The 115343-nt window shown below is 51.9% G+C and carries 87 protein-coding genes, 3 tRNA genes, 4 rRNA genes, 1 other RNA gene and 5 pseudogenes (2 of these 100 only partly in view); 62 read left to right on the plus strand and 38 right to left on the minus strand.

Annotated elements, in window-relative coordinates; genetic code table 11:
- The 8 genes from KNV97_RS20800 to rrf (KNV97_RS20835) form a co-directional block, all read left to right on the plus strand.
- On the plus strand, positions 1–909 hold the 3' portion of the coding sequence (locus KNV97_RS20800; protein ID WP_218562682.1) for an HD-GYP domain-containing protein. 351 nt of this gene lie to the left of the window's left edge; only the last 909 of its 1260 coding nucleotides appear in the window; its start codon lies beyond the left edge, outside the window; the stop codon is at positions 907–909.
- Positions 910–1447: 538 nt separating this feature from the next.
- Positions 1448–3000 (plus strand): 16S ribosomal RNA (locus tag KNV97_RS20805).
- A gap of 66 nt (positions 3001–3066) precedes the next feature.
- Positions 3067–3143 (plus strand) — tRNA-Ile (locus KNV97_RS20810).
- 42 nt (positions 3144–3185) lie between these two features.
- Positions 3186–3261: transfer RNA gene (locus tag KNV97_RS20815), tRNA-Ala, on the plus strand.
- 307 nt (positions 3262–3568) lie between these two features.
- Positions 3569–6460: ribosomal RNA gene (locus tag KNV97_RS20820) — 23S ribosomal RNA — on the plus strand.
- Positions 6461–6611: 151 nt separating this feature from the next.
- Positions 6612–6727 (plus strand): 5S ribosomal RNA (gene rrf, locus KNV97_RS20825).
- Between the two features lie 96 nt (positions 6728–6823).
- Positions 6824–6899: transfer RNA gene (locus KNV97_RS20830), tRNA-Thr, on the plus strand.
- Between the two features lie 34 nt (positions 6900–6933).
- Positions 6934–7049, plus strand: a 5S ribosomal RNA gene (gene rrf, locus KNV97_RS20835).
- The 16S, 23S and 5S rRNA genes sit together here with 3 tRNA genes alongside, the layout of an rRNA operon.
- A 168-nt stretch (positions 7050–7217) precedes the next feature.
- Here the strand turns inward: rrf (KNV97_RS20835) and KNV97_RS20840 are convergent.
- From KNV97_RS20840 to leuA, 5 genes are all read right to left on the minus strand, one after another.
- A complete protein-coding gene (locus KNV97_RS20840) occupies positions 7218–8006 on the minus strand; it encodes a DUF547 domain-containing protein (protein ID WP_218562683.1) in 789 nt (262 codons plus the stop codon).
- A gap of 150 nt (positions 8007–8156) precedes the next feature.
- Complete coding sequence (gene leuD, locus KNV97_RS20845; protein WP_136485969.1) at positions 8157–8759, minus strand: 3-isopropylmalate dehydratase small subunit; 603 nt, start codon at positions 8757–8759, stop codon at positions 8157–8159.
- Between the two features lie 18 nt (positions 8760–8777).
- Positions 8778–10184 (minus strand): 3-isopropylmalate dehydratase large subunit, encoded by a 1407-nt coding sequence (gene leuC / locus KNV97_RS20850; RefSeq protein WP_136485971.1) that lies wholly within the window; start codon positions 10182–10184, stop codon positions 8778–8780.
- Between the two features lie 74 nt (positions 10185–10258).
- Positions 10259–11350 carry a 3-isopropylmalate dehydrogenase gene (gene leuB / locus KNV97_RS20855; protein WP_136485973.1) on the minus strand — a complete coding sequence of 364 codons (1092 nt, stop codon included), beginning with the start codon at positions 11348–11350 and terminating at the stop codon, positions 10259–10261.
- A gap of 60 nt (positions 11351–11410) precedes the next feature.
- On the minus strand, positions 11411–12961 hold the full coding sequence (leuA, locus tag KNV97_RS20860; RefSeq protein ID WP_136485975.1) for a 2-isopropylmalate synthase: 1551 nt from the start codon (positions 12959–12961) through the stop codon (positions 11411–11413).
- A gap of 534 nt (positions 12962–13495) precedes the next feature.
- On the opposite strand from leuA, the gene KNV97_RS20865 reads away from it, so the two are divergent.
- The 6 genes from KNV97_RS20865 (at position 13496) to ilvN (ending at position 21014) form a co-directional block, all read left to right on the plus strand.
- Positions 13496–14029, plus strand: a complete 534-nt coding sequence (locus KNV97_RS20865; protein WP_136485977.1) for a phosphatase PAP2 family protein — start codon at positions 13496–13498, stop codon at positions 14027–14029.
- On the plus strand, positions 14026–15072 hold the full coding sequence (locus KNV97_RS20870) for an MJ1255/VC2487 family glycosyltransferase (RefSeq protein WP_218562684.1): 1047 nt from the start codon (positions 14026–14028) through the stop codon (positions 15070–15072). Before KNV97_RS20865 ends, KNV97_RS20870 begins: the two co-directional genes overlap by 4 nt.
- A gap of 361 nt (positions 15073–15433) precedes the next feature.
- Positions 15434–16390, plus strand: a complete 957-nt coding sequence (gene leuO / locus KNV97_RS20875; protein WP_136485981.1) for a transcriptional regulator LeuO — start codon at positions 15434–15436, stop codon at positions 16388–16390.
- 175 nt (positions 16391–16565) lie between these two features.
- Positions 16566–18374, plus strand: a complete 1809-nt coding sequence (locus KNV97_RS20880; protein ID WP_218562685.1) for an AMP-dependent synthetase/ligase — start codon at positions 16566–16568, stop codon at positions 18372–18374.
- A 422-nt stretch (positions 18375–18796) separates the two neighbouring features.
- The gene (locus KNV97_RS20885) at positions 18797–20518 is read left to right on the plus strand and encodes an acetolactate synthase 3 large subunit (RefSeq protein ID WP_218562686.1); all 1722 of its coding nucleotides are present in this window, start codon (positions 18797–18799) and stop codon (positions 20516–20518) included.
- Between the two features lies 1 nt (position 20519).
- The gene (gene ilvN, locus KNV97_RS20890) at positions 20520–21014 is read left to right on the plus strand and encodes an acetolactate synthase small subunit (RefSeq protein ID WP_136485987.1); all 495 of its coding nucleotides are present in this window, start codon (positions 20520–20522) and stop codon (positions 21012–21014) included.
- A gap of 128 nt (positions 21015–21142) precedes the next feature.
- On the opposite strand, the gene serA is transcribed toward ilvN, so the two are convergent.
- From serA to KNV97_RS20915, 5 genes are all read right to left on the minus strand, one after another.
- Positions 21143–22372: a phosphoglycerate dehydrogenase gene (gene serA, locus KNV97_RS20895; RefSeq protein ID WP_218562687.1), complete on the minus strand. Its 1230-nt coding sequence runs from the start codon at positions 22370–22372 to the stop codon at positions 21143–21145.
- A 376-nt stretch (positions 22373–22748) separates the two neighbouring features.
- A complete protein-coding gene (gene rpiA, locus KNV97_RS20900; RefSeq protein ID WP_218562688.1) occupies positions 22749–23405 on the minus strand; it encodes a ribose-5-phosphate isomerase RpiA in 657 nt (218 codons plus the stop codon).
- A gap of 119 nt (positions 23406–23524) precedes the next feature.
- Positions 23525–24115 (minus strand): 5-formyltetrahydrofolate cyclo-ligase, encoded by a 591-nt coding sequence (locus KNV97_RS20905; protein ID WP_136485993.1) that lies wholly within the window; start codon positions 24113–24115, stop codon positions 23525–23527.
- A gap of 3 nt (positions 24116–24118) precedes the next feature.
- Positions 24119–24302: non-coding RNA, 6S RNA (ssrS, locus tag KNV97_RS20910), on the minus strand.
- 18 nt (positions 24303–24320) lie between these two features.
- The gene (locus KNV97_RS20915; RefSeq protein ID WP_218562689.1) at positions 24321–24629 is read right to left on the minus strand and encodes a cell division protein ZapA; all 309 of its coding nucleotides are present in this window, start codon (positions 24627–24629) and stop codon (positions 24321–24323) included.
- Between the two features lie 240 nt (positions 24630–24869).
- On the opposite strand from KNV97_RS20915, the gene KNV97_RS20920 reads away from it, so the two are divergent.
- Genes KNV97_RS20920 through KNV97_RS20930 form a run of 3 tightly spaced genes read left to right on the plus strand, consistent with a single transcriptional unit; the run spans position 24870 to position 27883 of the window.
- A complete protein-coding gene (locus KNV97_RS20920; RefSeq protein ID WP_136485997.1) occupies positions 24870–25445 on the plus strand; it encodes a YecA/YgfB family protein in 576 nt (191 codons plus the stop codon).
- 56 nt (positions 25446–25501) lie between these two features.
- Positions 25502–26641, plus strand: a complete 1140-nt coding sequence (ubiH, locus tag KNV97_RS20925; protein WP_407701916.1) for a 2-octaprenyl-6-methoxyphenyl hydroxylase — start codon at positions 25502–25504, stop codon at positions 26639–26641.
- A gap of 15 nt (positions 26642–26656) precedes the next feature.
- Positions 26657–27883, plus strand: a complete 1227-nt coding sequence (locus KNV97_RS20930; protein ID WP_136486001.1) for an FAD-dependent 2-octaprenylphenol hydroxylase — start codon at positions 26657–26659, stop codon at positions 27881–27883.
- A 69-nt stretch (positions 27884–27952) separates the two neighbouring features.
- On the opposite strand, the gene KNV97_RS20935 is transcribed toward KNV97_RS20930, so the two are convergent.
- From KNV97_RS20935 to ygfZ, 3 genes are all read right to left on the minus strand, one after another.
- Entirely contained in the window at positions 27953–28159 is a 207-nt protein-coding gene (locus KNV97_RS20935; RefSeq protein WP_218562690.1) for a DUF1107 domain-containing protein, read from the minus strand.
- 563 nt (positions 28160–28722) lie between these two features.
- Entirely contained in the window at positions 28723–29202 is a 480-nt protein-coding gene (locus KNV97_RS20940; RefSeq protein WP_206208412.1) for an aminoacyl-tRNA deacylase, read from the minus strand.
- The gene (gene ygfZ / locus KNV97_RS20945) at positions 29192–30163 is read right to left on the minus strand and encodes a tRNA-modifying protein YgfZ (RefSeq protein ID WP_136486005.1); all 972 of its coding nucleotides are present in this window, start codon (positions 30161–30163) and stop codon (positions 29192–29194) included. The genes KNV97_RS20940 and ygfZ overlap by 11 nt, the downstream gene beginning before the upstream one ends.
- 267 nt (positions 30164–30430) lie before the next feature.
- On the opposite strand from ygfZ, the gene KNV97_RS20950 reads away from it, so the two are divergent.
- Positions 30431–30691 (plus strand): FAD assembly factor SdhE, encoded by a 261-nt coding sequence (locus tag KNV97_RS20950; RefSeq protein ID WP_136486007.1) that lies wholly within the window; start codon positions 30431–30433, stop codon positions 30689–30691.
- Entirely contained in the window at positions 30660–31052 is a 393-nt protein-coding gene (locus KNV97_RS22065) for a hypothetical protein (RefSeq protein ID WP_256612443.1), read from the plus strand. The genes KNV97_RS20950 and KNV97_RS22065 overlap by 32 nt, the downstream gene beginning before the upstream one ends.
- 22 nt (positions 31053–31074) lie before the next feature.
- Here KNV97_RS22065 and nadB read toward each other — a convergent pair whose 3' ends face one another.
- Entirely contained in the window at positions 31075–32688 is a 1614-nt protein-coding gene (nadB, locus tag KNV97_RS20960) for an L-aspartate oxidase (protein WP_136486009.1), read from the minus strand.
- Positions 32689–33131: 443 nt separating this feature from the next.
- Here nadB and rpoE point away from each other — a divergent pair, with 443 nt between their 5' ends.
- The 11 genes from rpoE to acpS all read left to right on the plus strand — a co-directional run bounded on the left by rpoE (position 33132) and on the right by acpS (position 42496).
- Entirely contained in the window at positions 33132–33704 is a 573-nt protein-coding gene (gene rpoE, locus KNV97_RS20965) for an RNA polymerase sigma factor RpoE (protein WP_136486011.1), read from the plus strand.
- Between the two features lie 30 nt (positions 33705–33734).
- A complete protein-coding gene (locus tag KNV97_RS20970; protein ID WP_136486013.1) occupies positions 33735–34364 on the plus strand; it encodes a sigma-E factor negative regulatory protein in 630 nt (209 codons plus the stop codon).
- The gene (rseB, locus tag KNV97_RS20975) at positions 34361–35329 is read left to right on the plus strand and encodes a sigma-E factor regulatory protein RseB (protein WP_136486015.1); all 969 of its coding nucleotides are present in this window, start codon (positions 34361–34363) and stop codon (positions 35327–35329) included. Before KNV97_RS20970 ends, rseB begins: the two co-directional genes overlap by 4 nt.
- Positions 35326–35796 carry a SoxR reducing system RseC family protein gene (locus tag KNV97_RS20980; protein WP_218562691.1) on the plus strand — a complete coding sequence of 157 codons (471 nt, stop codon included), beginning with the start codon at positions 35326–35328 and terminating at the stop codon, positions 35794–35796. The genes rseB and KNV97_RS20980 overlap by 4 nt, the downstream gene beginning before the upstream one ends.
- A 299-nt stretch (positions 35797–36095) precedes the next feature.
- Positions 36096–37889, plus strand: a complete 1794-nt coding sequence (gene lepA / locus KNV97_RS20985; RefSeq protein WP_136486019.1) for a translation elongation factor 4 — start codon at positions 36096–36098, stop codon at positions 37887–37889.
- Between the two features lie 93 nt (positions 37890–37982).
- Positions 37983–38879 carry a signal peptidase I gene (gene lepB / locus KNV97_RS20990; RefSeq protein WP_136486022.1) on the plus strand — a complete coding sequence of 299 codons (897 nt, stop codon included), beginning with the start codon at positions 37983–37985 and terminating at the stop codon, positions 38877–38879.
- A gap of 35 nt (positions 38880–38914) precedes the next feature.
- Positions 38915–39592 (plus strand): ribonuclease III, encoded by a 678-nt coding sequence (rnc, locus tag KNV97_RS20995; protein WP_136486024.1) that lies wholly within the window; start codon positions 38915–38917, stop codon positions 39590–39592.
- Positions 39585–40550, plus strand: coding sequence for a GTPase Era (gene era, locus KNV97_RS21000; protein WP_136486026.1), 966 nt, complete (start codon positions 39585–39587; stop codon positions 40548–40550). The genes rnc and era overlap by 8 nt, the downstream gene beginning before the upstream one ends.
- A 100-nt stretch (positions 40551–40650) precedes the next feature.
- Complete coding sequence (gene recO / locus KNV97_RS21005; RefSeq protein WP_218562692.1) at positions 40651–41376, plus strand: DNA repair protein RecO; 726 nt, start codon at positions 40651–40653, stop codon at positions 41374–41376.
- Complete coding sequence (gene pdxJ / locus KNV97_RS21010) at positions 41373–42104, plus strand: pyridoxine 5'-phosphate synthase (protein ID WP_136486030.1); 732 nt, start codon at positions 41373–41375, stop codon at positions 42102–42104. Before recO ends, pdxJ begins: the two co-directional genes overlap by 4 nt.
- 14 nt (positions 42105–42118) lie before the next feature.
- Positions 42119–42496: a holo-ACP synthase gene (gene acpS, locus KNV97_RS21015; protein ID WP_218562693.1), complete on the plus strand. Its 378-nt coding sequence runs from the start codon at positions 42119–42121 to the stop codon at positions 42494–42496.
- Between the two features lie 60 nt (positions 42497–42556).
- Here the strand turns inward: acpS and barA are convergent, their stop codons facing one another.
- Positions 42557–45355: a two-component sensor histidine kinase BarA gene (gene barA, locus KNV97_RS21020; protein ID WP_168797027.1), complete on the minus strand. Its 2799-nt coding sequence runs from the start codon at positions 45353–45355 to the stop codon at positions 42557–42559.
- A 174-nt stretch (positions 45356–45529) separates the two neighbouring features.
- Here barA and rlmD point away from each other — a divergent pair, with 174 nt between their 5' ends.
- The 5 genes and pseudogenes from rlmD to eno all read left to right on the plus strand — a co-directional run bounded on the left by rlmD (position 45530) and on the right by eno (position 53288).
- Positions 45530–46852 (plus strand): 23S rRNA (uracil(1939)-C(5))-methyltransferase RlmD, encoded by a 1323-nt coding sequence (gene rlmD / locus KNV97_RS21025; protein ID WP_218562694.1) that lies wholly within the window; start codon positions 45530–45532, stop codon positions 46850–46852.
- A 62-nt stretch (positions 46853–46914) separates the two neighbouring features.
- Positions 46915–49141, plus strand: a pseudogene (relA, locus tag KNV97_RS21030) (GTP diphosphokinase).
- Between the two features lie 135 nt (positions 49142–49276).
- Positions 49277–50086: a nucleoside triphosphate pyrophosphohydrolase gene (mazG, locus tag KNV97_RS21035; protein ID WP_218562695.1), complete on the plus strand. Its 810-nt coding sequence runs from the start codon at positions 49277–49279 to the stop codon at positions 50084–50086.
- A 185-nt stretch (positions 50087–50271) separates the two neighbouring features.
- Complete coding sequence (locus KNV97_RS21040; RefSeq protein ID WP_136486042.1) at positions 50272–51909, plus strand: CTP synthase; 1638 nt, start codon at positions 50272–50274, stop codon at positions 51907–51909.
- Positions 51910–51986: 77 nt separating this feature from the next.
- On the plus strand, positions 51987–53288 hold the full coding sequence (gene eno / locus KNV97_RS21045) for a phosphopyruvate hydratase (RefSeq protein ID WP_136486044.1): 1302 nt from the start codon (positions 51987–51989) through the stop codon (positions 53286–53288).
- 244 nt (positions 53289–53532) lie between these two features.
- Here the strand turns inward: eno and KNV97_RS21050 are convergent, their stop codons facing one another.
- Complete coding sequence (locus KNV97_RS21050) at positions 53533–54747, minus strand: multifunctional CCA addition/repair protein (RefSeq protein ID WP_218562696.1); 1215 nt, start codon at positions 54745–54747, stop codon at positions 53533–53535.
- Positions 54748–54836: 89 nt separating this feature from the next.
- Between KNV97_RS21050 and KNV97_RS21055 the strand changes: the two genes are divergently transcribed.
- Complete coding sequence (locus KNV97_RS21055) at positions 54837–56432, plus strand: ExeA family protein (RefSeq protein ID WP_136486048.1); 1596 nt, start codon at positions 54837–54839, stop codon at positions 56430–56432.
- Positions 56432–57283: a general secretion pathway protein GspB gene (locus KNV97_RS21060; protein ID WP_218562697.1), complete on the plus strand. Its 852-nt coding sequence runs from the start codon at positions 56432–56434 to the stop codon at positions 57281–57283. The genes KNV97_RS21055 and KNV97_RS21060 overlap by 1 nt, the downstream gene beginning before the upstream one ends.
- A 93-nt stretch (positions 57284–57376) precedes the next feature.
- Here the strand turns inward: KNV97_RS21060 and KNV97_RS21065 are convergent, their stop codons facing one another.
- The 3 genes from KNV97_RS21065 to KNV97_RS21075 form a co-directional block, all read right to left on the minus strand.
- Positions 57377–57985 carry a TIGR04211 family SH3 domain-containing protein gene (locus KNV97_RS21065; protein WP_136486053.1) on the minus strand — a complete coding sequence of 203 codons (609 nt, stop codon included), beginning with the start codon at positions 57983–57985 and terminating at the stop codon, positions 57377–57379.
- A 164-nt stretch (positions 57986–58149) separates the two neighbouring features.
- Positions 58150–59409, minus strand: coding sequence for an inorganic phosphate transporter (locus KNV97_RS21070; protein WP_136486055.1), 1260 nt, complete (start codon positions 59407–59409; stop codon positions 58150–58152).
- A 143-nt stretch (positions 59410–59552) separates the two neighbouring features.
- Positions 59553–60233 (minus strand): TIGR00153 family protein, encoded by a 681-nt coding sequence (locus tag KNV97_RS21075; protein ID WP_168797028.1) that lies wholly within the window; start codon positions 60231–60233, stop codon positions 59553–59555.
- 205 nt (positions 60234–60438) lie between these two features.
- Here KNV97_RS21075 and KNV97_RS21080 point away from each other — a divergent pair, with 205 nt between their 5' ends.
- The 4 genes and pseudogenes from KNV97_RS21080 (at position 60439) to hldE (ending at position 68132) form a co-directional block, all read left to right on the plus strand.
- Entirely contained in the window at positions 60439–61956 is a 1518-nt protein-coding gene (locus KNV97_RS21080; protein WP_218562698.1) for a CYTH and CHAD domain-containing protein, read from the plus strand.
- Between the two features lie 329 nt (positions 61957–62285).
- Positions 62286–63542 (plus strand): methyl-accepting chemotaxis protein, encoded by a 1257-nt coding sequence (locus KNV97_RS21085; protein WP_136486061.1) that lies wholly within the window; start codon positions 62286–62288, stop codon positions 63540–63542.
- A gap of 264 nt (positions 63543–63806) precedes the next feature.
- Complete coding sequence (gene glnE / locus KNV97_RS21090) at positions 63807–66650, plus strand: bifunctional [glutamate--ammonia ligase]-adenylyl-L-tyrosine phosphorylase/[glutamate--ammonia-ligase] adenylyltransferase (RefSeq protein ID WP_218562699.1); 2844 nt, start codon at positions 63807–63809, stop codon at positions 66648–66650.
- 50 nt (positions 66651–66700) lie between these two features.
- Positions 66701–68132: pseudogene (hldE, locus tag KNV97_RS21095) on the plus strand (bifunctional D-glycero-beta-D-manno-heptose-7-phosphate kinase/D-glycero-beta-D-manno-heptose 1-phosphate adenylyltransferase HldE).
- Between the two features lie 128 nt (positions 68133–68260).
- Here the strand turns inward: hldE and tolC are convergent.
- Positions 68261–69577 (minus strand): outer membrane channel protein TolC, encoded by a 1317-nt coding sequence (tolC, locus tag KNV97_RS21100; protein ID WP_136486067.1) that lies wholly within the window; start codon positions 69575–69577, stop codon positions 68261–68263.
- Positions 69578–69810: 233 nt separating this feature from the next.
- Here tolC and nudF point away from each other — a divergent pair, with 233 nt between their 5' ends.
- The 6 genes from nudF (at position 69811) to parC (ending at position 76680) form a co-directional block, all read left to right on the plus strand.
- Positions 69811–70440, plus strand: coding sequence for an ADP-ribose diphosphatase (gene nudF, locus KNV97_RS21105; RefSeq protein ID WP_218562700.1), 630 nt, complete (start codon positions 69811–69813; stop codon positions 70438–70440).
- A complete protein-coding gene (locus KNV97_RS21110; RefSeq protein ID WP_218562701.1) occupies positions 70428–70877 on the plus strand; it encodes a DUF1249 family protein in 450 nt (149 codons plus the stop codon). The genes nudF and KNV97_RS21110 overlap by 13 nt, the downstream gene beginning before the upstream one ends.
- Before the next feature lie 17 nt (positions 70878–70894).
- Positions 70895–71716 (plus strand): 3',5'-cyclic-AMP phosphodiesterase, encoded by an 822-nt coding sequence (gene cpdA / locus KNV97_RS21115; protein ID WP_136486073.1) that lies wholly within the window; start codon positions 70895–70897, stop codon positions 71714–71716.
- 1 nt (position 71717) lies between these two features.
- Positions 71718–72305, plus strand: coding sequence for an esterase YqiA (gene yqiA / locus KNV97_RS21120; RefSeq protein WP_218562702.1), 588 nt, complete (start codon positions 71718–71720; stop codon positions 72303–72305).
- A gap of 212 nt (positions 72306–72517) precedes the next feature.
- On the plus strand, positions 72518–74404 hold the full coding sequence (parE, locus tag KNV97_RS21125; RefSeq protein ID WP_136486077.1) for a DNA topoisomerase IV subunit B: 1887 nt from the start codon (positions 72518–72520) through the stop codon (positions 74402–74404).
- 2 nt (positions 74405–74406) lie between these two features.
- Positions 74407–76680, plus strand: coding sequence for a DNA topoisomerase IV subunit A (gene parC, locus KNV97_RS21130; RefSeq protein WP_218562703.1), 2274 nt, complete (start codon positions 74407–74409; stop codon positions 76678–76680).
- 127 nt (positions 76681–76807) lie between these two features.
- Here parC and yacG read toward each other — a convergent pair whose 3' ends face one another.
- The 8 genes from yacG to nadC all read right to left on the minus strand — a co-directional run bounded on the left by yacG (position 76808) and on the right by nadC (position 83852).
- On the minus strand, positions 76808–77005 hold the full coding sequence (gene yacG / locus KNV97_RS21135; protein WP_136486081.1) for a DNA gyrase inhibitor YacG: 198 nt from the start codon (positions 77003–77005) through the stop codon (positions 76808–76810).
- 36 nt (positions 77006–77041) lie between these two features.
- Positions 77042–77782 carry a cell division protein ZapD gene (gene zapD, locus KNV97_RS21140; protein ID WP_136486084.1) on the minus strand — a complete coding sequence of 247 codons (741 nt, stop codon included), beginning with the start codon at positions 77780–77782 and terminating at the stop codon, positions 77042–77044.
- Positions 77783–77813: 31 nt separating this feature from the next.
- Entirely contained in the window at positions 77814–78422 is a 609-nt protein-coding gene (gene coaE / locus KNV97_RS21145; RefSeq protein WP_218562704.1) for a dephospho-CoA kinase, read from the minus strand.
- Between the two features lie 2 nt (positions 78423–78424).
- A complete protein-coding gene (locus KNV97_RS21150; protein ID WP_218562705.1) occupies positions 78425–79294 on the minus strand; it encodes a prepilin peptidase in 870 nt (289 codons plus the stop codon).
- A gap of 50 nt (positions 79295–79344) precedes the next feature.
- Positions 79345–80562 carry a type II secretion system F family protein gene (locus tag KNV97_RS21155; protein WP_218562706.1) on the minus strand — a complete coding sequence of 406 codons (1218 nt, stop codon included), beginning with the start codon at positions 80560–80562 and terminating at the stop codon, positions 79345–79347.
- Positions 80563–80572: 10 nt separating this feature from the next.
- Positions 80573–82381, minus strand: coding sequence for an ATPase, T2SS/T4P/T4SS family (locus KNV97_RS21160; RefSeq protein ID WP_136486093.1), 1809 nt, complete (start codon positions 82379–82381; stop codon positions 80573–80575).
- On the minus strand, positions 82381–82791 hold the full coding sequence (locus tag KNV97_RS21165) for a pilin (RefSeq protein WP_218562707.1): 411 nt from the start codon (positions 82789–82791) through the stop codon (positions 82381–82383). The genes KNV97_RS21160 and KNV97_RS21165 overlap by 1 nt, the downstream gene beginning before the upstream one ends.
- A 173-nt stretch (positions 82792–82964) precedes the next feature.
- Positions 82965–83852: a carboxylating nicotinate-nucleotide diphosphorylase gene (nadC, locus tag KNV97_RS21170; protein ID WP_218562708.1), complete on the minus strand. Its 888-nt coding sequence runs from the start codon at positions 83850–83852 to the stop codon at positions 82965–82967.
- Between the two features lie 142 nt (positions 83853–83994).
- Between nadC and ampD the strand changes: the two genes are divergently transcribed.
- Complete coding sequence (gene ampD, locus KNV97_RS21175) at positions 83995–84543, plus strand: 1,6-anhydro-N-acetylmuramyl-L-alanine amidase AmpD (protein WP_218562709.1); 549 nt, start codon at positions 83995–83997, stop codon at positions 84541–84543.
- A gap of 29 nt (positions 84544–84572) precedes the next feature.
- Here the strand turns inward: ampD and fldB are convergent, their stop codons facing one another.
- Positions 84573–85094: a flavodoxin FldB gene (fldB, locus tag KNV97_RS21180; protein ID WP_218562710.1), complete on the minus strand. Its 522-nt coding sequence runs from the start codon at positions 85092–85094 to the stop codon at positions 84573–84575.
- A 137-nt stretch (positions 85095–85231) separates the two neighbouring features.
- Here fldB and xerD point away from each other — a divergent pair, with 137 nt between their 5' ends.
- From xerD to lpdA, 7 genes are all read left to right on the plus strand, one after another.
- A complete protein-coding gene (gene xerD / locus KNV97_RS21185) occupies positions 85232–86140 on the plus strand; it encodes a site-specific tyrosine recombinase XerD (protein ID WP_136486103.1) in 909 nt (302 codons plus the stop codon).
- Between the two features lie 15 nt (positions 86141–86155).
- Positions 86156–86917, plus strand: coding sequence for a bifunctional protein-disulfide isomerase/oxidoreductase DsbC (dsbC, locus tag KNV97_RS21190; protein ID WP_136486105.1), 762 nt, complete (start codon positions 86156–86158; stop codon positions 86915–86917).
- 48 nt (positions 86918–86965) lie between these two features.
- Positions 86966–88705: a single-stranded-DNA-specific exonuclease RecJ gene (recJ, locus tag KNV97_RS21195; RefSeq protein ID WP_218562711.1), complete on the plus strand. Its 1740-nt coding sequence runs from the start codon at positions 86966–86968 to the stop codon at positions 88703–88705.
- A 370-nt stretch (positions 88706–89075) separates the two neighbouring features.
- Positions 89076–89846: a pyruvate dehydrogenase complex transcriptional repressor PdhR gene (pdhR, locus tag KNV97_RS21200; protein ID WP_136486111.1), complete on the plus strand. Its 771-nt coding sequence runs from the start codon at positions 89076–89078 to the stop codon at positions 89844–89846.
- Between the two features lie 56 nt (positions 89847–89902).
- A complete protein-coding gene (aceE, locus tag KNV97_RS21205) occupies positions 89903–92563 on the plus strand; it encodes a pyruvate dehydrogenase (acetyl-transferring), homodimeric type (RefSeq protein WP_136486112.1) in 2661 nt (886 codons plus the stop codon).
- Between the two features lie 17 nt (positions 92564–92580).
- Positions 92581–94473, plus strand: coding sequence for a pyruvate dehydrogenase complex dihydrolipoyllysine-residue acetyltransferase (gene aceF / locus KNV97_RS21210; protein ID WP_218562712.1), 1893 nt, complete (start codon positions 92581–92583; stop codon positions 94471–94473).
- Between the two features lie 257 nt (positions 94474–94730).
- Entirely contained in the window at positions 94731–96158 is a 1428-nt protein-coding gene (lpdA, locus tag KNV97_RS21215) for a dihydrolipoyl dehydrogenase (protein WP_136486114.1), read from the plus strand.
- Positions 96159–96331: 173 nt separating this feature from the next.
- On the opposite strand, the gene KNV97_RS21220 is transcribed toward lpdA, so the two are convergent.
- Positions 96332–96946: a LuxR/HapR/OpaR family quorum-sensing transcriptional regulator gene (locus KNV97_RS21220; protein ID WP_136486116.1), complete on the minus strand. Its 615-nt coding sequence runs from the start codon at positions 96944–96946 to the stop codon at positions 96332–96334.
- A gap of 434 nt (positions 96947–97380) precedes the next feature.
- On the opposite strand from KNV97_RS21220, the gene hpt reads away from it, so the two are divergent.
- On the plus strand, positions 97381–97914 hold the full coding sequence (hpt, locus tag KNV97_RS21225) for a hypoxanthine phosphoribosyltransferase (RefSeq protein ID WP_136486118.1): 534 nt from the start codon (positions 97381–97383) through the stop codon (positions 97912–97914).
- Positions 97915–97975: 61 nt separating this feature from the next.
- Here the strand turns inward: hpt and can are convergent, their stop codons facing one another.
- A complete protein-coding gene (gene can / locus KNV97_RS21230) occupies positions 97976–98644 on the minus strand; it encodes a carbonate dehydratase (protein WP_136486120.1) in 669 nt (222 codons plus the stop codon).
- Positions 98645–98973: 329 nt separating this feature from the next.
- Between can and KNV97_RS21235 the strand changes: the two genes are divergently transcribed.
- Entirely contained in the window at positions 98974–99891 is a 918-nt protein-coding gene (locus KNV97_RS21235; RefSeq protein ID WP_136486122.1) for an ABC transporter ATP-binding protein, read from the plus strand.
- Positions 99892–99898: 7 nt separating this feature from the next.
- A complete protein-coding gene (locus tag KNV97_RS21240) occupies positions 99899–100669 on the plus strand; it encodes an ABC transporter permease (RefSeq protein WP_136486124.1) in 771 nt (256 codons plus the stop codon).
- A gap of 68 nt (positions 100670–100737) precedes the next feature.
- Here the strand turns inward: KNV97_RS21240 and panC are convergent, their stop codons facing one another.
- The 7 genes and pseudogenes from panC to sfsA all read right to left on the minus strand — a co-directional run bounded on the left by panC (position 100738) and on the right by sfsA (position 106732).
- Positions 100738–101616: a pantoate--beta-alanine ligase gene (gene panC, locus KNV97_RS21245; protein WP_136486126.1), complete on the minus strand. Its 879-nt coding sequence runs from the start codon at positions 101614–101616 to the stop codon at positions 100738–100740.
- 11 nt (positions 101617–101627) lie between these two features.
- On the minus strand, positions 101628–102422 hold the full coding sequence (gene panB, locus KNV97_RS21250) for a 3-methyl-2-oxobutanoate hydroxymethyltransferase (RefSeq protein ID WP_136486128.1): 795 nt from the start codon (positions 102420–102422) through the stop codon (positions 101628–101630).
- A complete protein-coding gene (folK, locus tag KNV97_RS21255) occupies positions 102419–102928 on the minus strand; it encodes a 2-amino-4-hydroxy-6-hydroxymethyldihydropteridine diphosphokinase (RefSeq protein WP_136486130.1) in 510 nt (169 codons plus the stop codon). The genes panB and folK overlap by 4 nt, the downstream gene beginning before the upstream one ends.
- Positions 102925–104289: a polynucleotide adenylyltransferase PcnB gene (pcnB, locus tag KNV97_RS21260; RefSeq protein ID WP_136486132.1), complete on the minus strand. Its 1365-nt coding sequence runs from the start codon at positions 104287–104289 to the stop codon at positions 102925–102927. The genes folK and pcnB overlap by 4 nt, the downstream gene beginning before the upstream one ends.
- Positions 104290–104378: 89 nt before the next feature.
- Positions 104379–105270, minus strand: a pseudogene (gene gluQRS / locus KNV97_RS21265) (tRNA glutamyl-Q(34) synthetase GluQRS).
- A 134-nt stretch (positions 105271–105404) separates the two neighbouring features.
- Positions 105405–105851, minus strand: coding sequence for an RNA polymerase-binding protein DksA (gene dksA, locus KNV97_RS21270; protein ID WP_136486136.1), 447 nt, complete (start codon positions 105849–105851; stop codon positions 105405–105407).
- Positions 105852–105976: 125 nt separating this feature from the next.
- Positions 105977–106732 carry a DNA/RNA nuclease SfsA gene (sfsA, locus tag KNV97_RS21275; protein WP_136486138.1) on the minus strand — a complete coding sequence of 252 codons (756 nt, stop codon included), beginning with the start codon at positions 106730–106732 and terminating at the stop codon, positions 105977–105979.
- Between the two features lie 72 nt (positions 106733–106804).
- Here sfsA and hrpB point away from each other — a divergent pair, with 72 nt between their 5' ends.
- From hrpB to acnB, 4 genes and pseudogenes are all read left to right on the plus strand, one after another.
- The gene (gene hrpB / locus KNV97_RS21280) at positions 106805–109267 is read left to right on the plus strand and encodes an ATP-dependent helicase HrpB (RefSeq protein ID WP_218562713.1); all 2463 of its coding nucleotides are present in this window, start codon (positions 106805–106807) and stop codon (positions 109265–109267) included.
- A gap of 49 nt (positions 109268–109316) precedes the next feature.
- Positions 109317–111701, plus strand: a pseudogene (gene mrcB / locus KNV97_RS21285) (penicillin-binding protein 1B); the annotation flags it as partial.
- A gap of 54 nt (positions 111702–111755) precedes the next feature.
- A pseudogene (locus KNV97_RS21290) lies at positions 111756–114060 on the plus strand (patatin-like phospholipase family protein).
- 308 nt (positions 114061–114368) lie between these two features.
- Positions 114369–115343, plus strand: partial view of a bifunctional aconitate hydratase 2/2-methylisocitrate dehydratase gene (acnB, locus tag KNV97_RS21295; RefSeq protein WP_136486146.1) — the 5' portion only. 1623 nt of this gene lie beyond the right edge of the window; 975 of the gene's 2598 nt are visible here — the first part of the coding sequence; its start codon is at positions 114369–114371; the stop codon falls past the right edge of the window.

Genomic DNA, 115343 nt, shown 5'->3' on the forward strand with positions numbered 1-115343 from the left:
CTGGCCCGTATGCGTGCGGTTATGAACAAAATTCGTAATCGTCCGCAGGATGCGGTCGATGAAGCTAAGCAGCTGGTCGACGATGTTGTCGACAAGCTGCTCAGTGAGGACAGCGTCACCCTGCACCTGATGAACAGCAAAAGTGAGTTTGAAGACATCTATTTCCATTCACTTAATGTTTCAGTGATTGCCATGATGATCGGAAAGAACAAAGGATTTCCTGCCGACAAATTAAAAGAGCTCGCCTTCGCCTGTCTGTTTCATGATATTGGTAAAATGCGCGTTCCGAGTGCAATTGTCAGAAAGCCGACTCCGCTTAGCGAACCGGAAAAAAACTACCTTAAACTGCATACCAAGTATGGTCAGGAGTTAGCGGCTAATATAGAGGACTTTCCGGCTAGTGCGATGCGAGTGATAGAGCAACATCATGAATTGAATGATGGCTCTGGCTATCCGCAGGGCTATAAAGAAGAAGAGATTGATGAATTAGCGCAGGTGGTCGCAGTCGCCAATGCGTTTGATAACCTTTGCCACCCCAATGTGGTGGCTGAGCAAAAAATCCCTTATATCGCGTTATCTCACCTTTATAAGAATTGCCGCCATCTGTATAACCATGAAAACCTCAATATCATGGTCAAATTCATGGGGGTGTTTCCGCCCGGAACAGTGGTTCAGCTCTCTAATGATATGGTGGGGCTGGTCATCTCGGTGAATGCTAAGCATCTGCTGTTTCCTAATGTCCTTATCTATGACCCTTCAGTACCACGTACTCAGGCTCCGATTATTGACCTGGCTAGTAAAGACATGAAGATAGTCAGTGCGATATTACCGAATAAGTTACCGGACAAAATTCGTGATTACCTCAATCCTCGTTCACGGATTTCCTATTTTTTTGATAGTGACGATTAGTTATCCACAGTTTTTTGTGAGTAAATTGTGGGTGTGCTGAGAGTAAAGTCTGCATAAAAAGTCGTTCGTTTGTTTAATAACCAAACGAACGTTTTTTTATAAAAAAAGTGATTTTTAGTATTGCCAAGTTGAAGCAACTCTCTATAATGCCGCCTCACTGACACGGCAGACGCCACAAGGCTTCAGCGCTGGTCAGCGAGGTGAAAAGCTTCTGAGAAATAAATTTGAAAAAGTGTTTGACTCTTCAAATTAACTCGCTAGAATGCACCTCCGCTTTGAGAAGAAAGTTTCTAAAAAGCAACGCTCTTTAACAATATAAACCTATCAATCTGTGTGGGCACTCGTTGATGATAATCGAAGATGATTCTAAAGAATCAACTTAGGTATCAATGAACTGAGTGACCAATTTGAATGAGCAATCATTCGAGCACAGTCAATTCATTACCATTCTGTTGGAATGGTAATAGCTTTGAATTACTAAGGTAATTTGAAGTCAGTATTCATTGAGCCTCCCTAATTATTTAGGGAATCAAATCTTAAATTGAAGAGTTTGATCATGGCTCAGATTGAACGCTGGCGGCAGGCCTAACACATGCAAGTCGAGCGGCAGCGACTTAACTGAACCTTCGGGGAACGTTAAGGACGGCGAGCGGCGGACGGGTGAGTAATGCCTGGGAAATTGCCCTGATGTGGGGGATAACCATTGGAAACGATGGCTAATACCGCATAATGCCTTCGGGCCAAAGAGGGGGACCTTCGGGCCTCTCGCGTCAGGATATGCCCAGGTGGGATTAGCTAGTTGGTGAGGTAAGGGCTCACCAAGGCGACGATCCCTAGCTGGTCTGAGAGGATGATCAGCCACACTGGAACTGAGACACGGTCCAGACTCCTACGGGAGGCAGCAGTGGGGAATATTGCACAATGGGCGCAAGCCTGATGCAGCCATGCCGCGTGTATGAAGAAGGCCTTCGGGTTGTAAAGTACTTTCAGCAGTGAGGAAGGCGGGTGTGTTAATAGCGCATTCGTTTGACGTTAGCTGCAGAAGAAGCACCGGCTAACTCCGTGCCAGCAGCCGCGGTAATACGGAGGGTGCGAGCGTTAATCGGAATTACTGGGCGTAAAGCGCATGCAGGTGGTTTGTTAAGTCAGATGTGAAAGCCCGGGGCTCAACCTCGGAATTGCATTTGAAACTGGCAGGCTAGAGTACTGTAGAGGGGGGTAGAATTTCAGGTGTAGCGGTGAAATGCGTAGAGATCTGAAGGAATACCGGTGGCGAAGGCGGCCCCCTGGACAGATACTGACACTCAGATGCGAAAGCGTGGGGAGCAAACAGGATTAGATACCCTGGTAGTCCACGCCGTCAACGATGTCTACTTGGAGGTTGTGGCCTTGAGCCGTGGCTTTCGGAGCTAACGCGTTAAGTAGACCGCCTGGGGAGTACGGTCGCAAGATTAAAACTCAAATGAATTGACGGGGGCCCGCACAAGCGGTGGAGCATGTGGTTTAATTCGATGCAACGCGAAGAACCTTACCTACTCTTGACATCCTCAGAAGAGACTGGAGACAGTCTTGTGCCTTCGGGAACTGAGAGACAGGTGCTGCATGGCTGTCGTCAGCTCGTGTTGTGAAATGTTGGGTTAAGTCCCGCAACGAGCGCAACCCTTATCCTTGTTTGCCAGCGAGTAAAGTCGGGAACTCCAGGGAGACTGCCGGTGATAAACCGGAGGAAGGTGGGGACGACGTCAAGTCATCATGGCCCTTACGAGTAGGGCTACACACGTGCTACAATGGCGCATACAGAGGGCGGCCAACTTGCGAAAGTGAGCGAATCCCAAAAAGTGCGTCGTAGTCCGGATTGGAGTCTGCAACTCGACTCCATGAAGTCGGAATCGCTAGTAATCGTGGATCAGAATGCCACGGTGAATACGTTCCCGGGCCTTGTACACACCGCCCGTCACACCATGGGAGTGGGCTGCAAAAGAAGCAGGTAGTTTAACCTTCGGGAGGACGCTTGCCACTTTGTGGTTCATGACTGGGGTGAAGTCGTAACAAGGTAGCGCTAGGGGAACCTGGCGCTGGATCACCTCCTTATACGAATGATTATTGCGATGAGTGTTCACACAGATTGATGGTTTATTACGTTTAAGAGACGATACTGGGTCTGTAGCTCAGGTGGTTAGAGCGTTCGCCTGATAAGCGAGAGGTCGGTGGTTCGAGTCCACTCAGACCCACCAATCTTCCTCCCAGAAGATTGGCACACAGTATCAACACCTGATGGGGCTATAGCTCAGCTGGGAGAGCGCCTGCCTTGCACGCAGGAGGTCTGCGGTTCGATCCCGCATAGCTCCACCATCTTTAAGTGTTCTTACGAGAATGTTTAGAAATGGTTCTTTGATAGAATCTTGCTCTTTAACAATTTGGAAAGCTGACAAAATAATCTTTTGTTTATTCGTAAACGAAACATTATTTGTAAAGTTCTCAATGTATTCCTTAATGGAATACACCAACAACACATTCAAGTGTGCTTGGTAGAAACTTGTTTAACAAGTTTCAAAATTGAGTCCGGCAAAATCGAAAAGTCTCTCGCTCATTCAAATAATGAGAGACAACGAAACCTTGGTGACTTGGTTCATCAACTCGAAACTCCTTCGGGTTGTATGGTTAAGTGACTAAGCGTACACGGTGGATGCCTTGGCAGTCAGAGGCGATGAAGGACGTACTAACTTGCGATAAGCGTAGATGAGGCAGTAAGAGCCACTTGAGTCTACGATTTCCGAATGGGGAAACCCACCTGCATAAGCAGGTATCATTAACTGAATACATAGGTTAATGAAGCGAACCGGGGGAACTGAAACATCTAAGTACCCCGAGGAAAAGAAATCAATTGAGATTCCGAAAGTAGCGGCGAGCGAAATTGGATTAGCCCTTAAGCTTTATATGCGTCAGGTGAAGGTTCTGGAAAGGACCGCGAAACAGGGTGATAGCCCCGTAGCCGACAGCGTATGTTCAGTGAAATCGAGTAGGGCGGGACACGTGTTATCCTGTCTGAACATGGGGGGGACCATCCTCCAAGGCTAAATACTCCTGACTGACCGATAGTGAACCAGTACCGTGAGGGAAAGGCGAAAAGAACCCCTGTGAGGGGAGTGAAATAGAACCTGAAACCGTGTACGTACAAGCAGTAGGAGCACCTTCGTGGTGTGACTGCGTACCTTTTGTATAATGGGTCAGCGACTTATATTCAGTGGCAAGGTTAACCATTTAGGGGAGCCGTAGGGAAACCGAGTCTTAACTGGGCGCACAGTCTCTGGATATAGACCCGAAACCGAGTGATCTAGCCATGGGCAGGTTGAAGATTGAGTAACATCAATTGGAGGACCGAACCGACTAATGTTGAAAAATTAGCGGATGACTTGTGGCTAGGGGTGAAAGGCCAATCAAACTCGGAGATAGCTGGTTCTCCCCGAAAGCTATTTAGGTAGCGCCTCGGACGAATACTACTGGGGGTAGAGCACTGTTAAGGCTAGGGGGTCATCCCGACTTACCAACCCTTTGCAAACTCCGAATACCAGTAAGTACTATCCGGGAGACACACGGCGGGTGCTAACGTCCGTCGTGGAGAGGGAAACAACCCAGACCGCCAGCTAAGGTCCCAAATTACAGCTAAGTGGGAAACGATGTGGGAAGGCTCAGACAGCTAGGATGTTGGCTTAGAAGCAGCCATCATTTAAAGAAAGCGTAATAGCTCACTAGTCGAGTCGGCCTGCGCGGAAGATGTAACGGGGCTAAGCTGTAAACCGAAGCTGCGGCAATGCGATTTATCGCATTGGGTAGGGGAGCGTTCTGTAAGCCGTTGAAGGTGTGCTGTAAGGCATGCTGGAGGTATCAGAAGTGCGAATGCTGACATGAGTAACGATAAAGGGGGTGAAAAACCTCCTCGCCGGAAGACCAAGGGTTCCTGTCCAACGTTAATCGGGGCAGGGTAAGTCGACCCCTAAGGCGAGGCCGAAAGGCGTAGTCGATGGGAAACGGGTTAATATTCCCGTACTTCTTACAATTGCGATGGGGGGGACGGAGAAGGCTAGGTGGGCCTGGCGACGGTTGTCCAGGTTCAAGTGCGTAGGCTTGAGAGTTAGGTAAATCCGGCTCTCTGTAAGGCTGAGACACGATGTCGAGTCACTACGGTGATGAAGTCATTGATGCCATGCTTCCAGGAAAAGCCTCTAAGCTTCAGATTGTAAGGAATCGTACCCCAAACCGACACAGGTGGTCGGGTAGAGAATACCAAGGCGCTTGAGAGAACTCGGGTGAAGGAACTAGGCAAAATGGTACCGTAACTTCGGGAGAAGGTACGCTTCTGACGGTGAAGTCCCTCGCGGATGGAGCTATTGGAAGTCGCAGATACCAGGTGGCTGCAACTGTTTATTAAAAACACAGCACTGTGCAAAATCGTAAGATGACGTATACGGTGTGACGCCTGCCCGGTGCCGGAAGGTTAATTGATGGGGTTAGACTTCGGTCGACGCTCTTGATCGAAGCCCCGGTAAACGGCGGCCGTAACTATAACGGTCCTAAGGTAGCGAAATTCCTTGTCGGGTAAGTTCCGACCTGCACGAATGGCGTAATGATGGCCACGCTGTCTCCACCCGAGACTCAGTGAAATTGAAATCGCTGTGAAGATGCAGTGTACCCGCGGCTAGACGGAAAGACCCCGTGAACCTTTACTACAGCTTGGCACTGAACATTGAACCTACATGTGTAGGATAGGTGGGAGGCTTTGAAGACGTGACGCCAGTTGCGTTGGAGCCGTCCTTGAAATACCACCCTTGTATGTTTGATGTTCTAACTCTGGACCGTTATCCGGTTCGAGGACAGTGCCTGGTGGGTAGTTTGACTGGGGCGGTCTCCTCCCAAAGAGTAACGGAGGAGCACGAAGGTGGGCTAATCACGGTTGGACATCGTGAGGTTAGTGCAATGGCATAAGCCCGCTTGACTGCGAGAATGACAATTCGAGCAGGTGCGAAAGCAGGTCATAGTGATCCGGTGGTTCTGAATGGAAGGGCCATCGCTCAACGGATAAAAGGTACTCCGGGGATAACAGGCTGATACCGCCCAAGAGTTCATATCGACGGCGGTGTTTGGCACCTCGATGTCGGCTCATCACATCCTGGGGCTGAAGTCGGTCCCAAGGGTATGGCTGTTCGCCATTTAAAGTGGTACGCGAGCTGGGTTTAGAACGTCGTGAGACAGTTCGGTCCCTATCTGCCGTGGGCGTTGGAAGATTGAAGGGGGCTGCTCCTAGTACGAGAGGACCGGAGTGGACGAACCTCTGGTGTTCGGGTTGTGTCGCCAGACGCATTGCCCGGTAGCTAAGTTCGGAATCGATAACCGCTGAAAGCATCTAAGCGGGAAGCGAGCCCTGAGATGAGTCTTCCCTGACACTTTAAGTGTCCTAAAGGGTTGTTCGAGACTAGAACGTTGATAGGCAGGGTGTGTAAGCGTTGTGAGGCGTTGAGCTAACCTGTACTAATTGCCCGTGAGGCTTAACCATACAACACCCAAGGGGTTTTGATGGACTCAATGACCAGTACATTGAATGTGTAATGAGAACGAAAACAGCTTTCCAATCTTTTGTCTTCACTTTTAAAAAAGTGAAAATAAAAGGTAATTATCGCTTACAGCGGTAGTTAAACAGAATTTTGCTTGGCGACCATAGCGTTTTGGACCCACCTGACTCCATTCCGAACTCAGAAGTGAAACGAAACAGCGTCGATGGTAGTGTGGGGCCTCCCCATGTGAGAGTAGAACATCGCCAGGCTTTAATTTCTTGTTTTCAGCTTTTTCAGAAAAGCTGAAAACAAAGCAGAGACTTGTTTTAAACAGGTTTCTCGTCCTCAGTGACAAGATTTAGTGTGCTGATATGGCTCAGTCGGTAGAGCGCATCCTTGGTAAGGATGAGGTCCCCAGTTCGATTCTGGGTATCAGCACCATTTATTCGACACGCGTAAGCGGTCAAAAAATTTGTTTGGCGACCATAGCACTTTGGACCCACCTGATTCCATTCCGAACTCAGAAGTGAAACGAAGTAGCGCCGATGGTAGTGTGGGGTTTCCCCATGTGAGAGTAGGACATCGCCAGGCTTGATTTCAAAACCCTGACCACAAGGTCGGGGTTTTCTCGTTTTAAGCTTCCAGAATCCTAGTTCCTAGAGTGACAACTCGTCCCTTCCTTCTCTCTGTTTTTATCAATAATTGTTCTCACATGGGTGTGGCTTAGTATGCCCCTATGCGACATATTTCCTAGACCCTCTATATTCCCGCTCCCGCCTCATTTAATGCCCAGTTGTACTGATAGCGGATATTGCCCCGAAAACCGGACAGGTCTGCACGATAGGTAGCCAGGTGCTGTATGAGCTGCTGACGGGAGCCAAAATCGACCTGATACCAGTCATAAATACTGGAGAGAACCAGCTTTTCGTCTTGCATGTGCGCGCCTTTTTCACTATTGATAAACTCTTGTGCGGCACTATCGAGCAACTGATCGAGATTATCAGCAGTAAAGGCTTGAGGCTGCAGGTTGGGGCAGCCCAGGCTGGCGCAGTTGAGTGCATAGTGAGTTCTTGGTTCGAGCCAGATCGGGCGCAGTATACGGTGCTCTATGTCATTCAGGGTTAACGTTTGACCGGCAATCGTGAGCACTTTGTCATCCCAGGGCCCAAAGCTGAACAGGCCGCCTAATTGGGTAATGGAGTCGAGTGGATAGTGTTGCAGGATGAGTTGTACCGTTTGTGCATTATAGAGATTTATCCAATAGGCATATTGCTCTGAACGGTTAAGCGTCCTTGGGTCGATAGCCGCCAGAGAAGAAAGGTAACGACTGAGTTTGTGCTGATCTGTCTGGCTGACGGCGGCGTAGTTAAACAAGGTATATTCGCCATTGCGGGAGAGATAGCGATCAAGTAGTTGTTGCCAGGCGTCATGAGCTATTTTTTGCCGGTTTTCTTGGTTACTGGCCGTCCAAAAAAGCCACAAATCAGCTTTTGGTGCAGCGAATACGCTGACAGGCAAGCAGAGTAATAAACTCAGTAGGTATTTCATCGGCGTAACTTTCCTTACTGTTGCTGAGCTGACGTCATTCAGACCGGATAAGGTGACAATTGCTTATAGAATTAATACTAGCCGCTAAAATACGTCAGGTACAAAAAGGGCTGCAGTATGCAGCCCTTGTACAGAATCTCAATCGCGCCGTTATTTCAGAAACGCCGGGATTTTTGCTTCATATTCGGCGATCTTCGCTTCATGCTGAAGCGTCAGGCCGATGTTGTCTAACCCGTTGAGCAGACAGTGACGACGGAACTCATCGATTTCAAATGAGTAGCTTTTGCCATTCGCAGAAACTGTCATGCTTTCCAGATCAACCGTGATGTGTGCACCTTCGTTAGCTTCAACGTAAGTGAACAGTTCATCCACTTCCTGCTCGGTCAGGCGTACCGGAACCATCTGGTTGTTGATTGAGTTACCGTAGAAAATGTCCGCAAAGCTTGGGGCGATCATGACACGGATACCATAATCAGCCAGTGCCCAGGGAGCGTGCTCACGAGATGAACCACAACCGAAGTTCTCGCGCGCCAGCAGAATACTGGCGCCCTGATAACGGGCTTTGTTCATCACAAATTCCGGATTGGCCTGCTGACCGGCATCATCCAGGAAGCGCCAGTCGTGGAACAGGTGCTTACCAAAACCGATGCGGTTTACTTTCTGCAGAAACTGTTTCGGGATGATGGCATCTGTATCGACGTTTGCTGCGTCCAGAGGAACCACTAAGCCTGTATGTTGTTGAAAACCTGCCATTGTTTATGTCCTCTGTCCTTAGTTAATTTCGCGGATATCGACGAAGTGGCCAGCGATCGCGGCGGCTGCTGCCATTGCCGGGCTGACCAGATGGGTACGACCATCACGGCCCTGACGGCCTTCAAAGTTACGGTTGGAGGTCGATGCACAACGCTCCCCAGGACCTAAGCGGTCATTGTTCATCGCCAGACACATTGAGCAACCCGGCAGGCGCCATTCAAAACCGGCTTCGATAAAGATCTTATCCAGACCTTCAGCTTCCGCCTGAGCTTTCACCTGTTCAGAGCCAGGGACGATCAGAGCCTGCACGTGAGAGGCGACTTTCTTGCCTTTGGCAACTGCCGCTGCTGCACGCATATCTTCGATACGTGAGTTAGTACAGGAACCGACGAAGACTTTATCAACCGGGTAGTCAGACAGCATTTTGCCTGCTTCCAGACCCATGTAAGCCAGTGCTTTTTCTGCTGAAGCGCGTTCTACCGGATCGGCAAATGAAGCCGGAGCCGGAATCGGTTGATCAACGGCGATCACCTGGCCCGGGTTGGTTCCCCAGGTAACCTGCGGTTTGATGTCAGCACCGTTCAGAGTTACGACAGCATCGAACTGCGCGTCTTCGTCCGTTTTAAAGGTTTTCCAGTACTCGACGGCCGCATCCCAGTCAGCTCCGCTTGGTGCAAACTTACGACCTTTGATGTAGTTAAATGTGGTCTCATCTGGTGCGATCAAGCCAGCTTTTGCGCCTAACTCAATAGCCATGTTACACACGGTCATACGGCCTTCCATCGATAGATCACGGATAGCTTCGCCGCAGAATTCAACCACATAGCCGGTACCGCCAGCCGCCGTGGTTTCACCAATGATAGCCAGTACGATATCTTTCGCGGTAATGCCCTCGGCAACTTTGCCTTTGACTTCAATTTTCATTGTCTTGGCGCGCGCTTGTTTCAGCGTCTGGGTCGCCAGAACATGTTCAACTTCGGACGTACCGATACCGAATGCCAGTGAACCGAACGCACCGTGAGTCGCAGTATGTGAGTCACCACATACGATCGTCATGCCCGGCAGGGTAATACCCAGCTCAGGTCCCATAACGTGTACTATGCCCTGGTATTTGTGGTTGAGGTCATACAGGGTGACGCCAAACTCTTCACAGTTCTTAGACAGGGTTTCCATCTGAATACGGGCCATTTCGCCGGACGCATTGATGTCTTTGGTGGTGGTCGATACGTTGTGGTCCATGGTCGCGAAGGTCTTACCGACCTGACGCACTTGGCGTCCTTTTTCGCGCAGGCCGTCAAATGCCTGTGGCGAGGTCACTTCGTGGACCAGGTGGCGGTCGATATACAGAATCGGGTTTTCACCCTGCGCCGCAACGACAACGTGCGCATCGTAAACTTTTTCGTATAAGGTTTTTGCTTGGGACATTGCTACTTCCTTGAGCTCAAGAGAGCCAGAGTGGAGCCGGTTTAAACCGGCTCTTTTAGTTATGCTTGAGACGATTATGCGTTCAGAATGTATCCGGCAATCACATCACCCATTTCGCTGGTCGACAGCGCTGGTTTGTCACCAGCCAGATCTCCGGTCAGCTGGCCTGCAGACAGCGCCTTGCTGACGGCTGTCTCGATGTCCTGCGCCGCATTCTCTTCGCCCAGACTGTAACGCAGCATCAGTGCCGCAGACAGGATCTGCGCGACCGGGTTGGCGATGTTCTTACCTGCGATATCCGGCGCACTGCCGCCCGCAGGCTCAAACAGGCCAAACTGGCTCTCGTTCATGCTGGCAGATGGCAGCATCCCCATGGAACCTGTGATCATTGCACATTCGTCAGAGATGATGTCACCGAAGATGTTAGAGCACAGCATGACATCGAACTGAGATGGATCTTTGATCAGCTGCATGGTCGCGTTGTCGATGTACATGTGCGACAGTTCAACGTCCGGGTAATCCTTGGCGATTTCAGTCACCACTTCGCGCCACAAAATGGAACTTTGCAGTACGTTGGCTTTATCGATTGAACAGACTTTCTTACGACGCAGGCGCGCAGACTCAAACGCAATCTTGGCAATACGTTCAATCTCGTAACGGTGGTAGACCTCGGTATCAAACGCTTTTTCATTTGCGCCTTCACCTTCACGGCCTTTTGGCTGACCAAAATAGATACCACCGGTCAGCTCGCGGACCACCACAATATCAAAACCACGCTCAGAAATATCAGCACGTAAAGGAGAAAAGGCTTCCAGACCTTTATGGATCTGCGCAGGACGCAGGTTACAGAACAACTGGAAATGCTTACGCAGTGGCAGCAGGGCGCCACGCTCTGGCTGATCGTTTGGTGGCAGGTGTTCCCACTTAGGGCCACCGACAGAACCGAACAGCACGGCATCAGACTCTTCACAAGCCTGCAGAGTGCTTTCTGGCAGCGGACAACCGTGATTGTCGATGGCGATACCGCCAATGTCATGTTCTTCACGCACGAAAGTTAACTGGTGTTTCTTTTCTACTGCATCCAGCACCTTGTGTGCCTGCTGCATTACTTCTGGGCCGATGCCGTCACCTGGAAGTACGGCAATCTTGTAAGTTTTGTCTGTCATGCGAGTCCTTTACGTATCTGATATTTTTCGTTCAAAGTTGTGTTTGCGATAGTGGCGGTCTTAAACCGTCGCTATTTTCTTTTTCTGTTTAATTTCGGCAATCTGGTCAGCACGATGAATGCTGTTAATCACGTGCAGTAGTGCCTGGCCGGATGCTTCTACGATATCGGTTGAGATGCCGGTACCGTGATATTTACGGCCTTTGTAATTAGCGATGATATCCGCCTGACCTAAGCCGTCTTCACCTTCGCCTTTAGCGGTCAGATCAAACTTGTCCAGTACGATATCGTAACCGGTGATGCGGTAGATACATTGGTACAGCGCATCTACCGGGCCGTTACCGACTGCGGCTTCGCATTTCTCTTCGTCACCGCATTGCAGTTTGATGGATGTTGTCGCCATCACACTACCGGACTGGACACTCAGGTAGTTCAGCTTGTAGAAATCATCTTCTTCGCGCAGATTCGAGAAGTGCATCAGCGCTTCCAGATCGTAGTCAAATACCTGGCCTTTACGGTCAGCCAGTTTCAGGAAGTCGGCGTATAAAGCATCCAGATTGTACTCAGCCTCGTTGTAACCCATGCTATCCATGTGACTCTTGACTGCAGCACGGCCGCTGCGGCTGGTCAGGTTCAGAGCTTGGTTTTTCAGGCCAATCGACTCCGGTGTCATGATTTCGTAGGTATTCTTATTTTTCAGCATACCGTCCTGGTGGATACCGGAAGAGTGACTGAAGGCATTGGCACCGACGATGGCTTTGTTACTTTGAATCGGCATGTTACACAGCTGGCTGACCAGTTTACTGGTACGGCTGATTTCTTCATGCTTGAAGCCGGTTTTTACGCCCATCAGTTCGCCACGCGTTTTGATGATCATAGCCACTTCTTCCAGCGCGGTATTACCGGCGCGTTCACCGATACCGTTGATAGTCCCTTCTACCTGACGTGCACCAGCTTGAACAGCTGCAATTGAGTTGGCAACCGATAAGCCTAAGTCATCGTGACAATGAACGGAGATAACCGCTTTATCGATGTTTGGTACGCGGTTAAACAGCTGCTCAATAATACCACCGAATTCGCTTGGCAGGGTGTAACCCACGGTATCCGGGATGTTAATTGTGGTCGCGCCCGCATTAATCGCCGCTTCCACCATACGGCACAGATTATCGATAGGAGTGCGGCCAGCATCTTCACATGAGAACTCGACATCATCGGTGTAGTTACGCGCATGTTTAACGGCATTTACTGCCATTTCTACCACATCATCGTAAGTGCGGCGTAATTTGTCTTGAACGTGGATGGTGGAAGTCGCCAGGAAGGTGTGGATTCGGAAAGCTTCAGCGACTTTCAGTGCTTCTGCTGCGACATCGATATCTTTTGCAACGGCACGGGAAAGGGCACAAACACGACTGTTTTTGATGTTTTTAGCGATGGTTTGCACCGATTCAAAATCACCAGGTGATGAAACCGGAAAGCCCGCTTCGATCACGTCAACACCCAGGCGTTCCAGTGCGAATGCGATTTGCAGCTTTTCCTTTACAGTTAGGCTGGCAGATAATGCTTGTTCACCATCGCGCAACGTTGTGTCGAATATAATCACCTGATCGTTCATGTTTGCTTCCTCTTTCCGAGAGTTAATCGTTTACTTCCTGAATTTAATTATAAAAAAACCCGCATTGGATGCGGGTTTCTGTAAATCTGTTGTGGTGTTTTTCTGCCACAGACTACCCGCGCGATGGAATCACGATAAGGAGCAGGCTGAGGAGTAGAGAAAAGCGCATTGTCATTACAAGCTGACCACCAAAATTAAGATAACAGATTAGTACCGCACTCACTTGAGCACGTCAACCATAAGTTGATTTTTTATTCGCGGTCTGGAGTTTTAAATTGCAATCGAATCTACAGTCAGCATTATATGCTATTGCTCGTATCGTAATCCCACTCTAAATACAGAGTTGCCGAAGTTTTCTCTTTTTGTCTTTTGTTCTGTTTTATAGCAATAAGGTGCTTATCTGGCGTCAAGCGCGTGCATGAACTTGTGCCTGCTGACTTTGTCATTCATTTACAAACAAAGCATCACCGATTTGTCATCTGCTGCTCTTATCTTTGGCCTAGATAGGGTATCTCAACAGGGAGAAGAGTGCTTATGCGTACCATCGAACCTATCGCTAAGCTTGACTTGGCCTTTTCAATACTGTGTTTACAACACAAATTCAATCATCCGATCGCCCGGGTGAGCAGGGCCGTATCCCATACTGGCGACGGCCACTTGTACGTTTTGTTTGGGGTATTGGCGTGGGCGTTGGATGGGCACAACGGACATCTTTTTTTGTATGCTGGTCTGCTGGCGTTTGCGTTTGAGTTACCGGTGTACTGGGGGTTAAAAAACAGCTTTCAGCGCCGTCGACCGGCAGAATTATCACCTCATCTGACCGCGTTTATTACTCCGTCTGATCGCTACAGCCTGCCATCCGGTCACACCGCAGCAGCGTTTGTAATGGCAACCCTGATTGGCCATTTCTATCCTGAGATTTATGCACTGGCCCTGTTATGGGCGGCATTGATTGGCAGTGCACGTATTTTGCTCGGGGTACATTTTTTAAGTGATGTACTGATTGGTGCCTGTCTGGGCATCGGCAGCGCGACTCTGTCGCTGTTATTGCTGGAGAGCTTCCTGTGAAGATCCTTTACGGTGTGCAAGGCACGGGCAACGGGCATATTACCCGTGCTCGCGCGATGTGTGAGGCATTTGCCCTGCGCGGTGCGCAAATTGACTTTTTGTTTTCCGGCCGGGCACAGAGACAATATTTCTCGATGGAGTGTTTTGGGGATTACCAGACCCGGCGTGGAATGACGTTTGCCACCGATAAGGGGCGGGTGAATTATTGTAAAACCGCACTCAATAACAGTCCGCTGCAACTGCTGCGCGAAATTAAGCAGTTGGATCTCTCTGCTTATGATCTGGTGCTGAACGACTTTGAACCGGTGTCCGCCTGGGCGGCAAAGCAGCAAAAGGTTTCTTGCATCGGCATTAGCCATCAGAACGCTTTTCGTTACTCGGTGCCCCTGAAAGGCGCGAGCTGGTTTGATAAAGTGATCATGCGCCGTTTCGCTCCGGCCGATCACCACCTTGGCCTGCACTGGTATCATTTTGAACAGCCGATTCTGCCGCCTATTGTGCACACTTCACTGCAACCGAGCAGCTGTCAGGATTACATTCTGGTCTATCTGCCGTTTGAAAACGTCGAAGAGGTGTGTGAGCTGCTGTTCCGTTTTGCTAATCACCAGTTTGTGTTTTATCACCCCAATATTGTTGAAGATGAGGTGATCGAGAACGTTGAGTTGCGCTCGCTTTGTCACAGTCGCTTTCAACAACATTTGCATCATTGTGCCGGTGTGATGGCCAATGGTGGTTTCGAGCTTCCGTCAGAGGCGATGTCGCTGGGTAAGAAACTTTTACTCAAGCCGCTGAATGGTCAGTTTGAACAGCAAAGTAATGTCGCGACATTAGATATTCTTGGCTTGGCGTCAGTGATGGATTTTCTCGATCCTTCCGCAGTGAGCCGCTGGCTGGATGAAAAACAGGCAGAGAAAGTGGTGTACCCTAATGTGGCGAATGCGATCGTTGATTGGGTGCTGAAAGGCCACTGGAATGATCACTCTGAGCTATGCAACAGTTTATGGCAGCAGGTCGATTTTCCGAGCTATGTCTCAATAAATTGATTGCTCTCATGATTGGATTTTATGCTTTTATTAACCCGCCAAATGATGGTTAACGATAAAACTTTTATTTATTAATCCAGTCAATGAGTGTGGTTATGTCATTGATGTCGATTTTTACATTTTTTTATAAAAAGCCAATGTATTGAATTGCATTGGCTTTTTTTGTGTTCGGGTAAAAAATACTGACTTTTTATCAATCGTATTGCCAATCGATTAGGGAATGTTGATATTAGATTTCCCGATGGATGTATCCGGTAGATAAATACCACCAATAATGGCTATTCACTTGCCCCTCCGGACATCAATAAGTCGTCGAATGTTTCGCGACTGTGAGCGAGACAACTACGAAGAGGCGTACCAAATGCTAGATAGAAAAGATACGATGAGCGCCATAGCCAGCTATCGAATGGAAAGTACATTACGTGGTGTAGACCTCAATTTGCTGACGGTGTTTGATGCTGTCATGCAAGAGCAGAATATTACCCGAGCCGCACACAACCTGGGCATGTCTCAACCGGCGGTGAGTAACGCCGTTGCCCGTCTGAAAGTGATGTTTAATGATGAGCTGTTTATGCGTCAGGGACGTGGTATCCAGCCAACCCAGCGTGCGCGTCAGTTGTTTGCTCCTATCCGTCAGGCTCTGCAATTAATTCGCAATGAACTGCCAAGTGCGGTGTTTGCCCCTGAATCTTCAACCCGTCTGTTTAAACTGGCGATTTGCAGTCCGTGTGATATTCGTTTCGCACCGCAAATCATGACCGGAATTCACCAGCAGGCTCCGAATGTTCAGCTGCATTTAGATGCGGAATTTGATCGTCAACTGGCTGAGCGTATGCGTTATCAGGAGATCGATTTCGTTATCGATTACGCTCATTTTGATGAGCAGGGCTTCTCCAGTACAGAAATCTTCCAGGATGAGCTGGTGGTCGTCACTTCAAAACACCATCCGCGTATTCAGGGGGCTGTGAGCCGTGAAGAGTTGGCACGCGAGCAGCACGCGAAGCTGTCCAAAGTCCATGGCCAGCGCAGTTTTTCTGAGCAGGCTTATCGTGAGCTCGATTGTCAGCCAAGCTACGAAGGCACCGGTCTGAGCAATGTACTGTATGTGGTTGGCCAGTCTGAGCTGGTGACCATTGCTCCACGCTGGATGGTAGAAAATGCCGCCAACAAGCAAGAGCTGCAAATGCTGGAGTTTCCGTTTGATCACGGCCGTATCAGTGGTTACCTGAGCTGGCATGAATCGAGTGAAAAAGACAAAGGACACATTTGGTTACGAGATCAGTTAATGATGATTTGTGGTAACGTGGTCGCCGGATAACCTGCCACTCAAGCCAGAAATGACCTCAGATTGAAGTGATTCAGTCTGAGGTTTTTTTATCTCTGTAGCACACCACGATTACTGATAACTTTGATATCCATCGTTGTCTTTTACTCCGCGAAAGGTAGACTTGCGCGCGAAATAGCTTACAGGTGTAAGCCAAAGGTAAATAGAGATGACGAAGTTGACTTTTCATATCGTTAAACGCATCCGGGAGCAGGTGGCTACCGGCAATAATCGAATCGCACTGCAACATAAAGTTGGCGGGCAATGGCAAGGTATCAGCTGGACGCAGTTCGGCCGGCAAATGGACGAACTGTCACTGGCACTACTGAGTCTGGGCCTTGATGTGCAGGACAAAATCGGCATCTTTGCCAATAACAGCCCGCGCTGGACGATGGCTGATTTTGCCGCGTTACAGATTCGGGCGGTATCAGTGCCTATCTACCCGACCAATACCCTCGAGCAGGCGGCTTTCATTGTCCAGGATGCGCAGGTAAAAGTTCTGTTTGTCGGTGAGCAGGCACAATATGACGCGGCGCGCCAGTTACTGGCACTGTGTCCGTCTTTGCAGCTTATCGTGGTGATGAGTGATGAGGTTGCAGTCCGCGATGAGCCGCAGGTTATTCACTGGCAGCAGTTTGTTGCTTCAGCTCAGCCCGAACAGCAATCACAGCTATCTGAGCGTCTGCTGCAGGCCAACGACGATGATCTGTTTACCCTGATTTATACCTCCGGCACGACTGGCAGACCGAAAGGGGTGATGCTGGACTATCGTAATGTGGCGGCACAGCTTAGTGGCCATGATCAGCGTCTGACCCTGACAGAGCAAGATGTATCACTCTGTTTCCTGCCTTTATCACATGTGTTTGAACGGGCCTGGACCTGTTTTGTGCTTTATAAGGGAGCGACTAACTGTTATCTGCAGGATGTCGCAGAAGTGCGTGATGCCCTGACCCAGGTGCGGCCGACAGTGATGTGTGCAGTGCCGCGTTTCTACGAGAAAATTTTCTCAGCCATTCACGACAAAGTCGCCAGCGCACCCTGGCATAAAAAGTGGCTGTTTACCTGGGCGGTCAACATGGGCGCCAAAATGGCCCAAAGCCGGGCGAGGCAGGTTAAGCCAGCCTGGCTATTGAGTCAGGCTTATCGGCTGGCCGACCGCCTGGTGCTGACTAAGCTGCGCGAGCTGCTTGGTGGCAGAGTGCGCTTTATGCCGTGCGGTGGGGCCAAACTCGATGCCACCATTGGCCGTTTTTTTCATGCGGTGGGGATCAACATTAAACTGGGCTACGGCATGACAGAAACCACGGCAACGGTCTCGTGCTGGGATGATGATACGTTTCATCCGGACTCGATCGGTACCATGATGCCGGGTGCCGAGGTGAAAATTGGTGCCAATAACGAAATCCTGGTTCGTGGTCCTATGGTGATGCGCGGTTACTACAACATGCCGCAAGAAACAGCGAGTGCCTTTGATGAGCAAGGATTCCTCAAGACCGGTGATGCGGGTTATCTGGATGCAGAAGGTAACCTGTTTATTACCGATCGGATTAAGGAGCTGATGAAAACATCAGGGGGTAAATACATAGCGCCGCAGATGATTGAAGGCACGCTGGGTAAGGATCATTTTATTGAGCAGATCGCGGTGATCGCGGATACGCGTAAATTCGTGTCGGCGCTGATCGTTCCCTGTTTTGATACTTTGGAACTCTATGCCAAACAGCTGAACATTAAGTATCAGGATCGCCTTGATCTCATCAAGCACAGTCAGATCATTGAGATGTTTGAGCAGCGTATCAACGATCTTCAGCATGGGCTGGCAAAATTTGAGCAGGTCAAAAAATTCAAATTGCTTCCCAAAACCTTTTCGATGCATGACGGAGAATTAACCCCGACGCAAAAACTGCGCAGAAAGGTGATTCATGACCGTTATCAGGATGAAATCGAAGAAATGTATCAGGATAAACCTGATCGCCGTTAAGACGATTAGGCTCTGATTTTACCTTCAATCCCCGCTGCCACTGGTGTGCGGGGATTTTGCTATTGGCAGACTGTGCTGGTGGTCTGATAGGTATTTTGTGTGGTTTTAATCCGGCTGCAGCAAAATATTCCACTTTTTTTTATGTGTATGGTTGCGTTACTGGCTGAATATGTAACCTGGGTTAGAATTGAACACTTGAGATTGCACTATTTGCCATATCTTGTCAGAAATGCGTGTTTTGGCCGGTTAGACCTGATGGAAATAAAGCGTTAAAGTTGTTGCGTTACCTTAGTACTTGTTATGACAAGTACGGGACATAGCCGAAAGCGGAAAGTTTTCGAATTAGGCTACGAATAAGCCCTAACTATGTATAACCCATCCCGTTTACTGACCTGGTAACTGGTGTTGGGTAAGGAGAAAATATGGCAATGTTATCCGGCGCAGAGATGGTGGTTCAGTCTCTGATCGAAGAAGGTGTAGAGCAAATCTTTGGCTACCCAGGTGGCTCCGTTCTCGATATCTACGACGCCCTGCACGAAAAAACTGACAGCATCAAACACGTTCTGGTTCGGCATGAACAGGCTGCTACGCATATGGCCGATGGTTATGCGCGTGCAACCGGTAAACCGGGTGTGGTTCTGGTCTGCTCTGGTCCGGGTGCGACCAATACCGTGACCGGTATTGCGACCGCATACATGGACTCTATCCCAATGATCGTTATTTCCGGCAACGTGGCGACCAATCTGATTGGTAATGACGCGTTCCAGGAGTGTGATATTGTCGGCGTCTCCCGTCCGATCGTGAAACACAGCTTCCTGGTGAAAAAAGCCGAAGACATTCCTGAGACGATCAAAAAAGCATTTTACATTGCATCCACCGGACGTCCCGGCCCTGTGGTTATCGACGTGCCAAAAGATGTGATGAATCCGCAGATCAAATTGCCTTATCAGTACCCTGAAAGTGTTAAAATGCGCTCTTACAACCCGACCACTTCCGGGCATAAAGGTCAGATCAAGAAAGCACTCAAAGCGCTGTTAGAAGCGAAAAAGCCGGTGCTGTACATTGGTGGCGGCGCGGTAATTTCCGAAGCGCACGAACAGGTGATCAAACTGGCGGAAGAGCTTAACTTGCCTGTGGTTAGTACCCTGATGGGGCTGGGCGCGTTTCCGGGCACCCACAAGAATTCTCTCGGTATGTTGGGCATGCACGGTGTGTATGAAGCCAACATGGCGATGCACAATGCCGATTTGATTTTCGGGGTCGGCGTGCGTTTTGATGATCGCACCACCAACAATCTGGAAAAATACTGTCCGGATGCCAAGATCATGCACATCGATATCGATCCATCCTCGATCTCGAAAAACGTCAAAGTTGATCTGCCGATTGTCGGCTCGGCTGACCAGGTGCTGGAAACCATGCTTAAGCTGCTGGCCGAGCAGTCAGAGCGTAATGACAGCGAAGCGCTGGCAGCGTGGTGGAGTGAGATCGAAGTCTGGCGTTCACGTCAGTGCCTGGCGTATGAAACCAATCCGGAGCGCATCAAACCACAGCAAGTGATTGAAACGCTGCACAAACTGACCAATGGTGATGCGTATGTAGCATCGGATGTGGGTCAGCACCAGATGTTTGCAGCCTTATACTACCCGTTCAATAAACCACGTCGCTGGATAAACTCCGGTGGTCTCGGTACGATGGGCTTTGGCCTGCCGGCTGGGATTGGGGTCAAGTTCGCCATGCCGGAAGAAGAAGTGGTGGTGGTGACGGGTGACGGCAGTATCCAGATGAATATTCAGGAACTGTCTACTGCGCTGCAGTACGATATTCCGGTCAAAATCATTAACCTTAACAACCGCTTCCTGGGTATGGTCAAGCAGTGGCAGGACATTATCTACCAGGGGCGTCACTCAAACTCATACATGAGTTCTGTGCCGGACTTTGCGGCAATCGCAGAAGCTTACGGCCATGTTGGTATTCGAATCTCCACTCCGGATGAACTGGAGGCGGGGCTGAAGAAAGCGCTGGATATGAAAGATCGTCTGGTGTTTGTCGATATCAACGTGGATGAAACGGAGCACGTCTACCCAATGCAAATCAAAGGCGAGGGGATGGACAAAATGTGGTTAAGCAAAACGGAGCGAACTTAAGATGAGACATATTATTTCACTACTACTAGAAAACCAGCCGGGTGCTTTGTCTCGTGTTGTTGGCTTGTTCTCACAGCGTGGCTATAACATTGAAACCCTCAATGTGTCGCCAACCGATGATGAGACCTTATCGCGTCTTAACATCACCACCACCTCAAACGAGATGCAGCTTGAGCAGATTCAGAAGCAGCTGCACAAGCTGATTGATGTGCTCAAAGTGCAGGAAGTGACGGAGTTTGAGCATATCGAACGTGAACTGATGCTGGTTAAGGTCAAAGCCAGTGGTTTTGCCCGTGCCGAAGTGAAACGTACTGCTGATATTTTCCGTGGTCAGATTGTTGATGTGACCGCCTCACAATACACAGTCCAGTTGGCAGGCAGCAGTGATAAGCTTGATGCTTTCATCGACGCGATTGCGGAAGTGACCGATGTGATCGAAGTGGCGCGTAGTGGTGTGGTGGGCATTGCCCGCGGTGAGCGTGCACTGCGCGGTTAACGAAGCCGTCAAATAAAAAAACCAGCCGCATGGCTGGTTTTTTTATGTTCAAGCAACTTGGATATTCAAACCACTCTTATCTTTAAGCGACCACAGCGGGCGAAGCGCTTTGCTCCGCCCGGTGAGGCTTAGTGCAGGATACGTGCGCGAATCGTGCCTTCGATGTTCTTGAGTTTGTCCAGCGCTTCTTCTGAACGTTCTGCTTCAACGTCAATCACCACGTAGCCGATCTCCGGAGAGGTTTGCAGGTACTGGGCTGCGATGTTGATGCCATCCTGAGCAAAGATGGTGTTGATTTGAGTCAGGATACCCGGACGGTTCTGGTGGATGTGCAGCAGACGAGAGGTGTTACGCTGCTCTGGCAGTGAGACCTCTGGGAAGTTCACGCTCGACAAGGTTGAACCATTGTCTGAATATTTCGCCAGTTTGCCCGCCACTTCAATCCCGATGTTTTCCTGGGCTTCCTGAGTTGAACCACCCACGTGCGGAGTCAGCAGTACGTTGTCGAACTTCATCAGCGGTGATTCGAACGCTTCTTTGTTTGAGCCAGGTTCAGTCGGGAATACGTCGATGGCGGCACCAGACAGGTGGCCTGACTCCATCGCATCACACAGGGCCGGAATATCGACCACAGTACCGCGTGCTGCGTTGATAAAAATCGAGCCCGGTTTCATGCGTGCGAATTCTTCTTTACCCATCATGTCTTTGGTACCTGCTGTTTCAGGCACATGCAGCGAGATCACGTCACACTTGTTCAGCAGCTCACTCATGGTGTGCACCTGAGTGGCGTTACCTAATGACAGTTTGTTCTCGATGTCATAGTAGTAAACATGCATGCCGAGGTTTTCAGCAATAATGCCCAGCTGAGTACCGATATGGCCGTAACCGATGATGCCAAGTTTCTTGCCACGTGCTTCGTAAGAGTTGTCCGCACTCTTTTTCCATACACCGCGGTGTGCCAGGGCGTTTTTCTCAGGAATACCGCGCAGCAGCAACAGAATTTCGCCTAATACCAGTTCTGCCACACTACGTGTGTTCGAGAATGGGGCGTTAAATACCGGAATACCACGTTTGGCAGCCGCGTTCAGATTAACCTGGTTAGTACCGATACAGAAACAACCAATTGCGACCAGCTTCTCTGCTGCGTCGATCACTTTCTCTGTCAGGTTAGTGCGGGAGCGAATACCAATAAAGTGAACGTCTTTGATTGCTTCAAGCAATTCAGATTCGTCCATTGAACCTTTGTGGTATTCGATGTTGGTATAGCCGGAAGCTTGCAGAACTTCAACTGAAGATGGGTGAAGTCCTTCAAGGAGCAGGATTTTAATTTTGTCTTTTTCCAGTGAAACTTTGGCCATTGTTCTCGTCCTTAAATATGGGAAGTGGGCAAAAGAAGCTATCCCTTTTCTCCCTGAAATTGCAGTGGTGTGTGCCGTACAGAACGGCCGGGCCACACAATCAGCTAAGCTCAACGGGCAAGTTTGCCTGCTGACTAACTGCAACTCCAAGTTGTTTTGGGTATATCACCCAACGAAACGCGTCATTATAGAGGCTTTTACAACGAAGCAAACGTTTGCATTGTGTATCTTCTATGCAATAAGTTAACAAAAAATTTTTGCTTTGGGTAAGAAAATTACGGAATAAGGCATAATTTTATTGGAGAAAAGAAATAAAAAACGGCACCCCAGGTGCCGTTTGTAGTCAAATGACTGAAAAAATACGATTGTTTCAATCTTATTCTGCGATTTTCGCGCCTTGCGGGGTACCGGTGATCACCACATCAGCACCACGATGGGCAAACAGGCCATTGGTGACCACACCGGCGATGGCGTTGATGTCGGCTTCCAGTGCTTTCGGGTTGGTGATACGCATGTTGTATACATCCAGAATGATGTTGCCGTTGTCCGTTACCACGCCTTCACGGTACACAGGATCACCACCCAGTTTGACCAGCTGACGTGCCACGTAAGAGCGCGCCATCGGGATCACTTCCACCGGCAGCGGGAATTCGCCCAGCACATCGACGGCTTTGCTGCCATCGACGATACAGACAAATTTATCGGCAATTGCTGCAACGATCTTCTCACGGGTCAGTGCGGCACCACCGCCTTTGATCATCTCGCGTTGCGGGTTGATCTCGTCCGCACCATCGACATAAATATCCAGGCTGATGACGTCGTTGCAGTCAAATACTTCAATGCCTAAGCCTTTGAGCTTTTCGGTTGATGCCACAGAGCTGGAGACGGCACCTTTAATATCATCTTTGATCGAACCCAGAGCATCGATGAAGTGATTGACGGTCGAGCCGGTACCGACACCGACAATGCTGCCTTTTTCTACGTATTTCAGCGCAGCCCAACCGGCGGCTTTTTTCATTTCATCTTGAGTCATGCCCATCTCCTGATTTCGATTGTGTGAGGACGCAGTTTTGCGCGGCGCGATTATACCCGCAAACTAAGGTGATATGTACTCAAACAGAGCGATAATGCGCTTTGTGAAGCGGTTCTGGATCACGCTTTCCATTGCCACAAACGGCTGGGAGTGAGAATTTTGGGCAGAGGAACATCCCACGCTTCGGTCGGCAGTTGTTCGACATGCTGACAGTCATGAGCCAGGCCAATCGGCATCGCTCCCTGACCGGTTTTAAACCAGCTTTCCAGGGTGCGATCATAATAGCCGCCCCCCATACCAAGCCGGTGTCCGTGTGAGTCAAATGCGACCAGCGGAGTACAGATAAGGTCCAGCTCTCGCACTGGCTTCACCAGGGGCTGATTGAGCTTAGGCTCGAGGATACCGTACTTGTTAAAGGTCATTGCCGTATCGGTATCATAACGTAAGAACAGCAGGTTACCGGCGGAGAACGGATGCAGGACAGGCAGATACACCGATTTACCCTGGGACCACAGCCATTCGATCAGTGGCTGGGTATCGAGTTCTCCGTCAGTCGACAGATAGAGGGCGATGTGCTGACAGGTGTGCATTTCAGGCAGTGCGGCGAAACGTCGGATCAGATCCTGACTGGCCTGATAATGAATATCGCTGGTCAGTTCATTACGTCGTTGACGGATGAGCTTACGCAGCTCAGGACGAGAGTATTGCATAAGAGGGACCCCAGGGTGCCGTTGAGGATTGTGGCCCTTGAACCAGCTGGTTCAAGGCGGATCAGCAAGGATAACCGTAGGCTTCTCGATACGAGCCGAGCTTGCTCAATAGCTACCAAATACTAACCCTTTGGTGTTGCTTATCGGCTCAGGGACTTACATCCGCTGACGAACACCCCAGGGAAAATTCGTTGTATGGTAAAGGCTACAGCTCTCCTGGCCTGACTTTACGTAGTGCTTCTTCAAGAGAAGCAGCGAGCTTTTCCATTCGCCCGTTTATTTCCGACTGCTGACCGTCTTTTTCCTGCTGCTTGGTTTGCAGCTCATAACAGATGTTCAGCGCGGCGATGGTCAGTAGCTTAACCTCATTGGTTACCTTAGTACGATCGGCCATCTCTTTCAATCGTCGGTCGAGGTCTTGGGCGGCAGTTAACAATGATGCTTCTTGTCCCGGTGGACAGTTAACCCGAGTTACTTTGCCTAAAATTTCAACGTCAACCGCTTGATTACTCATGATAAATGAACTCTATTCGCGTACTAGGATGATATCGCTTACGTGACCATCGAGGGTCAAACTATAGGTAAAGCGATAGTAAGATTCAAGCTTTTCACACTCGGAATCAAAAATTGTCAGGACAAAAACACAGTTATTGGGCAATTTGCATAAAAGCTGGTCACAATTGATGATGTGAGCGTTTTCGCCGGATCGCTGAAGTGGTACGATGGCAGTTATTTGCCTGAATACGAGCCCATTATGAGCGATAACACCTTCCCTGATTACGCAACTCTAGCTTCTGAACTGCAGTCGGCCGCCGTTGGCGTGACACCGGCAGAACTGCATGGTCTGCTGACCGGCATGCTGTCTGGTGGCCTGAGTCTGCATGATAAAAGCTGGCAAGCGCTGATTTTCGATTACACCAACGACGGAATGGGCTGGCCGGTCCAGGCGCTGACACTGGCTGAGCAAACGCTTAACGCCACCAGTGCGGAACTGACGGCAACGGATCTGGAACTGACCCTGCTGCTGCCGGCAGAGCAGGGTGAACACGCACTGATGCTGTTTGCTGATGCCGTTGCGGAGTGGGTCAATCACTTTATCTCTGGGCTTGGCCTGGTTGGCGCTAAAGTACAGAACGCGTCAGCGGTAGCCAAAGAAGCGTTGGAAGATCTGGAAGAGATCGCCAAGCTGGGGATTGATGAAGAGGATGATCTGGAAGAGCAGGCACAACTGCTGGAGCAGGTGATCGAGCATGTCAAAGCCTGCGTACTGACTCTGCACGCCGAGTTCGGTGTTAAACCGCAAAAAGATTCTCAACCAACCATTCACTAAGTGAGGTGTCAGTGAACGAGGTGCACTGTTTTGATGTGATTATCGCCGGTGGTGCGATGGCGGGCGCAACCCTGGCTCTGGCCCTGGACAAGCTCAGTCATGGCCGCTTATCCGTGGCGGTTGTAGAAGCATATCAGCCGGATCATGACCAGCATCCCGGGTTTGACGCCCGATCGATTGCGCTGTCGCATGGTACGGTGCAGATTTTAACCTCGTTAGGGCTGTGGCAGACCATTGCCCCGGTCGCCTCACCGATTTCACATATTCATGTCTCGGATCGTGGCCATGCCGGTATGACCGATATCAGCAAGGACACACTCGCTATTGATGCCCTGGGGTATGTGGTTGAGCTGGCGGATGTGGGCCGTTTGTATGCCGGGTTAATCGAACAAAGCACTGCGATTCGGTTGTTTTGCCCGTCCAGCGTCACGTCGGTGGTGCGTCAGCACAACCAGGTGGAGGTGACGCTGAACAGCGGTGAACACCTGCAGGCTAAAATGCTGGTGGCGGCTGACGGTGCGGTTTCAACCTGTTGCGAACAGGTCGGCATGGCTCTGGCCGAGCATGATTTCGGTCAGGTGGCCGTGATTGCCAACGTGGTGGCCAGTGAAGCCCATCAGGGACGCGCGTTTGAGCGCTTTACCGAGCACGGCCCGGTGGCTTTACTGCCGATGCGTGATAATCGTCTGTCTCTGGTATGGTGTCTGCCGCCACAACTGGCCGAACAGGTGATGGCGCTGGATGATGCCGCTTTCATGGCGCAATTGCAGCAGGCGTTTGGCTGGCGGCTGGGCGCATTTGTCAAAGCCGGTAAACGCAGCGCTTATCCGCTGCTGCTGCGTCACCGTGAGCAGAATGTCTCACACCGGTTTGCGATTGTCGGTAATGCCGCGCAGACGCTGCATCCCATCGCGGGGCAGGGATTTAATCTTGGTATCCGCGATGTAGCCTCTCTGGCCGAAGAGCTGACCCGAGGTGATGAGCTGGGCTGTTACGCGCAGTTGCACCGTTTTAGTCAGCGCCGCGCTGCGGATCGTCAGCACACCATTACGCTGACCTCGGCTCTGGTGCACCTGTTCTCCAATGATTTACTGGCACTGCGTATCGGCCGTAATCTTGGCCTGGCAGCGATGGATAACCTGCCGCTTCTGAAATCTCCTTTACTGCGCCGCACTCTGGGCGTAGTGAATCGATAAAGGGTATAAAAAATTATGATGCAAAGCGTGGATATTGCGATTGTTGGCGGCGGTATGGTCGGACTGGCTCTGGCTGCGGCATTTAAAGAGACTGATCTGCGAATCGCGGTAATTGAAGGCAAGATTCCCCACGAAGGGTTGAATGAACTGCCGGATGTACGCGTCTCTGCGCTCAGTCGCTCCAGTGAGATCATCCTCAGTAATCTAGGGGCCTGGCGTGGCATCATGAGTCGCCGTGCGGCGCCTTATCATGCGATGGAAGTGTGGGAACAGGACAGTTTTGCGCGGATTGAATTCAGTGCTAACCATCTCACTCAGCCAAATCTGGGCCATATTGTCGAAAACCGTGTGATTCAACTGGCGCTGCTCGACCAGGTCAAACAGCAATCCAATGTCTCGCTGTTTATGCCGGCTACCTGTCAGAACCTGGCGGTTGGCGAAAGCGAAGCGTGGCTGACTCTAAGTAATGGTCAGGCTCTGACGGCCAAGCTGGTGGTTGGTGCTGATGGCGCGAACTCCTGGGTGCGCAAACAGCTCGATATCCCGCTCACTCACTGGGACTACGGCCACAGCGCGGTCGTGGCGAATGTGCGCACTGCAGAGCCGCATCAGTCGGTGGCGCGGCAGATTTTTACGCCGCAGGGCCCGCTGGCCTTTTTGCCGATGGGGCATCCGCTGATGAGTTCCATCGTCTGGTCGACCGAAACCTCGCGCGCAGAGCGCCTGGTCGCGATGGATGATGCTTCATTCAACAAGGCGCTGACAACGGAATTTGATGTCAAACTCGGTTTGTGTGAAGTGGTTGGGGAACGCTATGCCTTCCCGCTTAAAATGCGTTACGCGCGCGATTTTGCCGTTGAGCGGGTGGCTCTGGTCGGGGATGCTGCGCATACTATTCATCCGCTGGCCGGGCAGGGGGTGAACCTCGGATTGCTGGATGCTGCCAGTCTGGCTCAGGAAGTGATGACACTGTGGGAGCAGGGACAGGATATCGGCACCAAGCGTAACTTACGCGGCTATGAACGCTGGCGCAAAGCCGAGGCCGCTAAAATGATTGCCGCCATGCAGGGTTTTAAAGATCTGTTTGCCGGTGATAATCCGGCCAAGAAACTGATTCGTGGCATTGGCATGCGCCTGGCGGGGCAGTTGCCTGGGGCGAAAGATGAAATTATGAAACATGCGCTGGGACTGAAAGGCGATCTGCCGCAGTTGGCCAAAGTCGCGCCTAAAAGCATGGTTTAGTCTGGATAAGACGGAAAGTTAAAAGGGTTGGCGTAAAAGCCAACCCTTTTTTGTTTGCGGGAACTCAGGTTATGCATAGGCGCAGCGCAAGCGCATAATTTCCTGGTTGACCTCTTTGACGGTCTGGTAATGGCGTGATTCAGCACGCTCCGGCAAGATCAGCTTGCCGTTATCAAATTCAAACTTACCGACACCGTAGATATAGATTCGACCTTTAAAAAGACGACTAACATGTTTAGCTATCATACCAGGTGTATAGCGCTTAAACAGTCTCATTTCTCGATCCTTTCTTTGTTGCTGCGCTGCATAGTATACGAATAAACCCGCTTCAAGAGTGTGATGGCCCGGGGATACCTGCAGCGAATATCAAATTACATGGATATTTGTGCTGCTACGTGCAAATTTGCCGATGAGTATCCATTTTTATGTGACTTTAACCCAGCAAAACAGCAGTTAATTTGGTTTCTTCAGTCAGAGCGCCGCTATTTAGCCAAAGTAATGTGACACTGTTAAGAATAGTTGTCCTGAATTAAAAGGTGTAAGAAACATGTCATTATTTGCATAAAAAAAAGCCCGCAGTCAGATGCGGGCCAAATAGTCACAGATGCATTACACAAAAAGTGGATGTCCTGAAACAATCAGTGGATTCACTTTTTTGTTGGAGAAGGATATCAACCGAGTCGTACCTCTGATTGAACTTTACCAACGTCGAGAGAGTAAACGAAAATCTGGCGTGTGACTATTTATGTTTTAACATTGGATAAAAATTCACGATCCAATGATGCTAAATTGGAGGTGGATCACGATCACATGTAATGGATTACACGGATTTGCATCACTTAATCACGTTGAATATGTGCAAACTGTGGCTGACAAAGTTGAATCAGATCGTTTGGCGCCAGGCCGATCCCGGCCATTAACGATCCGCTGCTGATCGTAACCATGCGGTGCGCACAGATGGCATGATCAAAAATGACCGGCATCGGTGTACGCAGCAAGAGCGGGGTCACGGTTCCTATCCGGTAACCGGTGATCGCTTCCACCTGGCTGAGATCAACACAGGTCATACGGCGCCAGTTGAGCAGGGCTCGAACCTTTTTCGGATCCACGCTGCGATCGCCGGGCGTACAGGCCAGGGCAAATCGATCACTCATATCGCGCAGCAGGATGCATTTCACCATTTGGGCAGGGTTGATACCACGCTGATGTGCGGCATCTTCTATTGTCTGAGCTGCGCTGTGGTGAGGCAGCAGGTGATAGGCCACCTGCTGCTGGTCGAGATACTCAGTGAGCGGGGTGCGCAGTGAGTTATTCATCATCTAAAGAATAAGGCAGGGCTTCAATCACCCAGCGCGTATTCGGTTGAGCGGTCAGACGTAACTCAGTACCGGCCTCAAGATTATTGGGCAGGACAATCAGGCCGATGGCGCTGTTATCAGAGAAGGTGTAATGTGCCATCAGATGGCCGGCACTGCGCCAGTTGTCACCAACCGAGCGTTCCATCTGCTGCGCTTCATCAGTAGACAGCGGCTCATTCACATCACCGCGCACTATGTACATCGCACGTTTGTTGATACCGCGATATTTTGCCCGGGCAACGGTTTCCTGACCGGTATAGCAGCCTTTACTGAAACTGATACCGCCCAATGCCTGCACATTGACCGCCTGCGGAATATGTTCGCTTTGCTCAGAGCGTTCAATCACCGGAATCGCTTCTTCGATATCAAAACGGGTCCACAGGGTCGCATCCGCTTTGACCGCTTCACTTTGGCTGACCAGTTGTGCAGCGTGATCTTCATTCAGCAGCAGTAACCAGCGCTGGGCGCTGATCCGCACCGCCGTACCACCTTCGATGGCACGGACGTCACCTTCGCTGTTACTCAAGCTATTAATGTAGGCGTCAGCGCCGTTGCCCATGACGCCCAGTGCCACATCCTGGCTGTGCGTCAGTTCGATCTTAGAGAAAATCGCGTATTTTTTCAGTTCGCGCAGTTCCGCTTCAATTGCCGATACAGGTTGGAACATCGCGTAACCATCATGGTGATGGAACAGACGAAATACCGACCATACCTTGCCTTTGGCGTCGCAATGCGCGCCGAAGGTGGATTGTTGGCTTTGCAGCGATACCACATCGCAGGTCACCTGACCTTGCAGGTAGCTTTTTTTATCCGCACCAACGGCAGTAATCGCACCCCAGTTATCCAGATGGGTCAGCATCAGGTCTGGCAGGGCATCAGTTGGTTTGACGCGCAGCGGAGCAAATGTGTTTTTCCAGTTCATATCCTTCACCTGGGTGAAATCTCGTTTCACTTCATACTTCTGTCGGTTATTGCAGCGCGTTGAAAGCCACGACCTGATGTTAGGGCAGGTTGGCGGATGGAATCCCGGCTGCAACGATGTTGGTTTTAACAATCATGTTGTTTTAACAATATGGTAATCTGGTTCAAGTTTTTTGTCAGCATCAACAGGGACTGTGACTGAGTTACTAGTTGAGCGCCTTGTCTGTTGATAGACTTGGCGCAAATAATCATAAGGTGAGGATAACCGATGTACACCCCGGAAGAAAAAGCGCGAATCAAATGGGCATGCCGCCGCGGAATGCTGGAGCTTGACGTAGTCATCATGCCATTCTTCGAAGAGTGTTTTGACTCTCTGACTGAATCAGAACAACAAGACTTTGTTTCCCTGCTGGAGTGTGATGATCCGGACTTGTTTACCTGGGTCATGGGGCATGGACGCTCTGAAAATCTCGGCCATGCGTCGATGGTGGACAAGATTGTCGCTCATAACCTCGGCAAAGTCCGTTAAGCTCTACCTATTTCCCTCCTTCTACGCCCACATCGTTGCGCTGTTACAATTTAACATGCTGATATGGGCGTTGCTTATCTCCGCCATCCCTGTTGTTGTTAGTTTGGTTATTATTGCGATATGGCTGCGTGTGGCGCTGTGTGGCTGGCTGACGCCGACCCTGAGCGGAGCCGTGGACATCGATTTTTCCGGCCGGTTGCGGACGCAGGATAACGATGAACCTATTCGCTCGGTTGGCTTTAAGTTTGCGTTTGCTTTTGTGGTTATCGTCACGCCGCAACGGCGTTGGCTGTTGTGGCGTGATAGCTGTCGCGACGGCGATTATCGTCAGCTACTGGTGAGACTAAAACGGGAGCTGTGACGTTCCCGTTGCTATGATGAGGTTATTGCTGGTCCGGTGTCAGTATGGTCGGACCGCTGTCAGGCTGCAGTTGCGGATAGTCCAGAGTGTAATGCAGGCCGCGGCTCTCTTTACGTTGCATTGCGCAGCGTACCATCAGCTCCGCGACCTGGAGCAGGTTACGCAGTTCGAGCAGGTTATTGGATACCCGGAAGTTACTGTAATACTCATGGGTTTCCTGTTGCAGCAGTTGAATGCGGCGCAGGGCTCGTTCGAGGCGTTTGTCGGTGCGAACGATACCCATGTAGTCCCACATAAACAGACGCAGCTCGTGCCAGTTATGCTGGATGACCACTTCCTCGTCGGAACAGGTAACCTGGCTTTCATCCCAGCTTGGTACTTCCGGCGCTAAAGTCGCTTCTTTAACTTTACTGAGGATATCTTTCGCGGCTGACCAGGCGTAGACCACACATTCAAGCAGAGAGTTTGAGGCCATACGATTGGCACCATGCAGGCCGGTATAGCTTACTTCACCAATCGCATACAGCTGCCGGAGGTCGGTCTGGCCCTGCTGATTGACCATCACCCCGCCACAGGTGTAGTGCGCCGCCGGTACAATCGGAATCGGCTCTTTGGTCATATCGATGCCGAGATCCATCAGACGGCTGTAAATCATCGGGAAATGTTTCTCGATAAAATCGGCCGGTTTATGGCTGATGTCGAGATACATGCAGTCGGCGCCGAGACGTTTCATCTCGTAGTCGATGGCCCTGGCGACTACATCACGCGGTGCCAGTTCGCCACGCTCATCAAAGTCCGGCATAAAGCGTGAGCCGTCAGGACGGCGCAGGTAAGCGCCTTCGCCGCGCAGGGCTTCGGTGAGCAGGAAGTTGCGAGCATCCGGATGATAAAGGCAGGTCGGATGGAATTGGTTGAATTCCAGGTTCGCCACCCGACAGCCGGCGCGCCAGGCGATCGCAATGCCGTCACCGGAAGAGACATCCGGGTTGGACGTGTACTGATACACTTTAGATGCGCCGCCGGTGGCCAGGACAACAAACTTAGAGCGAATCACTTCAACGTGTTCGTCATTCCGGTTCCAGACATAAGCGCCAATCACTTTTTTCTCGTCACCACCGACTTTGTCTTCGGTGATCAAATCCAGAGCGTTGTAGCGTTCGAACAGAGTAATGTTAGGGTGATTATGAACGTTATCCTGCAAGGATGTCTGCACCGCCATGCCTGTAGCATCAGCAGCATGCAGAATGCGGCGATGGCTGTGGCCACCTTCGCGGGTCAGGTGATAACGGGGTTCTTCATCATCGCTGCTGTCTTCTTCTTTATCGAACGGGACACCACCGTCAATCAGCCATTGCACGCACTCTTTGGCATGTTCAGCGATAAAACGCACTGTGTCTGGTTCACAAAGACCGGCACCGGCGATCAAAGTGTCCTCGACATGTGAGTCGATACTGTCCGATTCGTCAAAAACCGCGGCAATACCGCCCTGAGCATAATACGTTGACCCTTCACTGCGCGGGCCTTTACTCAAAACGATGACTTTACAGTGTTTGGCGACACGCAGCGCTAACGACAAACCTGCTGCTCCGCTGCCCACAACTAATACATCACACTGATGTTCTCGGTTGGCGTTCATAAAATGTTTATATTCCCGAACTAGAGTAGAGCTGTCCTGCTCTGCTGCAAAATTAATTATGTCTGTCCTTTCATGCTTAGTCAGGTGCATGTGCCGCATCTGACAAAGCATGGAGAAGCGCTGCGCGCACAAAATAATGTGCGCTGACCCGAACATACCCGTATGGACTATGAGGGTATCATCATCGCGCCAAAAGCAATACTTTATAAATACTATTGTCTTTTGTGATTGCTGTCCCCAATATCAGGGGAGAATCCCAACAATTTAGATTACATCACATTGCACCGGGAAAAAGGTAAAATTTTTCACCGGGTGTTGAACTTTCCCTGCGCGATTGAGTCACAATAGTGCTCATGTAAGCAGTGGTGTCAAGACAGCATTCTGCATAATTAGTGCCCATATCTGAGAAGGTAGGGGAGATAACAATAGGAGTAACCGCTCGAATGAACGAGCAGCTGACCGATCAAGTGTTGATTGAGCGAGTTCAGAATGGCGATAAGCAGGCATTTAATCTTCTGGTGCTGAGATATCAGAACAAAGTATGCAATCTTATCTCCAGGTATGTGAGCAATTCAGGTGATGTAGCCGACGTAGCGCAGGAAGCGTTTATTAAAGCGTATCGGGCGATCCCCACATTTCGTGGCGAGAGTGCCTTCTATACCTGGCTGTACCGTATTGCTGTCAATACCGCGAAAAATCACATCGTGGCGCAAAACCGCCGCCCGCCGGCAAGCGATGTTGATGCTGAAGAAGCTGAATTTTACGAAAGCGGTAACGCGCTTAAAGAAATATCGAACCCAGAAAACATTACGCTGTCCAAAGAGTTAAAGCAGGCGGTGTTTCATGCGATAGAAGCGTTACCTGAAGATTTAAAAACCGCGATGACGTTACGCGAGCTTGATGGCTTGAGTTACGAAGATATCGCAGAAGTCATGGATTGCCCCGTAGGTACGGTGCGTTCTCGTATCTTCCGTGCTCGTGAAGCGGTAGAAAAGAGAATCCGTTCTCTTTTATAGCGCAAACCAGCAAATTTAATGGTGAAAAGAATGGCTGACAAAGAAAAACTTTCAGCGCTCATGGATGGAGAGCTGGTCGATAAGCTGCTAATTCAGGAATTAGCCAGCGACAAGGACAGTCTCGATACGTGGAAGAATTACCACCTGATTGGTGATGTAATGCGTGGCGAGGCACCTGAACGGCCAGAGTGGAATATCGCTGAAAGGGTTGCCTTGGCGTTGGAAAACGAACCTGCGCACACCCTGCATCACGCTGCTCATGCCAATGTTACCCAGCTTGACCAAGTCCGGATCGAAGAACAGCCGCAGCCGAAACAGGCGCGTCGTCAGCTTCCGGGCTGGTTGTCCCAGTTTGGTCAGGTCGCAGTGGCGGCTTGTGTCTCTTTAGCGGTAATCATTGGTGTACAGCAATATGGCGGCAGCGACAGCGCAGGCGCGCAGGATCAGCAGTTGCCTGTCCTGCAGACCATCCCGTTTTCCGGCAGTGCTGAGCCAGTAAGTCTGACCCGTGACTCAATGGAAAGACACAGTTCGGAAGCGAACGTGCAGGAACAGCGCCGTCGTGTGAATGCGTTGCTGCAAGACTATGAACTTCAATTAAGATTGAATAGTGAGAGCCTGAGCGCTCAACCAGATTCAGTTGAACCGGTAGTTGAATGAAAAAACTTCTGATCAGTGCTCTGGCGCTGTTCAGCTTGAGTGCATCGCCAGTCTTTGCTGAGGATTCCTCAGCAAAGACTTTGTTGCATCAGATGAACGAAGCCAGTCAGCACCTCAATTACGAGCTGTCCTATATCCTGATTAAGAAAAACAGCATTGAACCTTTGCTGTATCGCCATGCGCGGGAAAAAGACAATCAGCAACTGGCCCATTTGGTTTACCTCAGCGGGCCGGTGCGTGAAGTGATCCGGCGTGGTAATGAGGTCAGTTATGTCGAGCCGGGCGTAGAACCCTTTACCATTGAATCTGGTAACATGGTCGCGCCGACCATTCCGATGCTCAACAGTGATGTGGCTGAGATCAGCCAGTATTACGACTTTGTCAAAGTCGGCCGCGCACGTGAAGCCGGTACGGCATGTCAGGTACTGCGCGTAGTGCCGAAAGATGGGCTGCGTTACTCGTACGTGTTATGGGTCGATGAAAATAGTCACCTGCCGCTGCGCGCCGATTTGGTCGATCGTGACGGAGAAGTACTGGAACAGTACCGCACGATTTCTTATTCTATCAGCGACCAGTTGGTGGAGATGATGTCCGGCCTGAATAAGGTGCAGTTACCTGAAGTGCTGTCGCTGCCGAAAGGTAACATTGAGGATACTTTCTGGTCTGTTGGCTGGACACCGGAAGGGTTTAAACCTCTCGAGCTTAACCGCTACCGCATGGCCATTACCGAGCGGGTCGTGGAAAGCCAGATGTTCTCAGATGGTCTGTTCAGCTTCTCGGTGTACGTCTCGGACAGTGACAACTTCTCCCTCAAGGGACAATTGGTTCGTCAGGGCCGGCGCACACTGCACAGTTTTGTGAAAGGTAACAACGAAATTTCGGTTGTGGGTGATATCCCGCCGGATACTGCCAAGCGTATTGCGCAGTCTGTGACCTTTAAGGCCCATGAGGAAGCCAAACCATGATGACCGCACTTGCTACCGTGACCGATGTGCACAGCCAGCGAAATGGCTACCACATTGCGCTCAGTTGTGAACAAAAAACCAGTTGCAGCAGCTGCGCGTCAGCCAAAAGCTGCGGCACGGGAATTGTGTCCAAAGCGGTTGGCAAAAAGTCGCTGTTGTGGCAGCTCGATACCGAGCAAAAAGTCACACCGGGTCAGGTGGTGGAAATCGGTTTTCCGGAAAAAAGTCTGCTTCAGTCGGCGGCACTGGTTTATCTGCTGCCTCTGGTCATGATGATCCTGGGTGCCTGGCTTGGTGATGCCTGGCTGGCGCCTGCGCTCGGTGCGGGAGAAGGCGTGACGATTGCCTGCTCGGCACTGTTTATCGGTGTTGGGATTGCTCTTGCCAAGCGCTGGTCGGTGAATCTGGAACGGCGCAGTGCGCAGGAAGTGATCTTGGTCCGGATTCTGGGCGAGCCGATTGCTTAGTCGGTTAGCAATTTTGGGTCGGTTAGCAATTTGGGGTCGGTTAGCTGCTTTTGGCCGGCCAGCGACCTTGGTCCGTAAACAACCTTGGTCTGTTCACAACCTTGCCTCAGCGGGGATCACTTTGCTTGGCTGGCTTGCGACTATACCTGACTTAGCCTGCCGGGCTCGCGTTCATCTCATCCCAATTTATGATGCGAACCCCAACGAAATTGGGTAGAATCGGCCAACTTGAATGAAATGCCGCCAGCTGCGGTATTTCTTATGTCCTAATTTGCAAAGAGTTTAGTCATCCCAAACCTATGAAGCACATTCGTAACTTTTCGATTATCGCCCACATTGACCATGGCAAATCGACCCTGTCTGACCGTTTGATCCAAGTGTGTGGTGGATTAACCGACCGTGAAATGGCCGAGCAAGTTCTGGATTCCATGGACCTTGAACGTGAGCGTGGCATCACCATCAAAGCGCAGAGTGTGACTCTCGACTACAAAGCAAAAGATGGCGAAACCTATCAACTGAACTTTATCGACACTCCGGGGCACGTTGACTTCTCGTATGAAGTCTCGCGTTCACTGGCCGCCTGTGAAGGTGCGCTGCTGGTGGTCGATGCCGGTCAGGGTGTCGAAGCCCAGACTCTGGCTAACTGTTACACCGCGATTGAGATGGATCTGGAAGTTGTCCCCATCCTGAACAAAATCGACCTGCCGGCGGCAGAGCCTGAGCGTGTAGCCGAAGAGATTGAAGACATCGTCGGTATCGATGCTATCGATGCGGTGCGCTGTTCGGCCAAAACCGGCCTCGGCGTTGACGATGTGCTGGAAAAAATCGTCTCTGATATTCCGGCGCCAGTCGGCGACCCGGATGCACCACTGCAAGCTTTGATCATTGACTCCTGGTTCGATAACTACCTGGGCGTGGTTTCTCTGGTCCGGATTAAAAACGGCAAGCTGAAGAAAAACGACAAGATCAAAGTGATGAGTACCGGCCAGGTATGGGGCGTTGACCGTCTCGGGATCTTTACTCCCAAACAAGTCGACGGCACTGAACTGGAAACCGGTGAAGTGGGCTGGGTGGTGTGCGGTATTAAAGACATCCTCGGCGCGCCAGTCGGTGATACGCTGACGCTGGCCAAAAACGGCTGTGAAAAAGCCCTGCCAGGCTTTAAGAAAGTCAAACCTCAGGTTTACGCGGGTCTGTTCCCGGTATCTTCTGATGATTATGAAGCATTTCGTGATGCGCTGGGCAAACTGAGCCTGAATGACGCGTCACTGTTCTACGAGCCAGAAACGTCTGCGGCACTGGGCTTTGGTTTCCGTTGTGGCTTCCTTGGTATGCTGCACATGGAGATCATCCAGGAGCGTCTTGAGCGCGAGTACGATCTGGATCTGATCACCACCGCACCGACGGTAGTGTATGAAGTACTGAAAACCGACAACGAGATCATGTACGTTGACAGCCCGGCGAAACTGCCTGCTATCAATGATATCGAAGAAATTCGTGAGCCGATTGCCCGTTGTAACATCCTGGTACCGACAGAATACCTGGGTAACGTGATTACCCTGTGTGTGGAAAAACGCGGTACACAGGTCGACATGGTGTATCACGGTAATCAGGTCGCCCTGACTTACGATGTCCCTATGGCTGAAGTGGTCCTGGACTTCTTCGATCGTCTGAAATCGACTTCGCGCGGTTATGCGTCTCTGGATTACGGCTTCCAGCGCTTTGAAGCGTCAAGCATGGTTCGGGTTGACGTGTTGCTCAACGGCGACAAAGTAGACGCGCTGGCGATCATCACTCACAAAGATCAGTCCCAGACCCGTGGTCGTCTGCTGGTTGAGAAGATGAAAGAGTTCATTCCGCGCCAGATGTTTGATATCGCGATTCAGGCAGCGATCGGTAACCACATCATCGCCCGTTCAACCGTGAAACAGCTACGTAAGAACGTACTGGCGAAGTGTTACGGTGGTGACGTGAGTCGTAAGAAGAAGCTGTTGAAGAAACAGAAAGAAGGTAAGAAACGCATGAAGCAAATCGGTAACGTTGAGCTGCCGCAAGAAGCGTTCCTGGCCATTCTGCACGTTGGCAAAGACTAAACCTCGTCAGGGGATGTCTGGTAGATTGCATTAACTCTCAAGTGAAAGGGTCCCGGCTCTTTCACTTTCGTATTTTTTAGATAAGGGAAGTCAATGGCGAATACATTTTCACTCATTCTGGTCATCGTCACGCTTGTGACCGGTGTCATCTGGGCACTGGAGAAGTGGCTATGGGCGAAGAAACGGCACGCGAAAGTGGCGCAGCTGCAAAGTGAAACCAATGGTATTGATGCCAGTCTGACTGCCAAAATCCATCCGCAGCCATGGTGGGTAGAGAACTCGGTTTCTATCTTCCCGGTTATCGCTTTTGTCTTGGTGTTGCGCTCATTTATTTTTGAACCGTTTCAGATCCCGTCCGGTTCTATGATGCCAACCCTGCTGGTCGGCGATTTTATCCTGGTTGAGAAGTATGCCTACGGCCTGAAAGATCCGGTCTGGCGTACTCAGCTGCTGGAAACCGGCAAACCAGAGCGTGGCGATGTGGTGGTATTTAAATATCCGAAAAATCCGAGCATTGATTACATCAAGCGTGTGGTTGGTATGCCGGGCGATACGGTACGTTACAGCAGCACCAAAGAGGTGTGTATCCAGCCGCAGGGTCAGTCGCAATGTAAGCCGGTCAAGTTGTCGAACGTGGTGGAAAGTGAATTTATTCAGAATAATGTACCGCTGATCAAGCTCGACGAGCAGTTGGGTGACGTACAGCACAACATTCTGATTAACCCGCTGCGCATTGATAACGTCAACGAATATGAACCGCGTCACGGCGTGAATGAGTGGGTGGTTCCGCAGGGGCACTATTTTGTTATGGGTGATAACCGTGACAACAGTGCTGACAGCCGTTACTGGGGCTTTGTGCCAGAGCAGAACTTAGTCGGTAAAGCGGTGGCAATCTGGATCAGTTTTGAGTTCGAACGCTCAGCTGACAGTGTATTACCAGCGTGGATCCCAACCGGTGTGCGTTTTAATCGCATCGGAGCTATTAACTAGGTCGGCGCGCGCCGGCCACAACACATCGAGAGAGCATGAATTCTCCAATTAGTAGATTAGAAACTAAGCTCGGGTATCAGTTTAATGATCCCGAGTTTATCGCCCTGGCGCTGACTCACCGCAGCGCCAACGGTAAACACAATGAACGTCTTGAGTTTCTGGGCGATTCAATTTTAAGTTTTGTCATTGCTGACGATCTTTACCATCGTTTCCCGAAAGTAAACGAAGGCGACATGAGCCGTATGCGTGCCACTCTGGTGCGTGGTAATACGCTGGCAGAACTGGGTCGTGAATTCGACTTAGGAGATTACTTAAAATTAGGTCCAGGCGAGTTGAAGAGTGGCGGTTTCCGTCGTGATTCAATTCTGGCCGATGCCGTAGAAGCCATCATAGGCGCGATTTACCTCGATAGTGATATCGAAGTTGTGCGCGGTATTGTGCTGAGCTGGTATCAGTCGCGCCTGGACGCCATCAAACCGGGGGTTTCACAGAAAGACCCGAAAACGCGTCTGCAAGAGTTCCTGCAGGGCAGAAGAAAACCGCTGCCTGTCTACACAGTGACTAATATTAAAGGTGAAGCACACAACCAGGAGTTTACTGTGGCGTGTGACGTAGCAGGCATCGGACAGCCTGTGATCGGTAAAGGAACCAGCCGCCGCAAGGCAGAACAAGCGGCTGCGGAAACGGCACTAGAGCAATTAAGCAATGGCTGAGCAAGAATTTGATATTGATGCGTTCTTCGCATCCAGTGGTGAGCCAACCAGTTCACCAGACAACCAACACTGTGGCTTTATCGCCATCGTTGGCCGCCCGAACGTGGGCAAATCGACCCTGCTGAATAACCTGCTGGGCCAGAAGATTTCTATCACGTCGCGTAAGCCGCAGACGACGCGTCACCGTATCATGGGTGTTGAGACGGAAGGTGACTACCAGGCGATTTTCGTTGACACGCCGGGGCTGCACATCGAAGAGAAACGCGCCATCAACCGCCTGATGAACCGTGCTGCCAGCAGCTCACTGAGTGACGTGAACCTGGTGCTGTTTGTGGTGGAAGGGACGCACTGGACTGACGATGACGAAATGGTACTGACCAAGCTGAGAAATGCTAATTTCCCAGTGGTGCTGTGTGTCAATAAAGTCGATAACGTCAAAGACCGTAATGAAGTGATGCTGCACATGCAGGAGCTGTCTAAGCTGATGGATTTTGTTGATGTGGTGCCGATTTCGGCTAAGCACAGTAAAAACATTGATGTGCTGCGCAAACATGTGCGCGCGCACCTGCCAAAAGCGGTGCACCACTTCCCGGAAGAGTATGTGACCGACCGTTCACAGCGTTTCATGGCATCAGAGATCATTCGTGAGAAACTGATGCGCTTTACCGGTGACGAACTGCCGTATTCGGTCACGGTGGAAATCGAACGTTTCGATTACAACCCGGACAACGACGGTTTCCATATCAACGCCCTGATCCTGGTCGAACGTATCGGTCAGAAGAAAATGGTGATTGGTAACAAGGGTGAAAAGATCAAAACCATCGGCCGTGAAGCCCGCCTCGATATGGAAGAGCTGTTCGGACGTAAGGTGTATCTGGAAACCTGGGTGAAAGTCAAATCCGGCTGGGCCGACGATGAACGTGCGCTGCGTTCACTCGGTTACATCGACGACCTGTAATCGTTTCTGCACTGGCTCCTTTGGGAGCCAGTGTGCTCTTATCCCGTCTTATTCATAAGCTCCCGCGCATCTGTTCGCGCTTTCAGAGGGTTGACCACCAATGTCAGAGGGTTTACAACGCTGTTTTGTCCTTCATCGACGTCCTTACAGTGAGTCGAGCCTGATTCTGGATGTGTTCAGCGAAGAATATGGTCGCCTGACCCTGATCGCCAAAGGCGCGCGCAGCAAACGTTCCAATCTAAAAGGTGCGCTGCAGCCGTTTACTCCCTTACTGCTCAAATGGTCCGGCAACAGCTCGATGAAAACCCTGCGCCAGGCCGAAGCCATCAGTCTTGGCCTGCCGCTGCATGGTATCCATCTCTATTCAGCCATGTATGTTAACGAGCTGATCGGGCGAGTATTGGCGCCGGAAGTGCCGTTTCCCGGCCTGTTTCATGACTATCTACTGGTCCTGACTGAGCTGGCACAGAGTGACAATCCCGAGCCGGCGCTGCGCCGCTTTGAACTCGCCTTGTTGTCCAATATGGGCTACGGCGTCGATTTCCTGCATTGCGCCGGTAGCGGTGAGCCGGTCGACCCAGATATGACTTATCGTTATCGTGAGCAAAAAGGCTTTATTGCTTCGGTGCGGCGCGATAATCTGACTTTTGCCGGTAATGAGCTGATTGCCATCAGTGAACGGCGCTTTACCACCAAAGAGCAGCTGCAGGCGGCAAAACGCTTTACACGCATTGCCTTAAAGCCGTATCTTGGCGGCAAACCTTTAAAAAGCCGGGAGTTGTTTCGGCAAGTCCTTCAACCCAGAGCACGGAGTATAGGAAAATGAGCTCAATTCTTTTAGGTGTGAATATCGACCACGTGGCCACTTTGCGTAACGCGCGCGGCACCAAGTATCCGGATCCTGTCCATGCCGCCGAGATCGCAGAGCGCGCTGGCGCTGATGGCATCACCATTCACCTGCGAGAAGATCGTCGCCATATCCTTGACCGTGATGTACGCATTCTGCGTGAAACGATTCAGACCCGTATGAACCTGGAGATGGCCGTCACAGATGAAATGGTTGAAATTGCGTTGCAAACCCAGCCGGAGTTTGTCTGTCTGGTGCCGGAGAAGCGGGAAGAACTGACCACAGAAGGTGGCCTGAACGTTGTGGGTCAGCTGGAAAAAGTTAAAGCCGCGACTCACAAGTTGAGCCAGGCAGGAATTAAAGTGTCGCTGTTTATCGATGCTGATCGCGAACAGATTGATGCCGCAAAAGCCTGTGGCGCGCCGTTTATCGAGCTGCACACCGGCCATTATGCCGATGCTGAAAACGAAGCTGAGCAGCAGAGTGAACTGAAGAAAATCGCAGCAGCAGCGAGCTATGCTGCCGATCAGGGCATCACGGTGAATGCCGGTCACGGTCTGACTTACCACAACGTAGCCGCGATCGCTGCGATCCCGGAAATTTATGAACTCAACATCGGTCACTCGATCATCGGGCGTGCGGTGTTTGATGGCCTGGCAAAAGCTGTCGCGGATATGAAAGCCGTGATGGAAGCGGCACGCCGTTAATTCCGGTATTTAGCATGATTGTTGGTTTAGGGACGGATATTGCGGAAATCGCGCGCATCGAGCAGGTGTTGGCCCGCAGCGGGACGGCATTTGCGGCGCGCATTCTGACGCCGCAGGAGCTGGCGTTGTTCGCGGCGCGCAAACAGCAGAGCCGTTTTCTCGCTAAGCGTTTTGCCGCCAAAGAAGCCGCATCAAAAGCGCTCGGTACCGGGATTGCTGGCGGGGTCAGTTTTCAGGATTTCATCATCAGTAATGATGAGCTGGGTAAACCTGTGCTGAGCCTGCAGGGTAAAGCCGCCGAGCTGGCTGCAGGCGCAGGTGTCACCGCGCTGCATCTGTCGATTTCTGATGAACGTCATTACGCGGTGGCGACCGTTATTCTTGAATCCTGAGCTGAACGCGGCTGAGCGGTGAATAAAAAGAGGTGCCTTTGTGGCACCTCTTTTTATTTGTTAGCCCTGCTGCAGATACGGCTGGGCAGTGACAATCACTTTTTCCATCTCGTCCTGCAACTCGAACAGCTCGGGTTCGACGTCACTGATGCTGGCACCGGAGCGCAGAGTCTGTTCCAGCGTCGCACATACTTTCTTGAGGCGTGGCACGCCGCTGTAGGAGCAACTGCCGTGCAGTTTGTGCACGTGATGCAACAGGTCGGCAATCGGGTACTCGTCATCCTGCAACGCCATATCGATCACCTGGTTGATTTCCGGAATCGAGTCAACCAGCATGCCTAACATCTCACGCGCCAGATCTTCTTTGTTGGCGGCTTGTTTGAGCGCGGCCTGCCAGTCGACAATGATGTTATTGTGCTGCGGTTCGCCTGTGGCAGGCTGAGTCACCTGTTCAAACGCCGTCGGATCCGGCAGATCGAGCTTATGTACGTTTTGCAGCAGTGAATCCGGGCTCCAGTGCACCAGCACCTGCTGCAGGATATGTTCCTCAATTGGTTTGGTCAGGTAGTCGTCCATGCCCGCTTTGAGCAGGCGATCACGCTCACCAGGCATGGCATGCGCTGTGACTGCGATGACAGGTGTGGTCTGGTTGAGCTCAATTTTTTTGATCTCTTTACACGCGGTGACCCCGTCCATGTGCGGCATCTGAATGTCCATCAGGATAATATCGAAATGACGCTGGCGCGCCTGGTCAATGGCACTCTGGCCATTATCACAGGCGACCACACTGTCGACCCGCTCCTGCAGCAGGGCGGTGATCAGTTTCAGGTTGGCCGGGTTATCATCGACCGCCATCACGGTCAGCGGCAGCTTGTCTTCATGCACTACCGGCAATGGCAGCGGTGCTTCAATGACGGCAGGCTGATGGGCAATCAGGGTCTGCAGCAGTTTCTTACGCGACAGCGGCTTGGTAATACATTGCACCGGATACTGCTTCATCAGTTGATCGGCCAGCGCCAGCTCGGTACTCGGTGTCCCTATGATCACGTGGGACGTCATCGCCGTGGCACGTTGTACCCACTGATGAACCAGTTCCAGATTGGTCTCTGTGCTTGGTGACAGGTTGAGCAGGACATAATCGAAATGATCCGACTCTTCCGGCATGGCTGAGCGGTAGGTCACCGCAACCCCGGCCTGAACCAGTTGTTGCTGCACAATCGAGGCGGCCTGCATGTTCGGCTCGACCAGCAGCAGCTGTTTGGTGCTCAGCACTTGCGGATCCAGCCAGTCGCTCATCGGCATATCCGTGATGTGCAGGCGCAGGGTGAACCAGAAGGTGGACCCCTGGTGCAGACGACTGGTGAGACTGATCTCGCCGCCCATCTGGCTGACCAGCTTCTGGGTGATGACCAGCCCCAGGCCGGTACCGCCATAACGACGTGAAATGCTGGCGTCAGCCTGACTGAACGCCTGGAACAGCTGGGCCTGCTGGCGCTCGGAAATACCGATACCGGTATCGCGCACCATAAACTGCAGCTCGACCAGATCGTCACGCTGAGAGCGCATCTCGACGCTGATATCGATATTGCCGCGCTCGGTAAATTTGATGGAGTTACCGACCAGGTTGGTCAGGACCTGCTGGATCCGCAGCGGGTCACCGACCAGACCGGCCGGGATCTTAGGATCTACTTTGAGGGTGATTTCCAGCCCTTTTTCATGGGCGCTGGTGGCCTGCAGGTTGACCACTTCTTCCAGAGTTTCCTGGAACTCGAACGGAATGTTCTCCAGGGCCAGTTTACCGGCTTCCAGTTTGGAGAAGTCGAGAATGTCGTTGATGATTTTCAGCAGGTTGTTGGCCGATTTCTCAATCGTTTGCAAGTAGTCAGCCTGGCTGTTGGTGAGCTGGGTTTTCAGCATCTGACGGGTAAAGCCGATCACGCCGTTGAGCGGGGTACGCAGTTCATGGGACATATTGGCCAGGAACTCAGACTTGACCCGCGCCGCTTCCTGGGCGCGTTTTTTGGCGATATCCAGTTCGACGTTCTGGATTTCGAGCTGCTCCAGGGTTTCGCGCAGGTCCGACGTTGCCTGGTCGATACTGTGCTGCATCTCGACATGGTATTCCGACAGCGACACGGCCATCGCGTTGATGCCTTTTTTCAGCGAATCGAGTTCGCCGTGCATGGTGCCTTCAATCCGCACATCGAGGTGACCGCGGCGGATACGGTCGACCATGTTTTTCATATGCGTGATTGGCCGGGTGACGTCATGCATCAGGCGGAATGCGAATACTCCGGACAGGATCAGGCCCATGATCAGCACCAGACAGGCCGAAAAAATTTCCTGATACTGCTGCAGTCGCAATGAGGAGAGATCGAGCTCAATCGCGATATAGCCAAGCACTGGTGTGGACTGGGCGTTGAGCGAATCTTCCACCAGGCGGCTTTCGGCCAGAATCGGCGTTCGCAGGATCAGGGTGTTGTCGTCCAGTTCCGCACTGCTCAGCACCGGGATCGGTTCATTTTTCGGATACATCAGTGCTTCGAAATTGGGATGAAAGTTGGAGGTGACAAACAGTTCATGCCGGGCATCAAACACGGCAATACTGCGCACAAACTTAGAGTTTTTGCGATGGGCATAGCTGATGATGCGGCGCACCGATTCGCGGCTCTGGTTTTTCAGCGCCTCTTCACTGGCGATCGCCAGCGGTTCGATGATGCTGGCACCGGCATTTTGTACCTGGGTCTCCAAATCGTGATAACGGTTAAAGGAGAATAATGCGCTGAGCAGCAGCCCGATTATCAGCGTCGGGGCTAAAGTAAGAGTAATTACGCGCGCACGTAAGCCATATCTGGTCATTATTGTCTAAACATCGTGGTGTGGATATGGGAAAATACCCGGCAAACATGATTGGCGGATTTTTCAGAATAGCGGTTAGCTTAATTCAAGTACGGCAGCTTCGACAATCTTCCCCGGGCAGAATAGTGATTCCGGGGTAAAAACCTTCTTATAAATCACACTTGGGCACAGAGCATGGCACGTTTTTTCCAACCGAAGAAAAAGACCACACTTAATCAGAAACATCAGGCGGTCAGTGTGACTAAGCTGGATCACCAGGGCGCAGGGATCGCTTTTCAGGATAACAAGCCGGTGTTTATCGACGGGGCTTTGCCGGGGGAAGAGGTGCTGATGCAGCTCACGGAGAGCAAAAGTAAATTTGCCCGGGCCAAGCTGATTAAAGTGCTTAAACCGAGTGGTGAGCGGGTGGAGCCTTTCTGCCCGCACTATGGCGAATGCGGCGGCTGCGATTTGCAGCATCTGGCGCACAGCGCGCAAATTGAACATAAACAGCAAGCGCTGAGTCAACTGATGGCAAAGTTTGCCGGTCAGACCCTTGCACTCTCCGCGCCGGTTTGTTGTGATGATCAGGGCTACCGCCGCCGTGCGCGCCTCAGCCTGCTGTGGGATAAAAAGTCCTCCCAGCTGCAGTTTGGTTTCCGCCGCAAACAGAGCAAAAATATTGTCACTGTCACTGACTGTGCAGTGCTTGAGCCGAGCCTGAATGCTCTGCTGCCTGAACTGAAAACCCTGTTGAGTGATTTTGCCCGCCCGGATCAGCTCGGTCACGTTGAACTGGTGAAAGGTGACAACACCCGCGTGCTGGTGCTGCGTCATCTTGCGCCACTGGCGAAGGCCGATATGGCTGCGTTGAGCGGCTTTGCCGAGCAGCACGCTCTGACCCTGTATCTGATGCCGGCCAGTGATGAGCTGAAATTGATCTGCGGCCCTGAGGCTGAATATCTCGAAGCCGGGGTGACGATTCCGTTCTTACCGAGTCATTTTATTCAGGTCAACCAGCAGGTTAACCAGGCGATGGTCAAGCAGGCGCTGAGCTGGCTGGATGTGCAGCCGCAAGACCGGGTGCTGGATCTGTTCTGTGGTCTGGGCAACTTCAGCCTGCCGCTGGCCAAGCTTGCCAAAGAAGTGGTCGGGGTTGAAGGTGTGGATGATATGGTGCGTCATGCGCAGAGTAATGCCGCACGCAACCAGATTAGTAATACTGACTTTTATCAGGCTAATTTGGAACAAGATATGACGAATGAGGCGTGGGCAGGGGAAAAATTTGCTAAAGTACTGCTCGACCCGGCACGAGCGGGGGCTGCCGGCATTGTCGAACAGTTGGCCCGACTTGGCGCCCAGCGTGTGGTTTACGTCTCGTGTAATCCTGCTACGCTTGCTCGTGACAGTCAAAGCTTGCTGAGTCAGGGATACCAGTTGGTTAAACTGGGCATGCTGGATATGTTTCCGCATACCAGTCACCTCGAATCCATGGCTTTGTTTGTAAAAAATCGGTAAGTGGTGTTCTTGCAATAGCGTCAGAACACCCGACCACAAAATATAACTATTAGGATAATCTCATGGTTGCGGTACGTAGCGCACACTTAAACCCAGACGAACAGTTTGAGCTAGAAAAATGGATTTCTAGTTTACAACAAGAGCCCAAAACAGCGGCCAGACTGACCGAAGTGTATCGCCAGTGCGAACACCTGCTGGTGGGTAATCCGCGCGGGCATCTGCTGTTGTGGCGTGGTCGCGAAATGATCGAAATACTGAGCACGCTGTCGATGGACCGACCGACGCTGATAGCGGCTCTGTTATTCCCTATCGCGACCAGCGGCTTACTGGATCGCGAAGAGCTGGAAGAGCATGCCGGTAAAGAGATCGTCAAGCTGATTCACGGTGTGGAAGAGATGGCGGCGATTGGCCAGCTCAATATCACCATGCAAGGCAGTGAGGCTTCGGCCCAGGTCGATAACGTGCGGCGCATGTTGCTGGCTATGGTGGATGACTTCCGCTGCGTGGTCATCAAGCTGGCTGAACGTATCTGCAACCTGCGGGAAGTGAAAGATCAGCCGGACGAGGTGCGCCGCACCGCCGCAAAAAGAGTGTGCCAATATCTACGCACCGCTGGCCAACCGGTTGGGTATCGGTCAGCTGAAGTGGGAAATTGAAGACTACGCTTTCCGCTACCAGCAACCGGATACCTATAAGCAGATTGCGAAACAGCTTTCTGAGCGCCGCATCGTGCGTGAGCAGTATATCCGTGATTTCGTTGATGACCTGCGTCAGGAGATGAAAGCGTCCAGCATCAACGCCGAAGTGAGCGGTCGTCCTAAACATATCTACAGCATCTGGCGCAAGATGCAGAAGAAAAACCTGGCGTTTGATGAACTGTTTGATGTACGCGCGGTGCGCATCATCGCCGACAAACTGCAGGACTGCTACGCCGCACTGGGCGTGGTGCACACTAAATACAAACACCTGCCGAGCGAGTTTGATGACTATGTCGCCAACCCGAAACCGAATGGCTACCAGTCGATCCACACGGTGATTCTGGGCCCGGAAGGCAAAACCATCGAAATCCAGATCCGTACCAAGCAGATGCACGAAGAGTCAGAGCTTGGCGTGGCGGCACACTGGAAATACAAAGAAGGCAGCGGCGGTGGTCGCAGCGGCTACGATGAGAAAATCACCTGGCTGCGTAAGCTGCTTGACTGGCAGGAAGAGATGTCCGATTCCGGTGAAATGCTGGATGAACTGCGCAGTCAGGTGTTTGATGATCGCGTGTACGCCTTTACTCCGCGTGGTGATGTGGTCGATCTGCCGATGGGAGCCACTCCGCTCGATTTTGCTTACCACATTCACTCGGAAGTGGGCCATCGCTGCATCGGTGCCAAAGTGGCCGGTCGTATTGTGCCGTTTACCCATAAACTGCACATGGGCGATCAGGTGGAAATCATCACGGCCAAAGAGCCGAACCCGTCCCGTGACTGGCTGAACCCGTCACTGGGCTTTGTCCACTCCGGCCGAGCGCGGGCGAAGATCAACGCCTGGTTCCGTAAGCAGAGCCGCGAGAAGAACCTCGAAGCCGGGCGCGAGATCCTCGAGACCGAACTGGCCAAGATCGGTGCGACCTTAAAAGATGCTGAAGCCTATGCGCTGAAACGTTTTAACGTCAACACGGCGGATGAGCTGTACGTCGGGGTTGGCAGCGGTGACCTGCGGATTAACCAGATTGTTAACCACATTAATGCGCTGGTAAACAAACCGACCGCGGAAGAAGAAGACAAGCTGGCGCTGGAAAAACTGCAGGTTGGGGAAAGCAAAGTCGCTCACGCTCACCATCGCCCGCATAAAGATGCCGTCGTGGTGGAAGGGGTCGATAACCTGATGACCCATCTGGCGCGGTGCTGTCAGCCGATCCCGGGCGATGTCATCAAGGGATATATCACCCAGGGGCGCGGTATTTCCGTGCACCGCAGTGATTGTGAGCAGCTCGAAGAGCTCAGCCATCACGCCCCGGAGCGCATCATAGATACGGTATGGGGGCGCGGCTTTGTCGGCACTTATTACCTAACTCTGCGCGTCGAAGCGATGGAGCGCAGCGGTCTTTTGAAAGACATCACGACCTTGCTGACCAACGAGAAAGTGAAAGTGACCACCATGAAAAGCCGCAGCGATTACAAGCGTCAGATGGTGGTGATGGACTTTGAGCTCGAACTGAACAGTGTTGAAGTGCTGGATCGGGTCTCGAAGCGGATTGAACAGATCAAAGATGTGATGCTGGTGAAACGCCTCGGCTAACAGGCTGATGAGATAAATCAGTTTCAGACATTGAAGGCGAGTGGTGATGCTGCTCGCCTTTATTATTTGGTCAGGGAAATAGTTGGTCAAGGAAATCGTTGATCAGGAAAATATTTTATCAAGGAAATGCCTCATATGAGCCATCCAATCGAACAGCTTGAACGTATCATGGCCAGCCTGCGCGACCCGCACAGTGGCTGCCCGTGGGATAAGGAACAGACTTTTGACAGTGTTGTGCCGCACACCATTGAAGAGACTTTTGAAGTGGTGGATGCGATTCACCAGCAGGACTGGCCCAACCTCAAAGAAGAGCTAGGCGATCTGCTGTTTCAGGTGATTTTTTACAGCCAGCTCGCCAAAGAGCAGGGCTTGTTTGAGTTTCATGACGTGGTGGACGGTGTGAACGAAAAGCTGACCCGCCGCCATCCGCATGTGTTCGGCGATGCCCGCTTCACGACAGAACAAGAGCTGAATGCCAACTGGGACGCGCAGAAAGCGCAGGAAAAAGCCCGGGCGGGCAAAAGTGAGCAAAGTATTCTAGACTCAATACCACAATCGCTGCCGGCCCTGTCTCAGGCCAATAAAATTCAGAAAAAATGCGCCAAATATGGCTTTGACTGGCCGACGCTCGGTCCGGTGGTGGCCAAGGTGCATGAAGAGATTGATGAAGTGATGGCGGAAGCGCTGCATGTCGATATTGATGAGCAGAAAGTGGAAGAAGAGCTGGGCGATCTGCTGTTTGCTACCGTCAATCTGGTGCGCCATTTGGGTAAGGATCCGGAAGTGGCTCTGCGCAAAGCCAACCATAAGTTTGTGCGCCGTTTTAAGGGCGTAGAAGCTCAGGTGGCCGGGCAGGGGAAACAGCTGCAACAGTGTTCACTGCAAGAGCTGGACGCGATGTGGGATGAAGTAAAAAAGCAGGAAAAAACGACTGACGGGCGATGATTCAGTCAATTTACAGCGAGGAAATTGCCACGAAACGAAATCCTGTTCAGTCAGTTTGATTTGAAGCAAAAAATAAAAAACTGAGTGTGATAGATTTCACGTTGTGGCGATAAATGGGTTCTGGTATAGTTTCGTCCCGTCCAGAAGAAATCCATTTCCCTCATTCAACCAATTTCAGGTTAAACATGACGACAAATTATATTTTTGTTACTGGCGGGGTTGTATCCTCTCTAGGTAAAGGTATTGCGGCAGCATCCCTTGCGGCGATTTTAGAAGCTCGTGGTCTTAAAGTGACCATGATGAAGCTTGACCCTTACATCAACGTTGACCCAGGCACAATGAGCCCAACTCAACACGGTGAAGTGTTCGTCACGGAAGATGGCGCAGAAACTGACCTAGACCTTGGTCACTACGAACGTTTTATTCGTACCAAAATGACCAAGCGCAATAACTTCACCGCAGGTCGTGTTTACGCCGACGTTCTTCGTAAAGAACGCCGTGGCGACTACCTGGGTGCAACCATTCAGGTTATCCCTCATATTACTAACGCGATTAAAGATCGTGTGATTGCCGGCTCTGAAGGCCACGATGTTGCGATCGTCGAGGTAGGCGGTACCGTTGGTGATATCGAATCGCTGCCATTCATGGAAGCGATCCGTCAGCTGGCGATCGAAGTGGGTCGTGAACACGCGATGTTCATGCACCTGACTCTGGTTCCTTACCTGGCAGCGGCTGGCGAAGTGAAAACCAAGCCGACCCAACACTCTGTGAAAGAACTTCTGTCGATTGGTATCCAGCCAGACATTCTGGTGTGCCGCAGCGATCGCATGATCCCGGCCAACGAGCGTAAGAAGATTGCTCTGTTCTGTAACGTATCAGAAAAAGCCGTTATCTCAATGAAGGACGTAGATTCGATCTACAAGATCCCTCAGCTGATCCGTGCTCAGGGGCTGGATGATCTGGTTTGTAACCGTTTCGGTATCAATGCGCCGGAAGCTGACCTGTCTGAATGGGAACAGGTGATTTACGAAGAAGCAAATCCGACTGACGAAGTCACCATCGGTATGGTAGGTAAATACACTGAGCTGCCAGATGCGTACAAGTCTGTTAACGAAGCGCTTAAGCATGCCGGCCTGAAGAACCGTCTGAGCGTCAGCATCAAATACGTTGATTCACAAGACATCGAAACCAAAGGTGTTGAGATCCTAGAAGGCCTTGACGCTATCCTGGTACCAGGTGGTTTCGGTGACCGTGGTATTGAAGGCAAGATCCGTGCGGCGCAGTACGCACGTGAAAACGAAATTCCGTACCTGGGCATCTGTCTGGGTATGCAGGTTGCACTGATCGAATACGCGCGTAACGTTGCGGGTATGGAAGGTGCACACTCGACCGAATTTAACCAAGACACCAAATACCCAGTGGTTGGCCTGATCACTGAATGGGTAGACAGCGAAGGTAACGTCGAAGAGCGTACTGAAGCGTCAGATTTGGGTGGTACGATGCGTCTGGGTTCACAACTGTGTCACCTGGCGGAAGGTTCTAAAGCGTACGAGATGTACGGTAGCGCGACGATTCACGAACGTCACCGTCACCGTTACGAAGTGAACAACAACCTTCGTCCACAAATTGAAAAAGCAGGTCTGAAAGTGTCTGGCTTGTCTGCGGACAAGAAACTGGTAGAAGTAATTGAGAACCCGGCGCACCCATGGTTCGTAGCGGCTCAGTTCCACCCAGAATTCACCTCAACGCCTCGCGATGGTCACCCATTGTTTGAAGGCTTTGTAAAAGCTGCAGGTCAGTTCCAGCGCGGTGAATTGAAGTAAAAGGATACGGGTAGCGGCGTAAGTTGTGCGGCTACCCTTTTAGTTTTGACATTTAAATTCAATGAGAGGAAACATTAATGTCTAAGATCGTTAAAGTTCTAGGTCGTGAAATCATCGACTCACGTGGTAACCCAACTGTTGAAGCTGAAGTACACCTGGAAGGCGGTTTCGTAGGTATGGCAGCTGCTCCATCTGGTGCATCTACTGGTTCTCGTGAAGCTCTTGAGCTACGTGATGGCGACAAATCTCGTTTCCTGGGTAAAGGCGTTCTTAAAGCAGTTGGCGCAGTAAACGGCGCAATCGCTGACGCACTAGTTGGTAAAGATGCTAAAGATCAAGCAGCTATCGACCAAGTGATGATCGACCTGGACGGCACTGAAAACAAATCTAACTTCGGTGCGAACGCTATCCTGGCTGTTTCTCTGGCGAACGCGAAAGCAGCTGCTGCAGCGAAAGGCATGCCTCTGTACGAGCACATCGCTGAACTGAACGGCACTCCTGGTCAATTCTCTATGCCTCTGCCTATGATGAACATCATCAACGGTGGTGAGCACGCAGACAACAACGTTGATATCCAAGAATTCATGATTCAACCAGTTGGCGCGAAAACTCTGAAAGAAGCACTGCGTATCGGTGCTGAAGTGTTCCACAACCTGGCTAAAGTACTGAAAGCTAAAGGTCTGAACACTGCAGTTGGTGATGAAGGCGGTTTCGCTCCTAACCTGGAGTCTAACGCAGCAGCACTAGCAGCAATCAAAGAAGCGGTTGAGCAAGCGGGCTACGTTCTGGGTAAAGACGTGACTCTGGCTATGGACTGTGCAGCTTCTGAGTTCTACAACAAAGAACAAGGTATCTACGACCTGAAAGGCGAAGGTAAAACCTTCACTTCAGAAGAGTTCTCTAAGTACCTGGAAAGCCTGGTTGCAGAATACCCAATCGTTTCTATCGAAGACGGTCTGGACGAGTCTGACTGGGACGGCTTCAAGTTCCAAACTGAACTGCTGGGCGGCAAAATCCAGCTGGTTGGTGACGATCTGTTCGTAACTAACACTAAGATCCTAAAAGAAGGTATCGAGAAAGGCGTAGCGAACTCTATCCTGATCAAGTTCAACCAGATCGGTTCTCTGACTGAAACTCTGGCTGCTATCAAGATGGCTAAAGATGCAGGCTACACTGCCGTTATCTCTCACCGCAGCGGTGAAACTGAAGATGCCACTATCGCTGACCTGGCGGTAGGTACTGCAGCAGGCCAAATCAAAACTGGTTCTATGAGCCGTTCTGACCGCGTTGCTAAGTACAACCAACTGATCCGTATCGAAGAAGCGCTGGGTGAACGTGCTCCTTTCAACGGTCTGAAAGAAGTGAAAGGCCAAGCTTAATCTTAAGCTGAGCTCAAACGCTTAATAAAGCCCCGCAGTGCGGGGCTTTTTGCGTTGTATGGGGTGGTTATTCTTGGTTGAGAGCAAGACAAGAGAGCGATTGTGCGGAATAAGAACGCTATTCGGCAGAATAACAAAACAGTTCGTCGGTAGAATAACAAACCAATTCGTCGGTAGGATAAGCAAGTAAGCCGGCAGCTCGTTCTAACCAACCGCTCGACACCAGAGCTGACCTTAACGCTGGTTAGCCGGCATTCTGAATTGCAATCACCCGCCGTTTATCCAGTTCGTCACGAATTGCTGGCCCTTTATGGCCATCCCGAATCACCTGCTGCACATCCACCGCTTTGGCGGCCACATAGGCGCGCAGTAAAATATCGCGCTGCGGATACGGTTTGTCTTCCAGTCCGAGACGGCCGCGATGATCCGCTTCACAGCACAGCAACACCTCATCCAGGCGATCCGGTTTACGCCAGACATCGAGACGATTGAAAATTTTCAGTTTAGTCGCGGCTTTGAGCTCGGCGGCACGATGGACATTGGAGTGCTGGGCACATACCGCCAGCGCCAGATCGCGGTAGTCGTTCGGCACCCTTACCCGGGCACATAACTGCTCGATCAGTTTCAGGCCGGTGTGACAATGCAGCTTATGGCTCGGCCACTCTTTTTGTGGTGTCACCCCTTTACCCAAATCATGCACCTGGGCGGCAAAGCGCACCGGCAACGCTTCTGACAGACGTGCTGCCTGCTCGGCGACCATCAGGGTATGAACACCGGTATCAATTTCCGGATGCCATTTTTCCGGTTGCGGCACGCCAAACAGGGCATCGAGTTCCGGCAGTACCACAGCCAGAGCTCCGCAGTCACGCAGTACCTGAAGAAAGACCTGCGGGCTTTGGGTCGACAGGGATTTATGCCACTCCTGCCACACCCGCTCCGGAGTCAGGTGAGTGAGCTCACCGCTGGCGCTGATGGTCTGCATCAAAGCCAGTGTCTCGGGCGCCACCTGAAAACCAAGGTGAGCCAGTTTGGCCGCAAAGCGAGCCACGCGCAACACGCGCAGCGGATCCTCGACAAACGCCGCTGAGACATGCCGCAGCAGGCGCTGCTCAATATCGCGCTGGCCGCCATAGGGATCAATGATGGTGCCGTCTGTATCCTGAGCCATGGCATTGATGGTCAGATCGCGGCGCTGCAGATCCTCTTCCAGCGTCACATCCGGCGCATAGTGGCAGGCAAAACCGGTATAGCCGCGGCCGGTTTTACGTTCGGTACGCGCCAGCGCATGTTCTTGTTTGGTCCGCGGATGCAGAAAGACCGGGAAGTCTTTGCCGACCGCCTGAAACCCGGCTTGTTGCATTTGTTGCGGGCTGCTGCCCACCACCACCCAGTCTTTGTCATATACTGGAAGCTGAAGCAGCTGATCGCGGACAGCGCCGCCAACGAGATAAATTTGCACCACCAGACCTCAATATTTACGTTTATTGCGTTGGATAATCATAGTCATAATGATACTTTGCGCCTAACCACATTCAAAGAGACGACATCATGTATCCAGAATTTTTTGGCCTGATCGAACATCCTTTTTCCATCGTGCCTAATTCTCGGTATCTGTACCTCAGCCAGCGCCATAAAGAGGCCATGGCTCATCTGCAGTCAGGGCTGGGGGATGGCGGTGGTTTTGCCATGCTGACCGGTGAAGTGGGGACGGGTAAAACCACAGTCGCGAAGGCGATTCTGGCCGGCTTACCCGCCCATACCCGGGCCGGATTTATTCTCAACCCGACCTTCTCAGAGCGTGAACTGCTGGAAGCCATTTGTGATGAATTTGCTATTCAGTATCCGGCTCAGGCGACGCTGAAACAGCTCAGCCAGGTGTTGTATCAGTTTCTGCTCAATGAATATGCCAACGGCATTCAGGTTCTGCTGGTGATTGATGAGGCGCAGCACCTGGCACCGGATGTGCTGGAGCAGTTGCGCCTGCTCACTAACCTGGAGACCGAGAGCCGTAAGCTGCTTAAAGTACTGCTGATTGGCCAGCCAGAGCTGCAGTTTAAATTGCAACTGCCGCAGTTGCGCCAGCTCGCGCAGCGTATCACCGGGCGCTATCATCTGCTGCCACTCGATGAGAGTGAAACGGCGCACTACATTCGTTTTCGCCTCCAGCAGGCCGGAGGGGACGGTAATCTGTTTTCTGCGCGCGGGGCGAAATGGATAGCCCAGCAAACCCATGGTATTCCGCGTCTGATTAACCTCGCCTGCGATGCGGCATTAAAGAATGCCTACCAGGCTGGCGAGCGCAATATCAATCTGGAGCGGGTCAAACAGGCCTGTACCCAGGTGATGAGTTTCCAGTCGACCGTTTACCAGCCGCAGAGTGCACCTCAGGCGCGCCGTTTCCCTCTCGCTGGTGTGATGTCAGCTCTGGTCGGTATCGGGGCCGCGGCCGCGATTGCTTACTGGCTGCCGCCACTGATTAGCCAGCAGATAGAGCAGCAGTGGCCGTTACCGGCACCTGCTGAGGCCGCTCAGCAGGCCGTTTTTCCACAGACAGTTGAAGATGCGTTACGCCAGTCCACAGACCGTGAGCAGGCGGTGAGAGCGTTATACGCAGTGTGGGGTTATGAAGCATCGGTGATCGAAAGTTTCTGTCAACGCTCGGCGTCTTCACTACTGGAATGTGAGCAGAATATGGGCGACTGGAGCACTCTGGAGCAGCTCGATTTGCCGGTGGTGCTGACCTTAAGTCTGCGCGGTTTGCGCACTTATGCCGTGCTGTATCATCTGCAGGGCCAGCAGGTTGATCTGCTTATCAATCAGCAGCGCGTGCGCCTGGATCGCAAATGGATTGAGCCGCTGTGGCAGGGCGAATATCGGGTGGTGTGGCAGCCGTCTTTCTATCAGACGCTGCGCAGCGGGATGCGCGGCGATGATATCACCTTACTGGACCAGAAGTTATCTCGCCTGCTCGGCGAGCCGCAGCGCCGCAATGTGGTACTGTTTGATAAAGAGGTAAAACGCAAAGTGGAAGTATTTCAGCGCTGGCAAAATATGCAGGTGGACGGGATTGCCGGACGACAGACTCTGCGTCAGCTTGATTTGATGACGCAGCAGGACGGGCCGCGGCTGATGGAGGCGCAGTAATGTCACAAGTGATGAAAGCGCTACAGCGCTCAGAGGCCAGCCATCAGCAATACAGCGCCCAGGCCGCGCAGATGATGTTGCCGGATACCGCCCATCGGCAGCGTGGTTTTCGCTGGTATCATGCTTTGTGGCTGCTGGTACCGGGCATTGTCACTGCTGTGGTGGTCGCGGTGCAGAGTTATCAGCATCAGCAGGCGCGAATCGCGGCGCTTGGGGATGTCGGCCCAAGTGTGGTCCAGGTGCCAGCCAGTGTCGAACAGCTTGATTATCCGGATTTCGGTCCGCTGGCACGCAGCGAAGTTGAAGTGCCCGAGTTTGACCAATCAGCCGCTGACGAACTGATGGCAAGTGAGTCCGTAGGAGCCAATCAGCCGGCAGAGGCTGTGCCGGTTGCCTTAGCGTCTGCTGCTAATCAGGTTCCGCTTGCCAGCAATAGTCGTCGTCTGACTGCGGCGCAAAGTGAGGCTGAGATGGACCGTCAGAACCAGCAGGCGCTGCGTTCACTCGACCTCAGTCAGTTATCGCCGCAGATGGCAGCACGGGTTGAATCGGTTCTGCAGCAGGACGACACAGCCGCAGCGCAGCAAAACGAGCATCATGACGAAGATGCGATTGCCCTGGTTCAGCACAGCAATGAGTTCAGTGGTTATCTGCCGGCGATGAACTTCCAGACTCATGTTTATGCCAGTAACGCGGTTAAACGCTGGATTAAAGTTAACGGGGTGGAATATCAGGAAGGGGATAAGATTTTCGATAATGTGCAGCTGGTGGCGATTAAGCCGCAAAGCACGATTATCCTGTTTGGCCAGCAACCCATAGAGATCCCGGCACTGTACGACTGGCGCGGTTGATGGCGCGCCTATACCAACAGTATAAAAATACACGGTCAAGATAAAAAAACGGTCACTGCAGAGTGACCGTTTTTTATCTCATGATGTTGGCACTTAAGCCCAGCCAGCCGGGTTGCGTTTACGGCGCGGAATAATGTGTGGCAGGATAAGACCCAGCAGCAGGCCGATACCAGCGACACCACCACCGTACATAAAGTACTTCAGCAGCAGGTCTTCTTTCTGGGTATCCAGTTTGGCGCGCAGTTCACGGACTTCGCTCTGCGAGGTGGTCAGCTGTTTGCTGATGTCGCTGTAGTTCTTTTCCAGCTCCGCAATTTGTTTATTGCGAATTTCCAGTGAATCGACCAGGCCGGCTTTTTCACTGTCGGCGGTCTGACGTGCGTTAGCCAGCTTGCTTTTCACTTCAGTCAGCTCTTTTTCCAGCTGAGGCAGGCGAACCGCCATACTGACATCACGAGTAATAAAGCGGCTTTCTACCCAGCCGGTACGTCCACGCTCGTCGACGATTTGGCTGAACTCAGTCTCTTTATTCTGGCTAACTAATTTCACTTTCTCACCGGCATCGACACTACCGATAATTCGATACTGGTTACTAGGACCTGAATGCATGTAGGTAAATAGTTTGTCCGCGATATAGCGGTCTTGTGCAAACGTTGGTGCGGCCAACATGGAAAATAGCACCATGCAGATCAGTTTTTTCACGGTAAATCCCTTGTTATGACGAGTTTGGCGTGGGTAGCCATTGTGTTTAACTGTCGATAGTAAGAATTTTCATTAAGCGGTGCAACAAAGAAGGGAGGCAAAGCCTCCCTTTCTGTGCGTTTGAGTCAATAATGACAAAGCGCTTACAAACGTCTGACTGGCGTTTAGCCGAACACGCCCTGAATCGCGTAGAAGAAGACGACTGCCAGCAGGGCGCCTGCCGGTAGCGTTACGATCCAAGATGCTACAATGTTGCGAACCACACCCAGGTTCAGAGCAGCGATACCACGGGCAAAACCGACCCCGAGAACTGCACCCACCAGAGTCTGAGTGGTTGAGATGGGTAAGCCGGTACCTGAAGCCAGAACCACAGTCGAAGCGGTTGCCAGCTGTGCGGCAAAGCCGCGGCTAGGAGTCAGTTCTGTGATGCCTGTTCCCACAGTTGCCATCACTTTATGGCCCAGAGTTGCCAGACCCACCACGATACCAAAACCACCCAGCGGTAGAATCCACCATGCAATCGTGCTTTTCGCCCCCACTTCACCCAGGCTGGTGACGGTGGTGACTACCGCAGATAGCGGACCAATCGCGTTGGCGACATCGTTAGAGCCGTGCGCGAATGCCATCGCACAGGCAGTGATAACCATCAGAACGCTGAAGATACTCTCTACGCCGGCAAAACTATGGTCGTCATCACGGTTGGCAAAGCGTTTCTTGATGTAAAAATAGCCGCCGACCATGACGATAGCCGAAACCGCCGCCGCAGATAACCAGGCTTCAGTGCCGGTCAGGTGCAGGCCAACGTGTTTGAGGCCCTTTTTGATGGTCACCAGTGCAATCACCATAGTAGTGATAAACATGTATACCGGCACAAAACGTTTCGCATTAATCAGCGGATCTTCGGTATCGAAAATCAGGCGTTGGGCGCTGACAAAAATAATATAAGCAAACACCCCGGCGATAATCGGTGTAATGATCCAGCTACCGACAATGCCTTGCACTGAGTGCCAGTCAACCGCTTCTGTACCCACAGACACACAGGCAAAACCAATGATGGCACCGATAATTGAGTGGGTGGTGGATACTGGCCAGCCCATGTACGAGGCAAGCAGCAGCCAGGTACCGGCGGCCAGCAGTGCTGACATCATGCCGTAGACCAGAACTTCTGGCTGACTGGCAAACAGAGAAGTTTCGATAACGCCCTTACGGATCGTTTCGGTCACTTCACCACCCGCCAGGTACGCACCGGCGAATTCAAAGATCATCGCGATAATGATGGCTTGTTTTACCGTTAGCGCTTTGGAGCCAACGGAGGTGCCCATTGCATTCGCAACGTCATTTGCACCAATACCTATCGCCATTAAAAAACCGAAGATCGCCGCAACAATAATCAGGATAGTGCCGTAGTTCGCAAGGATATCCATCGTAATACCTAGTTGTTTATAACAAGCGGAGCGGATTCGAATCGCGCTTTTCAGGCACGAGTTGACCCCTTCAGCGAGGAAATACTCTACGCCTAATCCATGGTGTTCGAATACTGCTCTTAGTTATGTGTTTACTTTATGATTTAAGAACGAGATAGCATCAGTTCCAGACGAGCGCCTACACGCTGAGCCTGGTCGGCGATGCCGCCTACCCATTCAAAGATTTTGTACAAGAACATGACATCGATAGGGTTCATACCAGATTCGAGCGCGAGCAGTTGCTGACGCAGACGGATCTGCATGGCATCGGTATCATCTTCAATCACATCCAGTTGGTGGATCATTTCAGCCACTAGCGTGACTTCACGACCTTTAAAGCCGGTTTCCAACAACTCATCGAGCTCATTGATGACCTTTTGTGCCTGGTTTGCAGCATCAAGACAGCGGCGCACGTAAGCAATAAAGTTTTCTTGAAGAGGCTCTGGAATTTGGAGTTGACGACCGTAGACACGGCCTGCGATGTCCTTCGCAAGGTTGGCCAGTTTGTCTTGTTGAGTCAAAAGCTCCAGCATGTCGGTACGATCGACAGGCAAAAACAAACCGCGAGGAAGTTTAAGGCGAATTTCGCGTTTTAACACATCAGCTTCTTTCTCAAGATGAGAAATCTGTGCACGGATTTCACCGGCTTTCTCCCAGTCACCTTTCGCACAAACTTCGAAGAAGTTGACCAGATGAGAGCAGCATTCATTCACACACACGACGTGGCGTTGCAAAGGCTTAATAGGGGACTTTGCAAATAACCCCATGATTGTATTTAGTGGCATGGTCATTCAACCTAATAGCTATAACCTATAAAGAACATACACCATTGTATGGCGAAATGTTGAACGTTGGCTATAAAGGCGCGCATGGTAACCCATTAAGTTATGCATTTAAACTGTTTTAGATCATGTGATGGCGGATATTTGTCACTTGCTCAGTCGCCGATTAGGCAATATCCTGTCGCTATCTGCTGCGAAAGGTATAACTATGGAAACCGAGATAGAACTGAAGTTTTTTGTTTCTCCAGAATTTTCAGAGGTTTTACTAGAAAAAATTTCTGAAACCAAAGTACTTCAGCATCGTTGTCGTGAGTTAGGAAACACCTATTTTGACTCGCCTGACAACTGGTTGCGTCAACACGATATTGGACTTCGTATCCGCCGTTTTGATGATGTGTATGTGCAAACGGTAAAAACCGCCGGGCGTGTGGTGGCCGGTTTGCACCAGCGTCCAGAATACAACGCTGAACATAACAGCAATGACCCCGATTTATCCCTTCACCCTGCTGATATCTGGCCAGAGAATCGTGATATTGCGACGTTGCAGTCGCAACTGGTGGCTCTGTTCTCCACTAATTTTAACCGCGAACAATGGTTGATCGGCATGCCGGATGGCAGCCAGATTGAAGTGGCGTTTGACCAGGGGCTGGTAATTGCCGGTGACAGTGAAGACCCGATTTGTGAGGTGGAACTGGAGCTGAAATCCGGTCAGACCGATGCGCTGTTTACTCTGGCCCGTCAGCTGTGTGACCAGGGCGGTATGCGCCTTGGCAACCTGAGTAAAGCGGCGCGTGGTTACCGTCTGGCCGCGGGCTACCAGGGCGATGAAGTTAAACCGCTCAGCCTGGTCAACACTCAGGCACAAGACACGGTTGAGACCTGCTTTATCCAGTCCCTCGAGCATGCGTTATCGCACTGGCATTACCATGAACAGATCTACACTGAACGGGACTCGGTCGAGGCGCTGCATGAAATCAGCCACGCGATCAGCTTTATTCGCCAGGTGCTGGCAGTGTTCGGCGGGATTGTGCCGCGCCGTGCCAGTGCTATCCTGCGCCAGGAATTAAAATGGCTGGAAGGTGAGCTGAGCTGGCTCAAACAATACGACTACCTCGAGGAGCTGCTGGAAGATAAAGGTTATGCTTTGCGTAAGCTTGATGCACGCAAGTTCCTGATAAGCGAACTCAAACAGTTGCAGCAGGCTCTGCCGCAACGGGACGAGATCCTTAAGCTGCTCAATTCTGCCCGTTACACCGGTGTATTACTCGACTTAAGCCGCTGGATTCTGACCCGAGGCTGGCAGCCATTCCTGGACGAAAAAGCGCGCGACAAAATGGCGCTCAATGTCCATCACTTCTCAGTCAAGCAACTGGAACGTACCTGGGTCGAGCTGCTGGAAGCGTTTCCGCCTGAGCGTCAGCTGTCGAGCCAGGAATATATCGATCAGCAATATCGTCTGATGCGCAGTCTGTATACCGGCATCAGTTTTGCCGCACTGTTCGATGAAGAAGAGCGTCAGGCATTTCGGATGCCATGGGCTGACTTGCTGCATGGTATTGATGACCTGCTGACCCTCAAGCCGCTTGAGGGATTGGTTGAAAAACTGGCCCAGGAAGAGCGTGAGCAATTGCAGCGCTGGCTGATCCGGCAGGAAAACTCGATTCTGCACGCCATGGAACAGACCCGGATTATCGGGGTTGAAACGCCACCATACTGGCGTGATTAAGCGGATGTGAACCTCATCAGCAAAAACAAGAAGGGATGCCTATGGCATCCCTTCTTGTTTTGTGTATCTGAGCAGAGTTTTACGCGTCTGAGCCGGTTATTGTTACTACAGTTGGTCTGTTGTCAGCCGATAGAGTGTTCAGGGCGGGATAAAATCGTGTGCGATCACAATACACAGATAAAAGCGTGAATACGCGACTGTAAGCACATGCGAAGTGTATCATTTTTGATACTATCCCATTCATACGAAGCACGAAATAAATCAATTGGCGGTGTTTTTGCATCGCCGGCTTGTTGAGAACGATGATAACACCGAGTGGAGAACTGAGAATGGCGAAAATGGCTTTTAAGCCTTGGGAGCGTTTGATCACCGATGTCCGTCTGGTCCCCAAGATGGTGATGCTGATGGTCTTCAGTACGATTTTGATTATTGCCAAGCAGTTGTGGGATGCCAGTACGTTTTATAATGCCCTGTTGGCGGCAACCCAGAACGTTGATGTGGCCCAGCGCCACTATGATGATTATCTGGTGCAGGTTGCCTGGCAGACCGGCCTGATGATCATGGTCTTTGTGGTCTTACTGCTGTTTGCTGCGCGCACTATGCTGCGCCAGACCCTGTATCTGAGTGAGTCAATTAAACAGATGGCGAGCCGCGATCTGTCTGAGCCGATCGAGATGAACTGTAAAGATGAATATGGCGATGTGGCGCGTGAACTGGAGAAAACCCGGCGTCAGTTGCAGGAACTGATTAAAACTCAGGTCAGTGCCTCACAGGAACTGACCTCTCTGACCGAAATCATGACGCTGAGTATGGCGGAGACCAAGGAATCGGCCGAAGAAGAGTTTAATGAAATCGATCAACTGGCTACCGCGATGAGTGAAATGTCCTCGACGGTTCAGACCGTCGCTGAACACGCGCAGAGTGCCTCGTCACTGACCGAGAATGCGTCGCACCAGGCGGGATCCGGCCAGCAATATGTTACCGAGACAATCGGTAAAATGCGGGCCCTGTCGCAAGACATCGCGGCGTCAGCCGATGCGGTTAATCAGGTCGAAGAGCGTGTGGTGTCGATTGGCAGTGTGGTTGGCACGATTCAGGGCATCTCGGAACAGACTAACCTGCTGGCGCTCAATGCGGCGATTGAAGCTGCTCGTGCCGGAGAAGCGGGACGGGGTTTTGCTGTGGTGGCCGATGAAGTGCGCAATCTGGCGCAGCGCACCCAGACCGCGACTGTTGAAATTCAGGAGATGATTTCCCAGTTGCAGAACAGCGCGAACTCGGCGGTGAATCTGATGGAAAAAAGCGTGGTTGAAGCGGCGGAAGGGGTCGAGCTGATTACCAACGCTGGTGGTGAGCTGGACGGTATCGTGCTGCAGGTGCAGCAGATCAACGACATGAATTTCCAGATTGCGACGGCTGCCGGGCAGCAGAGCAGCGTGGCTGAAGAGATGAATCAGAATCTGACCAATGTCCGTGAGCTGGTGGAAGCCTCGGTGACTGTGGTCAGTGAGCTGCTGGAAACCTCGGAGCTGATGCAAAATAATGCCGAGGCACTGGATCGCAAAATCACGGTGTTTAAAGTGTAAACCGCTACCTTGCCGGAGTATGAAAGAGCGCTCACTATTGATTAGTGGGCGTTTTTTATTGGCCTAACTCTGTTATAACTAGTCGCATCGATTCAAACGAATCACATAGATCACGACGAATCACATCGTTGATAATCGTTCACACAGGTTTCAGGTCAACCAGCGCCGCTTCTTGCCCGCCCAGACATGCGTTATCGGACCTGCATCATCGCCGCCGACTGCGTTCGGCCTGTGTTTGACCATCAGATATCACAAGGATGAATCATGCAATTGCCGCCCAAACTTGAGGCTCATGCCGAGCACCAGTATCAACAGCTGCTTCAGCAAACGCCGGAAGTGTCCGAGTGGAGCCCTGAGTTGACTCAACAGCTTAAAGCCGTGCTCGGCTTCAGCCAGTTTGTGGCTGATACCCTGCTGCGTGATAGTGCGTTATGCCTGCAACTGCCCACGCTGCTCAGTGAAGCGCAGCGGGCTGAGCATTACCGGCCCCGTTTGCAGGCGCTGCTCAGTGAGTGCCATGATGAGACCGGCGGCCAGCGCGTACTGCGTCAGTTTCGTAACCGGGAAATGGTGGTGATTGCCTGGCGCGATTTTCTCAGCCAATGGAGCCTGGATCAGAGTCTGGCGCATCTGTCGCAGTTAGCTGAAGCGCTGATTTTTGAAACTTATCAGTGGCAGTACGCTATTTGTTGTCGCGAGTGGGGCACTCCGTGTAATGCCGCCGGTGAAGCGCAGCCGATGCTGATTATCGGCATGGGTAAACTGGGCGGCAAAGAGCTCAACTTCTCTTCTGATATCGACTTGATCTTTACTTATCCGGAAAACGGTGAGACCCAGGGCACGCGTCGTTCGATTGCTAATGCCCAGTTTTTCACCCGCCTTGGCCAGCGTATTATCAAGATGCTTGATCAGCAGACTTTTGACGGTTTCTGTTACCGGGTCGACATGCGTTTACGTCCGTTTGGCGAAAGTGGCCCGCTGGTGATGAGCTACGCTGCTCTGGAAGACTACTATCAGGAGCAGGGACGTGACTGGGAACGCTATGCCATGGTCAAAGCCCGGGTGATGGGGTGTGAAATGTATTCCCAGTACCAGGAACTGCGCCAGATGCTGCGTCCGTTTGTGTTTCGTCGTTACATCGACTTCAGTGCGATTCAGTCATTGCGCCGTATGAAGTCGATGATCAAAAGCGAGGTGCGCCGTCGCGGACTGAGTAACAACATCAAGCTGGGTGCTGGTGGTATCCGCGAAGTGGAGTTTATTGCTCAGGTCTTTCAGCTTATCCGTGGCGGCCGTGAGCCGGCGCTGCGTCATCGTGGTTTGTTGGACACACTGCAGGCCATTGGTGAATTGCAGCTGCTCGGTGAACCGGAAGTACAGCAGCTGACCGAAGCCTACCGTTTTCTGCGTCGGCTGGAGAACCTGCTCCAGGCCCTGGCGGATAAACAGACTCAGACGCTGCCGGATAAGGCCGATGATCAGCTGCGCCTCGCTGTAGCCATGGGCTTTGCCTCCTGGCAACTGCTGCTGGATGAAGTGCAGCTGCAGATGAGCCGTGTCCATGCGGTGTTCAGCGACTTGATCGGTGAAGAAGAGGACGAAGAGGATAACTTAGCCGCTCATTTCCATGAATTGTGGGATATGGCCAATCATCCGGACATGATCACGCTGATTGTCGAGCAGGAGCTCGCTCAGGCCGATCCAGCTGGTGTCGCTGCTACACTGATGCAGTTTAAACAGGACCTGGATAAGCGCACCCTGGGACCACGTGGCCGTGAAGTGCTCAACCGGCTGATGCCGAAAGTTTACCAGGCAATATTTGTGCACCCGGATGCGGAATTCGGCCTGGCGCGGGTGCTGACTCTGCTGCGCAGTATTGCGACCCGTACCACTTATCTGGAACTGCTCGATGAGCATCCGGCAGCACTGACCCAACTGGTGCGGCTGTGTACCGCCAGTCCGATGATTTCCGAGCAACTGGCGCGATATCCGATTCTGCTTGATGAGCTGATTGACCCGCAGCATCTGTATAACCCGATTGCACTCGATGCCTATAAAACAGAGCTGCGTGATTTCCTCGCCCGGATTCCGGAAGACGATATGGAACAGCAGATGGAAGCGCTGCGCCAGTTCAAGCAGATTTGTATTCTGAAAATTGCCGCGGCTGATATTGCCGATGTGCTGCCGGTGATGAAAGTGAGTGATCACTTAACCTATCTGGCCGAAGCGATTGTTGAGGCGGTGATTCATCAGGCCTGGCTTCAGGTCAGCGCGAAGTATGGCGAACCGACTCATCTTAGTGAGCGTGACGGTAAAGGATTTGCTGTGGTCGGTTACGGTAAGGTCGGTGGCTGGGAGCTGGGCTACAACTCAGATCTCGATATTGTGTTTTTGCATGACTGTCCGGTTGATGTTTACACCGACGGGGTCAAAGAGATCGACGGTCGTCAGTTCTACCTGCGCCTCGCGCAGCGCGTCATTCATATTTTTTCCACCCGCACTGCGTCCGGCATTCTGTATGAAGTCGATACCCGTTTACGTCCTTCCGGTGCTTCCGGCCTGTTGGTCAGCCCGGTCGATGCGTTTGAAGAGTACCAGCGTCAGGATGCCTGGACCTGGGAGCATCAGGCTTTGGTCAGAGCGCGGATGATTTACGGCGACACACCGTTGCAGCAGGCGTTCGCGGCGACACGGCATGCGATATTGTCGCTGCCGCGTGATGAAGCGACCCTGAAGCAGCAGGTGGTGGAGATGCGCCAGAAAATGCGCGATCACCTCGGGGGGAAGAAGCCGGGCCGTTTTATGCTCAAACAGGATAGCGGCGGCATCACTGACATTGAGTTCCTGGCCCAGTATTTGGTGCTGCGTTACAGCCATGATAAGCCTAAGCTGACCCGTTGGTCGGACAATGTGCGTATTTTTGAATCTCTGCTCAATGAAGGTGTGCTGGATGAAAGTCAGGCTCAGGCGCTGACTCAGGCTTATACCAGCATGCGCGATCAGATCCATCATCGTAACCTGCTCAATCAGGATGCGGATGTCAGTGAAAGTAAATTTGTGGCAGAGCGCGATTGGGTAACACGGGTTTGGGCGCAGTGGCTTCTTTAGTTGGCACAGTGTGATAAACTTCGCCCAGTGATAAATATTGGAGATCCATAATGAAACCAATCCTACCTGACTACAGTGATGCTGGGGTATTAATCATTGGTGATGTGATGCTGGACCGCTATTGGCATGGTCCGGCTGGTCGCATCTCACCAGAGGCGCCAGTGCCGGTAGTAAAAGTAGAACATAACGAAGAGCGTCCGGGTGGGGCAGCAAACGTGGCGATGAATATCGCATCACTCGGCGGTCAGGCGCATATTATTGGTTTAACAGGCATGGATGAACCGGCTCAGGTGCTGGCAGATAAACTGACCGCCCTGAAAGTGAACTGTGATTTTGTTGCATTGCCGGACTATCCGACCATCACCAAGCTGCGTGTTCTGAGTCGTGGTCAGCAGCTGATTCGTCTCGACTTTGAAGACAAATTTGAAAATACCGATGCGGATCTGATCCTGTCGCGTATGGATAAAACGTTGGCCAGCGTCAATGCCGTGATCTTATCCGATTACGCCAAAGGTGCTCTTGAGCATGTGCAACTGTTTATCCAGCGCGCCCGTGCTGCTGGTGTGCCGGTGTTTATCGATCCGAAGGGCGCCGATTTTGAGCGTTACCGCGGTGCGACTCTTTTGACCCCTAACATGGCCGAATTCGAGCAGGTGGTGGGTAAAGTCAAATCGAATGAAGATCTGGTGCAAAAAGGCTTAGGTCTGATCGAACAGTTTGATCTCGATGCATTGCTGGTCACGCGCAGTGAACATGGCATGACACTGCTGCGTCGCGGCATGGCGCCGTTCCATCTGCCGACTCAGGCCAAAGAAGTGTATGACGTGACGGGTGCCGGTGATACGGTCATCTCCGTTCTGGCCGCATCAGTGGCCGCCGGTAAGGCGCTGGATGAAGCGTGTGCTCTGGCCAACGCGGCAGCCGGTGTGGTGGTCGGTAAACTGGGTACTTCCACCGTTTCTACCATTGAACTGGCCGAAGCCGTGCATGGCAGCAAAGATACTGACTACGGCGTCATTGAAGAAAACGCGCTGATCGCGGCAGTGAAAAAAAGCCCAGGCGCGCGGTGAAAAAGTGGTGATGACCAATGGCTGCTTTGACATTCTGCATGCAGGTCATGTCTCTTATCTTAACCATGCTGCTGAACTTGGCGATCGCCTGATTGTGGCCGTCAACACCGATGAATCGGTCAAACGTCTCAAAGGCCCGGCTCGTCCGGTCAACCCGACTGAACGTCGTATGGCGGTACTGGCTGGTTTAGGTGCGGTCGACTGGGTGGTGCCGTTTAGCGAAGATACTCCGCAGCGTCTGATTTCTCAGGTATTGCCGGATCTGCTGGTTAAAGGCGGGGATTACCAGCCGGAAGAGATTGCCGGTGGTAAAGAAGTGATCGCGGCGGGCGGTGAAGTGAAAGTGCTCAACTTTGAAGATGGCTGTTCCACTTCCGAAATCATCGCAGCGATCAAAGGCGGACGCGGCTAACGGCCGAATTTGCCATATTGGTATTGATCGCTGTAAGGTTGGCCCGGCATGCCGGGCCAAAATAAAAAGGGCTCTGATGAGCCCTTTTTGATCGTCTGGATACCGGCTCAGTGGGCCGGTAAGCCTGCTTATTTGATGGCTTTCAGACCAGCGTTGATGTCAATCACGTCTTGCTCGCTCAGTACACCGACAGCCTGGCGCAGTTGCAGTACGCTCAGGATGTAGTTGTAACGCGCATCTGACAGGTTACGTTTCACGTTGTACAGAGTACGGGTCGCATCTAGCACGTCCACAATAGTACGGGTACCGACATCAAAACCGGCTTCGGTCGCATCCAGAGCAGACTGAGCCGAAATCACTGACTGCTCATACGCGCGAATCGATCCAATCGCCGCGTTGATGTTGTTGTTTGATGCACGTACATCGGTCACAACACCACGGTAAGTGGCTTCCAGATCCTGACTGGCTGAGACGTACTGGTATTCGGCCTGTTTAGTCAGTGAGGTGGTGTTACCACCGGTGTACAGCGGTACGTTGAGGTTAACGCCGATATTGAAATCGTTGTTCTCGTGGTACATATCGTAGCTGCTGGCATTATCGTTGTATTCGCGGCCATAGTTATAACCACCGTCCAGAGTCAGCGTCGGCAGATGGCCGGCGCTGGCAAGGTCGATGTTATCTTTCGCCACGTCCTGAGCAATACGCGCTGACAGCAGTGACAGGTTTTTCTCCTGCGCCTGCTCAAGCAGAGTATTCATTGATTCTGCCGTACGGCTGGTTGAGAAACGCGCAGTGTCCAGGATGCTCAGGTTGGTGTGCTCCTGACCGGTGATTTCACGCAGTGCTTCGTAGCTGTTGATCAGGTCATTGTTTGCCAGCACTTCATCGGCCAGCACGGTGTCATATTGTGCCTGAGCGTCATGGACGTCGGTAATTGCCGACAAGCCCACTTCAAAACGTTGTTTGGTTTGTTCGAGCTGACGACCAACCGCGGCTTTCTCGGCGCGTACAAACTCCAGGGTATCCTGAGCGCTGAGAACGGCGAAGTAAGCTTGTGCCACCCGCAGAATCAGGCTTTGCTGTGCGTCTGCATACTGAGCGTCGGCCTGACGGGCTTGCTTCTCAGTCGTGTCCAGAGAAATCCAGCTGGAACGGTTGTACAGTTGTTGTGAAAAACCGACGCCAGCGGTCAGGCTGTCGCTGTCACGTGCATCAACATCGCTGCGGTTCAGGTTGTAACCCGCGGTCAGATTAATCTGAGGTAGCAGTGAGCTACGACTGGAGTTAATCGCTTCAAAGGCTGAATCACGTTGTGCCGCTGCACTCAGCAGTTGAGGATCGTTCTGTTTTGCTTGGTCGTAAATTTGCGCAAGGTCGTCAGCGAGTACTGAGGTACTCAGGCTGCCTAAAGTTGCACTAATCAAAAAAGGAAGCAGTTTTTTCATTGGTCCTATTCCTGCCTGAATATGAAAGGAGTTACGCTCACGAGAGTGTAACCCAAATTGCTGGTATTTCACTCGAAACTTTGCACTTTTTACACTTAGCTGTCCAATTGTGCAATAAAAATCGCTTATCGACTTAACTATGAGTACAATTTTTGTATAAAAAGTTGAGCAATGTCCTTGGAAGTAAGAAAAATTCATGAGTAAACTATAAGATTGCTTAAGAGAGGTTACTAATGCAACAGTCTGACCAGCCACAGGGAGCATTTTCGCCCGATGACGTTGACGTTGTCTCACGTGAGACACTGTTCCAAGGATTTTTCCGAATGGTGAAGTATCGGTTCAAGCATCGGTTATTTCAAGGCGGATGGAGTCCGGTCATTGAAAGGGAAATGTTTGAGCGTGGCCATGCGGCTGCTATGTTACCGTATGATCCGGTGCGCGACCAGGTGGTCATTATTGAGCAGATCCGGGTTGGCGCATTAGAACATTCCCAGCCATGGCAACTGGAAATCGTCGCCGGCATCATTGATCGCGACGAGAGCGCCGAACAGGTCGTGCGGCGCGAAGCAGAGGAAGAAGCTGGGATCTTGGTCAAAAGAATGGAAACTATTACGTCGTACTATCCGTCAGCCGGGGGATGTTCTGAGAAACTGGATGTCTACGTAGGTGAGGTCGACGCTTCACTGGCCGGTGGCGTACATGGGTTAGACTATGAAGGTGAAGACATCAAAGTGCATGTGATGAGCCGCACACAGGCGTACCAGCTGGTACGTGAGGGCCGGATTGAAAACGGCGCCTCGATCATCGCACTGCAATGGCTGGAGTTAAACTACGAGCAGTTACAAACGAAATGGCACAATTGACAGCATTAAAGAAGACGTATCATGTTGATTTACCGGAACTGATGCGGACTTATGAAACGAACTACGCCAAGTTGAACGCTTTGCTGCCCGCGCAGCCGGGCGTCGGTGACGTGCGCTGCTACCAGGCCGCACACCAGGCTTACCAGTTGCAAGTGCTGGAAGTCACAAAGTACACAACTTTGGTGGAGATCTGTCAAAGTGATGATATCTCAATATTTCCATTGCCAACCATGTCTGTCAGGCTGTACCACGATGCTCGCGTCGCAGAAGTGCTGACCACAGATAAACTTGTCCGGGTTCAGGCCAAATATGACTACCCGAACGAGCAAATGTTGCAAAAAGATGAGAAAGCACAAATTAACCGTTTTCTGGGCGATTGGCTGACCTTTTGTCTCAAGCGAGGTATCAGCCGTGCTCCCATCAACATTAATCAATAGCATTAGGTTTATAGACTTTGAACGTGTCGCCCAGTTTAGATAATTCCGACAGCATAAAGCTGGTTCAGATTACAGATACGCACCTTTTTGCGCCCGATGATGGCAGCCTGTTGAGTGTTAATACCGCCGACAGCTTTCGTGCTGTGGTGGCGGAAATCATGGCACAAAAGGTCGAGTTTGATGCCATTCTGGCAACCGGGGATATTTCCCAGGATCACAGCACCGAATCCTACCTGCGTTTTACTCAGGGCGTCGCGCCACTGGGTAAAACCTGTTTCTGGCTGCCGGGTAATCATGATTACAAACCGAACATGAATACGGTTCCACCTATATCACAGGTGCATGCAGTAGAACATGTGTTGCTGGGGCATCACTGGCAGATGATTTTGCTGGATTCACAGGTGGTGGGTGTGCCGCATGGCCGTCTCAGCGATCAGCAGCTGGCGTTGCTGGACAGTAAACTGAGCGCTCATCCGGATCGTTTTACTCTGGTTTTACTTCATCATCATCCGTTACTGGTTGGTAGTGCCTGGCTGGATCAACATACCCTGAAAGACAGCCACCTGTTCTGGCAGGTGGTTGAGCGCCACCGCAATGTGAAAGCGGTGTTGTGCGGACATGTCCATCAGGATATGGATCGCCAGCATCTGGGCGTGCGGGTGATGGCGACACCGTCTACTTGTGTGCAGTTCAAACCGAACTCGGATGATTTTGCCGTTGATCAGCGCCCGCCGGGCTGGCGTGAGCTGGAGCTGCATGGTAACGGTGAAGTGACGACTCAGGTGAAACGACTGGCGCAGGGCGTATTTTTGCCGGACTTCACTTCAGGTGGTTACTGATATGAGCCAACGTCCATCATTGCTGATGTACATCCACGGTTTTAACAGCTCACCGCTGTCGCATAAAGCGCAGGTAATGGTACAGTATTGTGCGACGCAGCGGCCTGACATCAAAGTAGTGGTGCCTGAGCTGCCATGCTTTCCGCATCAGGCGGCGCAGCATCTGCTGCAAGTGGTGGAGCAGTATCGTCACGACTATCAGATTGGCCTGGTCGGCAGCTCTCTGGGCGGCTATTTTTCTACCTGGCTCAATCAGCAGTTCGGGTTTCGTGCCGTGCTGGTTAATCCGGCGGTACGGCCGTATGAGCTGCTGGTGGATTTTCTTGGTGAGCAGGAGAATATGTACACCAAGCAGCGCTACGTGCTGACCGAAGCCCACATTGATGAACTGAAAGCTCTGGACGTAGCGACACTGGGTCAGCCGCAGGATTTCTGGCTGCTGCAGCAAACCGAAGATGAAGTGCTGGATTATCGCCAGGCCGTGGAAAAATTCCAGGCCGCCAAACAGACCGTGGAGCCGGGCGGCAACCATAGTTTTGTTGATTTTGAGCGTTATCCGGCGCAAATCCTCCAATTCTTAAATCTCTGATCTTTTCATTGAGGGAAGAGTCATAATTTTACTTGATACTTACTGATGTCGCTTGACATCAGTGAGCCTCTTCCAGACTATGTTTCCTTTGGACTTTTCTTATTTATAACGCTGGAAAATGCGGCAAATAGCCGGTCATTTCATCAAAAATCCAGCGTTCACAAATGAGTTGTAAAGTTACGAATCATTTATCGATAAAAGCATTCCGTATTATGACTGAACAATATAATGCTGGAGCCATTGAGGTTCTTAATGGCTTAGAACCAGTACGTCGCAGACCTGGGATGTATACGGAGACCACGCGCCCGAACCACCTTGGGCAGGAAGTCATTGACAACAGTGTTGATGAAGCGTTGGCCGGATATGCCTCTAAGGTACAAGTGATCCTGCATGCCGATCAATCGCTGGAAGTGATTGATGACGGTCGTGGTATGCCGGTGGATATTCACCCGGAAGAGAAAGTGTCCGGGGTTGAGCTCATCATGAGCAAACTTCACGCCGGTGGTAAGTTTTCCAACAAAAGCTATCAGTTCTCCGGTGGTCTACACGGGGTGGGGATCTCGGTCGTAAACGCCCTGTCCAAACGGGTGGAAGTCACCGTGCGCCGTGACGGCCAGGTGTATGAAATTGCCTTTGAACATGGTGATAAAGTCTCTGATCTGACGGTCACCGGCACCTGTGGCCGCCGCAACCGTGGTACCAGTGTCCACTTCTGGCCGGATGCCAAGTATTTTGACTCGGCCAATTTTTCCGTCACCCGCCTGATTAATAATTTGCGCGCTAAAGCGGTACTGTGTCCCGGGCTGGAGATTACCTTCAGCGATAAGGTTAACAACAATGAACACCGCTGGTTTTATGAAGATGGCCTGAAGGATTATCTGGCGGATGCGGTGAAAGGTTATCCGCTGATGCCGGAGCAGCCGTTTACCGGCGAATTCAAAGCGGAAACCGAAGCGGCGACCTGGGCGGTGATCTGGCTGCCGGAAGGTGGCGAACTGACCACGGAAAGTTACGTTAACCTGATCCCGACCGCACAGGGTGGTACGCATGTGAACGGCCTGCGTCAGGGCCTGCTGGATGCGATGCGCGAATTCTGTGAATTCCGCAATCTGCTGCCGCGCGGCGTTAAGCTGACTGGTGAGGATGTGTTTGATCGCTGTGCTTATGTATTGTCGATCAAAATGCAGGATCCGCAGTTTGCCGGCCAGACCAAAGAGCGTCTTTCATCGCGCCAAAGTGCTTCGTTTGTCTCCGGGGTCGTGAAAGATGCGTTCAGCTTGTGGCTGAACGAGAAGCCGCAACTGGCAGAGCAGTTGGCGGAAGTGTGTATTGCTAATGCTCACCGCCGCATGCGTGCCAGTAAGAAAGTGGTGCGTAAGAAAGTCGCCTCAGGCCCGGCCTTGCCAGGTAAACTGACCGACTGCTCACAGCAGGATCTCAGCCGTACCGAACTGTTCCTGGTGGAAGGTGACTCGGCAGGCGGCAGTGCCAAACAGGCACGTGACCGTGAGTTCCAGGCCATCATGCCATTGCGCGGTAAGATCCTTAATACTTGGGAAGTGTCTGCCGATCAGGTGCTGGCCTCGCAGGAAGTACACGATATTTCAGTGGCGCTGGGGATTGATCCGGACAACGACAATCTGGAAGCGCTGCGTTACGGTAAAGTGTGTATCCTGGCCGATGCGGACTCGGACGGTCTGCATATCGCGACCCTGCTGTGCGCGCTGTTTACCCGTCATTTCCCTGCGCTGGTGCGTGCCGGCCATGTCTATGTGGCGATGCCGCCGCTGTACCGGATTGACTGTGGTAAAGAGGTGTTTTACGCCCTGGATGATGATGAGAAAAACGCCATTCTCGAGCGGCTTAAAAACAAAAAAGCCAAGATCAACGTGCAGCGCTTTAAAGGTCTGGGTGAGATGAACCCGCTGCAGCTGCGTGAAACCACCATGGATCCGAACACACGCCGTCTGGTGCAACTGACCATAGACGATGACAAAGCGACAGAAGAGATGATGGACATGTTACTGGGCAAGAAGCGCGCGGATGACCGCCGTAACTGGCTGCAGAACTATGGCGATCAGGCTGAGGTCGAGGTTTAACCATGTCGAACGAAATTACTTACGATGGCGTTGAGCAGCTGCCGCTGCGCAAATTTACTGAAGACGCATATCTGAACTACTCCATGTATGTAATCATGGACCGGGCGTTGCCGTACATCGGTGACGGCCTCAAGCCGGTGCAGCGCCGTATTATTTATGCGATGTCTGAGCTAGGCTTATCCGCTGCGGCGAAATACAAGAAATCGGCGCGTACCGTCGGTGACGTGCTGGGTAAATATCACCCGCACGGTGACTCAGCCTGTTATGAAGCCATGGTACTGATGGCGCAGCCGTTCTCTTACCGTTACCCGCTGGTTGACGGTCAGGGCAACTGGGGTGCGCCGGATGATCCCAAGTCGTTCGCGGCGATGCGTTATACCGAAGCGAAGTTATCAAAGTTTGCCGAAGTTCTGCTCAGTGAACTGGGGCAGGGCACGGTCGAGTGGCAGCCGAACTTTGACGGCACCATGAAAGAACCGAAAATGCTGCCGGCGCGCCTGCCGCATATTCTGCTCAATGGCGTGACTGGTATCGCGGTCGGTATGGCAACCGATATCCCGCCGCACAACGTACGTGAGGTGGCGGATGCCACCATTCATCTGATTGATAATCCGAAAGCCTCGCTGCCGGATCTGATGCAGTATGTCAAAGGGCCGGATTATCCGACCGAAGCGGAGATCATCTCGCCGCTGGCGGATCTGGAAAAAGTGTACCGCACTGGTCGTGGCAGTATCAAAATGCGTGCGGTGTGGCACAAAGAGAGCTCGGATATTGTGATTACCGCGCTGCCGCACCAGGTTTCCGGCGCTAAGCTGCTTGAGCAGATTGCCAACCAGATGCGCGCTAAGAAACTGCCGATGGTGGAAGATCTGCGTGACGAGTCGGATCATGAAAACCCGACCCGGATCGTGATCGTGCCGCGCTCTAACCGGGTCGACTGCGATACGCTGATGAACCACCTGTTTGCGTCGACCGATCTGGAAAGAAGCTACCGGGTTAACCTGAACATGATTGGCCTCGACAGCCGTCCACAGGTCAAGGGGCTGGTGACGATTCTGAATGAATGGATTCAGTTTCGTCGCGAAACGGTGCGTGCCCGTCTGCAACACCGTCTTGATAAAGTACTGGCCCGTCTGCACATCCTGGAAGGTTTGCTGGTGGCTTACCTCAATCTGGATGAAGTGATTGAAATCATTCGCAATGAGGATGATCCGAAAGCCGTGCTAATGGCGCGTTTTGGCATTACCGAGATTCAGGCTGATGCGATTCTTGATACCAAACTGCGTCATCTGGCCAAGCTGGAAGAGATGAAAATCCGCGGCGAACAGGATGAGCTGGAAAAAGAGCGTAACAAGCTCGAAGAGCTGCTCGGTTCCGAGCGTCGTCTCAACACTTTGCTCAAGAAAGAACTCAAAGCCGATGCGGAGAAATACGGTGATGACCGTCGCTCGCCGCTGGTGGAACGTGAAGAAGCCAAAGCGCTGACTGAACGTGACCTGATGCCAAGTGAAGCCATCACGGTCATCTTGTCAGAAAAAGGCTGGATTCGCCACGCCAAAGGGCATGATGTTGCTGGCGAAAGCCTCAACTATAAAGCGGGCGACAACTACCTGGCGCAAGCCAGTGGTAAGAGTAACCAGCCGGCGGTCTTCCTTGGCAGTGACGGGCGCAGCTATTCGCTTGAGTCGCATACCTTGCCATCAGCACGCGGCCAGGGCGAACCGATCACCGGCCGCCTGAATGTGGCACCGGGCACCACGATCCGACAGGTGATCATGAGTGAAGAAGATCAGCTGTGGCTGGTCGGTTCCGATGCCGGTTACGGTTTCGTGTGTAAAGGGACCGATCTGTTGTCAAAGAACCGCAGTGGTAAAGCACTGGTTAATCTGCCGGAGAACTCGGAGATCATGGCACCGCAGGTGGTCAACGATCTCGATAATGATGAGATCCTAGCGATCACCAATCAGGGCCGGATGTTGCTGTTCCCGATTAGAGATCTGCCGCAACTGAGCAAAGGTAAGGGCAACAAGATCATCAATATTCCGGCCGCGAAAGCTAAGGCTCGGGAAGAGGTGGTCTCACATCTGATGGCCTTGCCGAAAGATGTCACTATTACCCTGTATGCCGGTAAGCGTAAGCTGGGACTCAAGCCTGCTGATCTGGAAAATTACCGCGGTGAACGTGGTCGTCGTGGTGGTCTGTTGCCACGCGGTTTGCAGCGCGTGACCCGGATCGACCTGGACTCCGGCACGGCAGACAGCTCGGAAGAAGAGTAATCTTAACCCGGCCGTTCGTTCAGCCCTTGTGGCTGAAGGCCGGGTGAGTTTGACAAAGAGTTGCTGATAAAAAACAAGCCCCGCATCGCGGGGCTTGTTTTTATACTGTATTAACCATGGCTCTGGTTTAGTACTGGTCTTCGGACCAGCCGTCACTGTCGGACATGTCCGGTGCGCCGGGAATGGATTTTTCCTCATCTGCCCATTCACCAAAATCAATCATCTGGCATTTCTTGCTGCAGAACGGACGGTGCGGGCTTTGCTCTCCCCACTCAACACTTTCGCCACATTGCGGGCACTTTACCACGGTGGGTTTCTTTGACATCTTGTATCCTGTTTACTGCTTGGGTCGCAGGGCAGATTAACTGCACACCGCGAGATCAAATTCGATATTCTGGGTACTGGCCTGTCCGGAGCTGAATTCAATAAACTTGATCGCAAAGCGATTTTTATGTCCCGAAATCATCGGGTACACGCCGTATTCAAGCGGAATAGACAGACGCAGAATATTGGCTTCTTCCGCATCACTTTGGTAGAAACCGGCTTTGGCTTCACGATTGCGGAAGCTACCGGTTTCGCGGGTCAGTTTTAACCACAGTTTCAGCGCATCGGCCAGGGGTTGTAACGGTTTGATCCATTGTCTGGCATCCTGGATTTTCTGCTCGAGTGGCAGATGCAGCCAATAATGCAGCGCCGGAAGATCAAAACAGCATGAGCCGCCAGGCAGGTTAAAACGCTGACGAATCGCACTCAGGAAGCGGTCTTCCTTAAGTGACTGGCCGAAACGTTCTGCGCCCATCAGGCTGCGATGCGCATGGTCGACTTCACTGAGCAGACTCTGCAGCATCTCCTGATCGACCCCTTCGACATTAAGCCAGTTGCGGTAGACCTGACGCTGTTTTTCAACGTCTTTGGCCAGTTCACTTTTGAGCTGAATCTGCTCAAAAATTTCCAGCAGATCAAACAAAGAGCGGAAGAATAGCTGATGTTGAATATCGTCACCGAATTGCGACGCCTGCTCCATCTGACTCAGCAGGGCCTCGACACGCAGATAAATGCGCGTTTTTTCGTTGAGTGGATGTTCAAACTTATGTGTGGTCATCAAACTAGCCTTGGATTATTTGGACTTATTCTCACAGATTTGTACGGCTTATGGCTAGATACTTTTGGTGCAATTCTGTGATTTGAGGCAAAAGTTTCTGGTTTTTTGCGTCATTTTTAATCACATCATCGGCGCAGGCTAAACGTTGTTCACGGCTGGCCTGTGACGCCAGGATAGCGCGCACCTGCTGCTCGGAAACCTCGTCGCGTGCCATGGTGCGCTGGATTTGTGTCGCTTGGTCGACATCCACCACCAATATTCGGTCTGCCATAGACTGTAGCTGGTTTTCCACTAACAGTGGAACCACAAGTAAGGCATAAGGAGAGTGCACTTGTCGTAAATCCTGTGTCATTTTTTCACGGATCAGCGGGTGGAGCAGGTTATTTAGCCACATCTTCTCATTTTCGTTACTGAAAATGCGCTCGCGCAGGGCGGCACGGTTGAGGGTTGCGTCCGGATTTAGCACTGCCGCGCCGAAATGATCGCGAATCGCAGCCAGGCCGGGGGTGCCTTTTTCCACCACCTGACGCGCCACGATATCGGCATCAACGATATCAATACCAAACTGCTCGGCAAACAGATTGGCAACGGTGCTTTTTCCACTGGCGATACCACCAGTTAAACCGATGACTAACGGCATAGTTACCATCCTAATACTGAGTGTAAATACCAAGCGATAATCGACTGACCATAGATCATGCATAACCAGCCGGAGAGGGCCAGATAAGGGCCAAACGGAAATGCCTTATCGATACCGCGTTTTTGCAGGCGCAGTTGAATCAGGCCAAAAATCAGGCCGATGACGGATGAGAGCAGAATGATGACCGGCAGCTGTTGCCAGCCGAGCCAGGCACCGAGCGCCGCCAGCAGCTTAAAATCGCCGTAGCCCATGCCTTCTTTACCGGTCAATAGTTTAAACAGCCAGTACACCGACCACAGACACAGATAGCCGGCGATGGCGCCGATTACCGCACTTTGCAAGCTGACAGGGCTAACGCCAAACAGCGCCAGGCTAATCCCGGCCCACATCAGTGGCAGGGTCAGCTGATCCGGCAGCAGCATGGTATCGGAATCGATAAAGGTGGCAGCAATCAGGACGTAGGTAAAGCCAAGCAGAGCTATGCTATAGACGCTGAAACCAAGCTGCAGGGCTATAAAGCCACTGCTCAGGGCGGTGAGCAGCTCAATCAGCGGATAACGGGCACTGATCGACTGGCGACAGTGAGCACATTTGCCGCGCAGCAACAGCCAGCTCAGCAGCGGGACATTATCACGGATCCGAATCGGGGTCTGGCAATGCGGGCAGGTCGAGCGCGGAGTACTGAGCGTCAGGGTTCCCTGTGGGGGATCAATCCCATATTCCGGAAAAGACTCTGCGCACTCCTGGCGCCATTCACGTTCCATGATTTGCGGCAGTCGATAGATCACGACATTGAGAAAGCTGCCGATGATCAGCCCCAACAGTGTGGCCAGGGCCGGAAACAGCCAGGGGTAATAGTTAAAAATATCCATTGGGGATGCGGTAAGCCTTTGTGACGGTGAGTCAATAATGTAGAACCATACTACCCTAATACACTCATCAAGTTAAAGATTGGCAGATACATTGCGACCACCAGGCTGCCAATCACCCCACCGAGCAGTAAAATAAGCAGCGGTTCGAGGATTTTCCCCAGATTATCAACGCTGTTGTCGACCTCATTTTCATAACTCAATGCAATTCTGGCCAGCATCTCATCCAGAGTGCCGGACTCTTCACCTATCATCACCAGTTGTAGCATCAGCGCAGGAAAAATGCGGCAGTGACGCATCGCCAGATGCAAGGCCATCCCCGAGGCCGTATCACGTGCGATCTGGTCAAGAGCATGGGACAGGTGGGCATTCCCACAGGTTTTAGCTGCAGAGTGCAGGCTGGTCAGTAGCGGTAGCCCCGAACTGAGGCTGGTCGACAGAGTACGGCTGAAACGGGCCAGAGCGGCTTTATACAGCAGTGGCCCGAGCACCGGCAGACGAGTACTATGGCGGCTGAGCCAGAGCCGCAGCCCGGGGTAAGCCTGGCGCGCTTTACAGACGCCGGCAGCGCCCAGTGCCGCGGCGGTGACCATCCAGGGCCCCAATGTCTGCAGTGAGTGAGAGGCCGCGACGACCTGGCGGGTAAACCAGGGCAACTCGCTGCCCAAATTGGCGAACAGGCGTTCAAACTCCGGAATCACTAAGGTCAGCATCAGATAAGTGACCGCGAAGGCGACGTTGATCACTATGGTTGGGTAGAGCAGCGCCTTGATAACCTTGGCGCGCAGTTGTTCGCTGGTTTCACGATATTGCGCCAGGCGTTCCAGAATTTGTGCCAGGTTTCCGGATAATTCGCCGCTGCGCAGCAGATCGATATACAGGCGATCAAAGTTGTGACCGCTGGCCTGCATCGCAGCTGAGAGCGGCATGCCGCTCTCCAGACTGCGTAGCATAGAGCGCAGCAAGGCTGATACCGCTGCTTTGTTATGGTTGGTCGCAATCAGCTGCAGCGCCGGTAAGAGCGCCACGCCACTGGCGAGCATAGTGGCCAACTGGCGGGTTAATAACGTGATATCACGTGAGTTCAGACGTTGGCGATAGCGGCTGAGCAGTGAAACGGGACGCGGGGTAATCGAGCGAATTCGGATCGACTGACGTTGCAAGCTGTCACGGACTTCGTGTTCGCTTAGAGCCAGCATGCTGCCGCGCCGTATCCGGCCCTGATTGTCTCTGCCGTGCCAACGATAGTGTTGTAATCTGCTGTTCGACATCGGCTGCCGCTCACCAGGTCGCCAGACCCAGTACCCGCTGCAGCTCCGCCAGGCTGGTCTGCCCAGCGAGCAGTTTTTCACAGCCGGCTTGCTGCAAAGTCTGCATGCCCTGCTGACAAGCCAGCGACTCCAGCTGCTTCACAGGTGCGCGCTGTAGCAGTGCATCGGCAATGACAGGTTCAACATTCAGCATTTCATAGATACCGGTGCGTCCGGCGTAGCCACGATTACAGTGGGGACAGCCGTCCGGGTTGGCGGCAAAGATCACCGTGTCTGTTACCGACTTGCGCTGCTCAGTTGTCTGTTGCTGCTGCTCTTGTGCTGAATGAGCCGGCGCGCTTGCGGCAGGAGAGTGGGTTAGAGGACGGCTTTCTATATGAAGGCTTTCTATATGAAGTAAGTCGGCCTGCGCCCGGGTCAGTTGGGTGGCGATTTTACACTGCGGGCATAAGCGGCGTACCAGACGCTGAGCCACGATAAGATTCAGCGACGATGCCAGATTAAAAGGTTCAATGCCCATATTCAGTAAACGAATCAAAGTCTCTGCGGCTGAATTGGTATGCAGAGTGGATAGGACCAGATGCCCGGTCTGAGCGGCTTTGAGTGCAACGTCTGCGGTCTCGCGATCGCGGATCTCACCCACCATGAGTACATCCGGATCCTGACGCAGAAATGTACGCAGGGCCTGGGCAAAGCCAAATCCGATCGCCGGCTGGACTTGGACCTGGTTAATCCCGTTGAGGTTGATCTCGACCGGATCTTCTGCGGTAGCAATATTGAGGTGTTCACGATTGAGCTGCTGCAGCCCGCAGTATAACGAAATGGTCTTACCGCTGCCGGTTGGTCCGGTGATCAGGATCATGCCCTGTGGTTTGTGTAGAGCCTGCAGGTAGCACTGTTTTTGCTGCTTGCTGTAACCAAGCTGGTCCAGTTCAAGCGGCAGAGCCTGATTATCGAGCAGGCGCAGGACGATCTTTTCGCCCCATAAGGTCGGCAGAGTGGATACACGCAGGTCAATGGCGCTGTCATTATTGAGGCGCAGTTTGATCCGACCATCTTGCGGCAGACGGCGCTGGGCGATATCCAGCCGGGCAAGAATTTTCAGACGCGCTGCCAGGCGGCGACTGAGGTGCGGAGCCGGTTGCTGGGTCTGAATCAAGATGCCGTCACAGCGAATGCGGATGCGATAACTCGACTCGTAAGGTTCAAAATGGATATCCGAGGCCCGTTTGCGTACCGCATCGAGTAACACCTGATGAATGAATCGGCTGACCGGTGCTTCGTCCTGGCTGACATCCAACTGATAATTGGCTTCATCTTCGGCAACCTGTACCGCATCGGCGAGCTGTTCCTGGCTGATCTCTTCGCGGCGCTCGGCATGATAGCTGGGGAGTGTCTCGCCATACAGACGTCGTATCGCTGCTTGCAGGCTGGGCTGATCAGTCAGCACCGGTTTAACCATCAGACCGGTGGCAAAACAGAACTCTTCTTCCGCTTGGGGCCAGCCGGGATCCGATACGGCCAGGGTTAACTCCCGACTGTCACGCTGCAGGGGCAGCGCCTGATAACGAATGATCAGCTCGCTCAGGCCCAGTTGCTGACACAAAGCCGGGTAGTCAAAGTCGTCGAGTTCAATCAGCGGCAGGCTGAACAGACGACTCAGTTGCTGGCTGAGCTCGGCCGGGGTCAGCACGCCTTGTTCAAGGATCGCTTGTGGCGCACTGATATGGCGGCTCAGCGTCTGGCGCTGCAGCGCTGTCTCCTGCTCGCCATCAAGGACGCCGGCCTGACGCAACTGGCGGAGTAATTGGGTGCTCATTATTGGTTGTCCGCACAGCTTTGCGGAGTCTCAAAATTCAGGTCTGAGGCCAGGTTGACGGTGCATCGCCAGCCACTATCCTGGCGGGTATACAAGATAGAAGAGCCGTTGAGTGAACCTTGCTCAAAGGTAAACTGCAGGGTATTGGTTTGTGGTGCAGTCACTTTTCCGAGCGGGGAGTTGTCCTGGTATTGAGTGAAGTCGGCCAGCGAGCCATTTTCCTGCCAGTAAAGCTCGGCCGGAGTGAGCAGAGATTTAAGGGTCGCCAGACCGGTGGCCAGTTCACTTTTGGCGACATAATTCTGATAGGCCGGAACACCGATGGCAGAAAGGACGCCGATAATAGCCACCACGATCATCAGTTCGATCAGGGTAAAGCCGGAAGGTTTAACGCTCAATTTACGCTGCATAACACTCTCTGGGTATGAATGGATGAGCGCTGAGTGTAGATGGGGCGAAGTGGCTAGCCGAGCAGGATAGAGACAGGTTACGAGCCGGACGGCAAAGGGACATACCCGCTCAACAAACGGTGTGCATCCGGTTTGCGAGCGGGGTTAAGTTTTACAACCTGGATTCTTGATGTCTAGTTAAAACGCATTGAAAGATCCATCGCGCGCACATGCTTGGTCAGGGCGCCGACCGAAATGTAATCCACACCAGTTTCGGCGTATTCGCGCAGGGTTTGCATGGTCACATTGCCTGAGTTTTCCAGCGCCGCACGGCCTGCATTAATCGCCACAGCTTCACGCATCATTGGCACGGTGAAGTTGTCGAGCATGATGATGTCAGCACCGGCCTCAATGGCCAGGCGCAGTTCATCGAGGTTTTCTGTTTCCACTTCGACCGGTTTGCCCGGGTTAAGCTGCTTGGCGGTGGTGATGGCCTGAGTGATACCGCCACAGGCGATAATGTGGTTCTCTTTAATCAGGTAAGCGTCAAACACGCCGATACGATGGTTGAAACCACCGCCGCAGGCGACGGCATATTTCAGTGCGCTGCGCAGACCCGGTACCGTTTTACGGGTGTCGAGCAGACGGCAGTCGGTACCCTGCAGAGCCTTAACATACTCGGCAGTAATGGTGGCACAACCGGACAAGGTTTGGATAAAGTTCATCGCACTGCGCTCACCGGTCAGCAGAATGCGCGCCGGGCCGCTCAGTGAGCAGAGTTTCTGGTTCGGTTCAACTTTATCACCATCCTGGACGTGCCAGTCGATCTTGACCTCACCACCAAGCTGGCGAAAGACTTCATCAGCCCAGGCCTGGCCACAAAAGACACCATGCTCGCGGGTAATAATGGTGGCGCTGCCCTGAGCGTCGGCCGGAATCAGGCTGGCAGTAATGTCGGCATTCGGATCCAGTGTGCCACCCAGATCTTCTTTCAGGGTATCGCTAACCGAACGGGTAATTTCCAGTGGCAGGTGCTGTTTGAGGTAATCAAGGCGTTGTTGGCTGTTATGAGTATCTTTCATCGCAAATCATTCGGGTGAGTTGAACCGGGATGGGGATGATACGATGTGTGCGGCTGAAATTCAGCCCTTAATCTCGCATTTTGTCGTGACAGGGTTAAGATAGATGGCAGCAACCCGGCTTTTTCAGACAAAAGGTAGAATCATGATTGATGACCAGGGCTGGTACGCCGATGCGCGTCATGTCCCGTCGCCGTTTTTTGATCAGCGTAGTGATGCGCAGGATATTTCGCTGCTGGTGGTGCATAACATCAGTTTGCCGCCCGGCCAGTTTGGCGGACCTTATATTGAGCAGTTTTTTACCGGCTGCCTCGATCCGCAGGCGCATCCGTTCTTTGCCGTGATCCATAACATGGGGGTGTCCGCACACTGCCTTATCCGACGTGACGGTGAAGTGGTGCAGTTTGTGCCATTCAGCGCGCGTGCTTGGCATGCCGGGCAATCGAGCTTTGCCGGACGGACGCGTTGCAATGATTATTCGATCGGGATTGAACTGGAAGGGTGCGACTATGTGGCATACAGTGAGGCGCAGTATCAGGCACTGACCCGCTTAACTCAGGTGCTGATGCAGACTTATCCGGCCATCACGCTGCCACGCATTACCGGCCATCAGTATATTGCCCCGGCACGCAAAACCGATCCGGGGCTGGTGTTTGACTGGCAAAAGTTTCGCCGTCTGCTGAACGGCCAATAACCGACGTTAAAGCGGCAGGTGCCCAGTGATTACAGTGCCTGCTGATACTCAACCAGGATTTGCTCGATCCAGGTTGCGATGCGTTCGTCACTCAGTTCATATTGTGAATCTTCGTCCAGCGCCAGGCCGACAAACTGACTGCCGTCTGCCGTGAGTGCTTTTGAGGCGTCAAACTGATAGCTGTCATCATTCGGCCAGTAGCCGATCAGGTTCGCCCCGGTCTTCTTGATCTCGTCGTGCAGCATGCCCATCGCATCGAGATACCATTCGCCATAGCCTTCTTGATCGCCTAAGCCGAACAAGGCGACGTACTTGCCGGTTAGCGAAACGCCAGCGATGTGATCCCATATTTCACTCCAGTCTTCCTGGATTTCGCCGAAATCCCATGTGGAGATGCCCAGTATTAACAAATCATAGTCGCTCATGAAGCTGAGCGGGGTCTCTTTCACATTGTGAATGTCGAGCAGATCTTCACCCAAAATAGCGCGCATTTTTTCCGCCGCCATTTCGGTGTAACAGGTGGTGGAGCCGTAGAACAGACCGATCTTCATAATTACACGTTCATTTTTACTCTGGAATGGGGAATTCTAACCATAAAATAACCAAGAGTGCAGCGAATATCCTGCTATCGCCGGACATTTATGGTATTAAGCTTAGGTTTAGACAAAGAAAAAAGATGAGAAGGACAATGTCAGAGCCTTTTTCTCCCGATCAGGGGCTGGTGGAACAATTCCTTGATGCAATGTGGATGGAGCGCGGTTTATCTGAGAATACTCTCGCCTCATACCGCAATGATTTAACCAAACTGCTGCAGTGGATGGAAGCGCACAATTATCGCCTCGATTTCATCAGTATATCCGGGCTGCAGGAGTATCAGGGCTGGCTGGCGGATAAAGATTATAAACAGACCTCGCGCGCGCGCATGCTGTCGGCGATCCGGCGCCTGTTCCAGTATCTGCATCGTGAAAAAATCCGCAGCGATGATCCCAGCGCTTTGCTGGTCAGTCCTAAGTTGCCCAAACGGCTGCCCAAAGATCTGAGCGAAGAGCAGGTGGAGGCGCTGCTCAGTGCGCCTAATCCGGAGGATCCGATTGAGCTGCGTGACAAAGCAATGCTCGAGCTGCTGTATGCCACCGGGCTGCGTGTGACTGAACTGGTGTCGCTGACGATGGAAAACATCAGCTTACGTCAGGGCGTCGTGCGGGTTATTGGTAAAGGCGGCAAAGAGCGTCTGGTGCCGATGGGTGAGAATGCCATTGAGTGGATCGAAACTTTTATCTCACAGGGGCGGTCTTATCTGTTGGGCGAGCAGACTTCAGATGTGGTGTTTCCCAGTAAGCGTGCGCAGCAGATGACGCGGCAGACGTTCTGGCACCGGATTAAACATTACGCCATCATTGCCGGTATCGACGTAGAACTGTTATCTCCGCACGTATTGCGTCACGCTTTTGCGACCCATTTGCTCAACTACGGTGCCGACTTGCGTGTGGTACAGATGTTACTCGGTCATAGTGACTTATCGACCACGCAAATTTATACTCATGTGGCGACCGAACGATTGAAACAACTACATAGCGAGCACCACCCAAGGGCTTGATAGAAAGGATTTTTTATGAATTTACTACACCGGTTTTCACTGCTGCTGATGTCCCTGCTGGCAGTGTTTAGTCTGACAGGTCAGGCGTTGGCGGCGGACAGCCAGAGCTCAATTGATAAAAGCTTGTTTGAACAGCGTTTTGCTAAGCTGGGGCTGCAAGTGATGGACGTAGTGCCGTCCGATGTCGCTGGTCTGGTTGAAGTGCAGACCGGCAACGGTGTGCTGTTTGCCTCGCCGGATGCGAAACATTTTATTGCCGGCACCTTATATGCGCTGGATGATAACGGCGGTTACCGCGATGTACTGGCCGAGCGTCAGGCGCCAATCAATGCCAAGAAGATCGCCCGGTTTGAAGACAGCATGATTGAGTTTAAGGCTGATAATGAAAAGTATGTGGTGACCGTATTTACCGACATCACCTGTGGCTACTGTGTGCGTCTGCACAGCCAGTTGAAAGAGTATAATGATGCTGGAATTACCATTCGTTATCTGGCGTTTCCGCGTCAGGGGGCTGATGGTCAGGTGGCTGAGCAGATGGCCGCGATCTGGTGCAGCGACGATCCGAAACAGGCGATCCACAACGCGAAACTCAAACGTGAAATGCTGGATGTGTCCGGCAAGGATCTCGCTCAGTGTAAGCAGACCATCAAGCAACATTACAATCTGGGACGCGAGCTCGGTATCAGCGGGACACCGGCTATTTTCCTGCCGAACGGTGAAATGGTGGGTGGCTATCTGCCGGCTGACCAGCTGCTGCAACGTCTGCAACAAATCTAATCAAGAACAACCAAGGATACAGGCCTGATTTATCAGGCCTGACTGCATATGATCGAAATTCAACCAAGACCAGAACCGGACCTGTCGCTGCTGCCTGACACGATTCCGGCACTGCTGCGCCGTATCTATCTTAACCGCGGCATCAGCGATGTCGCTCAGCTGGAAAAAGCGGCAAAGGCGTTGCACTCTTATCAGCACTTGCACGGAATTGATAAAGCCGTTGAGCTGCTGTTTAACGCCATCCGTCAGCAGAAGCGTATCATTATCGTCGGTGATTTCGATGCCGATGGCGCAACCAGCTCGGCACTATCTGTGCTGGCACTGCGTATGCTGGGCAGCCACAATGTCGATTATCTGGTGCCGAACCGGTTTGAGGATGGGTACGGACTCAGCCCGGAAGTGGTCGAGCAGGCGCTGGCCATGAACGCCGAAATGATCATGACGGTGGATAATGGTGTCTCCTCGATTGAAGGGGTGCGTTTTGCCAAGCAGCATGGCCTGCAGGTGTTGGTAACGGATCACCATTTACCGGGCCAGACCTTGCCAGAGGCCGATGCCATGGTGAACCCGAACCTGCAAAGCTGCGCCTTTCCGTCCAAGGCATTAGCCGGGGTGGGCGTGGCGTTTTATCTGATGATGGCGCTGTGTGTGCAGATGCGTAAAAGCGGCTGGTTTGCCCAGCAGGGGATGGCAGAGCCTAAACTGATGGAGCTGATTGACCTGGTGGCACTTGGCACTGTGGCTGACGTGGTGCCGCTTGATGACAATAACCGCATTCTGGTCCATCAGGGACTGCAGCGCATCCGTGCCGGAAAAGCCCGGCCCGGTATTCAGGCTCTGATTGAAGTCGCCAAGCGCGATGCCCGTAAACTGGTTGCTGCAGACTTCGGCTTTGCCCTTGGGCCGCGCATAAACGCCGCCGGTCGTCTGGATGATATGTCGTTCGGGGTTGAACTGCTGCTGAGTAACAACATTCATGCCGCGCGCCGCATGGCGAGTGAGCTGGACGGGCTCAATCAGACCCGTAAAGAGATCGAAGAGGGCATGAAGCAGGAGGCGATGGCGTTCTGTGAGCGGCTCCAGTTCAGTAAAGACAGTGAACTGCCGCATGGTCTGGTCATGTTTCAGCGTGACTGGCACCAGGGCGTGATAGGCATTCTGGCATCGCGGATTAAAGAGCAGTTCCATCGTCCGGTGATCGCGTTTGCCGATGGCGGCGATGGGTTGATCAAAGGTTCGTGTCGTTCGATTCCCGGCCTGCATATGCGCGACGCGCTGGATAAAATTGATACCCAGAATCCGGGCGTCATTCTTAAATTTGGTGGCCATGCGATGGCGGCGGGCCTGACCATTGAAGAGAAGAATTTTGAGCGTTTCAGTCGCCTGTTTGACCAGGTCGTGCGTCAGGATCTCGATGAAGCATTGCTGAAAGGGGTGATCCTGACTGACGGCGAACTGACGCCGGAAGAGTTCTCGATGCACACGGCTGAGATGTTGCGAGCTGGCGGGCCATGGGGTCAGGCATTTCCGGAGCCGGTATTTGAAGGTGAGTTTAAAGTCCTGCACCAGAAACTGGTGGGTGACAAGCACCTTAAGCTGATGCTAGAGCCGCTCTATAAAGGCCATCCGACCAACATCATGATCGATGGTATTGCGTTTAACGTCGATCTGCGCCGCTGGCCGGATGCCTCAGTCAAGACAGTACGCCTGGCCTACAAGCTGGATATCAATGAATTTCGCGGTAACCAGTCGTTACAACTGATGGTGGACCACCTCGAAGCCAGATAGAGCGAAAAGGGTGATTTACCGGGTAATAACTGGTTAAGAAATAAACAAAAGAGCGGCCAAATTGTGTGTCGCTCTTTTTTTATCCATTTTTTGTGAACTAAACCGGATTTTTGCTGAAAATATCGACTTTGTGAATGGTTGTAACTTACGGTTAATTTCTGCGCTGTATGTTTTTTGTAATTGGTATGACCAATGTTATTGCGGTTATAGCGCGCCCTTGTTAGCAAAGTGTTGGCGGGCGATGGCTTCTATGACTTAGGTCAATTTTTGACTGGACAGTCACGTTTTAATTATGTTAATTTCTGCCCCAACTTGAAATTGGTATTACCAATTGCCAGCAAGAATATAAAGAGTAGAAGAACAATAAATTATGGCTTATCAAAGGATTCGTCAGCCGAAGCTATCTGATGTGATAGAGCAAGAGTTAGAACGGCTGATCGTGGAAGGAACATTGGCCCCCGGGCAACAACTGCCTCCGGAGCGTGAACTGGCTAAACAGTTTGATGTTTCCCGCCCCTCAGTCAGAGAAGCCATTCAGCGCCTGGAAGCAAAACGTCTGCTTACCCGTCGTCAGGGTGGCGGCACTTTTGTCAGCGAAAACATCTGGAAGAGCTTTTCTGATCCTCTGCTAAATTTATTGTCTGTCCATTCGGAAACCCAACTGGACCTGCTGGAAGCGCGTCACGCGCTGGAAGGCATTTCTGCCTATTTTGCGGCATTGCGTGGTACGGAAGAAGATTTTGCCCGGATTCAGGCCTGTGTGGCACGAATCGGTGAACTTCAGGATGCCAAGGACGTTGAACAGGAATCGGCCACGGTGATGGAGTTTCTGATAGCAATTACAGAAGCTGCCCATAACGTGGTGTTGCTCCATATCGTTCGCAGCCTGGCTCCCCTGCTCGAGCAAAATATTCTGCAGAATTTTAAATTATTACGCCGCCGCCCCGAGGCGGTGGAAAAAGTAAGTAAACACCGAGCTAATATCGTGGATGCGATCGTGTGCGGTCAGCCGGAAAAGGCGCGTGAAATGTCTCATTCCCATTTAGCTTATATTGAAGAAACATTGTTGGATCTGACCCGGGAAGAGTCTCGTCGTGAGCGTTCCCTGCGCCGTATCCAGCAGGGTAATGATTCGCAGTAAAGCTGCGGTTCATTGCGATTCAAAATAAAATCCAACCAACAGAAGGATAGATCGCCATGTCTGACATGAAGCATGACGTAGATGCACTGGAAACTCAGGAGTGGTTAGCCGCGCTTGAGTCAGTTGTACGTGAAGAAGGCGTAGAACGTGCCCAGTTCCTACTTGAAGAAGTTCTGGAAAAAGCACGTTTAGATGGCGTTGATATGCCAACTGGTATCACTACCAACTACATCAACACCATCCCTGCAGCACAAGAGCCTGCTTACCCGGGTGACACAACACTGGAGCGTCGTATCCGCTCTATCATCCGCTGGAACGCGATCATGATCGTGCTTCGTGCATCGAAGAAAGACCTTGAACTGGGTGGCCACATGGCATCATTCCAGTCATCAGCTGCTTTCTACGAAACATGTTTTAACCACTTCTTCCGCGCGCCGAACGAAACTGACGGTGGCGACCTGGTTTACTACCAAGGTCACATCTCACCGGGTATCTATGCACGTGCATTCGTTGAAGGTCGTCTGACTGCAGAACAGCTGGACAACTTCCGTCAGGAAGTGGATGGCAAAGGTATTCCTTCATACCCACACCCTAAACTCATGCCTGAATTCTGGCAGTTCCCGACCGTATCTATGGGTCTGGGTCCAATCGCTTCTATCTACCAAGCTCGCTTCCTGAAATACCTGGAAGGCCGTGGCATGAAAGATACTTCAGCTCAGCGCGTGTACGCATTCCTGGGCGACGGTGAGATGGATGAGCCGGAATCACGTGGTGCAATTTCTTTCGCTGCGCGTGAGAAACTGGACAACCTGTGCTTCCTGATCAACTGTAACCTGCAGCGTCTGGACGGCCCGGTAATGGGTAACGGCAAGATCATCCAGGAACTGGAAGGTCTGTTCAAAGGTGCTGGCTGGAACGTAGTTAAAGTTATCTGGGGCAACAACTGGGATTCACTGCTGGCGAAAGATACCACAGGTAAACTGCTGCAGCTGATGAACGAAACCATCGATGGCGACTACCAGACATTCAAGTCTAAAGACGGCGCTTACGTACGTGAGCACTTCTTCGGTAAATACCCAGAAACAGCCGCTCTGGTTGCAGACATGACTGACGACGAGATCTTCGCGCTGAAACGCGGTGGTCACGAGTCTTCTAAACTGTACGCAGCGTTCAAGAACGCGCAAGACACCAAAGGCAAACCAACCGTAATCCTGGCTAAGACTGTTAAAGGTTACGGCATGGGTGATGCGGCGGAAGGTAAGAACATTGCGCACCAGGTTAAGAAGATGGATATGACGCACGTTGTTGCGATGCGTAACCGTCTGGGTCTGCAGGATCTGATTTCTGATGAAGAAGTGAACAACCTGCCTTACCTGCAACTGGAAGAAGGTTCGAAAGAATTCGAATACCTGCACGCTCGTCGTAAAGCGCTGCACGGTTACACACCTCAGCGTCTGCCTAACTTCACTCAAGAGTTCATCGCTCCTGAGCTGGAAGAGTTCAAACCACTGCTGGAAGAGCAGAAGCGTGAAATCTCTTCAACTATGGCTTACGTTCGTGCACTGAACATCCTGCTGAAGAACAAGAACATTGGTAAGAACATCGTTCCTATCATTGCTGACGAAGCGCGTACTTTCGGTATGGAAGGTCTGTTCCGTCAAATCGGTATCTACAACCCACACGGTCAGACTTACACCCCTGAAGACCGTGGCGTTGTGTCTTACTACAAAGAAGACACTGCGGGTCAGGTACTGCAGGAAGGTATCAACGAACTGGGTGCAATGTCATCTTGGGTTGCGGCTGCGACGTCTTACAGCACCAACAACCTGCCAATGATCCCGTTCTACATCTACTACTCTATGTTCGGTTTCCAACGTGTTGGCGACATGGCGTGGATGGCGGGCGACCAACAAGCACGTGGTTTCCTGCTGGGTGCAACGGCAGGTCGTACAACTCTGAACGGTGAAGGTCTGCAGCACGAAGATGGCCACTCACACATTCAGGCTAACACGATTCCAAACTGTATCTCTTACGACCCGACTTTCGCATACGAAGTTGCGGTAATCATGCAAGACGGTATCCGTCGCATGTACGGTGAACAGCAGAACGTGTTCTACTACCTGACTCTGATGAACGAAAACTACGCGCATCCGGCAATGCCTGAAGGCGCGGAAGAAGGTATCCGTAAGGGTATCTACAAGCTGGAAACTCTGGCTGGTTCGAAAGGTAAAGTTCAGTTGCTAAGCTCTGGTACTATCATGAACGAAGTACGTAAAGCGGCAGTCATCCTGAGCGAAGAGTACGGCATCGCTTCTGATGTTTACTCGGTCACCTCTTTCAACGAACTGACTCGTGATGGTCAGGACGCAGAGCGTTACAACATGCTGCACCCTGAAGCAGAAGCGAAAGTACCATACATTGCAAGCGTAATGGGTACTGAGCCTGCTATCGCAGCTACAGACTACATGAAGAACTACGCAGATCAGGTTCGTGCCTTCGTACCTGCTGAATCTTACAAAGTTCTGGGTACTGACGGCTTTGGCCGTTCAGACAGCCGCGAAAACCTACGTCGTCACTTCGAAGTGAACGCAGGTTACGTAGTTGTTGCAGCGCTGAGCGAACTGGCTAAACGTGGCGATGTTGAGAAATCTGTCGTAGCGGAAGCTATCAAGAAGTTCGACATCGACACTGAAAAAACAAACCCACTATACGCTTAATTAAGGTAGGAAAAGCAATGGCAATCGAAATTAATGTACCAGACATCGGTGCGGATGAGGTTGAAGTTACCGAGATTCTGGTAAGCGTTGGTGACAAGGTAGAAGAAGAACAGTCTTTGATCACGGTAGAAGGCGATAAGGCTTCTATGGAAGTACCTGCGTCTCAAGCGGGTATCGTAAAAGAGATCAAAGTAGTGGCTGGCGACAAAGTTTCTACTGGCTCTCTAATCATGCTTTTCGAAGCAGAAGGTGCAGCAGCAGCTGCTCCTGCGGCAGTTGCACCTGCAGCAGCGGCCCCTTCTGCTGCAAGTGAGTTGAAAGAAGTTCACGTACCTGATATCGGTGGTGATGAAGTTGAAGTCACTGAAATCATGGTTGCAGTTGGCGACAGCATCACTGAAGAACAGTCTCTGATCACTGTTGAAGGCGACAAAGCTTCAATGGAAGTACCAGCACCATTTGCCGGTACTCTGAAAGAGCTGAAAGTGGCTGCTGGCGATAAAGTATCGACTGGCTCACTGATCATGGTATTCGAAGTCGCGGGTTCTGGCGCTCCGGCAGCGGCTCCGGCTGCAGCGGCGGCACCAGTTGCAGCAGCACCAGCCGCTTCAGCAGCAAAAGAAGTGAATGTTCCGGATATCGGCGGTGACGAAGTTGAAGTGACCGAAATCATGGTTGCAGTTGGCGACACAGTGACAGAAGAGCAATCTCTGATCACCGTAGAAGGCGACAAAGCTTCAATGGAAGTACCAGCACCATTCGCAGGTACCGTTAAAGAAATCAAGATCGCAGCGGGTGACAAAGTGTCAACCGGCTCACTGATCATGGTGTTTGAAGTGGCCGGCACTCCGGTGGCAGGTGCAGCTCCGGCGGCAGCGCCAGCACAGGCCGCGGCTCCGGCAGCAGCGGCACCAAAAGCTGAAGCGCCAAAAGCAGCAGCTCCGGCAGCAACTGGCGATTTCCAGGAAAACAACGAGTACTCACACGCGTCTCCTGTTGTGCGTCGCCTGGCTCGTGAGTTCGGCGTTAACCTGGCGAAGGTTAAAGGTACTGGTCGTAAGAGCCGTATCCTGAAAGAAGACGTACAGAACTACGTGAAAGAAGCGCTGAAACGTCTGGAATCTGGCGCAGGTGCAGCAGCATCTGGCAAAGGTGACGGTGCAGCTCTTGGCCTGCTTCCTTGGCCAAAAGTGGACTTCAGCAAGTTCGGCGAAACAGAACTGCAACCACTGTCTCGTATTAAGAAGATTTCTGGTGCTAACCTACACCGTAACTGGGTAATGATCCCGCACGTTACTCAGTGGGATAACGCAGATATCACTGAACTGGAAGCTTTCCGTAAAGAGCAGAACGCAATCGAAGCGAAGAAAGACACTGGCATGAAGATCACGCCACTGGTGTTCATCATGAAAGCGGCTGCTAAAGCACTGGAAGCGTTCCCGGCGTTCAACTCTTCTCTGTCTGAAGACGGTGAGAGCCTGATCCTGAAGAAATACGTGAACATCGGTATCGCGGTAGATACACCAAACGGTCTGGTTGTTCCTGTATTCAAAGACGTGAACAAGAAAGGCATCTACGAGCTGTCTGAAGAGCTGGCTCAAGTGTCTAAGAAAGCACGTTCAGGTAAACTGACTGCGGCAGATATGCAAGGCGGCTGTTTCACCATCTCAAGTCTGGGTGGTATCGGCGGTACTGCGTTTACGCCAATCGTAAACGCGCCAGAAGTGGGTATTCTGGGTGTGTCTAAGTCAGAAATGAAGCCAGTATGGAACGGCAAAGAGTTCGCGCCACGTCTGCAACTGCCACTGTCTCTGTCTTACGATCACCGCGTGATCGATGGTGCAGAAGGTGCACGCTTCATCACTTACTTGAACGGTTGCCTGAGCGACATTCGTCGTCTGGTTCTGTAATCGCGTTCAAATAAAATAAGGCGGCTGTTATAGCCGCCTTGGTTTAAGCATTGTCTTGCAATTTAATGATGGAAAAATTTTTTCCCGTTGAATTGTCGTCTAGCTCACAGGCTACATGGATTTACTTTTCACACCTTTAACATCTCTGTAAACTGTTGCGGTCTGAAAAATAGTCGTTTAAGTCATTCGTTTAACAAACAAAACAAATAGATAAAACACCCATAGCCTGTTAGGGATATTGACTACAAGAGGTCGAAATGAGCAAAGAAATTAAAGCCCAGGTTGTAGTGCTAGGTGCCGGTCCTGCTGGTTACTCCGCTGCATTCCGTTGTGCAGACTTAGGTCTGGATACTGTACTTATCGAACGTTACAACACTCTGGGTGGTGTCTGTCTAAACGTGGGTTGTATCCCGTCGAAAGCGTTGCTGCACGTAGCGAAAGTTATCGAAGAAGCGAAAGCGCTGGCTGAGCACGGTATCGTGTTTGGCGAACCACAAACGGACATCGACAAGATCCGTCTGTGGAAAGAAAAAGTAATCAACCAGCTGACTGGCGGTCTTGGCGGTATGGCTAAGATGCGTAAAGTTAACGTAGTGAACGGCCTGGGTAAATTTACTGGTCCTAACTCTATCGAAGTGACCGGCGAAGACGGTACTACCGTTGTTAACTTCGACAACGCTATCGTAGCTGCAGGTTCTCGTCCTATCGAACTGCCTTTCATTCCACATGAAGACCCACGTATCTGGGACTCAACTGACGCACTGGAACTGAAAGAAGTACCACAAAAACTGCTGATCATGGGTGGCGGTATCATCGGCCTGGAAATGGGTACGGTTTACCACGCACTGGGTTCTCAAATCGACGTGGTTGAAATGTTCGACCAGGTTATCCCGGCGGCAGATAAAGACATCGTTAAAGTCTTCACTAAGCGTATCGCGAAGAAATTTAACCTGATGCTGGAAACTAAAGTTACTGCAGTTGAAGCGAAAGAAGACGGTATCTACGTTTCAATGGAAGGCAAGAAAGCGCCGGCTGAAGCTGAGCGTTACGACGCAGTACTTGTGGCAATCGGTCGTGTGCCAAACGGCAAACTACTGGAAGCTGAGAAAGCAGGTCTGGAAGTGGATGAGCGTGGTTTCATCAACGTTGATAAGCAAATGCGCACCAACGTACCACACATCTTCGCTATCGGTGATATCGTAGGTCAGCCAATGCTGGCGCACAAAGGTGTGCACGAAGGTCACGTAGCAGCAGAAGTGATTGCTGGTAAGAAACACTACTTCGATCCTAAAGTTATTCCTTCAATTGCTTACACTGAGCCAGAAGTGGCTTGGGTTGGTAAGACTGAGAAAGAAGCGAAAGCAGAAGGTCTGAACTACGAAGTAGCGACTTTCCCATGGGCTGCATCTGGCCGTGCTATCGCATCTGACTGCTCAGACGGTATGACCAAACTGATCTTCGATAAAGAGACTCACCGCGTTATCGGTGGTGCTATCGTAGGTACTAACGGTGGTGAACTGCTGGGTGAAATCGGTCTGGCGATCGAGATGGGTTGTGATGCTGAAGACATCGCTCTGACTATCCACGCTCACCCGACTCTGCATGAGTCTGTGGGTCTGGCATCAGAAGTGTTTGAAGGTACCATCACTGACCTGCCAAACGCAAAAGCGAAAAAGAAAAAGTAATTCTTTTGGCTTCGGCTGACGATATCTCGTCACGCAGATAGACAAAGCCGCTGATTCTGTCAGCGGCTTTTTTGTGTCTGTCGCGCTGCCTGGAGGGGAGCGGGTCAGCCGGAAAAACAGACAAAAAAATAGCGCCTGCAGGCGCTATTTTTTATCCGCTTATCGGCACAAGGTTACTGCTCTTTGTAGATACACAGCATGTCGAGATAGCTTTGCACCAGCTTAAGCACCTGACCTTCATCACGCACACGATTTGCCTGTACGAACAGTGAGTAGCAAACACCATGAAACAGGGTGGCCAGATCTTCAGAGTCATGCTGGTCACACACTTCACCACGCTCAATCGCCTTGGCAAACATGTTTTTCAGCAGCAGCTGGTTGGTGCGGTTGCTGGAGACAAACAGCGGCCACACTTCATCACGGGTCGAAGCACTCCACTCAAACCACACTTTCAGCCAGTGGCAATCATCGATTGCCAGTTTGACCATCTGCTCGGTGATGTTGCCAAGATTTTCTTTAGCGTGAGCATCGAGATCGATGTTGTCAGTGAGGAAGTTGGAAAACTGGCGTACTACATAAGTGAGCACGTCATCGACCAAATCTTCGCGAGTCGGGAAGTAGTTAAACACAGTAGCGACAGAAACCTGAGCGATTTCTGCGATATCGGCGTGACCGCCTCGACCAATCCCACGATTAGCAAAAACCTCCAGTGCAATTTCCATTAATTGCAGTTTACGTTTTTGCGGGGAAAGCCTGGTTCTGGGGCGTTTCTCGATAGATGCGTCCATAATTTTATTTCCTTGCCAATGGTTGTTAGCTGCGTTTTTTAGTAAACGCTAATGATTATATTGTTAATTGCTTGGTTAGCCCTATGAGTGTAATGGTGCATATGATTTAGGTCAACGTTTTGTGACTAAAAAATGTTCAAATCTATTAAATCTTTTTAAATTCAAGACGTTTAAATGGATTAAATTCTCACTAAAATGCAACTAATTGTATATTTGTGAGTCAGGTTGTGCGCTTTATGCACGCTAAGTGAGCGGGTTGTGAGTGGCTACGACCACGAACGGCTATCGCGCATAGGGTGGGGAAGTCGATACGGGTTGGCGCTGAGCAGAGGTTAACACCCACTGTCTGCGGTGTTACTATACGCAGCGAATGATTCAGCGACGCGGCAAATTGCCTTTCCAGATTGGGGTCGCATCAACAAAACGAGATTGGTATGAAACACACAGTTGAAGTAATGATTTCTGAACAAGAAGTTCAGGAACGTGTTCGCACGCTTGGTCAGCAGATCACTGAGCACTATCAGGGCAGCGAAGACCTGGTTCTGGTCGGCCTGCTACGTGGTTCTTTCGTATTTATGGCGGATCTGGCCCGTGCGATCAACTTGACCCATCAGGTCGACTTTATGACAGCGTCGAGCTATGGCAATACCATGGAAAGTTCACGCGATGTGCGTATCCTGAAAGATCTGGATGACGACATCAAAGGCAAGGATGTCCTGCTGGTCGAAGACATTATCGACACCGGTAATACGTTAAATAAAGTGAAAGAGATTTTGTCACTGCGCGCGCCGAAATCAATTCAGATCTGTACGCTGCTCGATAAGCCGTCACGCCGTGAAGTGAATGTTGATGTGAAGTGGATTGGTTTTGAGATCCCGGACGAGTTCGTGGTTGGTGTTGGTATCGACTACGCGCAGAAATATCGTCATCTGCCATTTATTGGCAAGGTCATTCCGCAGGAAGGCTGAATAAAGCGAACAATGCCCACTTTCAGTGGGCATTGTTGTCTCTGTGGTAGAAAGAACCCGTTCAGCGACACAGCAGCTTGTGCTGCGGATTCAAAATTTTCGCCATCGACTGATTGTAGCTGTCATCAATGCCTTCGCGACTGTGACAGCGCACGCCTAAGTATTCCAGCCGGCCATCGCCGATCCCGTATACCACGCCGTGCAGCTCGACATCCTGGCCACGTTGCCAGGCATTCTGTAAGATGGTCGAGTTACCCAGGTTATACACCTGTTCCGCGACGTTAATTTCAGCCAGTTTGTCTGAACGGTCTTCGGCAGGCATCTGGTCGAGGTAAGTGCGGTGCTTGAAATACAGATCGCGAATATGCAGTAGCCAGTTGTTGATAAGCCCCAGTTGCGGGTTGTCAATCGAAGCCGTTACGCCACCACAGCCGTAATGGCCACAGATGATGATGTGTTTGACTTTAAGTACGTCAACCGCATACTGAACCACTGACAGGCAGTTGAGGTCGGTATGAATGACCTGGTTGGCCACATTGCGGTGGACAAACAGTTCGCCGGAATACAGGCCGGTGAGTCGTTCAGCAGGGACGCGGCTGTCAGAGCAACCAATCCATAGAAAGTCGGGGTTTTGTCCTTCGGCTAACTGTCTGAAGTATTCAGGTCTTTCGGCTTTGATCGACTCTGACCACTTAGAGTTGTTGTCGAATAGTTGTTTAATCTCTGGCATTTTACTTCCCTTTATGAATTGCCCTGTTATCTCAGCACACCTGTTTTATTATAGGCACAACAACGCGTTCTGATATCAGATTGCAGGCTGGCCAACTATACACAAAGTCGCACAGGCAAGCTCTGACAAATTTCCCTCCAGAGTACTCATCTGAGCAGTGAAAGGAAGCGCAAATTTTGCAACGAATGATTGGTAAAACAGAAGATTACGTGGGATGTACTGCCAGTTTGCAGTGTAATGCCCGTAATCTATTTCCCGGGCAGGGTTGAAAATCATCCTGCTCAACAGCACATCTAGGATGTTCGAACACAAAGAGTTTTTAGTCTGCTATGTACGCATTAGAGATAGAAGAGCTGCGCAAAACCTATGCCGGTGGTTTTGAAGCACTCAAGGGCGTCAGTCTGAAAGTCAGTAAAGGTGACTTTTACGCCCTGCTCGGCCCAAACGGGGCGGGTAAATCGACCACTATCGGTATCATTTCCTCTCTGGTTAACAAGACCTCCGGTGGTGTGAAGGTGTTTGGTCACAATATTGATACCCATCTGGAGCAGGCCAAGCAGCATCTTGGTCTGGTACCGCAAGAATTTAACTTTAATCCGTTTGAAACGGTGGAGCAGATCGTGATGCAACAAGCCGGTTATTACGGCGTGTCACGCACTCTGGCCAAAGAGCGGGCGGAAAAGTACCTGACTCAGCTCGACCTGTGGGAAAAACGTAAAGAGCGGGCGCGTAATCTGTCGGGCGGGATGAAACGCCGTCTGATGATTGCCCGTGCGCTGATGCATGAGCCGCAACTGCTGATCCTTGATGAACCGACTGCCGGGGTGGATATTGAACTGCGCCGCTCAATGTGGGAGTTTCTCAAGAAAATCAACCAGCAGGGCATTACCATTATTCTGACCACTCACTACCTCGAAGAAGCGGAAATGCTGTGTCGCCACATCGGTATCATTAACCGCGGTGAACTGATTGAAAATACCACTATGAAAGCGTTACTGGGTAAGTTACAGGTTGAAACCTTCATTCTTGATATCGACGATGAAAGCAAACTGCAAACTCTGCAGGATGTGGTGTCGCAGCGTGTGGTTGAAGGTTCACTGGAGATTGAGTTGGCGAAAACCCAGGGCATGAATCACGTGTTTGCCCAGTTGTCGCAGATGGGCATCAATGTGATGTCGATGCGTAACAAGGCCAACCGTCTTGAAGAGCTGTTTGTCAGCATCGTACGCCAGCAGAGTGAGGGGTAATCATAGTATGTATCAGATTTACTGGACGGCGTTTCGCAGCCTGCTGCGCAAAGAGATCAAGCGTTTTACCCGTATCTGGGTGCAGACCCTGGTACCGCCGGCGATTACCATGAGCCTGTATTTCATCATTTTTGGCAATCTGATCGGCTCACGTATCGGTGAGATGAACGGCTTCACTTACATGGAATACATCGTGCCCGGTCTGATTATGATGTCGGTGATCACCAACTCGTATTCCAATGTTGCCTCGTCGTTTTTCAGCGCTAAGTTCCAGAAGAACATTGAAGAGTTGCTGGTTGCGCCGGTGCCTAACTACGTCATCATTGGTGGCTATGTGATGGGTGGAGTGGCGCGTGGCCTGCTGGTCGGTGCTATGGTGACCTTTGTATCGCTGTTTTTCGTTGATCTTAGTGTCGATCACTGGGGCATCATCACAGCGACCGTGTTCCTGACCTCTGTGGTGTTTGCTTTGGGCGGTCTGATCAATGCTGTGTTTGCCCGCTCGTTTGATGATATCTCCATCATTCCGACCTTTGTACTGACACCGCTGACCTATCTCGGTGGGGTGTTTTACTCCATCAGTCTGTTGCCTGATGTGTGGCAGGTGGTGTCGAAGATCAACCCGATTGTCTATATGGTCAACGCGTTCCGTTACGGCTTTTTGGGCGTCTCCGATGTGGATATTACCACCTCGTTCAGCGTGTTGGGCGTGTTTGTGGTACTGCTGTATGCGGTGGCTCATTACCTGGTCAGCAAAGGGCGCGGGTTACGCAGTTAAAGCGCACGTGTTTTGAGCAATAAAAAAGGTCAACCTCGGTTGACCTTTTTTGTATCCGGCGCAGCGTGTTACTCTTCTTCAGAGGAGGCTTTGGCTTCACTGAGATCCACCATCTGATTATCGATCAGACGTACTTTACCGAGGAAAGCCGACATCAGGATCACCGCCTGTTTGCTGTCGGCTGAGATTGGCAGCAGGGTACGGGCGTCGCGGATGAAAATTTCATCCGGCTCCAGATCCGCTGCGCGCAGCTGATCGATCGCATCTTCCACAATCGAGCTGTAATCAACCCGGCCGCCGCGAATCGCGCTGCTGATCCAGCGCATGGTGCGCGCCAGAACCGGTGCGCGCTGGCGCTCATCCAGAGTCAGCAGGTTATTGCGCGAACTCATTGCCAGGCCATCCATCTCACGTACGGTGGGTACACCAACGATCTCGAGATTGAGGCACAGATCGTCCACCATCTGGCGAATCACCGCCAACTGCTGATAATCTTTTTCGCCGAAGCAGGCCACATTCGGCTGCACGATGTTGAACAGCTTAGTGACGATCGTCGCCACGCCACGGAAGTGACCCGGACGCGAAGCGCCTTCCAGCATGTGCGATAAACCAGGTACTTCAACAAACGTCTGTTTATCCAGGCCGTACGGATACATGATGTCCGGCGTCGGGGTAAACACCAGATCGACTCCGGCAGCATTGAGTTTGCTCAGGTCGTCGTCCAGGGTACGAGGATAGTTGTTGAGATCATCGGCCCGTTCAAACTGCATCGGGTTGACAAAAATACTCACCACAACCACATCGGCCAGTTCACGTGCTTTGCGCACCAGCGTCAGGTGGCCTTCGTGCAAATTGCCCATCGTCGGAACAAATGCGATCCGGCGATCATCACGCTTATACTGTTTGATCTGCTCGCGCAGAGCGGAAATGTCAGCAAAAGTCTGCATGATTAACTCCTTTAGGCGATAGTATGTGCATCGTCAGGGAAAGCACCGCGCGTCACATCATCCATGTATTTCGCTACAGCCTTTCGCATATCCCCTGTTTCTGCGAGAAAGTTTTTCGAGAATTTCGGCATGTAGTTAGCCGAGATACCAAACATATCGTGCATGACCAGAATCTGGCCATCGGTAACATTACCTGCACCAATACCGATCACCGGCACATCAAGTAACTGGGTAATGCGTTGTGCCAGCGACGCCGGAACACATTCCAGCAGAATGATCTGGGCACCGGCTTCTTGCAGCGCCAGCGCATCTTTGACCATGCGATCGGCTTTATCCTGTTCACGGCCCTGAACCTTGTAGCCGCCAAAAATGTTCACCGATTGCGGAGTCAGGCCCAGATGGGCACAGACTGGAATCGCGCGCTCGGTCAACATTTTCACCGTGTCGACCAGCCAGTCACCACCTTCAATCTTCACCATGTTGGCCCCGGCACGAACGATTTTCGCCGCGTTTTCACACGCCTGCTCCGGCGTGGCGTAGCTCATAAAGGGCATGTCGGCCATCAGCAGGCAGTTCGGGCTGCCGGCTCGCACACAGCGGGTGTGATACACGATATCTTCTACTGTGACCGGCAAGGTGTCGCTTTGGCCTTGTAACACCATACCCAGAGAGTCACCGACCAACAGAACCGGCATCTCCTGGCTTTCAAACAGCTGGGCGAAACTGGCGTCGTAAGCGGTCGAGGTCGGGAATTTACGCCCTTCCTGTTTCCATTGCATCAGGTCATTAATGGTAATTTTTTTCATTTGTTGTCCTTACCAGGAGTTGGCGCATGCCAAATACTGAGCCCGTTACGCGGCACTGTGATTAACAGTTCGCTCAGCCCAGTCCCATCAGGGAGTTGTAAATTGGGTGCGATTTCTGCGAGCGGGTAAAGTACAAATTCACGCACTTTCATACCGTAATGAGGCACGATAAGTCGCTCGGACTCAATCACCTCATTGCCGTACAGCACGATATCCAGGTCGAGGGTACGTGGCCCCCAACGTTCGGCTTTACGAACTCGCCCGTGTTCCTGTTCGATTGCCTGGGTGCAATCTAACAGCTCCAGCGGGGTTAAGTCGGTTTCGATGGCGACGACCGCATTAATGTAATCCGGTTGGTCCTGTGGCCCCATCGGGGTGCTGCTATACAGCGACGAAGTCGCGATAAAACGCGACTTCGGGACAGATTTCAGTGCTTCAATGGCTTGTTTGGCCTGGGCCACCGGGTCACTTAGGTTACTGCCTACGGCGATATACGCTGTGATCATGACGAGGTTTTACTCTTTTTCTTACGTGGAGAGCGACGACGACGCGAACTCGGTTTGCCTGTGGCTGTTGTGCCATCGAGATCCGTCACCATCGCCTGGCGCATATTGCGCCCTGCTGTCTGGAAGGTTTCCCACCAGTCAGCCAGTTGTTTGGTTTCACCGCCTTCCACTTCGCCGCGCATCTCAAGAAAATCGAAGCCGGCGCGGAATTTATTCAGCTCCATCAGACGGAACGCGCGCTTACCGGTGCGGCGTGGCAGACGCAGTTGCAATTGCCAGATTTCACGGATTGTTGCCGTGTGGCGACGCGGAATCGCGATGCGTTTTACCACTTCATCTAGGATGCGGTTGCTGGCTTCCATCACCGCATCGTAATCGTTGAAGTTGTGGCTGTGCATCAGCTCTTTGGCCTGCTCCATCATCGGATACCACAGCATGGCGGCAAACATGAAGGCCGGATTGATCCGTTTGCCTTCTTCAATGCGCTGATCAGTGGAATCCAGCGCCAGATCCAGCATCAGCTCGGTCTGGGAGTCGTACTCTTCGCTAAAATACTGCGCTATGGTCGGAAACAGCTGCTGGAACAGGTCATATTCACGCATCAGGTGATACGTTTCCAGGCCGTATCCGGATTGCAGCATTTTCAGCGACTCTTCATACAGACGCGCAGCCGGAATATCGCGCAGCAGCGGAGCCAGATGTTCAATTGGCGCCGCGGTCTCTTCTTCGATGTCGAAATCGAGTTTGACGGCAAAGCGGATGGCACGCAGCATCCGCACCGGATCCTCGCGATAGCGGGTCTCCGGATCGCCAATCAGGCGCACCAGCTTGTCTTCCATGTCTTCCCGGCCACCCGCATAATCGTGAATGCTGTAATCGGCGATGTTGTAGTACATGGCATTGATGGTGAAATCTCGGCGCTCGGCATCTTCATCGATGGTGCCGTAGACGTTGTCACGCAGCAACATGCCGGCTTCAGACTGCGAAGCGAGCTGCTTGTTGTTTTCCTGGTGATGGCCACGGAAGGTCGCCACTTCAATGATGTCACGCCCGAACATAATGTGGGCGAGACGGAAGCGACGGCCAATCAGCCGGCAGTTGCGAAACAGCTGACGAATTTGCTCCGGCGTCGCATTGGTGGCGACATCGAAATCTTTGGGCTTACCGCCCAGCAGTAAGTCACGCACGCCGCCACCGACCAGATACGCCTCAAAGCCTGCACCATGAAGACGGTACAACACTTTTAGCGCATTCTCGCTGATCTGCTCACGCGAGACATTGTGATCCTGGCGCGTAATAATATTCAGAGCGAGCTCTGGGTATACGCGTTGTTTGCTTGGTTCTAAATCGTTGTTATTCATGTGCATCTGACATTGATTGGTGTTGCCTATTCAAGCGTTTTCTGCACCTGCGCTGGCTTAAACGGGCCGAATTTGCGGCTAATAATAGCTTACACAGCGCCATTTGAGAATCGCGCTGTGATCTGGGTCGCTGTGGGCAGTTGTGCAACCTGCCAGTGCTGACATCCCCAAAGGATGATCGCCTCGACACTGCTATCCATGAAATCTTCTGGAATATCAAAGCCTAAAAAACGCATTGCCGCCAAAAGTGCCGGTTTGGGTGCGGCCGGATCTATGGCGGGTGCGTGATTCTGCTTGGAGAGTTTATTCCCGTTGTCATCGAGTGCCAAAGGCAAATGTAAGTAACTGACCGGGTTTTGTTTTAAAGTGTGATACAAGCTGATTTGCCGTCCGGTCGGTTCAATCAGATCGGCACCGCGTACCACTTCGGTCACGCCTTGATCGATATCATCCAGTACCACGGCCAGATTGTAGGCGAACAGGCCGTCACGACGTTTGATGATGAAATCTTCCTGCGCCAATTCGGCTTGAATCGCAATCTCGCCGTGTTTGATATCATGAAATGCGAACACTGGACTATCCATACGTAGCCGGATGGCACACTCCGCGTTGATTGACAACGCTTTGTTACGACAGGTCCCGGGATAAAAACCGCCCGCCGCTTTGATTTGCTTACGGGTACACTGACAGGCATAGGCCTGGCCGCTAGTCAGCCAAGCGTCGATTTGCGCCTGATATAAGTCATGGCGCTGGCTTTGATAGACCACTTCGCCGTCCCAGTGCAGACCGTAGGCATCAAGTGCGTGCAGGATCCAGTCAGCGGCTCCCGGCATCTCACGTGGCGGGTCCAAATCCTCTATCCGTACCAGCCACTGTCCGTTGCGGGATTTGGCCTGGAAATAGCTCCCCAGCGCGGCAATCAGTGAGCCGAAGTGCAGGGGGGCCAGAGGGGGAAGGGGCAAAGCGACCGATATAACTCATAGTGTTGAATATCTTGGTAATAAAACCGGGGTAGTGTAACCCAAAGTGCAAGCGTAGCACCATTATGCGCACCGGGTGGGGGGCGTACAAATAAAAAGGGAGCAATCTGCTCCCTTTTTATCATTCGATGGGGATTAACCCAGCATCTGCTTTTCTTTGATTTCTGCAAGTGTCTTACAGTCAATACACAGGTCAGCGGTCGGGCGAGCTTCCAGGCGACGTACGCCGATTTCTACCCCACAAGATTCACAAAAGCCAAAATCTTCTTCTTTGATCTTGTCTAAGGTCTTCTCGATTTTCTTAATCAAACGACGCTCACGGTCACGGTTGCGCAGTTCAAGGCTGAATTCTTCTTCCTGAGAAGCGCGGTCAACCGGATCCGGGAAGTTGGCTGCTTCATCCTGCATATGGTGTACAGTACGATCAACTTCTGCCCGCAGCTGGTTACGCCAGGCTTCTAAAATTTTTGTAAAATGAGCGATCTGCTCAGGTGACATGTACTCTTCACCTGGTTTTTCCTGATACGGCTCAACACCTGCAATGGCTAGGATGCCTAGCGTTTTCTTTTTGGACTCTTGCATACAGCATCTCCTACTAACACCTAGTCAACTGCGAGAGCAGTCAATTTAAGGCGGGTATCTATAGCAAAAAGAAGTGAGCGAGGCAAACACTCAATTATAAACTTATCTTCAATATCTAGCCCGCATCAATATTTTGTTGAATCCTGGGCAAAATCTATCGAAGAAACCAGTTGAATGTGGTGCTGGCAAAGTTCCGCTTTGTAGCACAGTACTTCGACACCCGCTTCTTGCGCCATTTGTAACAATCGTGAATAGTTCGCGTCTATATGGTGAGCGGGAGCGACTTTTTCAATACCTGAATGTAAAACAGTGAACAAAAGTACCGCTCTGCTCCCATTTCTGGCCATTTCTGTTAGCTCTCGCAGATGTTTCTGGCCTCGTGTGGTAACAGCATCCGGGAAGTAGCCCTGACCCGCGACAGGGGACTCTCCGTCCGGGTTTAAGTCGCCTTGCTGCAGCAGCGTGACACTTTTCACCTCTATATAACAGTGTGGACCGGATTCTGAGTTGAGCAAGATATCGATGCGGCTATTTTCATTGCCATATTTGACTTCGGTGCGTAACTGATCATAACCCTGCAGCTCTTTGATCGTACCATTTTGAATGGCTTCCACGGCCAGTTGGTTGGCGCGTGCGGTGTTGACGCAGATGCGATGTCCGGCTGGCGTGTCGACCAGCTCCCAGCTGTGCGGATATTTGCGTTTCGGATTATCCGATGTCGAATACCATACCGTACTGCCGGGAATGGCGCAGCCGGTCATGGCACCAGTATTGGCGCAATGTATGGTCATGGTGTGATCATCGCCGGTGGTGACATCGGCCAGAAATCGTTTATAGCGCTGGATCAAAGTCGCAGGCTGAAGAGGCGGGGAAAACTGCATAACTGACTCGTTTCGCTTCCATTACTGTTTTTATGTACAATATCGGCGCCATTAAAACACAAGGATATCCTCTTGTCACAATTGCCCATCGAAGCTGTGATTCCCGAATTACTCGCCGGAGTTCAGCGCTCACCGCAGGTGATCCTCAAAGCGGCCCCCGGAGCCGGTAAGTCGACCCATTTCCCGCTCGCACTGCTTAAAGCAGGCATAGTGGCCGGCAAGATAGTCATGCTGGAGCCACGCCGTCTGGCGGCGCGTAATATTGCCCGCTATCTGGCGCAGCAACTGGGTGAAAATGTCGGAGAGACCGTGGGTTACCGGGTACGCGGTGACAGCAAAGTTGGACGTTATACCCGGCTGGAAATTGTCACTGAAGGCATTATGACCCGGATGATTCAACATGATCCCGAACTCGATGGTATCGATGCGCTGATTTTTGACGAGTTTCATGAGCGCAGTCTGCATGCCGATACTGCGCTGGCATTCAGCCTGGAAGTGCAGGCGGCGCTGCGTGACGATCTGAAAATCATCGTCATGTCGGCCACGCTGGATCAGCACGCATTGCAAAATCTGTTGCCGCAAGCCAGTTATGTGGAATCGCAAGGGCGCAGTTATCCGGTGCAGATACGTTATCAGCCGGGCACAGTTAATCAACCCTTAGTGGCGGCAATGGAGAAGCAGATCCGCACGTTAATGGCACAGGAAACGGGCTCACTGCTGGCGTTCTTGCCGGGCGCGGGCGCGATTGTACAACTGGCAAATAACCTGCGCGATCTGGCCGCTGATATTGATGTCTGTCCGCTGTATGGTCAGCTCAATTTTAGTGAGCAGCAGCAGGCAATAGCACCGGCAGTTGCCGGACGACGTAAAGTCGTGCTGGCCACCAATATTGCCGAAACCTCGCTCACCATCGAAGGCATTCGTCTGGTGCTCGACAGTGGCCTGGAGCGGCGCGCGCGTTTTGATCTCAAAACCGGTATTACCCGTCTGGAGCAGATGCGTATCGCCCAGTCTTCAGCCGAGCAGCGCGCTGGTCGTGCCGGTCGTCTCGAAGAGGGGATCTGCGTGCGCCTCTACAGTGAAGCGCAACTGAAGCAACAGCCGCAGGTACCGGTTGCGGAAATTATGCAAAGCGATCTGGCCCCTTTGGCGCTGGAGCTGGCTCAGTGGGGCGCGCAGGATGTCAGCGAATTGCAGTGGCTGGATGTTCCGCCCGCCGTGGCGCTGAGCCAGGCACGCAGCCTGCTGGCGGCACTCGATCTGATGGACAGCCGCCAGCAACTGACCGCATCGGGGAAAGAGGCGCATGCCTTGGGTGTGGAGCCTCGAATCGCGGCCATGTTGCTGGCTGCCCGCCAGCATGGTGAAGCCTGTCTGTACAGCGCATTAGCACTGGCGGCGCTGCTCGAAGAACCTGAACGTCAGGTGTTCGATGTCAGTCACAGTCTGCAGCGCTGGCAGCAGGGGCGCCATCCGCACAGCAAAGTGCTGCATCAGCGCGCGACAGCCCTGGCGTACAAACTCGATAGCGGCTTTGCACTGCGTGCGGTTAAGCCGTCTCAGCTGGCGCAAGTGGCGTGCCTGGCGTTTCCGGATCGAATCGCCCAGCAACGTGGTCAGCACGGTCAGTTCCTGCTCGCCAACGGCCACGGTGCGGTAATTGCAGACGATCAGCCTCTGGCGGGCAGTGACTATGTCATCGCTCTGGATGTGATGCGCAGCCAGCAGCAGTCAAGCCAGGTTTTCAGTGCCCTGGAGCTCGATATGACTGCGCTGCAGCAAACATTCGGCCTGCTGTTCAGCACTCAGGAGCGGGTCGACTGGGATGACAAAGCCGGACGTCTGGTGGCAGAGAAACAGCTCCGCATCGGGCAACTGGTGATTGAACGCGAGGCTTTGCCTGCCCCGGCACCGGAAAAAATGACACAAGCTTTGCTTAATTATGTCGAACGTAAAGGGCTGGCAGTATTACAGTGGGGCGAAACGACGACCGAATGGCTGACCCGGGTTCGTTGTGGCTGTGAATGGTTACCGGAAGAGGCGTGGCCGGATATGAGTGAGCAGGCGTTACTGCGTGACCTTAATCAGTGGTTAGAGCCTTATCTGAGCGGGATTCGCTCGGTTAAAGAGCTAAATAAAGTGCCAGTGCTGGACGCCTTAAAAGCTCGTTTAGGCTGGCCCTTGCACCAGCAGCTGGATGAATGGCTGCCGGTCGAGCACCGCTTGCCCACCGGTTCGAGCAAAAAGATCCGCTATCAGGTCGGGATGGACCCGGTCTTGTCGGTGCGCATGCAGGAAGTGTTTGGCGAGCAGAGTACGCCACTGGTCGCCAAAGGCCGCAAGGCCATCGTGATGGAACTGCTGTCTCCGGCTCAGCGCCCGCTGCAGGTCACCCGTGATTTGGCAGGCTTCTGGCGTGGGGCATATAAAGAAGTGCAGAAAGAGATGAAAGGGCGTTATCCCAAACATGTGTGGCCTGATGACCCGGCTAACCACACCGCGACGACCAAAACCAAGCGACAACTGAATTCATGAGTAGAAAAAGCGATACCTCAAAGGCGAAAGCCGCACAAATCAGGCGGCGAAAAGTGATGCTTCTAAAAGCAATGCTTCTAAAAGCAATGCATCTAAAAGTCGTGCGCCGAAAAAGCGTGCGGCGCGTAAACCCAGCGCAGGCAAAGCGTCTAATGGTGGCAAAAAACCGGGCAAGCCTTCGTGGAAGCGGCGTTTGTGGAGTCTGAGCTGGAAAGCGGGACTGGCTCTGGCCGCCGTTTTGCTGTTCACCGGGATCTATCTCGACAGCATGATCAAACAGCGTTTTGAAGGCCAGTTGTTCGAACTGCCGACCGTGGTGTACGCGCGCATTCTGACCCTGGAGCCGGGCAGTGAAATCAGCATTGCCGAAATGCGCAATGAACTGGACGTGCTGAATTATCGCAAAGTGAGTCAGCCGCGTTATCCGGGCGAGTATTCTGCGTCATCGACCCGGATCGAAATGATCCGCCGTCCGTTTGAATTTGCTGACGGTCCTGAGCCGGACCGGCATGTAATGCTGTTTTTTGACGGTAACCAACTGACCCGGATTCAGTCGCTGGAGAAAAGAGGCGATCTGGGTTACCTGCGGATTGAACCGAAAATGCTCGGCATGCTGGAAAAGAACACCGCAGAGCAGCGCTTGTTCCTGCGTCGCGAGCAGTTTCCTGAGGTAATGATTGATGCTCTGCTGACCACAGAAGATCGCAACTTTTATCAGCATGATGGGGTGTCGCCGATGGCGATTGCCCGCGCTATGCTGGCTAACCTTAAAGCTGGCCGCACTGTCCAGGGCGGCAGTACCCTGACTCAGCAGCTGGCCAAAAACATCTTCCTGTCGAGCGATCGTACGCTGTGGCGCAAGCTGCGCGAAGCCTATATGGCGCTGATCATTGATTATCGTTACAGCAAAGACCGAATCCTCGAAGCTTACCTCAATGAAGTGTATCTCGGCCAGAACGGCAACGAAGCGGTGCATGGTTTTGGTCTGGCATCGCGCCTGTACTTTGGTCAGCCGCTGCAAGAGCTGCGGCTTGACCAACTGGCGCTGCTGGTGGGCATGGTGAAAGGCCCGTCGTACTACAATCCGATGCGTTACCCTGAGCGGGCCAAAGAGCGCCGCGATCTGGTGCTTAAGCTCTTAATGGATCAGGACTTGCTCAACGCCAAGCAGTACGAGCAGGCAGTGAGTCGGCCGCTGGATGTGCAAAAGCATGCCCGTATTGCCAGCCGTCAGCCGGCTTATTTCCAACAGTTGTCGATTGAGCTGAAAGACAAGCTGGGTGATGTGTTTAAGTCGGATACCGGTTTACGGGTATTTACCTCACTGGATCCTGTGTCGCAGGATAAGCTCGAAGCGGCGGTGGAAAATCAGGTGCCGATTCTCGCCAAGCGCGCAGGGAAAGAGCTGGAAGCCGCCGCAATTGCTGTGGATCGTCACAGTGGTGAAATTCGTGCCATGGTTGGCGGAAGACGCACCGGTTATGACGGTTTTAATCGCGCGCTGAACGCCAGCCGCCCGATTGGTTCGCTGGTTAAGCCGGCGGTGTACATGACGGCCCTCGAACAACCGGAAAAATATTCTCTTGCGACCACTTTGCTCGATAAACCGATTACTTTGCAGGGCAGTGAAGGTACCACCTGGTCGCCGCGCAATTTTGATCGTCAGTATCGCGGTGAAGTGCCGCTCTATCTGGCGCTGGCCAAGTCACTCAATGTGCCGACAGTCAGGCTGGGTATGCAACTGGGTATCGACAACGTGTCGCAGACCCTGACCAAGCTGGGCGTGAACCGCGATGAAATTCGTCCGGTGCCATCGATGTTGCTCGGATCATTTTCCCTGACACCGTTCCAGGTCGCGCAGATGTACCAGACCGTGACCAACTCAGGTAAAAAAGCCAGGCTGTCGGCACTGCGTTCCGTGCTCGATCTACAGGGTAATGTGCTGTACCAGTCGATTCCGTCGGTGTCACAAGCGGTGGATCAGCAGGCGGCGTGGCTGACAACTTATGCGATGAAGCGCGGTGTGCTGGAAGGGACCGGACGTTATCTCAACAGCCAGTTTGGCTGGGCGGCACTGGCCGGTAAAACTGGCACCAGCAGTGACAGCCGCGATAGCTGGTTTGTCGGCGTAGACGGGCGTGAAGTGACCACTATCTGGCTGGGACGTGATGACAACAAACCAACCCAGCTGACCGGCGCGAGCGGGGCGCTGCGGGTGTATGCCGATTACCTGCGTTACCGTATTCCGCAGCAGTTGATACTGCCTTGGCCACAACAGATTGCGACCGTTGGTTTTGCCGCCAACGGTGACGGCGGTTTGCAGCTTGATTGTGATAACGACAATAAGCTGCCGGTTTGGGATGTGGCAGGGGAGTGGAAGAAGCAGTGTGAAAACCGCCCGGCCCAATGGCTGAAAAAACTCTTTCAGTGGTGATGCCACGCCGCTATAGTGTTTCGATTATCGGCACTTAGGACTTAAGGACACTGTGTGATTCGTTGCCTGCTCAGTATTGTTATTATTCATCTGCTCTGGCCCGGCACGAGTTTGGCACAAGCGCAAGACTCAAAAGCCATCGTTGAGCTGGGACATCCCCGGCCCAAGGTCGCTCTGGTGCTGGCCGGAGGCGGTGCCAAAGGTGCTGCTCATATGGGGGGTGCTGAAAGCGCTGGAAGAGCTGAAGGTTCCGGTAGATATCGTGCTTGGCACCAGCATGGGGGCTTATGTCGCTGGCCTTTATTCGACCGGTATGAGTGCCGATGAAGTCGAAAGTGTGATTTACAATGTCGACTGGAGCCAGGGCTACCGTGATCGGGTTAGCCGTAGTCAGCGCCGGGTGCGTGATAAAGAGTATGAAGACCGTTATCAGTTGACCACAGATCTCGGGGTCGGCGCCGATGGGGTGCGAGCGCCGCGTGGCGTGGTGCAGGGCCAGAATATGCTGCGCATTCTACGTGAAACTTCAGGTAACCTGCCGCCGTTTGACTCATTTGACGATCTGCCGGTACCGTTTCGGGCTGTCGCCACCGATATCATTAAACTGGATCAGGTAGTGCTGGATAAAGGTTATCTGGTCGATGCCATGATGGCCAGTATGTCGGTACCGGGCGCATTGCCGCCATACCAGATTGACGGCCGTCTGCTGGTCGATGGTGGCGTGACCAACAATATGCCGGTCGATGTGGCGCGTGCCATGGGGGCGGATGTGGTGATCGCGGTCGATATCAGCACCGATTACAAAAATGAAGAAGCTTTTACTACTTTCCTGACTGTGGCCGATCAGCTGTCTAACTATCTGGTCCGCCGCAGTACCGAACTTCAGGCGGAGACGCTCAGTGGTGACGATGTGCTGCTGCGCCCCCAGGTTGGTCTGATGGAAACGACCGACTTTGATAAAATGCCGCAGGCGTTTGCTAAAGGTTATCAGGCTGCAATGGAAAGCCGCGCACTGCTGGAAAAACTCGCGCTGTCGAGTGCCGATTACCAGCATTATATCGACCATAAAGAAGAGCGGCGTCGCGGTCTGACTTATGGTGATGAAATTAAAGTCGATAACATCATTATTAATAACTTCTCCCATTACTCGGACCAGATGCTGAAAAAACGGCTTGATTTGCCTCCTGGTGAGGTGCTGTCGAGCGAGCAGATTGAAGCCGGGGTACAAAACCTCTACGCACTGGATCGCTTTAAACTGATCCGTTACCAGTACGAAGAGCAGAACGGGGCTAATAATCTGGTCATTGATGTCAATGAGAAGCCCTGGGGGCCGAATTATCTTAATTTCCGTTTCTTTCTCGAAGATGATTTTAATACCGAGAGCCAGTACTCCGTTGGTGCTTCACTCAACTTCACCGATATCAGTGCCAACGGCGCTGAACTGGCGCTGAACTTTGATATCGGTACCGATAAGCTGGTCGAGGCTGAACTTTACTCGCCGTTATGGTCTGATCAGAAAGTGTTTGCGACCGCCAAAGTCCGTCTCACCGATGAACGGCGCAGTATGCCGGTGACCGGCTTTGACGACACCACACTGTCGGCAAGTCGTAACTTTCTGCCGGTCGATTATGAAGCCGTGATGGGTGAGCTGGGTATCGGCTATCAGGATACCTTGTGGCGCGGATTTAAAATCGGCGGGCGCTATACCGAAGGGTCAGCGAACTATTCTACCTTGCCGGATTATGCCGATATGGATTTTACCCGTCAGGGGGTGTTTTTTAACTATCGAGTTGATTCACTGGATGATTTCAGTCTGCCACGCGACGGTTTTTACATTAATCTGGAATATCTGATTTCCCATGATGATCTGAGTGCCAACGACATCGGCGTGGTTACCGATTCCTCGGATACCGTGTATGAGCTGAGCGCCAAAATGATCGCGGCGCACAGTTTTGATCGTCATACTTTGGTCGGCAACATAGATTATGGCGAAGTGCGCAGTAAAAACTCCTCAACTCCGATTGAACCGAAAAGCATTGGTGGCTTTCTCAATTTGTCCGGGATCGGGCGTAATAGTCTGATTGGTCAGAATAAAGCTTATGCCAATCTGGTTTATCGCTATCGTTGGTTCGACAACGATTTTGGCCTGTTTACCTCGCCGGTTTATCTTGGCGCTTCAATTGAATACGGTGGTGTCTGGTCGGATCCGGACATCGACATCGGAAATGCCCCTTTATATGCGGCAAGTTCACTATTTGCTGGAGTTGATTCTCCTATCGGCCCGATAATGTTCGGTTATGGGCGAACAGAGCAGAATTTTGATTCACTGTACCTGATTCTGGGTACTACATTTAAGTAACAATCGGTGGTGCGGGTGTGTGACTTCTACCCGCTGTGCTGTATTATTGCTAACCGGGCGCAGGGATTGCGGCAATGAACGTCAGCGTTTTGGCTAGGACTTTAGTCGTAAGTTGCTATGTTGGTCAAAATGATGAGATTTTAATTTATCGTTAATTTTGCTATCCTATCGCCCACAGTTTGGCCTCCTAGGGCGCTGTTTCTCAGTCAAATTTGAATGAAAACATGGGCAACGGAGAGCCAAGTTTCCAAGGATGTTCACTCACCTTTCAATAATAATTGGGTGAACCGCAATGAGAGGAAAAAGTCGTGCTTGAAGCCTACCGTAAACACGTCGAAGAGCGTGCTGCTGAAGGAGTTGTACCTAAACCCCTAGACGCTGAGCAAGTCGCTGGACTTGTTGAACTGCTAAAAAATCCGCCGCAGGGAGAAGAAGAGTTCATTCTTGATCTGCTGGAAAACCGAATTCCTCCAGGCGTTGATGAAGCAGCTTATGTCAAAGCGGGTTTCCTGACAGCAATCACTAAAGGCGAAGTATCATCTCCACTGGTTAGTCGTGAAAAAGCCGCTACCCTGCTGGGCACCATGCAAGGTGGTTACAACATCGAACCTCTGGTGTCTCTGCTTGATGACGCCGAGTTGGCACCTATCTCTGCAAAAGCGCTGTCTCAAACTCTGCTGATGTTCGACGCATTCTACGATGTCGAAGAAAAAGCCAAAGCAGGTAATGCTTATGCTAAACAGGTGATGGAATCCTGGGCGGAAGCCGAATGGTTCCTGAAAAAACCTAAGCTGGCAGAAAAAATCACTCTGACTGTATTCAAAGTCACCGGTGAAACCAACACTGACGACCTGTCTCCGGCACCGGATGCCTGGTCTCGTCCTGATATCCCGGTCCACGCTCTGGCGATGCTGAAAAACGAACGCGATGGCATCCAGCCTGATGAGCCGGGCAAAGTGGGTCCGATTAAACAGATTGAAGCGCTGAAAGAGAAAGGCCATCAACTGGTTTATGTGGGCGACGTTGTCGGTACCGGTTCTTCCCGTAAGTCCGCTACTAACTCTGTGCTGTGGTTCATGGGGGATGATATCCCGAATGTACCAAACAAACGCGCGGGTGGTTTTGTGCTGGGCGGTAAGATCGCGCCAATCTTCTACAACACGATGGAAGATGCCGGTGCGCTGCCGATTGAACTGGACGTCGCAAAACTGAACATGGGCGATGTCATCGATGTTTACCCATATGAAGGTAAAGTGTGTGCACACGGCAGCGATGAAGTCCTG

It is taken from the genome of Vibrio ostreae (genome assembly GCF_019226825.1).
Classification (GTDB): Bacteria; Pseudomonadota; Gammaproteobacteria; order Enterobacterales; family Vibrionaceae; genus Vibrio; species Vibrio ostreae.

Excerpts from the sequence above, each read along its gene's own strand:
- KNV97_RS20840 (WP_218562683.1), bottom strand. The coding sequence starts at position 8,006 with ATGAAATACCTACTGAGTTTATTACTCTGCTTGCCTGTCAGCGTATTC.
- leuD (WP_136485969.1), bottom strand. The coding sequence starts at position 8,759 with ATGGCAGGTTTTCAACAACATACAGGCTTAGTGGTTCCTCTGGACGCA.
- leuC (WP_136485971.1), bottom strand. The coding sequence starts at position 10,184 with ATGTCCCAAGCAAAAACCTTATACGAAAAAGTTTACGATGCGCACGTT.
- leuB (WP_136485973.1), bottom strand. The coding sequence starts at position 11,350 with ATGACAGACAAAACTTACAAGATTGCCGTACTTCCAGGTGACGGCATC.
- leuA (WP_136485975.1), bottom strand. The coding sequence starts at position 12,961 with ATGAACGATCAGGTGATTATATTCGACACAACGTTGCGCGATGGTGAA.
- KNV97_RS20865 (WP_136485977.1), top strand. The coding sequence starts at position 13,496 with ATGCGTACCATCGAACCTATCGCTAAGCTTGACTTGGCCTTTTCAATA.
- leuO (WP_136485981.1), top strand. The coding sequence starts at position 15,434 with ATGCTAGATAGAAAAGATACGATGAGCGCCATAGCCAGCTATCGAATG.
- KNV97_RS20880 (WP_218562685.1), top strand. The coding sequence starts at position 16,566 with ATGACGAAGTTGACTTTTCATATCGTTAAACGCATCCGGGAGCAGGTG.
- KNV97_RS20885 (WP_218562686.1), top strand. The coding sequence starts at position 18,797 with ATGGCAATGTTATCCGGCGCAGAGATGGTGGTTCAGTCTCTGATCGAA.
- ilvN (WP_136485987.1), top strand. The coding sequence starts at position 20,520 with ATGAGACATATTATTTCACTACTACTAGAAAACCAGCCGGGTGCTTTG.
- serA (WP_218562687.1), bottom strand. The coding sequence starts at position 22,372 with ATGGCCAAAGTTTCACTGGAAAAAGACAAAATTAAAATCCTGCTCCTT.
- rpiA (WP_218562688.1), bottom strand. The coding sequence starts at position 23,405 with ATGACTCAAGATGAAATGAAAAAAGCCGCCGGTTGGGCTGCGCTGAAA.
- KNV97_RS20905 (WP_136485993.1), bottom strand. The coding sequence starts at position 24,115 with ATGCAATACTCTCGTCCTGAGCTGCGTAAGCTCATCCGTCAACGACGT.
- KNV97_RS20915 (WP_218562689.1), bottom strand. The coding sequence starts at position 24,629 with ATGAGTAATCAAGCGGTTGACGTTGAAATTTTAGGCAAAGTAACTCGG.
- KNV97_RS20920 (WP_136485997.1), top strand. The coding sequence starts at position 24,870 with ATGAGCGATAACACCTTCCCTGATTACGCAACTCTAGCTTCTGAACTG.
- ubiH (WP_407701916.1), top strand. The coding sequence starts at position 25,502 with ATGGCGGGCGCAACCCTGGCTCTGGCCCTGGACAAGCTCAGTCATGGC.
- KNV97_RS20930 (WP_136486001.1), top strand. The coding sequence starts at position 26,657 with ATGATGCAAAGCGTGGATATTGCGATTGTTGGCGGCGGTATGGTCGGA.
- KNV97_RS20935 (WP_218562690.1), bottom strand. The coding sequence starts at position 28,159 with ATGAGACTGTTTAAGCGCTATACACCTGGTATGATAGCTAAACATGTT.
- KNV97_RS20940 (WP_206208412.1), bottom strand. The coding sequence starts at position 29,202 with ATGATGAATAACTCACTGCGCACCCCGCTCACTGAGTATCTCGACCAG.
- ygfZ (WP_136486005.1), bottom strand. The coding sequence starts at position 30,163 with ATGAACTGGAAAAACACATTTGCTCCGCTGCGCGTCAAACCAACTGAT.
- KNV97_RS20950 (WP_136486007.1), top strand. The coding sequence starts at position 30,431 with ATGTACACCCCGGAAGAAAAAGCGCGAATCAAATGGGCATGCCGCCGC.
- nadB (WP_136486009.1), bottom strand. The coding sequence starts at position 32,688 with ATGAACGCCAACCGAGAACATCAGTGTGATGTATTAGTTGTGGGCAGC.
- rpoE (WP_136486011.1), top strand. The coding sequence starts at position 33,132 with ATGAACGAGCAGCTGACCGATCAAGTGTTGATTGAGCGAGTTCAGAAT.
- KNV97_RS20970 (WP_136486013.1), top strand. The coding sequence starts at position 33,735 with ATGGCTGACAAAGAAAAACTTTCAGCGCTCATGGATGGAGAGCTGGTC.
- rseB (WP_136486015.1), top strand. The coding sequence starts at position 34,361 with ATGAAAAAACTTCTGATCAGTGCTCTGGCGCTGTTCAGCTTGAGTGCA.
- KNV97_RS20980 (WP_218562691.1), top strand. The coding sequence starts at position 35,326 with ATGATGACCGCACTTGCTACCGTGACCGATGTGCACAGCCAGCGAAAT.
- lepA (WP_136486019.1), top strand. The coding sequence starts at position 36,096 with ATGAAGCACATTCGTAACTTTTCGATTATCGCCCACATTGACCATGGC.
- lepB (WP_136486022.1), top strand. The coding sequence starts at position 37,983 with ATGGCGAATACATTTTCACTCATTCTGGTCATCGTCACGCTTGTGACC.
- rnc (WP_136486024.1), top strand. The coding sequence starts at position 38,915 with ATGAATTCTCCAATTAGTAGATTAGAAACTAAGCTCGGGTATCAGTTT.
- era (WP_136486026.1), top strand. The coding sequence starts at position 39,585 with ATGGCTGAGCAAGAATTTGATATTGATGCGTTCTTCGCATCCAGTGGT.
- recO (WP_218562692.1), top strand. The coding sequence starts at position 40,651 with ATGTCAGAGGGTTTACAACGCTGTTTTGTCCTTCATCGACGTCCTTAC.
- pdxJ (WP_136486030.1), top strand. The coding sequence starts at position 41,373 with ATGAGCTCAATTCTTTTAGGTGTGAATATCGACCACGTGGCCACTTTG.
- acpS (WP_218562693.1), top strand. The coding sequence starts at position 42,119 with ATGATTGTTGGTTTAGGGACGGATATTGCGGAAATCGCGCGCATCGAG.
- barA (WP_168797027.1), bottom strand. The coding sequence starts at position 45,355 with ATGACCAGATATGGCTTACGTGCGCGCGTAATTACTCTTACTTTAGCC.
- rlmD (WP_218562694.1), top strand. The coding sequence starts at position 45,530 with ATGGCACGTTTTTTCCAACCGAAGAAAAAGACCACACTTAATCAGAAA.
- mazG (WP_218562695.1), top strand. The coding sequence starts at position 49,277 with ATGAGCCATCCAATCGAACAGCTTGAACGTATCATGGCCAGCCTGCGC.
- KNV97_RS21040 (WP_136486042.1), top strand. The coding sequence starts at position 50,272 with ATGACGACAAATTATATTTTTGTTACTGGCGGGGTTGTATCCTCTCTA.
- eno (WP_136486044.1), top strand. The coding sequence starts at position 51,987 with ATGTCTAAGATCGTTAAAGTTCTAGGTCGTGAAATCATCGACTCACGT.
- KNV97_RS21055 (WP_136486048.1), top strand. The coding sequence starts at position 54,837 with ATGTATCCAGAATTTTTTGGCCTGATCGAACATCCTTTTTCCATCGTG.
- KNV97_RS21060 (WP_218562697.1), top strand. The coding sequence starts at position 56,432 with ATGTCACAAGTGATGAAAGCGCTACAGCGCTCAGAGGCCAGCCATCAG.
- KNV97_RS21070 (WP_136486055.1), bottom strand. The coding sequence starts at position 59,409 with ATGGATATCCTTGCGAACTACGGCACTATCCTGATTATTGTTGCGGCG.
- KNV97_RS21075 (WP_168797028.1), bottom strand. The coding sequence starts at position 60,233 with ATGCCACTAAATACAATCATGGGGTTATTTGCAAAGTCCCCTATTAAG.
- KNV97_RS21080 (WP_218562698.1), top strand. The coding sequence starts at position 60,439 with ATGGAAACCGAGATAGAACTGAAGTTTTTTGTTTCTCCAGAATTTTCA.
- KNV97_RS21085 (WP_136486061.1), top strand. The coding sequence starts at position 62,286 with ATGGCGAAAATGGCTTTTAAGCCTTGGGAGCGTTTGATCACCGATGTC.
- glnE (WP_218562699.1), top strand. The coding sequence starts at position 63,807 with ATGCAATTGCCGCCCAAACTTGAGGCTCATGCCGAGCACCAGTATCAA.
- tolC (WP_136486067.1), bottom strand. The coding sequence starts at position 69,577 with ATGAAAAAACTGCTTCCTTTTTTGATTAGTGCAACTTTAGGCAGCCTG.
- nudF (WP_218562700.1), top strand. The coding sequence starts at position 69,811 with ATGCAACAGTCTGACCAGCCACAGGGAGCATTTTCGCCCGATGACGTT.
- KNV97_RS21110 (WP_218562701.1), top strand. The coding sequence starts at position 70,428 with ATGGCACAATTGACAGCATTAAAGAAGACGTATCATGTTGATTTACCG.
- yqiA (WP_218562702.1), top strand. The coding sequence starts at position 71,718 with ATGAGCCAACGTCCATCATTGCTGATGTACATCCACGGTTTTAACAGC.
- parE (WP_136486077.1), top strand. The coding sequence starts at position 72,518 with ATGACTGAACAATATAATGCTGGAGCCATTGAGGTTCTTAATGGCTTA.
- parC (WP_218562703.1), top strand. The coding sequence starts at position 74,407 with ATGTCGAACGAAATTACTTACGATGGCGTTGAGCAGCTGCCGCTGCGC.
- yacG (WP_136486081.1), bottom strand. The coding sequence starts at position 77,005 with ATGTCAAAGAAACCCACCGTGGTAAAGTGCCCGCAATGTGGCGAAAGT.
- zapD (WP_136486084.1), bottom strand. The coding sequence starts at position 77,782 with ATGACCACACATAAGTTTGAACATCCACTCAACGAAAAAACGCGCATT.
- coaE (WP_218562704.1), bottom strand. The coding sequence starts at position 78,422 with ATGCCGTTAGTCATCGGTTTAACTGGTGGTATCGCCAGTGGAAAAAGC.
- KNV97_RS21150 (WP_218562705.1), bottom strand. The coding sequence starts at position 79,294 with ATGGATATTTTTAACTATTACCCCTGGCTGTTTCCGGCCCTGGCCACA.
- KNV97_RS21155 (WP_218562706.1), bottom strand. The coding sequence starts at position 80,562 with ATGTCGAACAGCAGATTACAACACTATCGTTGGCACGGCAGAGACAAT.
- KNV97_RS21160 (WP_136486093.1), bottom strand. The coding sequence starts at position 82,381 with ATGAGCACCCAATTACTCCGCCAGTTGCGTCAGGCCGGCGTCCTTGAT.
- KNV97_RS21165 (WP_218562707.1), bottom strand. The coding sequence starts at position 82,791 with ATGCAGCGTAAATTGAGCGTTAAACCTTCCGGCTTTACCCTGATCGAA.
- nadC (WP_218562708.1), bottom strand. The coding sequence starts at position 83,852 with ATGAAAGATACTCATAACAGCCAACAACGCCTTGATTACCTCAAACAG.
- ampD (WP_218562709.1), top strand. The coding sequence starts at position 83,995 with ATGATTGATGACCAGGGCTGGTACGCCGATGCGCGTCATGTCCCGTCG.
- fldB (WP_218562710.1), bottom strand. The coding sequence starts at position 85,094 with ATGAAGATCGGTCTGTTCTACGGCTCCACCACCTGTTACACCGAAATG.
- xerD (WP_136486103.1), top strand. The coding sequence starts at position 85,232 with ATGTCAGAGCCTTTTTCTCCCGATCAGGGGCTGGTGGAACAATTCCTT.
- dsbC (WP_136486105.1), top strand. The coding sequence starts at position 86,156 with ATGAATTTACTACACCGGTTTTCACTGCTGCTGATGTCCCTGCTGGCA.
- recJ (WP_218562711.1), top strand. The coding sequence starts at position 86,966 with ATGATCGAAATTCAACCAAGACCAGAACCGGACCTGTCGCTGCTGCCT.
- pdhR (WP_136486111.1), top strand. The coding sequence starts at position 89,076 with ATGGCTTATCAAAGGATTCGTCAGCCGAAGCTATCTGATGTGATAGAG.
- aceE (WP_136486112.1), top strand. The coding sequence starts at position 89,903 with ATGTCTGACATGAAGCATGACGTAGATGCACTGGAAACTCAGGAGTGG.
- aceF (WP_218562712.1), top strand. The coding sequence starts at position 92,581 with ATGGCAATCGAAATTAATGTACCAGACATCGGTGCGGATGAGGTTGAA.
- lpdA (WP_136486114.1), top strand. The coding sequence starts at position 94,731 with ATGAGCAAAGAAATTAAAGCCCAGGTTGTAGTGCTAGGTGCCGGTCCT.
- KNV97_RS21220 (WP_136486116.1), bottom strand. The coding sequence starts at position 96,946 with ATGGACGCATCTATCGAGAAACGCCCCAGAACCAGGCTTTCCCCGCAA.
- hpt (WP_136486118.1), top strand. The coding sequence starts at position 97,381 with ATGAAACACACAGTTGAAGTAATGATTTCTGAACAAGAAGTTCAGGAA.
- can (WP_136486120.1), bottom strand. The coding sequence starts at position 98,644 with ATGCCAGAGATTAAACAACTATTCGACAACAACTCTAAGTGGTCAGAG.
- KNV97_RS21235 (WP_136486122.1), top strand. The coding sequence starts at position 98,974 with ATGTACGCATTAGAGATAGAAGAGCTGCGCAAAACCTATGCCGGTGGT.
- KNV97_RS21240 (WP_136486124.1), top strand. The coding sequence starts at position 99,899 with ATGTATCAGATTTACTGGACGGCGTTTCGCAGCCTGCTGCGCAAAGAG.
- panC (WP_136486126.1), bottom strand. The coding sequence starts at position 101,616 with ATGCAGACTTTTGCTGACATTTCCGCTCTGCGCGAGCAGATCAAACAG.
- panB (WP_136486128.1), bottom strand. The coding sequence starts at position 102,422 with ATGAAAAAAATTACCATTAATGACCTGATGCAATGGAAACAGGAAGGG.
- folK (WP_136486130.1), bottom strand. The coding sequence starts at position 102,928 with ATGATCACAGCGTATATCGCCGTAGGCAGTAACCTAAGTGACCCGGTG.
- pcnB (WP_136486132.1), bottom strand. The coding sequence starts at position 104,289 with ATGAATAACAACGATTTAGAACCAAGCAAACAACGCGTATACCCAGAG.
- dksA (WP_136486136.1), bottom strand. The coding sequence starts at position 105,851 with ATGCAAGAGTCCAAAAAGAAAACGCTAGGCATCCTAGCCATTGCAGGT.
- sfsA (WP_136486138.1), bottom strand. The coding sequence starts at position 106,732 with ATGCAGTTTTCCCCGCCTCTTCAGCCTGCGACTTTGATCCAGCGCTAT.